At 53.3% G+C, this 114139-nt stretch carries 112 protein-coding genes and 1 pseudogene (2 of these 113 cut by a window edge); 65 read left to right on the top strand and 48 right to left on the bottom strand.

Annotated elements, in window-relative coordinates:
* Positions 1–1417: the beginning of a ribonuclease E gene (rne, locus tag HV127_RS18775; protein ID WP_182237866.1), read on the bottom strand. Its footprint begins 1826 nt before the window's first position; only the first 1417 of its 3243 coding nucleotides appear in the window; it begins with the start codon at positions 1415–1417; the stop codon falls past the left edge of the window.
* A gap of 697 nt (positions 1418–2114) precedes the next feature.
* On the opposite strand from rne, the gene rluC reads away from it, so the two are divergent.
* Positions 2115–3068 (top strand): 23S rRNA pseudouridine(955/2504/2580) synthase RluC, encoded by a 954-nt coding sequence (gene rluC, locus HV127_RS18780; protein WP_182237868.1) that lies wholly within the window; start codon positions 2115–2117, stop codon positions 3066–3068.
* Between the two features lie 12 nt (positions 3069–3080).
* Here the strand turns inward: rluC and HV127_RS18785 are convergent.
* A pseudogene (locus HV127_RS18785) lies at positions 3081–3328 on the bottom strand (hypothetical protein); the annotation flags it as partial.
* A 569-nt stretch (positions 3329–3897) separates the two neighbouring features.
* Here HV127_RS18785 and HV127_RS18790 point away from each other — a divergent pair.
* The 5 genes from HV127_RS18790 (at position 3898) to HV127_RS18810 (ending at position 9383) form a co-directional block, all read left to right on the top strand.
* Positions 3898–5328, top strand: coding sequence for an SLC13 family permease (locus tag HV127_RS18790; protein WP_182237870.1), 1431 nt, complete (start codon positions 3898–3900; stop codon positions 5326–5328).
* A gap of 87 nt (positions 5329–5415) precedes the next feature.
* The gene (locus HV127_RS18795) at positions 5416–5769 is read left to right on the top strand and encodes an iron-containing alcohol dehydrogenase (protein ID WP_182240727.1); all 354 of its coding nucleotides are present in this window, start codon (positions 5416–5418) and stop codon (positions 5767–5769) included.
* 45 nt (positions 5770–5814) lie between these two features.
* On the top strand, positions 5815–6795 hold the full coding sequence (locus HV127_RS18800) for an IS5-like element IS5 family transposase (RefSeq protein ID WP_042934497.1): 981 nt from the start codon (positions 5815–5817) through the stop codon (positions 6793–6795).
* 133 nt (positions 6796–6928) lie between these two features.
* A complete protein-coding gene (locus HV127_RS18805; RefSeq protein WP_228727534.1) occupies positions 6929–8425 on the top strand; it encodes a pyruvate formate lyase family protein in 1497 nt (498 codons plus the stop codon).
* Between the two features lie 172 nt (positions 8426–8597).
* Positions 8598–9383: a sulfite exporter TauE/SafE family protein gene (locus HV127_RS18810; protein WP_182237872.1), complete on the top strand. Its 786-nt coding sequence runs from the start codon at positions 8598–8600 to the stop codon at positions 9381–9383.
* A gap of 60 nt (positions 9384–9443) precedes the next feature.
* Here the strand turns inward: HV127_RS18810 and HV127_RS18815 are convergent, their stop codons facing one another.
* Positions 9444–10028 carry a nucleoside triphosphate pyrophosphatase gene (locus HV127_RS18815; RefSeq protein WP_182237874.1) on the bottom strand — a complete coding sequence of 195 codons (585 nt, stop codon included), beginning with the start codon at positions 10026–10028 and terminating at the stop codon, positions 9444–9446.
* 141 nt (positions 10029–10169) lie between these two features.
* Between HV127_RS18815 and yceD the strand changes: the two genes are divergently transcribed.
* The 14 genes from yceD (at position 10170) to ptsG (HV127_RS18885) (ending at position 22806) form a co-directional block, all read left to right on the top strand.
* Entirely contained in the window at positions 10170–10691 is a 522-nt protein-coding gene (gene yceD, locus HV127_RS18820; protein ID WP_181482689.1) for a 23S rRNA accumulation protein YceD, read from the top strand.
* Between the two features lie 16 nt (positions 10692–10707).
* On the top strand, positions 10708–10881 hold the full coding sequence (gene rpmF / locus HV127_RS18825; RefSeq protein ID WP_000290724.1) for a 50S ribosomal protein L32: 174 nt from the start codon (positions 10708–10710) through the stop codon (positions 10879–10881).
* A gap of 202 nt (positions 10882–11083) precedes the next feature.
* Complete coding sequence (gene plsX / locus HV127_RS18830) at positions 11084–12181, top strand: phosphate acyltransferase PlsX (RefSeq protein ID WP_182237876.1); 1098 nt, start codon at positions 11084–11086, stop codon at positions 12179–12181.
* 53 nt (positions 12182–12234) lie between these two features.
* A complete protein-coding gene (locus tag HV127_RS18835; protein WP_112216823.1) occupies positions 12235–13188 on the top strand; it encodes a beta-ketoacyl-ACP synthase III in 954 nt (317 codons plus the stop codon).
* A gap of 15 nt (positions 13189–13203) precedes the next feature.
* Positions 13204–14133 (top strand): ACP S-malonyltransferase, encoded by a 930-nt coding sequence (gene fabD, locus HV127_RS18840; protein ID WP_182237878.1) that lies wholly within the window; start codon positions 13204–13206, stop codon positions 14131–14133.
* 12 nt (positions 14134–14145) lie between these two features.
* Entirely contained in the window at positions 14146–14880 is a 735-nt protein-coding gene (gene fabG / locus HV127_RS18845; RefSeq protein WP_004131399.1) for a 3-oxoacyl-ACP reductase FabG, read from the top strand.
* 210 nt (positions 14881–15090) lie between these two features.
* Positions 15091–15327 carry an acyl carrier protein gene (gene acpP, locus HV127_RS18850; RefSeq protein WP_000103754.1) on the top strand — a complete coding sequence of 79 codons (237 nt, stop codon included), beginning with the start codon at positions 15091–15093 and terminating at the stop codon, positions 15325–15327.
* 89 nt (positions 15328–15416) lie between these two features.
* Positions 15417–16658, top strand: coding sequence for a beta-ketoacyl-ACP synthase II (gene fabF, locus HV127_RS18855; RefSeq protein WP_110277122.1), 1242 nt, complete (start codon positions 15417–15419; stop codon positions 16656–16658).
* Between the two features lie 143 nt (positions 16659–16801).
* A complete protein-coding gene (gene pabC / locus HV127_RS18860) occupies positions 16802–17611 on the top strand; it encodes an aminodeoxychorismate lyase (protein ID WP_182237880.1) in 810 nt (269 codons plus the stop codon).
* 2 nt (positions 17612–17613) lie between these two features.
* A complete protein-coding gene (gene yceG, locus HV127_RS18865) occupies positions 17614–18636 on the top strand; it encodes a cell division protein YceG (RefSeq protein WP_182237882.1) in 1023 nt (340 codons plus the stop codon).
* Positions 18626–19267 carry a dTMP kinase gene (gene tmk, locus HV127_RS18870; RefSeq protein ID WP_182237884.1) on the top strand — a complete coding sequence of 214 codons (642 nt, stop codon included), beginning with the start codon at positions 18626–18628 and terminating at the stop codon, positions 19265–19267. The genes yceG and tmk overlap by 11 nt, the downstream gene beginning before the upstream one ends.
* Positions 19264–20268, top strand: a complete 1005-nt coding sequence (gene holB, locus HV127_RS18875) for a DNA polymerase III subunit delta' (RefSeq protein ID WP_182237886.1) — start codon at positions 19264–19266, stop codon at positions 20266–20268. Before tmk ends, holB begins: the two co-directional genes overlap by 4 nt.
* A gap of 10 nt (positions 20269–20278) precedes the next feature.
* Complete coding sequence (locus tag HV127_RS18880; protein ID WP_182237888.1) at positions 20279–21073, top strand: metal-dependent hydrolase; 795 nt, start codon at positions 20279–20281, stop codon at positions 21071–21073.
* A gap of 299 nt (positions 21074–21372) precedes the next feature.
* Positions 21373–22806 carry a PTS glucose transporter subunit IIBC gene (gene ptsG, locus HV127_RS18885; protein ID WP_182237890.1) on the top strand — a complete coding sequence of 478 codons (1434 nt, stop codon included), beginning with the start codon at positions 21373–21375 and terminating at the stop codon, positions 22804–22806.
* 98 nt (positions 22807–22904) lie between these two features.
* On the opposite strand, the gene fhuE is transcribed toward ptsG (HV127_RS18885), so the two are convergent.
* Entirely contained in the window at positions 22905–25088 is a 2184-nt protein-coding gene (gene fhuE / locus HV127_RS18890; protein ID WP_182240729.1) for a ferric-rhodotorulic acid/ferric-coprogen receptor FhuE, read from the bottom strand.
* A gap of 353 nt (positions 25089–25441) precedes the next feature.
* On the opposite strand from fhuE, the gene hinT reads away from it, so the two are divergent.
* From hinT to HV127_RS18930, 8 genes are all read left to right on the top strand, one after another.
* Positions 25442–25798: a purine nucleoside phosphoramidase gene (gene hinT / locus HV127_RS18895; protein WP_041144975.1), complete on the top strand. Its 357-nt coding sequence runs from the start codon at positions 25442–25444 to the stop codon at positions 25796–25798.
* Positions 25799–25803: 5 nt separating this feature from the next.
* On the top strand, positions 25804–26178 hold the full coding sequence (locus tag HV127_RS18900) for a YcfL family protein (RefSeq protein WP_181482679.1): 375 nt from the start codon (positions 25804–25806) through the stop codon (positions 26176–26178).
* Between the two features lie 21 nt (positions 26179–26199).
* Positions 26200–26826 carry a penicillin-binding protein activator LpoB gene (lpoB, locus tag HV127_RS18905; RefSeq protein ID WP_182240732.1) on the top strand — a complete coding sequence of 209 codons (627 nt, stop codon included), beginning with the start codon at positions 26200–26202 and terminating at the stop codon, positions 26824–26826.
* The gene (gene thiK, locus HV127_RS18910) at positions 26807–27625 is read left to right on the top strand and encodes a thiamine kinase (protein WP_182237892.1); all 819 of its coding nucleotides are present in this window, start codon (positions 26807–26809) and stop codon (positions 27623–27625) included. Before lpoB ends, thiK begins: the two co-directional genes overlap by 20 nt.
* A 31-nt stretch (positions 27626–27656) precedes the next feature.
* A complete protein-coding gene (nagZ, locus tag HV127_RS18915; protein WP_182237894.1) occupies positions 27657–28667 on the top strand; it encodes a beta-N-acetylhexosaminidase in 1011 nt (336 codons plus the stop codon).
* 36 nt (positions 28668–28703) lie between these two features.
* Positions 28704–29246: an alpha/beta hydrolase YcfP gene (ycfP, locus tag HV127_RS18920; protein ID WP_112216810.1), complete on the top strand. Its 543-nt coding sequence runs from the start codon at positions 28704–28706 to the stop codon at positions 29244–29246.
* A 234-nt stretch (positions 29247–29480) separates the two neighbouring features.
* Positions 29481–30785, top strand: coding sequence for an NAD(P)/FAD-dependent oxidoreductase (locus tag HV127_RS18925; protein WP_182237896.1), 1305 nt, complete (start codon positions 29481–29483; stop codon positions 30783–30785).
* A 210-nt stretch (positions 30786–30995) separates the two neighbouring features.
* Positions 30996–31535, top strand: coding sequence for a glycine zipper 2TM domain-containing protein (locus HV127_RS18930; RefSeq protein ID WP_112216808.1), 540 nt, complete (start codon positions 30996–30998; stop codon positions 31533–31535).
* 47 nt (positions 31536–31582) lie between these two features.
* Here the strand turns inward: HV127_RS18930 and HV127_RS18935 are convergent, their stop codons facing one another.
* Together HV127_RS18935 and HV127_RS18940 are read right to left on the bottom strand one after the other, a co-directional pair.
* Positions 31583–33760: a TonB-dependent siderophore receptor gene (locus HV127_RS18935; protein ID WP_182237898.1), complete on the bottom strand. Its 2178-nt coding sequence runs from the start codon at positions 33758–33760 to the stop codon at positions 31583–31585.
* Between the two features lie 227 nt (positions 33761–33987).
* The gene (locus HV127_RS18940) at positions 33988–34623 is read right to left on the bottom strand and encodes a TetR/AcrR family transcriptional regulator (RefSeq protein WP_182237900.1); all 636 of its coding nucleotides are present in this window, start codon (positions 34621–34623) and stop codon (positions 33988–33990) included.
* A gap of 249 nt (positions 34624–34872) precedes the next feature.
* Here HV127_RS18940 and bhsA point away from each other — a divergent pair, with 249 nt between their 5' ends.
* Positions 34873–35130 carry a multiple stress resistance protein BhsA gene (gene bhsA / locus HV127_RS18945; protein ID WP_110277139.1) on the top strand — a complete coding sequence of 86 codons (258 nt, stop codon included), beginning with the start codon at positions 34873–34875 and terminating at the stop codon, positions 35128–35130.
* 157 nt (positions 35131–35287) lie between these two features.
* Here bhsA and HV127_RS18950 read toward each other — a convergent pair whose 3' ends face one another.
* A complete protein-coding gene (locus HV127_RS18950; protein ID WP_182237902.1) occupies positions 35288–36247 on the bottom strand; it encodes a L,D-transpeptidase family protein in 960 nt (319 codons plus the stop codon).
* 165 nt (positions 36248–36412) lie between these two features.
* Positions 36413–39859 (bottom strand): transcription-repair coupling factor, encoded by a 3447-nt coding sequence (mfd, locus tag HV127_RS18955; RefSeq protein WP_182237905.1) that lies wholly within the window; start codon positions 39857–39859, stop codon positions 36413–36415.
* Positions 39860–40163: 304 nt separating this feature from the next.
* On the opposite strand from mfd, the gene lolC reads away from it, so the two are divergent.
* Genes lolC through cobB form a run of 5 tightly spaced genes read left to right on the top strand, consistent with a single transcriptional unit; the run spans position 40164 to position 45100 of the window.
* On the top strand, positions 40164–41363 hold the full coding sequence (lolC, locus tag HV127_RS18960) for a lipoprotein-releasing ABC transporter permease subunit LolC (RefSeq protein ID WP_112216803.1): 1200 nt from the start codon (positions 40164–40166) through the stop codon (positions 41361–41363).
* Positions 41356–42057: a lipoprotein-releasing ABC transporter ATP-binding protein LolD gene (gene lolD / locus HV127_RS18965; RefSeq protein ID WP_182237907.1), complete on the top strand. Its 702-nt coding sequence runs from the start codon at positions 41356–41358 to the stop codon at positions 42055–42057. Before lolC ends, lolD begins: the two co-directional genes overlap by 8 nt.
* On the top strand, positions 42057–43301 hold the full coding sequence (gene lolE / locus HV127_RS18970) for a lipoprotein-releasing ABC transporter permease subunit LolE (protein ID WP_182237909.1): 1245 nt from the start codon (positions 42057–42059) through the stop codon (positions 43299–43301). The genes lolD and lolE overlap by 1 nt, the downstream gene beginning before the upstream one ends.
* Before the next feature lie 48 nt (positions 43302–43349).
* Positions 43350–44261 carry an N-acetylglucosamine kinase gene (gene nagK, locus HV127_RS18975; RefSeq protein ID WP_182237911.1) on the top strand — a complete coding sequence of 304 codons (912 nt, stop codon included), beginning with the start codon at positions 43350–43352 and terminating at the stop codon, positions 44259–44261.
* Between the two features lie 14 nt (positions 44262–44275).
* On the top strand, positions 44276–45100 hold the full coding sequence (cobB, locus tag HV127_RS18980; RefSeq protein ID WP_182237913.1) for a Sir2 family NAD+-dependent deacetylase: 825 nt from the start codon (positions 44276–44278) through the stop codon (positions 45098–45100).
* On the opposite strand, the gene HV127_RS18985 is transcribed toward cobB, so the two are convergent.
* Positions 45097–46155, bottom strand: coding sequence for a LacI family DNA-binding transcriptional regulator (locus tag HV127_RS18985; protein ID WP_182237915.1), 1059 nt, complete (start codon positions 46153–46155; stop codon positions 45097–45099). The two genes, cobB and HV127_RS18985, sit on opposite strands and share 4 nt — an antisense overlap.
* Before the next feature lie 230 nt (positions 46156–46385).
* Here HV127_RS18985 and HV127_RS18990 point away from each other — a divergent pair, with 230 nt between their 5' ends.
* Genes HV127_RS18990 through alsE form a run of 4 tightly spaced genes read left to right on the top strand, consistent with a single transcriptional unit; the run spans position 46386 to position 49098 of the window.
* Complete coding sequence (locus tag HV127_RS18990; RefSeq protein WP_182237917.1) at positions 46386–46826, top strand: PTS sugar transporter subunit IIA; 441 nt, start codon at positions 46386–46388, stop codon at positions 46824–46826.
* 11 nt (positions 46827–46837) lie between these two features.
* On the top strand, positions 46838–47104 hold the full coding sequence (locus HV127_RS18995) for a PTS sugar transporter subunit IIB (RefSeq protein ID WP_182237919.1): 267 nt from the start codon (positions 46838–46840) through the stop codon (positions 47102–47104).
* A 31-nt stretch (positions 47105–47135) separates the two neighbouring features.
* Entirely contained in the window at positions 47136–48398 is a 1263-nt protein-coding gene (locus tag HV127_RS19000; RefSeq protein WP_182237922.1) for a PTS ascorbate transporter subunit IIC, read from the top strand.
* Between the two features lie 22 nt (positions 48399–48420).
* On the top strand, positions 48421–49098 hold the full coding sequence (alsE, locus tag HV127_RS19005) for a D-allulose 6-phosphate 3-epimerase (protein ID WP_182237924.1): 678 nt from the start codon (positions 48421–48423) through the stop codon (positions 49096–49098).
* A 262-nt stretch (positions 49099–49360) separates the two neighbouring features.
* Here the strand turns inward: alsE and HV127_RS19010 are convergent, their stop codons facing one another.
* Positions 49361–50323 carry a sugar-binding transcriptional regulator gene (locus HV127_RS19010; RefSeq protein WP_110277146.1) on the bottom strand — a complete coding sequence of 321 codons (963 nt, stop codon included), beginning with the start codon at positions 50321–50323 and terminating at the stop codon, positions 49361–49363.
* A 41-nt stretch (positions 50324–50364) separates the two neighbouring features.
* A complete protein-coding gene (locus tag HV127_RS19015; RefSeq protein WP_182237927.1) occupies positions 50365–51159 on the bottom strand; it encodes a triose-phosphate isomerase in 795 nt (264 codons plus the stop codon).
* A gap of 245 nt (positions 51160–51404) precedes the next feature.
* Between HV127_RS19015 and pdxA the strand changes: the two genes are divergently transcribed.
* The 8 genes from pdxA to HV127_RS19055 all read left to right on the top strand — a co-directional run bounded on the left by pdxA (position 51405) and on the right by HV127_RS19055 (position 59624).
* Complete coding sequence (gene pdxA, locus HV127_RS19020) at positions 51405–52412, top strand: 4-hydroxythreonine-4-phosphate dehydrogenase PdxA (RefSeq protein ID WP_112216798.1); 1008 nt, start codon at positions 51405–51407, stop codon at positions 52410–52412.
* Between the two features lie 35 nt (positions 52413–52447).
* Positions 52448–54166 carry a four-carbon acid sugar kinase family protein gene (locus tag HV127_RS19025; protein WP_182237929.1) on the top strand — a complete coding sequence of 573 codons (1719 nt, stop codon included), beginning with the start codon at positions 52448–52450 and terminating at the stop codon, positions 54164–54166.
* Between the two features lie 92 nt (positions 54167–54258).
* Entirely contained in the window at positions 54259–55278 is a 1020-nt protein-coding gene (locus HV127_RS19030) for a 2-keto-3-deoxygluconate permease (RefSeq protein WP_142461409.1), read from the top strand.
* A 1-nt stretch (position 55279) separates the two neighbouring features.
* On the top strand, positions 55280–55648 hold the full coding sequence (locus HV127_RS19035; RefSeq protein WP_182237931.1) for a PTS glucitol/sorbitol transporter subunit IIA: 369 nt from the start codon (positions 55280–55282) through the stop codon (positions 55646–55648).
* Between the two features lie 33 nt (positions 55649–55681).
* Positions 55682–56140 carry a ribose 5-phosphate isomerase B gene (gene rpiB, locus HV127_RS19040; protein WP_110277152.1) on the top strand — a complete coding sequence of 153 codons (459 nt, stop codon included), beginning with the start codon at positions 55682–55684 and terminating at the stop codon, positions 56138–56140.
* Between the two features lie 30 nt (positions 56141–56170).
* Entirely contained in the window at positions 56171–57121 is a 951-nt protein-coding gene (gene tal / locus HV127_RS19045; RefSeq protein ID WP_182237933.1) for a transaldolase, read from the top strand.
* Between the two features lie 18 nt (positions 57122–57139).
* On the top strand, positions 57140–59146 hold the full coding sequence (gene tkt / locus HV127_RS19050; protein WP_182237935.1) for a transketolase: 2007 nt from the start codon (positions 57140–57142) through the stop codon (positions 59144–59146).
* 184 nt (positions 59147–59330) lie between these two features.
* Complete coding sequence (locus tag HV127_RS19055; RefSeq protein WP_139537839.1) at positions 59331–59624, top strand: hypothetical protein; 294 nt, start codon at positions 59331–59333, stop codon at positions 59622–59624.
* Positions 59625–59631: 7 nt separating this feature from the next.
* On the opposite strand, the gene HV127_RS19060 is transcribed toward HV127_RS19055, so the two are convergent.
* Positions 59632–61308: an SgrR family transcriptional regulator gene (locus HV127_RS19060; protein ID WP_182237937.1), complete on the bottom strand. Its 1677-nt coding sequence runs from the start codon at positions 61306–61308 to the stop codon at positions 59632–59634.
* A gap of 257 nt (positions 61309–61565) precedes the next feature.
* Between HV127_RS19060 and ptsG (HV127_RS19065) the strand changes: the two genes are divergently transcribed.
* The 4 genes from ptsG (HV127_RS19065) to hxlA are packed head-to-tail and all read left to right on the top strand — an operon-like array spanning position 61566 to position 65181.
* On the top strand, positions 61566–63116 hold the full coding sequence (gene ptsG / locus HV127_RS19065) for a glucose-specific PTS transporter subunit IIBC (protein ID WP_182237939.1): 1551 nt from the start codon (positions 61566–61568) through the stop codon (positions 63114–63116).
* A 10-nt stretch (positions 63117–63126) separates the two neighbouring features.
* Positions 63127–63966: a glucose-6-phosphate isomerase family protein gene (locus HV127_RS19070; protein WP_182237941.1), complete on the top strand. Its 840-nt coding sequence runs from the start codon at positions 63127–63129 to the stop codon at positions 63964–63966.
* Entirely contained in the window at positions 63966–64529 is a 564-nt protein-coding gene (gene hxlB, locus HV127_RS19075; protein ID WP_182237943.1) for a 6-phospho-3-hexuloisomerase, read from the top strand. The genes HV127_RS19070 and hxlB overlap by 1 nt, the downstream gene beginning before the upstream one ends.
* A gap of 16 nt (positions 64530–64545) precedes the next feature.
* Complete coding sequence (gene hxlA, locus HV127_RS19080; RefSeq protein ID WP_182237945.1) at positions 64546–65181, top strand: 3-hexulose-6-phosphate synthase; 636 nt, start codon at positions 64546–64548, stop codon at positions 65179–65181.
* 211 nt (positions 65182–65392) lie between these two features.
* Here hxlA and HV127_RS19085 read toward each other — a convergent pair whose 3' ends face one another.
* The 6 genes from HV127_RS19085 to potA all read right to left on the bottom strand — a co-directional run bounded on the left by HV127_RS19085 (position 65393) and on the right by potA (position 70608).
* Positions 65393–66166, bottom strand: a complete 774-nt coding sequence (locus HV127_RS19085) for a TPM domain-containing protein (RefSeq protein ID WP_182237946.1) — start codon at positions 66164–66166, stop codon at positions 65393–65395.
* Positions 66163–66621 carry a DUF3592 domain-containing protein gene (locus tag HV127_RS19090; RefSeq protein WP_182237948.1) on the bottom strand — a complete coding sequence of 153 codons (459 nt, stop codon included), beginning with the start codon at positions 66619–66621 and terminating at the stop codon, positions 66163–66165. Before HV127_RS19090 ends, HV127_RS19085 begins: the two co-directional genes overlap by 4 nt.
* Positions 66622–66805: 184 nt before the next feature.
* Positions 66806–67852: a spermidine/putrescine ABC transporter substrate-binding protein PotD gene (potD, locus tag HV127_RS19095; protein WP_182237951.1), complete on the bottom strand. Its 1047-nt coding sequence runs from the start codon at positions 67850–67852 to the stop codon at positions 66806–66808.
* Positions 67849–68634 carry a spermidine/putrescine ABC transporter permease PotC gene (potC, locus tag HV127_RS19100; RefSeq protein ID WP_181482658.1) on the bottom strand — a complete coding sequence of 262 codons (786 nt, stop codon included), beginning with the start codon at positions 68632–68634 and terminating at the stop codon, positions 67849–67851. The genes potD and potC overlap by 4 nt, the downstream gene beginning before the upstream one ends.
* Complete coding sequence (gene potB / locus HV127_RS19105) at positions 68631–69488, bottom strand: spermidine/putrescine ABC transporter permease PotB (protein WP_142514168.1); 858 nt, start codon at positions 69486–69488, stop codon at positions 68631–68633. The genes potC and potB overlap by 4 nt, the downstream gene beginning before the upstream one ends.
* The gene (gene potA, locus HV127_RS19110; protein WP_182237953.1) at positions 69472–70608 is read right to left on the bottom strand and encodes a spermidine/putrescine ABC transporter ATP-binding protein PotA; all 1137 of its coding nucleotides are present in this window, start codon (positions 70606–70608) and stop codon (positions 69472–69474) included. The genes potB and potA overlap by 17 nt, the downstream gene beginning before the upstream one ends.
* A 257-nt stretch (positions 70609–70865) precedes the next feature.
* Between potA and pepT the strand changes: the two genes are divergently transcribed.
* On the top strand, positions 70866–72089 hold the full coding sequence (gene pepT, locus HV127_RS19115; RefSeq protein ID WP_182237955.1) for a peptidase T: 1224 nt from the start codon (positions 70866–70868) through the stop codon (positions 72087–72089).
* A gap of 131 nt (positions 72090–72220) precedes the next feature.
* On the opposite strand, the gene HV127_RS19120 is transcribed toward pepT, so the two are convergent.
* From HV127_RS19120 to HV127_RS19135, 4 genes are all read right to left on the bottom strand, one after another.
* The gene (locus HV127_RS19120; protein WP_182237958.1) at positions 72221–73342 is read right to left on the bottom strand and encodes a cupin domain-containing protein; all 1122 of its coding nucleotides are present in this window, start codon (positions 73340–73342) and stop codon (positions 72221–72223) included.
* An 86-nt stretch (positions 73343–73428) separates the two neighbouring features.
* Positions 73429–74895: a two-component system sensor histidine kinase PhoQ gene (gene phoQ, locus HV127_RS19125; RefSeq protein ID WP_182237960.1), complete on the bottom strand. Its 1467-nt coding sequence runs from the start codon at positions 74893–74895 to the stop codon at positions 73429–73431.
* Positions 74892–75566: a two-component system response regulator PhoP gene (gene phoP, locus HV127_RS19130; protein WP_112216649.1), complete on the bottom strand. Its 675-nt coding sequence runs from the start codon at positions 75564–75566 to the stop codon at positions 74892–74894. The genes phoQ and phoP overlap by 4 nt, the downstream gene beginning before the upstream one ends.
* Positions 75567–75650: 84 nt before the next feature.
* Positions 75651–76097 (bottom strand): helix-turn-helix domain-containing protein, encoded by a 447-nt coding sequence (locus HV127_RS19135; RefSeq protein ID WP_182237961.1) that lies wholly within the window; start codon positions 76095–76097, stop codon positions 75651–75653.
* 100 nt (positions 76098–76197) lie between these two features.
* Here HV127_RS19135 and HV127_RS19140 point away from each other — a divergent pair, with 100 nt between their 5' ends.
* The gene (locus HV127_RS19140) at positions 76198–77412 is read left to right on the top strand and encodes an MFS transporter (protein ID WP_182237963.1); all 1215 of its coding nucleotides are present in this window, start codon (positions 76198–76200) and stop codon (positions 77410–77412) included.
* 48 nt (positions 77413–77460) lie between these two features.
* Here the strand turns inward: HV127_RS19140 and purB are convergent, their stop codons facing one another.
* The 6 genes from purB to rluE are packed head-to-tail and all read right to left on the bottom strand — an operon-like array spanning position 77461 to position 82775.
* Complete coding sequence (purB, locus tag HV127_RS19145; protein ID WP_182237965.1) at positions 77461–78831, bottom strand: adenylosuccinate lyase; 1371 nt, start codon at positions 78829–78831, stop codon at positions 77461–77463.
* A gap of 3 nt (positions 78832–78834) precedes the next feature.
* The gene (hflD, locus tag HV127_RS19150; RefSeq protein WP_110273628.1) at positions 78835–79476 is read right to left on the bottom strand and encodes a high frequency lysogenization protein HflD; all 642 of its coding nucleotides are present in this window, start codon (positions 79474–79476) and stop codon (positions 78835–78837) included.
* A 59-nt stretch (positions 79477–79535) separates the two neighbouring features.
* Positions 79536–80642 (bottom strand): tRNA 2-thiouridine(34) synthase MnmA, encoded by a 1107-nt coding sequence (gene mnmA / locus HV127_RS19155; protein ID WP_142515103.1) that lies wholly within the window; start codon positions 80640–80642, stop codon positions 79536–79538.
* Between the two features lie 56 nt (positions 80643–80698).
* Entirely contained in the window at positions 80699–81157 is a 459-nt protein-coding gene (locus HV127_RS19160; protein ID WP_110273626.1) for an NUDIX hydrolase, read from the bottom strand.
* Positions 81158–81169: 12 nt separating this feature from the next.
* Positions 81170–82081 (bottom strand): hypothetical protein, encoded by a 912-nt coding sequence (locus tag HV127_RS19165; protein WP_182237967.1) that lies wholly within the window; start codon positions 82079–82081, stop codon positions 81170–81172.
* A gap of 43 nt (positions 82082–82124) precedes the next feature.
* On the bottom strand, positions 82125–82775 hold the full coding sequence (gene rluE, locus HV127_RS19170) for a 23S rRNA pseudouridine(2457) synthase RluE (RefSeq protein ID WP_182237969.1): 651 nt from the start codon (positions 82773–82775) through the stop codon (positions 82125–82127).
* A 236-nt stretch (positions 82776–83011) separates the two neighbouring features.
* Here rluE and icd point away from each other — a divergent pair, with 236 nt between their 5' ends.
* Positions 83012–84262: an NADP-dependent isocitrate dehydrogenase gene (gene icd / locus HV127_RS19175; protein WP_110273623.1), complete on the top strand. Its 1251-nt coding sequence runs from the start codon at positions 83012–83014 to the stop codon at positions 84260–84262.
* Between the two features lie 100 nt (positions 84263–84362).
* Here icd and HV127_RS19180 read toward each other — a convergent pair whose 3' ends face one another.
* Positions 84363–84770, bottom strand: coding sequence for a hypothetical protein (locus HV127_RS19180; RefSeq protein WP_182237971.1), 408 nt, complete (start codon positions 84768–84770; stop codon positions 84363–84365).
* A gap of 426 nt (positions 84771–85196) precedes the next feature.
* On the opposite strand from HV127_RS19180, the gene HV127_RS19185 reads away from it, so the two are divergent.
* Positions 85197–85550: a DUF1294 domain-containing protein gene (locus HV127_RS19185; RefSeq protein WP_182237973.1), complete on the top strand. Its 354-nt coding sequence runs from the start codon at positions 85197–85199 to the stop codon at positions 85548–85550.
* A 47-nt stretch (positions 85551–85597) separates the two neighbouring features.
* Here the strand turns inward: HV127_RS19185 and HV127_RS19190 are convergent, their stop codons facing one another.
* Entirely contained in the window at positions 85598–86482 is an 885-nt protein-coding gene (locus HV127_RS19190; protein WP_182237975.1) for a LysR family transcriptional regulator, read from the bottom strand.
* A 97-nt stretch (positions 86483–86579) separates the two neighbouring features.
* On the opposite strand from HV127_RS19190, the gene HV127_RS19195 reads away from it, so the two are divergent.
* Together HV127_RS19195 and HV127_RS19200 are read left to right on the top strand one after the other, a co-directional pair.
* Positions 86580–87635, top strand: a complete 1056-nt coding sequence (locus HV127_RS19195) for an SDR family oxidoreductase (RefSeq protein ID WP_110273619.1) — start codon at positions 86580–86582, stop codon at positions 87633–87635.
* Positions 87636–87755: 120 nt separating this feature from the next.
* On the top strand, positions 87756–88583 hold the full coding sequence (locus tag HV127_RS19200) for an aminoglycoside phosphotransferase family protein (RefSeq protein WP_182237977.1): 828 nt from the start codon (positions 87756–87758) through the stop codon (positions 88581–88583).
* 71 nt (positions 88584–88654) lie between these two features.
* On the opposite strand, the gene HV127_RS19205 is transcribed toward HV127_RS19200, so the two are convergent.
* Together HV127_RS19205 and HV127_RS19210 are read right to left on the bottom strand one after the other, a co-directional pair.
* On the bottom strand, positions 88655–89044 hold the full coding sequence (locus HV127_RS19205) for a tautomerase family protein (RefSeq protein WP_110273617.1): 390 nt from the start codon (positions 89042–89044) through the stop codon (positions 88655–88657).
* Positions 89045–89048: 4 nt separating this feature from the next.
* Positions 89049–89351: a carboxymuconolactone decarboxylase family protein gene (locus HV127_RS19210; RefSeq protein WP_182237979.1), complete on the bottom strand. Its 303-nt coding sequence runs from the start codon at positions 89349–89351 to the stop codon at positions 89049–89051.
* Between the two features lie 100 nt (positions 89352–89451).
* Here HV127_RS19210 and HV127_RS19215 point away from each other — a divergent pair, with 100 nt between their 5' ends.
* The gene (locus HV127_RS19215; RefSeq protein WP_110273615.1) at positions 89452–90336 is read left to right on the top strand and encodes a LysR substrate-binding domain-containing protein; all 885 of its coding nucleotides are present in this window, start codon (positions 89452–89454) and stop codon (positions 90334–90336) included.
* 61 nt (positions 90337–90397) lie between these two features.
* Here the strand turns inward: HV127_RS19215 and HV127_RS19220 are convergent, their stop codons facing one another.
* Both HV127_RS19220 and HV127_RS19225 read right to left on the bottom strand, forming a co-directional pair.
* Positions 90398–92182 (bottom strand): diguanylate cyclase, encoded by a 1785-nt coding sequence (locus HV127_RS19220; RefSeq protein ID WP_182237981.1) that lies wholly within the window; start codon positions 92180–92182, stop codon positions 90398–90400.
* An 80-nt stretch (positions 92183–92262) separates the two neighbouring features.
* Entirely contained in the window at positions 92263–93450 is a 1188-nt protein-coding gene (locus tag HV127_RS19225) for an HD domain-containing phosphohydrolase (protein ID WP_182237983.1), read from the bottom strand.
* 307 nt (positions 93451–93757) lie between these two features.
* Here HV127_RS19225 and fraE point away from each other — a divergent pair, with 307 nt between their 5' ends.
* The gene (fraE, locus tag HV127_RS19230; RefSeq protein WP_182237986.1) at positions 93758–94801 is read left to right on the top strand and encodes a fructose-asparagine asparaginase; all 1044 of its coding nucleotides are present in this window, start codon (positions 93758–93760) and stop codon (positions 94799–94801) included.
* A 39-nt stretch (positions 94802–94840) separates the two neighbouring features.
* On the opposite strand, the gene fecE is transcribed toward fraE, so the two are convergent.
* From fecE to fecI, 7 genes are all read right to left on the bottom strand, one after another.
* Entirely contained in the window at positions 94841–95608 is a 768-nt protein-coding gene (fecE, locus tag HV127_RS19235) for a Fe(3+) dicitrate ABC transporter ATP-binding protein FecE (protein WP_182237988.1), read from the bottom strand.
* Entirely contained in the window at positions 95609–96565 is a 957-nt protein-coding gene (gene fecD / locus HV127_RS19240; protein ID WP_182237989.1) for a Fe(3+) dicitrate ABC transporter permease subunit FecD, read from the bottom strand.
* Entirely contained in the window at positions 96562–97560 is a 999-nt protein-coding gene (gene fecC / locus HV127_RS19245) for an iron-dicitrate ABC transporter permease FecC (RefSeq protein WP_182237991.1), read from the bottom strand. The genes fecD and fecC overlap by 4 nt, the downstream gene beginning before the upstream one ends.
* On the bottom strand, positions 97557–98459 hold the full coding sequence (locus tag HV127_RS19250) for a Fe(3+) dicitrate ABC transporter substrate-binding protein FecB (protein ID WP_182237993.1): 903 nt from the start codon (positions 98457–98459) through the stop codon (positions 97557–97559). The genes fecC and HV127_RS19250 overlap by 4 nt, the downstream gene beginning before the upstream one ends.
* 58 nt (positions 98460–98517) lie before the next feature.
* Positions 98518–100848 (bottom strand): TonB-dependent Fe(3+) dicitrate receptor FecA, encoded by a 2331-nt coding sequence (gene fecA, locus HV127_RS19255; RefSeq protein ID WP_182237995.1) that lies wholly within the window; start codon positions 100846–100848, stop codon positions 98518–98520.
* Between the two features lie 98 nt (positions 100849–100946).
* Positions 100947–101858 carry a ferric citrate uptake sigma factor regulator FecR gene (gene fecR, locus HV127_RS19260; protein ID WP_228727477.1) on the bottom strand — a complete coding sequence of 304 codons (912 nt, stop codon included), beginning with the start codon at positions 101856–101858 and terminating at the stop codon, positions 100947–100949.
* 32 nt (positions 101859–101890) lie between these two features.
* Positions 101891–102412, bottom strand: coding sequence for a ferric citrate uptake sigma factor FecI (fecI, locus tag HV127_RS19265; protein WP_182237997.1), 522 nt, complete (start codon positions 102410–102412; stop codon positions 101891–101893).
* A 246-nt stretch (positions 102413–102658) separates the two neighbouring features.
* On the opposite strand from fecI, the gene HV127_RS19270 reads away from it, so the two are divergent.
* The 4 genes from HV127_RS19270 to HV127_RS19285 all read left to right on the top strand — a co-directional run bounded on the left by HV127_RS19270 (position 102659) and on the right by HV127_RS19285 (position 106043).
* On the top strand, positions 102659–103453 hold the full coding sequence (locus HV127_RS19270) for a class I SAM-dependent methyltransferase (RefSeq protein ID WP_182237999.1): 795 nt from the start codon (positions 102659–102661) through the stop codon (positions 103451–103453).
* A 554-nt stretch (positions 103454–104007) separates the two neighbouring features.
* Positions 104008–104922 (top strand): kdo(2)-lipid IV(A) palmitoleoyltransferase, encoded by a 915-nt coding sequence (gene lpxP, locus HV127_RS19275; RefSeq protein WP_182238001.1) that lies wholly within the window; start codon positions 104008–104010, stop codon positions 104920–104922.
* A 91-nt stretch (positions 104923–105013) separates the two neighbouring features.
* Positions 105014–105652 (top strand): leucine efflux protein LeuE, encoded by a 639-nt coding sequence (gene leuE / locus HV127_RS19280; protein ID WP_110273603.1) that lies wholly within the window; start codon positions 105014–105016, stop codon positions 105650–105652.
* 127 nt (positions 105653–105779) lie between these two features.
* A complete protein-coding gene (locus HV127_RS19285; RefSeq protein WP_110273602.1) occupies positions 105780–106043 on the top strand; it encodes a DUF2534 family protein in 264 nt (87 codons plus the stop codon).
* 153 nt (positions 106044–106196) lie between these two features.
* On the opposite strand, the gene HV127_RS19295 is transcribed toward HV127_RS19285, so the two are convergent.
* Both HV127_RS19295 and HV127_RS19300 read right to left on the bottom strand, forming a co-directional pair.
* On the bottom strand, positions 106197–106298 hold the full coding sequence (locus HV127_RS19295) for a YoaK family small membrane protein (RefSeq protein ID WP_004101234.1): 102 nt from the start codon (positions 106296–106298) through the stop codon (positions 106197–106199).
* Between the two features lie 60 nt (positions 106299–106358).
* Complete coding sequence (locus HV127_RS19300) at positions 106359–107372, bottom strand: sensor domain-containing diguanylate cyclase (protein WP_110273601.1); 1014 nt, start codon at positions 107370–107372, stop codon at positions 106359–106361.
* A gap of 300 nt (positions 107373–107672) precedes the next feature.
* Here HV127_RS19300 and HV127_RS19305 point away from each other — a divergent pair, with 300 nt between their 5' ends.
* Positions 107673–107912: a DUF333 domain-containing protein gene (locus HV127_RS19305; RefSeq protein WP_110273661.1), complete on the top strand. Its 240-nt coding sequence runs from the start codon at positions 107673–107675 to the stop codon at positions 107910–107912.
* A 3-nt stretch (positions 107913–107915) separates the two neighbouring features.
* Here the strand turns inward: HV127_RS19305 and HV127_RS19310 are convergent, their stop codons facing one another.
* Complete coding sequence (locus tag HV127_RS19310; protein WP_182238003.1) at positions 107916–108263, bottom strand: DUF488 domain-containing protein; 348 nt, start codon at positions 108261–108263, stop codon at positions 107916–107918.
* Positions 108250–108759, bottom strand: a complete 510-nt coding sequence (locus HV127_RS19315) for a DUF523 domain-containing protein (protein ID WP_182238005.1) — start codon at positions 108757–108759, stop codon at positions 108250–108252. The genes HV127_RS19310 and HV127_RS19315 overlap by 14 nt, the downstream gene beginning before the upstream one ends.
* A 162-nt stretch (positions 108760–108921) precedes the next feature.
* On the opposite strand from HV127_RS19315, the gene HV127_RS19320 reads away from it, so the two are divergent.
* Entirely contained in the window at positions 108922–109617 is a 696-nt protein-coding gene (locus tag HV127_RS19320; RefSeq protein WP_182238008.1) for a CTP synthase, read from the top strand.
* 40 nt (positions 109618–109657) lie between these two features.
* Here the strand turns inward: HV127_RS19320 and HV127_RS19325 are convergent, their stop codons facing one another.
* Entirely contained in the window at positions 109658–110842 is a 1185-nt protein-coding gene (locus tag HV127_RS19325; protein WP_182238010.1) for a CynX/NimT family MFS transporter, read from the bottom strand.
* 101 nt (positions 110843–110943) lie between these two features.
* Here HV127_RS19325 and HV127_RS19330 point away from each other — a divergent pair, with 101 nt between their 5' ends.
* Positions 110944–111735: a helix-turn-helix transcriptional regulator gene (locus HV127_RS19330; RefSeq protein ID WP_182238012.1), complete on the top strand. Its 792-nt coding sequence runs from the start codon at positions 110944–110946 to the stop codon at positions 111733–111735.
* Here HV127_RS19330 and HV127_RS19335 read toward each other — a convergent pair.
* Together HV127_RS19335 and HV127_RS19340 are read right to left on the bottom strand one after the other, a co-directional pair.
* A complete protein-coding gene (locus HV127_RS19335; RefSeq protein ID WP_110273595.1) occupies positions 111719–112165 on the bottom strand; it encodes a DUF441 domain-containing protein in 447 nt (148 codons plus the stop codon). The two genes, HV127_RS19330 and HV127_RS19335, sit on opposite strands and share 17 nt — an antisense overlap.
* A gap of 117 nt (positions 112166–112282) precedes the next feature.
* A protein-coding gene (locus HV127_RS19340; RefSeq protein WP_182238014.1) for a glycoside hydrolase family 31 protein crosses the window boundary here: on the bottom strand, positions 112283–114139 show its 3' portion. 180 nt of this gene lie beyond the right edge of the window; the window shows 1857 of its 2037 coding nt (coding positions 181–2037); the start codon falls outside the window, past its right edge — the gene reads right to left on this strand; its stop codon occupies positions 112283–112285.

Raw genomic sequence — 114139 nt, forward strand, 5'->3', positions numbered from 1 at the left:
TGATGACGCGTATATCGGTCTGACGAGTTTCAATGGCGCTTACCGCAGCACGTTTTTCGTTCAGCAGGTAAGAAGCAATCGGTACCGGCACGATAGCGTGGACTTCTTTGGTGTTCTCTTTCAGCGCTTCTTCTTCAATCAGACGAAGAATGGAGAGCGACAGCGACTCGTTGTCACGTACTGTTCCGGTGCCTGAACAGCGCGGGCAGACGTGATGGCTGGACTCGCCAAGCGATGGGCTCAGGCGCTGACGGGACATCTCCAGCAGACCAAAGCGAGAAATGTGGCTGATCTGAATACGCGCACGATCCTGGCGCACCGCTTCGCGCAGGCGGTTTTCAACCGCGCGCTGGTGGCGTACTGGCGTCATGTCGATGAAGTCGATAACGATCAGGCCGCCGAGGTCACGCAGGCGCAGTTGGCGAGCGATTTCATCCGCTGCTTCCAGGTTAGTGTTGAACGCGGTTTCTTCGATATCGCCGCCGCGGGTCGCGCGTGCGGAGTTGATATCAATTGCGGTCAGTGCTTCGGTGCTATCGATAACGATAGAACCGCCGGAAGGCAGGCGAACTTCACGCTGGAAAGCAGATTCAATCTGTGACTCAATCTGATAGTGACTGAACAACGGGATTTCACCGGTGTACAGTTTGATTTTGCTGCTGAAATCCGGACGGCCCAGCGCTGCGATATGCTGGCGAGCCAGCTCAAGCACTTTCGGGTTGTCGATAAGGATTTCGCCAATATCCTGACGCAGGTAATCACGGAAAGCGCGCACGATAACGTTGCTTTCCTGGTGGATCAGAAATGGCGCAGGGCGGCTTTCGGCTGCTTTCTTGATAGCTTCCCAGTGCTTCAGGCGGAAACTTAAGTCCCACTGCAGAGCTTCAGCGGATTTGCCGACGCCTGCGGTGCGTACGATAAGCCCCATGCCTTCTGGCAGCTCAAGACTAGCCAGCGCTTCTTTTAACTCGGTACGATCGTCACCCTCGATACGGCGTGAAATACCGCCAGCGCGTGGGTTGTTCGGCATCAGCACCAGATAGCTACCCGCCAGGCTGATAAAGGTGGTGAGGGCGGCCCCTTTGTTGCCACGCTCTTCTTTATCAATCTGAACGATCACTTCCTGGCCTTCACGCAGCACGTCCTTAATGTTAGGGCGGCCATGAGAGTTGTAGTTGGCAGGGAAGTATTCGCGGGCGATTTCTTTGAGGGGGAGGAAACCATGACGCTCGGCACCGTAATCAACAAACGCGGCTTCGAGGCTAGGTTCAATGCGAGTGATTTTGCCTTTGTAGATGTTCGCTTTTTTCTGTTCGTGCCCGGGGCTTTCAATATCCAGGTCGTACAGGCGCTGCCCATCAACAAGGGCGACGCGCAACTCTTCCTGCTGAGTTGCGTTGATTAACATTCTTTTCATCGTAACTTACTCATTATTCTTACATTGACGACTAAGCTACGGGCAGAGTAACGCCTTACCGGGGGAAACCGATGGCCTCGAGTCTGGTTCACGTCGCCAACCTCACGGTTGTCGCGCGCTTAAGAGGCGCAGAGTGTCGGTCGCCTGTATTTCAAACGGAAACACAGTGCAATTATCAGGGGAACTGCCTGGGATGTATCACCAGAGAAGATTCCATTTATACCCATTGTTTTTCACGTTGCAGGCGTGTTGGCTTAACCTGCTCATCTCAATCATTTGACTCAGATGAGCTCCCGGGAATCCCGGAGTTGACGCCTTCCTGCGACGTAAAATCCATAGAGCCTGTACCGGTAAGGACTGCAACCCGCAGCCCGCTAACTGTCTGAAAGATCAATACGTCTTACGCCATTGCTGCGTGGATGATCGGTCAGACAAAATTGGTCATTCCGCTAATTTCTTGTTCTAACAAGGTTCAGCACGGAAAACTGCATCATTATTCCATTGCTAAGCTTGTTATAGCAAGTTGACTTTTACCTTTTATCATCCGGTTACTCACAGTTTCTTCACCAGCGTATACAGATTGTTCTAATAACAAACAAAACGACGATGAAGCATGCGATGCAATCCAGATAATGATAAATATAAGCATATAAAAATGAGTGGCGCTAATGCGTCGGGCTATTTAGAATCGCGCACCATGAAAACTGAGACCCCAAGCGTAAAAATGGTTGCCATTGCGGATGATGACGCAGGACAACGTATCGACAACTTTTTGCGTACGCAACTCAAAGGCGTACCGAAGAGCATGATTTATCGCATCTTGCGTAAAGGCGAGGTGCGGGTGAACAAAAAACGTGTTAAGCCGGAATACAAACTGGAAGCCGGTGACGAAGTTCGTATCCCTCCGGTGCGGGTGGCGGAAAGGGAAGAAGAAGCAGTATCCCCGCATCTGCAAAAAGTGGCCGCCCTGGCGGACGTCATTCTCTATGAAGATGATCACATTCTGGTGCTCAATAAGCCTTCAGGTACAGCGGTGCATGGCGGTAGCGGTCTGAGCTTTGGCGTGATCGAAGGTCTGCGTGCGTTGCGCCCGGAGGCTCGCTTCCTGGAACTGGTTCATCGTCTCGATCGGGATACGTCTGGCGTTTTGCTGGTTGCGAAAAAGCGTTCAGCGCTGCGTTCGCTGCATGAGCAACTGCGCGATAAAGGAATGCAGAAAGATTATCTGGCCCTGGTGCGCGGACAGTGGCAGTCGCATACCAAAGTGGTGCAGGCTCCTCTGCTGAAAAATATTCTGCAAAGTGGCGAGCGTATTGTTCGGGTCAATCAGGAGGGCAAACCTTCAGAGACCCGTTTTAAGGTGGAAGAACGTTATACCCATGCGACGCTAGTGCGCTGTAGCCCGGTAACCGGTCGTACCCATCAGATTCGTGTGCATACACAATATGCCGGTCACCCGATAGCCTTTGACGATCGTTACGGCGACCGTGAATTCGACAAGCAACTGGCAGGAACCGGCCTTAACCGTCTGTTCCTGCATGCCGCAGCGCTGAAATTTACGCATCCGGGAACCGGGGAAGTTATGCGTGTCGAAGCGCCTTTAGATAATCAGCTTAAGCGCTGCCTACAGGTTTTGCGTAACGCAAAGTAATGTGTATCAGGCTCAGGATTTGAGCCACTTATCAAGCCATGGGAAAACCTCGTCCTGTTGCGCTTTATAAAAAACGTGGTCAAGTTCTGGCCACGTTTTCGTTTCCAGCCCTACGTATTTTGCGATGCCCATACTTTATGGACTTTGGCGAAGGCGTCGTTGACCCCTTTTAAGCTGCTGAGAAAATCGACGGTACGCAAATCTTCATAAGCCACTTCACCTGCCAGCGAGTGTCCAGGATTAAAATAGTTACTGACCAGCAAAGCGCTTGTCGGGCTAACTGCTGAGAATTAACTGACCTTTTCCACCTTGTCTCATGATATTTAATCAATGCATGCAACAATTATTTATTCTATATATAAAAAATACACAACAAAGTATCTCACATTTTATTTATATTACTGATAGAGACGGCGTCACTTTGTTTTGGATTTCACTCTTCAATAAGAGATATAGCGCATGATCTTTATAAAATAGGGAGTTCTCCCTATAGAAAATAGTAAGGATAGCTGCTTTTTTTGATTTTTAATTTTTGATATGGTTTTGATATATAAGGGTTAATTTATTTTTTCATGTTAGTCGGTATAGCTGTGCGACATATACTCCTCAACAATGTAGATACATTTTAAATACAGTGGTGACATTGGCTGGGCTTTTTTTTGAAAAACAACTGAATCGTTTTTGCTAAATGTGATGCACTTCGTAGAAAAGAATAAATTTACTTTTATTGATATGAAGTTGCGATTTTTCGTATCTATATAATTACGTTTTTTAAACACATGTGCATCTATTGGCCTACAACTGAAAGGATTGACGCTGGGGATATGCTATGAATAACTCACGACGCTTGGTATATCTCTTAAGCGGCCCTATCATTTTTATTGTGGCTATCCTGCTTTTTTCACATAACCTGACAACCCCAGGCGCACAGGCTGTCGGTACCTTGCTGTGGATGATCTTTTGGTGGGTTACCCGCCCGGTGCATGTTGCTGTAACCAGCCTCCTGCCAATTATTATCAACGCGCTCTTTAATATTGTGCCGATGGGGAGCATTACGGCCCAGTATTGGTCCGATAGCATCATCCTTATTTTTGGTTCGGGACTGCTGTGCATCCCCTGGGCTTCGATTGGTTTAGATCGACGGGTTGCTTTAAAAGTTCTTTCTCTCATCGGGCCATCAATGAAGTCGCAGATTACGGTCTGGTTGCTTGCCAGCATCGTCGCTTCAACCATTCTCCCGAATGTGATGGTTTGCGCATTGTTTACACCTATAGCTATCGCCATGCTGGCAGCGTCAGGTTATGACGATATACCTTCATGTAAACCAGCGGTTCCAATCCTGTTGGCGATTGGCTGGGGGGTTGGTATTGGTGGTGTAGGGAGTCCTCTGGGGGGGGCGATGAACCTTGCGGCTATCTCAATTCTTGAAGAGCGTATTGGTCACGAGTTTATGTACGTTGACTGGCTCATTCGTATGGCACCGTTTTACATCATTATTTCGACTGTCAGCCTTGCCTGTATGCTGCTGATGCCGATGAAAGTTAAAATGCTAAATGGAACGCGCGAGTACTTTGAAAAGAATTACCGCGAACTCGGACCGATGACGCGTGATGAGAAAGTCTGTGCTTCGCTGTTCATTTTAGGCCTGATTGGCGCTTTTGCGCGTCCTCTGTATGCACCTATTTTTCCAGCACTGTCCCCTGCTCATTTATATCTGATTCTTGGTTGCCTCTGCTTTGTGATAACTACGGTCAAAAAAGGACCGATGCTGACCTGGGAGATGGCGCAACAAGAGACCATGTGGGGAATGCTGATTCTCTTTGGCGGTGGTTTAGCGTTAGGAAAATTGGTGAATGACTCTGGTGCAAGCGTTGGAATCGCCAGTCTTATCTCACAACTATCGCTCGATGGCGGACTGCTTACCATCATTGTATTTGTGGTTCTGGCCCGCATCATTTCTGAATCAACAAACTCAACTGCCTCAGCCGCTGTCGTACTGCCTATTGTCCTTGGATTTACCACCAAGCTTGGTTTGAATCCTATTCCCTACTGGTTTATTACCGTGATGGCCTTCAACGCAGAATTTATGCTGCCCATCAGCGTTCGGGCAATCCCTGTAGCCTATGGTCTGGATGCCAGGGCTATGTTCAAAGGAGGAAGCCTGATGGCTCTCATCCATATCATATTTGTGGTGATTGTCGGTTATACATGCTTGAAATTTTGGCCTGCGTTCAGCCAACTCTCAGATTTTATGAAATAAGTACGCCCAGGCCAAATTTATGATTTTTAGGGCAGGGGAAGAAGAGATATTCATATCTTTTAATTACTGAAAATAGAAGGGAAGATGATGAAAAGCTTTAACTTTAAAATACCGCAAAGCATTGAGTTTGGTATCGGCTGCCTAAATAAACTGCCGCAAATCTTAAAGGAAAATCATTCTGAAAATGTGCTCTTGATTTCCGACCCCGGTCTCGAAGGTCTTGGGGTAGTAAAAAAGATAGAAGATATTATTGCTTCAGCGGGAATTCATCATACCACCTGGTTGGGAGTAATTCCGAATCCGACCGTAGACGTCGTAAATGAAGCAACTGCGGTCTACAAGAAATGTGGTGCAACGAGTATTGTGGCGCTCGGCGGAGGCAGTTCGATAGATGTTGCGAAAGCAGTGGGAGTATTAGGGAAGGTGCGAACAAGTCCCTGATATGAGATCATGTTTGTCATCTGGAGCCATGGAACAGGGTTCATCATGAGTCATCAACTTACCTTCGCCGACAGTGAATTCAGCAGTAAGCGCCGTCAGACCAGAAAAGAGATTTTCTTGTCCCGTATGGAGCAGATTCTGCCATGGCAAAACATGGTGGAAGTCATCGAGCCGTTTTACCCCAAGGCTGGTAATGGCCGGCGACCTTATCCGCTGGAAACCATGCTACGCATTCACTGCATGCAGCATTGGTACAACCTGAGCGATGGCGCGATGGAAGATGCTCTGTACGAAATCGCCTCCATGCGTCGGTTTGCCCGGTTATCCCTGGATAGCGCCTTGCCTGACCGCACCACCATCATGAATTTCCGCCACCTGCTGGAGCAGCATCAACTGGCCCGCCAATTGTTCAAGACCATCAATCGCTGGCTGGCCGAAGCAGGCGTCATGATGACTCAAGGCACCTTGGTCGATGCCACCATCATTGAGGCACCCAGCTCGACCAAGAACAAAGAGCAGCAACGCGATCCGGAGATGCATCAGACCAAGAAAGGCAATCAGTGGCACTTTGGCATGAAGGCCCACATTGGTGTCGATGCCAAGAGTGGCCTGACCCACAGCCTAGTCACCACCGCGGCCAACGAGCATGACCTCAATCAGCTGGGTAATCTGCTGCATGGAGAGGAGCAATTTGTCTCAGCCGATGCCGGCTACCAAGGGGCGCCACAGCGCGAGGAGCTGGCCGAGGTGGATGTGGACTGGCTGATCGCCGAGCGCCCCGGCAAGGTAAGAACCTTGAAACAGCATCCACGCAAGAACAAAACGGCCATCAACATCGAATACATGAAAGCCAGCATCCGGGCCAAGGTGGAGCACCCATTTCGCATCATCAAGCGACAGTTCGGCTTCGTGAAAGCCAGATACAAGGGGTTGCTGAAAAACGATAACCAACTGGCGATGTTATTCACGCTGGCCAACCTGTTTCGGGCGGACCAAATGATACGTCAGTGGGAGAGATCTCACTAAAAACTGGGGATAACGCCTTAAATGGCGAAGAAACGGTCTAAATAGGCTGATTCAAGGCATTTACGGGAGAAAAAATCGGCTCAAACATGAAGAAATGAAATGACTGAGTCAGCCGAGAAGAATTTCCCCGCTTATTCGCACCTTCCCTAAAGAGTTCGCACTTGAGTTAATCGAAGTTCAGTACGTGAAGATGAATAACCCTACCAAACTAAAAGACAAAGGCACCGTTGCGGTGCGTAACGGTCGTGGTTTTGGCGGTGAAAGCCTGACTCTTGGCGGCGTCGATCGTGAGGGGAATGATGCGACTAACGATCTGACGATGCTGATGCTGGAAGGTTCAGCCCATACACGAATGATGAACCCGTGGGTTTGTGTTCGCATGCATGAAAATACGCCTTATGAATTAAAAATTAAGACCGTTGAGTGCATCCGCGCAGGTTACGGACATCCGAAGCTATTCAATGATGCACCTTCTATTAAGGGGATGCTGCGCAAGGGAATGACTCTTGAAGAGGCCAGAGATTACTGCGTTGTTGGCTGCGTCGAGCTGGATTTAGCGGGTAAAGAGTATGGCTGGCATGATGCGGCTTATGTGAATACGCCTAAAATGATGGAAATGGTGGTCAACGGTGGCCGCAGCCTTAGTACCGGAGAGCAACTGGGGCCTGATACCGGTAGCCTGGATACCTACAAGAGCTTTGATGAAGTTCTGGCAAGCGTCGATCAACAGTTTGAATACTGGACCGATCAAATGTGCAGCAGTTTGAATATTATCGACAATGCACATCGCGAGCTGAAGCCTGTTCCCTACGTCTCCGCTTTCTATGAAGACTGTATGATTTCAGGTAAGGATCTGACTGAAGGCGGTGCGAAGTACAACGGTATTGCTCCGCAGGCGGCGGGTATGGCGACCTGTGCGGACAGTCTGGCTACCATTAAACAGCTGGTGTTCGACGAGAAGCGGTATAGCGGTGCTGAGATGCTGCAGGCAGTAAAGGATAACTGGGTCGGCCACGAAAAACTGTATGCATTGGTCAATAGTTCGAAGGTGCGACACTACGGCAACGATGATGATTATGCGGATGATCTGTTCAAATTCATGTTTGAATGCTACTGCCGTCATATTAGCGGTAGAAAGACGCCGCGCGGGGGAGAATTCAGTCCAGGCGTTTATTCCGTGAATGCCAACGTCGGCATGGGTCTGAACACAAATGCTTCTATTGATGGACGTAAAAAATTTGAGCCTATCTCCGATAATATGGGGCCAGTTCACACTGACGGCGGCTCTCATGACATCTGCGGGCCAACAGCGTTAGTCAACTCATTAACCAAAGTTGACCATAGCCTGGCGACCAACGGTACTCTGATGAATCTTCGATTCCCACAAGAAGCGGTGGCTGGAGTCGAAGGGCGCGATAATCTGCTGAGTTTTATTGATGAGTATATTGCCAAGCAGGCGATGCACGTTCAGTTCAATATCATGAGCTCGGCAACCATGCGCGCCGCGCAGAAAAAGCCGGAGGATTATAAAGACATGCTGGTTCGCGTTGCGGGTTATAGCGCTTATTTTGTCGAACTCGGCAAACCGTTACAGAAAGATTTGATTCAGCGCACTGAACTTCATTTCTGATAATGACGTGCAGCATGTTGTGGGAAGTCTATTAATTTTGTGTCATCCCTGAGATATGGCTTTTACATCTCCGGGACAACAAAAGAGAGGCCGACCCACATCCTGACTTCTCTGGTTTGGTGGGAAAAAAGCCAGAGATAATGCGAGTGTCTTTATATCCAGGGCGGATATTATGAGTTTCAATACTGATTTTATACTTGTCGGCCTGATGCAAATTGTCGGTTTTTTTGTTCAGGGATGTACCGGATTTGGCTGTACCGTTATCGCGGCATCAGTGACTAACGGTTTACTAGGAACGTCGGTAGGGGTACCTTATGGTACGTTGATTACCTTACCTTTTTTATATTTTCTGGCGGTCAGAACCTGGCGCGATGTTTCCTGGAAAGATTTAGGGAAAATAGTCGCCCTGTGCGTTCCGGGAATATTAGTCGGTAACTATTTATTTTATAGAATTAGTCCCAATGTAGCGAAAATCTGTATTGGCGCAATGGTCACGATTATTGCAGTAATGAACATTTACAAGCATATCGTCAATCCATTGTTCTTTAAAAAAGCAGAAGCTATTAATGTGCCAGATACGACAGCGAAAAAATGCTTTCGTTATGGTTGTCTTATTTTAGGTGGTGTTGTGCACGGTGCGTTCACTATCGGTGGGCCACTGATCACCGTTTACACGATTGAAGCGGTGAAGGAGAAAGAAAAATTTCGTAATACCATGAATATGGTATGGGTGGTATTTAACACCTGGAACGCATTTAACCAGTATCGTAATGGCGCATGGACGGAACATCTTGGGGGCGCTCTGACTATCGGTTTCCCGATGGCGGCGATCGGCTTCTTTCTGGGAATGGCCTTCCTGCAGCGTATTAATAAGGAGACGTTCCTGCGCATCGTGTATTGCGTGCTGTTATTTGTCGGCGGCAACATGCTGTTTACCAGCCTGATGGCCCTTGCGTAAAATGAGGTCGTTATGGGATCGGGAGGATATTAAAACCTCCGATCCCATTTTAACGCCTGCTTATGTGAGTAAGGGGTTAAATCCTTCCCGGCGGAGCATTTGACATAAGGCGATTAACGGTAGGCCGACCAGTGCATTTGGGTCGCGGCCTTCAAGACGTTCAAAAAGCGTGATACCTAATCCTTCGCTTTTGAAACTTCCAGCGCATTGCAGTGGGTTTTCTTTGCGCACATAGCTGTCAATTTCCTGGTCGCTTAAACGGCGGAAATGAACGTCAAAGGGTTCGCATTCGGTCTGTAAATGACCATTAGCTGAATTGTACAGCGCCAGACCGGTGTAGAAGGTCACGATGGTGCCGCTGGCTTTCTTTAACTGGCGATGGGCGTTTTCTTCGGTATGTGGTTTGCCAGTGATTTCACCATCCAGGACGCAAACCTGATCAGAACCTATAATAAGGTGGTGTGGAAAGCGTTCGGCGAGGGCTTGCGCCTTTGCTTGTGCCAGACGCATCACCAACTGGCGTGCCGATTCACCCGGCAGCGGCGTTTCATCAACGTCTGGAGCTGCGCATTCAAAAGGCACTGAAAGCTTCTCCAGCAGCATTCGCCGCCATGGAGAGGTTGACGCCAGGATCAGTTCAGACATATTTTTTCATCCACATGTAGCGCTTCGCAGAGCATCATTTTAAACTATGCGCCGCAATGTGTGCGAATAATTGGCAAAAGGCAACCTGAGGCTGCCTTTTTCTTTGACTCTATGACATTACAAAGTTAATATGCGCGCCCTATGCAAAAGGTAAAATTACCCCTGACTCTCGATCCGGTTCGCACGGCTCAAAAACGCTTAGATTACCAAGGTATCTATACCCGTGATCAAGTTGTGCGTGTCGCCGATTCTGTTGTCAGCGTGGACAGCGATGTGGAATGCAGCATATCGTTCGCTATTGATAATCAGCGCCTTGCCGTGATAAACGGCGATGCAACGGTGTCGGTAACCCTCGAATGCCAGCGTTGCGGGAAACCGTTCCCTTATCATGTCCACACAACGTATTGTTTCAGCCCCGTCAGAAATGACGAACAGGCGGAAGCACTGCCGGAAGCGTATGAGCCGATTGAGGTTAACGAATTCGGTGAAATCGATCTGCAGGCGCTCGTTGAAGATGAAATTATCCTCTTCTTGCCTGTAGTTCCGGTGCATGATTCTGAACACTGTGAAGTGTCCGACGCGGACATGGTCTTTGGCGAACTGCCTGAAGAGGCACAAAAACCAAACCCATTTGCCGTATTAGCCAGCTTAAAGCATAAGTAATTGAGGAGTAAGGTCCATGGCCGTACAACAGAATAAACCAACCCGTTCCAAACGTGGCATGCGTCGTTCCCATGACGCTCTGACCGCAGTCACCAGCCTGTCTGTAGACAAAACTTCTGGTGAGAAACACCTGCGTCACCACATCACTGCCGACGGTTTCTACCGCGGTCGCAAGGTAATCGCTAAGTAATCACGCATTACTCCATGGATTTCGCGTTGCAAGAAGACGCAAGCGAGAGAAGCACCCGGAGCATAGCTCACTATGTGACTGGTGTGAACGAGCGCAGTCAACGCACTTGCAGCGTGAAAGACGAAGAGTAAAAGCGTGATGAAGCTTAGTGAGGATTTCCCCGGGTAACTGGGGAATAACCAAACCGAGCAGCGACGATATCTTGACACATCTAACCCTGGCGTTAGATGTCATGGGGGGAGATTTCGGACCCTCCGTGACGGTGCCTGCAGCATTGCAGGCACTGAACTCTAATTCACAACTCACACTTCTTTTAGTCGGCGATCCCGACACTATCACGCCATTACTAGCCAAAGCTGATTTTGAACAACGTTCACGTCTGCAGGTGATTCCTGCGCAGTCAGTTATTGCCAGTGATGCGCGACCCGCACAAGCGATCCGCGCCAGTCGCGGTAGCTCAATGCGCGTGGCGCTGGAGTTAGTGAAAGAAGGGCGGGCGCAGGCCTGCGTTAGCGCGGGCAATACCGGGGCGCTGATGGGGCTGGCGAAACTGTTGCTCAAACCCATCGAAGGGATTGAGCGTCCTGCGCTGGTAACGATGTTGCCGCATCAGCAGAAGGGCAAAACGGTGGTGCTGGATTTAGGCGCTAACGTAGATTGCGATAGTACGATGCTGGTGCAGTTTGCGGTGATGGGGGCAGTTTTAGCCGAAGAGGTTATCGGTATTCAAAATCCCCGAGTTGCATTACTGAACATTGGCGAAGAAGAGATGAAAGGTCTCAGCAGTATTCGCGATGCGGCGGCGGTTTTGAAAACCTTGCCAACCCTCAACTATATTGGCTATCTGGAAGCCAACGAATTGTTGACGGGTAAGACGGATGTTTTGGTTTGTGATGGATTCACGGGCAACGTCACATTAAAAACGATGGAAGGTGTTGTCAGAATGTTCCTTTCACTGTTGAAATCACAGGGAGAGGGGAAAAAAAGGTCGTGGTGGCTGCTTTTATTAAAGCGTTGGTTACAAAAAAGCCTGTCGAGGCGATTCAGTCACCTCAACCCCGACCAGTATAATGGCGCCTGTCTGTTAGGATTGCGCGGTTCCGTGATTAAAAGTCACGGTGCTGCCAATCAGCGCGCCTTTAGCGTAGCGATAGAGCAGGCAGTGCAGGCGGTGCAGCGGCAGATCCCTCAGCGGATTGCCGCTCGCCTGGAATCTTTATACCCTACAGGTTTCGAACTGCCTGAGGGCGGCAGAAGCGGGAGTTCCGGTTCTCAGACTGGGATAACTGGTAACGACTGATGCCCGGTAGTTTGAGTAACCCAGGTATATTACCCAAGAGTGACTGAGCGTACATGTATACGAAGATTGTTGGTACCGGCAGTTATCTGCCTGAGCACGTGCGTACGAACGCTGAATTAGAAAACATGGTAGATACGTCTGACGAGTGGATTGTCACTCGTACAGGTATCCGTGAGCGTCGTATTGCCGCACCGAATGAAACAGTTGCTACGATGGGCTTTGCAGCCGCTAAGAATGCACTGGACATGGCGGGCGTTAAGCCGGAACAAATTGGTCTGATTATTGTTGCGACCACCTCCGGTACCCATGCATTTCCAAGTTCTGCTTGCCAGGTTCAATCGATGCTGGGCATTAAAGGTTGTCCGGCGTTTGACGTTGCTGCTGCATGTGCGGGTTTCACCTACGCGCTGAGCGTCGCCGATCAATACGTTAAAAACGGTGCGGTTGATTACGCGCTGGTCATTGGTGCGGATGTGCTGGCGCGAACCTGCGATCCGACCGATCGTGGAACCATCATCATCTTTGGCGATGGCGCTGGTGCGGTTGTGCTGGGCGCTTCTGAAGAACCGGGTATTATCTCTACGCATCTGCATGCGGATGGTAGCTACGGTGAACTGCTGACGCTGCCGAATGCCGATCGCGTTGATCCTGACAACTCAATTTATCTGACGATGGCGGGCAACGAAGTCTTTAAAGTTGCCGTGACCGAACTGGCGCATATCGTTGATGAGACCCTGGCGGCGAATAACCTCGAGCGTTCTGCGCTGGATTGGCTGGTGCCGCATCAGGCCAACCTGCGTATTATCAGCGCCACGGCGAAAAAGCTGGGGATGTCGATGGATAACGTGGTGGTTACTCTCGACAGACATGGTAATACTTCAGCAGCCTCTGTTCCTTGCGCGCTGGATGAGGCCGTTCGCGATGGCCGCATACAGCGTGGTCAGCTCATTCTGCTGGAAGCCTTTGGTGGTGGTTTCACCTGGGGTTCCGCGCTGGTTCGTTTTTAGTATAAGGATTTAAACATGACGCAATTTGCTTTTGTGTTCCCGGGACAGGGCTCTCAGACCGTCGGGATGCTGTCCGATATGGCAGCCGCTTACCCGGTAGTCGAAGAGACATTCCGTGAAGCCTCTGCGGCGTTGGGTTACGATCTGTGGGCGCTTGTACAGCAAGGCCCTGCGGAAGAACTGAACAAAACCTGGCAGACACAACCGGCGCTGCTGACAGCATCCGTCGCGTTGTATCGCGTCTGGCAGCAGCAGGGCGGTCAAGCACCGGCGCTGTTGGCGGGTCATAGCCTGGGTGAGTATTCTGCACTGGTCTGTGCGGGCGTTATCGATTTTGCCGATGCGGTGCGTCTGGTTGAGATGCGTGGCAAATTCATGCAGGAAGCCGTACCAGAAGGTACCGGCGCAATGTCAGCTATCATTGGTCTTGACGATGCATCAATTGCGAAAGCCTGTGAAGAGTCTGCTGAAGGTCAGGTGGTTTCTCCGGTAAACTTTAATTCGCCGGGACAGGTTGTTATTGCCGGTAACAAAGAAGCCGTAGAGCGCGCTGGCGCAGCGTGTAAAGCTGCGGGCGCCAAACGTGCGTTGCCGCTGCCGGTCAGCGTGCCGTCCCACTGTGCATTGATGAAGCCTGCTGCTGAAAAATTGGCCGTTGAATTACAAAAAATCACCTTTAACGCGCCGACTGTTCAGGTTGTGAACAATGTTGACGTGAAGTGTGAAACTACACCTGATGCTATCCGTGATGCATTGATCCGCCAGCTGTATAGCCCGGTTCAGTGGACCAAAACCGTTGAGTTTATGGCGTCACAGGGCGTTGAGCATCTGTATGAAGTGGGCCCAGGTAAAGTCCTCACTGGCCTGACTAAACGTATTGTTGACACCCTGACCGCCTCCGCGCTTAACGAGCCGGCGGCCATGTCTGCGGCGCTTGAGCAATAAAAGAGGAAAACCATGAGTTTTGAAGGAAAAATCGCGCTGGTTACCGGTGCAAGTCGCGGGATTGGCCGCGCAATTGCTGAAACGCTCGTTGCCCGTGGCGCGAAAGTTATCGGTACTGCAACCAGCGAAAGCGGTGCGCAGGCGATCAGCGATTATTTAGGTGCCAATGGCAAAGGTCTGCTGTTGAATGTGACCGATCCGGCATCTATCGAATCTGTTCTGGGAAATATTCGCGCAGAATTTGGTGAAGTTGATATCCTGGTGAACAATGCCGGGATTACTCGTGATAACCTGTTAATGCGCATGAAAGATGATGAGTGGAACGATATTATCGAAACCAACCTGTCATCTGTTTTCCGTCTGTCAAAAGCGGTAATGCGCGCTATGATGAAAAAGCGTCATGGACGTATTATCACTATCGGTTCTGTGGTTGGTACCATGGGAAATGCAGGTCAGGCCAACTACGCTGCGGCGAAAGCGGGTCTGATTGGCTTCAGTAAATCACTGGCTCGCGAAGTTGCGTCACGCGGTATTACTGTAAACGTTGTTGCTCCGGGCTTTATTGAAACGGACATGACACGTGCGCTGACCGATGAGCAGCGTGCGGGTACTCTGGCAGCAGTTCCTGCGGGGCGCCTCGGCTCTCCAAATGAAATCGCCAGTGCGGTTGCATTTTTAGCTTCTGACGAAGCGAGTTACATCACCGGTGAAACTTTGCACGTCAACGGCGGGATGTATATGGTCTGACCGAGATTTGTGCAAAACGCTCAGGAACCGCGCAGTCCGTGCGATTCACAGTAATGTTTTGTGCAAAATGATTTGCGTTATGAGGGCAAAAAGCCGCAAAATAGCGTAAAATCGTGGTAAGACCTGCCGGGATTTAGTTGCAAATTTTTCAACATTTTATACACTACGAAAACCATCGCGAAAGCGAGTTTTGATAGGAAATTTAAGAGTATGAGCACTATCGAAGAACGCGTTAAGAAAATTATCGGCGAACAGCTGGGCGTTAAGCAGGAAGAAGTTACCAACAATGCTTCCTTCGTTGAAGACCTGGGCGCTGATTCTCTTGACACCGTTGAGCTGGTAATGGCTCTGGAAGAAGAGTTTGATACTGAGATTCCGGACGAAGAAGCTGAGAAAATCACTACTGTTCAGGCTGCCATTGATTACATCAACGGTCACCAGGCGTAAGTGAACATCTCCAGGCGGTCATTCGACCGCCTGAGTTTTATCTACATTTTGTCCCACAAGAATCTATTTTCCCTCCCTGGAGGACAACCGTGTCTAAGCGTCGTGTAGTTGTGACCGGACTGGGCATGTTGTCTCCTGTCGGCAATACCGTAGAGTCTACCTGGAAAGCTCTCCTTGCCGGTCAGAGTGGCATCAGCCTGATCGACCATTTCGATACTAGCGCCTATGCAACGAAATTTGCTGGCTTAGTAAAGGATTTTAACTGTGATGATTTCATCTCGCGCAAAGAACAGCGCAAGATGGACGCATTCATTCAATATGGAATTGTCGCTGGCATTCAGGCCATGCAGGATTCTGGCCTTGAAGTGACGGAAGAGAATGCTACCCGCATCGGTGCCGCTATTGGTTCTGGTATTGGCGGACTTGGCTTGATCGAAGAAAACCACAGTTCGCTGGTAAAAGGCGGACCGCGTAAGATCAGCCCATTCTTTGTTCCTTCCACAATTGTTAACATGGTGGCCGGACATTTGACCATCATGTTTGGTCTGCGTGGACCGAGTATTTCCATCGCGACCGCTTGCACTTCGGGCGTACACAACATTGGTCAAGCCGCGCGCATTATCGCCTACGGCGATGCTGACGCAATGGTTGCCGGTGGTGCAGAAAAAGCCAGTACCCCACTGGGCGTTGGTGGGTTTGGTGCAGCACGTGCGCTCTCCACTCGTAATGACAGCCCTCAGGCGGCAAGCCGTCCGTGGGACAAAGAGCGTGATGGTTTTGTGCTGGGTGATGGCGCGGGAATGGTCGTGCTGGAAGAGTACGAACATGCCAAAAAACGCGGTGCGAAAATCTACGCTGAAATCGTCGGCTTTGGTATGAGCAGCGATGCCTACCATATGACTTCGCCGCCGGAAGATGGCGCTGGAGCGGCACTGGCGATGGTTAACGCTATCCGTGATGCGGGTATCGATGCAGGCCAGATTGGCTACGTCAACGCGCACGGTACCTCAACGCCTGCTGGCGATAAAGCGGAAGCGCAGGCCGTTAAGTCTGTCTTCGGTGATGCCGCCGGCCGCGTAATGGTCAGCTCGACTAAATCAATGACCGGCCACTTGCTCGGTGCCGCGGGTGCAGTAGAGTCTATCTACTCTATCCTGGCGCTGCGCGATCAAGCTGTTCCGCCAACTATCAATCTGGATAACCCGGATGATGGTTGCGACCTCGACTTCGTCCCGCACGAAGCACGCCAGGTTAGCGGTATGGAGTATACCTTGTGTAACTCCTTCGGCTTCGGTGGTACAAATGGTTCGCTGATCTTTAAAAAGGTCTGATGCGCGCCTGGCGCAACATTAGTTATGCCGTTAATGCCCATCAAAAATTGGCCCGCTTGTCGGGCCTTTTTTATTCGGTTTTCTCCGCTTGTACCGTATCTTTCCTCCTGCGACACTGACCGACCAGCGATAAGGAGTCCTTTATGTTTTTGATAAATGGCACTGAAAGTGAAACGCTTGCGGTCAACGATCGCGGCGTGCAGTTCGGTGATGGTTGTTTTACGACAGCTCGAATAATTGGGGGCCGTGTACAATATCTGCCTGCTCATCTGGCGCGCCTGCAAACCACCTGTGAAAGACTCTTTATTACCTTTAGCGACTGGAAAGTATTAGCCGAGGAGATGCAACGTCTGGCGCAGCCGTGTCAGGAGGGGGTTCTGAAGGTGATGATCACTCGTGGCGCCGGCGGGCGTGGATACAGCACTGTGGGCTGCACAAACCCTACCCGAATTCTTAGCGTGTCGCCATATCCTGCCCATTATGCCCGCTGGCGAGAAGAAGGGGTTTCTGTGTCGCTAAGTCCCATGCGGCTGGGACGTAATCCTTCTCTTGCCGGACTAAAACACCTTAATCGCCTGGAGCAGGTACTGATCCGCTCTCATCTTGAGCAGACGGACGCTGATGAAGCACTGGTTCTTGACAGTGAAGGGTGGCTTACGGAATGCTGTGCCGCGAACGTATTCTGGCGTAAAGGATTTGATGTTTTTACCCCGCGCCTCGATCAGGCGGGAGTAAACGGTATTATGCGCCAGCACATTCTCGCAACGCTGGCACCATCGCCGTTTCGCGTTGTCGAAGTGACTACGCGCCCCGATGCGCTACACGAAGCCGACGAAGTGCTTATCTGTAACGCATTAATGCCGCTGGTGCCGGTTCGCCGTTGGGACGACACATGTTGGTCCGCGCGCGAGCTTTACCATTTTTTAGCCCCATTGTGTGAGCTGTCTGATTAGTCATGAAGAAAATGTTACGTTTCATCCTGTTGCTGGTAGTGGTGCTGGGCATTGCTGCGGGCGTCGGCATGTGGAAAGTTCGCCAATTGGCGGATAGCAAGTTACTCATTAAAGAAGAGACCATCTTTACTCTTGAAACGGGCACCGGGCGCATCGCGCTGGGCCAACAGCTTTACGGTGATAAAGTCATTAACCGGCCACGGGTGTTCCAGTGGTTGCTGCGTATTGAACCTGAGCTCTCCCACTTTAAAGCCGGGACATATCGTTTCACGCCAGGTATGACGGTACGTGAGATGCTGCAACTTTTGGCCAGTGGGAAAGAAGCCCAGTTTCCGCTGCGCTTTGTCGAAGGTATGCGGGTAAGCGACTATCTGCGACAGCTTCGCGATGCGCCTTATGTGAAACATACGCTGGCGGATGACAGCTATGAAACCGTCGCGAAGGCCCTTGATCTGGAGCATGCGGACTGGGTGGAGGGTTGGTTCTGGCCGGATACCTGGATGTATACCGCCAATACCAGCGATGTGGCGATCCTTAAGCGAGCGCATCAGAAAATGGTTGCTGCTGTTGAGAAAGCCTGGGAAGGGCGGATGGATAATCTGCCGTATAAAGATCAGAACCAACTGCTGACAATGGCCTCCATTATTGAAAAAGAGACGGCGGTGTCTGAAGAGCGCGATCGCGTGGCATCGGTCTTTATCAATCGCTTGCGTATTGGCATGCGTCTGCAAACCGATCCGACCGTGATTTATGGGATGGGTGAGAGTTATAATGGCAAGTTAACGCGTAAAGACCTGGAAACCCCAACGGCTTACAATACTTATGTCATTAACGGCATGCCGCCAGGGCCTATCGCCGCACCGGGAGAGGCTTCTCTGAATGCCGCTGCCCATCCGGCAAAAACGCCGTATCTCTATTTTGTCGCCGACGGAAAAGGGGGTCATACGTTCAATACCAATCTGACCAGCCACAACCGTTCGGTGCAGGATTATCTGAAAGTACTAAAGGAAAAAAATGCGCAGTAACTATATCGTCATCGAGGGCCTGGAAGGCGCAGGGAAGACCACCGCACGTAATCTGGTGGTAGAGACGCTAAAACAGCTGGGCGTTAGCGATATGGTGTTCACCCGCGAGCCGGGCGGCACCATTCTGGCCGAGAAGCTGCGCAGCCTGGTTCTGGATATTCAGTCAACCGGCGATGAAGTTATCAATGACAAAGCCGAAGTGCTGATGTTTTATGCGGCTCGCGTGCAGTTGGTTGAAACAGTGATTAAACCGGCGCTGGCTCGCGGTCAGTGGGTGATCGGCGATCGTCATGATCTCTCTACTCAGGCCTATCAGGGCGGTGGTCGTGGTATCGATCAAACCATGCTGGCAACCTTACGTGATGCGGTGCTGGGCGATTTTCGTCCCAACTTGACCCTTTATCTTGATGTGACGCCTGCGGTGGGACTCAAGCGCGCTCGCGCTCGTGGTGATCTTGATCGTATCGAACAGGAATCCCTGGATTTCTTCAACCGTACCCGCGCACGCTACCTTGAGCTGGCCGCACTTGACCCCAGCATTCGCACCGTGGACGCCACGCAGCCGCTGGAAGCTGTGGAACGTGATATTCGTGCGGTAGTGAGCCAATGGGTGGCGGAGCTGCGCGCATGAAATGGTATCCGTGGTTACGCCCGTCTTTCGAACAGCTAGTTTCCAGCTACCAGGCAGGACGGGGTCACCATGCGCTACTGGTCCAGGCATTGCCGGGCATGGGGAGCGATGCGTTGATTTATGCGCTGTGTCGCTTCCTGATGTGCCGGCAACCGGAAGGGCATAAAAGCTGTGGCCATTGCCGCAGCTGTCAGTTGATGCAGGCGGGCACTCATCCTGATTATTATGCGTTGACTCCTGAAAAGGGGAAGAGTTCGCTCGGTATTGATGCCGTGCGCGACGTCAACGAAAAGCTCTATGAACACGCCCGGCTGGGCGGCGCGAAGGTGATATGGATCGGTGATGCCGCCATGCTAACTGACGCGGCGGCCAACGCGTTGCTGAAAACGCTGGAGGAACCGCCGGAGAATACCTGGTTCTTCCTCGCTTGCCAGGAACCCGCGCGTTTGCTGGCGACGTTGCGCAGTCGATGCCGTTTACATCACCTCACACCGCCTCCGGAATCGTACGCGCTGGCGTGGTTAGAGCGTGAAGTGACAATGTCACAAGATGCATTGCTTGCTGCTCTGCGTCTTAGTGCGAATGCGCCAGCGGCAGCTCTGGAGCTGCTCCAGGATGCGCACTGGACTGCGCGCCAACAGCTTTGTCAGGCGCTGGCAAACGTTTTAACTCAGGGTGACTGGCTGACGCTGCTACCCATTTTAAATCACGAACAGGCCGCAGTTCGCCTGCATTGGCTGGCATCGCTGCTGGTTGATGCGCAAAAAAGACAGCAGGGGATTACGCTTGTCAGTAACCCGGACGTCTGGACGCTGGTAAATCAACTGGCCCAGATGCTCCCTGCCGCACGTTTACAAGCGATAGCGCGCGACGTGAGCTTCTGCCGCGAGCAGCTATTAAACGTTGTTGGTGTTAACCGCGAACTACTGCTAACCGAGCGCCTTCTGCGCTGGGAACATTACCTGCAACCGGGGGCGGTACTTCCCGTATCCCATCTCTGAGAGAGACATCATGTTTTTAGTCGACTCCCATTGCCACCTTGATGGCCTGGATTATCAAACGCTGCATAAAAATGTGGACGATGTGCTGGCAAAAGCCGCCGCGCGCGATGTGAAGTTTTGCCTTGCGGTTGCCACGACGCTACCAGGGTATCGCAGTATGCGCGAGCTGGTGGGACAGAGTGGCAGCGTTGCTTTCTCCTGTGGCGTGCATCCGTTAAATCAGGATGAAGAGTACGACGTCGAGGAGCTGCGCAAACTAGCGGCGGAAGAGGGGGTAGTGGCGATGGGTGAAACCGGGCTGGATTATTTCTACACGCCAGAAACCAAAACACGTCAACAGACGTCGTTCCGCGATCATATTCGTATCGGGCGGGAACTTAACAAGCCGGTTATTGTGCATACTCGTGATGCCCGCGCCGATACGCTGGCAATTTTACGCGAAGAAAAAGTGACGGATTGCGGTGGCGTACTACACTGTTTCACTGAGGATAGAGAGACAGCGGGTAAGCTGCTGGACATGGGGTTCTATATCTCGTTTTCCGGTATTGTGACGTTCCGCAATGCAGAACAGCTGCGCGATGCCGCGCGTTATGTGCCTCTCGACCGCCTGTTGGTGGAGACCGATTCGCCGTATCTGGCGCCGGTACCGCACCGTGGTAAAGAGAACCAACCGGCGATGGTTCGTGACGTTGCTGAGTACATGGCGGTTCTGAAAGGTGTCTCGCTGGATACGCTGGCGCAACGGACCACGGAAAACTTTGCAACGCTTTTTCATATTGACCCCGCCCGGCTACAACCTGCCTGATCTTCCTTATTATTTTAAGGCTCGTAATTAATACTCAAAGCGAGTAAAGTTCACCGCCACAAATGGGGCGGTGAAGCTTTTTTGGCAACATTCAGACACGTGTTATGTAAAACAGTGTAAGTTTTTACCTGAAGGCTGATTGAAACGTGATAGCCGTCAAACAATCATTCCGCTAATTATTTTACTCTGTGTAATAAATAAAGGACGCTTAGACGTCCTGTCCACGGCGCGGTTCTCCCCCCGGGCCAATGCGTGAAAACGTAAAAAAAAGCACCAAATACTCAGGAGCACTCTCAATTATGTTTAAGAATGCATTTGCTAACCTGCAGAAGGTCGGTAAATCGCTGATGCTACCGGTATCCGTACTGCCTATCGCAGGTATCCTGCTGGGCGTCGGTTCCGCAAACTTCAGCTGGCTGCCAGAAGTCGTTTCACATGTTATGGCAGAAGCGGGCGGTTCGGTCTTCGCCAATATGCCGCTGATTTTCGCTATCGGTGTTGCGCTAGGCTTCACCAATAACGATGGCGTATCTGCGCTGGCATCGGTTGTCGCTTACGGCATCATGGTGAAAACCATGGCGGTGGTAGCGCCTCTGGTTCTGCATTTACCTGCTGAAGAGATTGCGGCTAAACACCTTGCAGATACCGGCGTACTGGGCGGTATTATTGCGGGCGCGATCGCGGCGTACATGTTTAATCGCTTCTACCGTATTAAGCTGCCTGAGTATCTGGGCTTCTTCGCCGGTAAACGTTTCGTGCCGATCATTTCTGGTCTGACCGCGATCTTTATGGGCATCGTGCTCTCCTTCATTTGGCCGCCGATCGGTACTGCTATCCAGACGTTCTCTCAGTGGGCTGCTTATCAGAACCCGGTTGTCGCGTTTGGTATCTACGGCTTCATCGAGCGCTGCCTGGTGCCGTTTGGTCTGCACCACATCTGGAACGTTCCATTCCAGATGCAAATTGGTGAATACACCAATGCGGCAGGTCAGGTGTTCCACGGCGACATCCCTCGTTACATGGCTGGCGACCCGACTGCGGGCAAACTGTCCGGCGGCTTCCTGTTCAAAATGTACGGTCTGCCGGCTGCTGCCATCGCTATCTGGCACTCTGCTAAACCGGAAAACCGCGCGAAAGTGGGCGGTATCATGATCTCCGCAGCGTTGACCTCGTTCCTGACCGGTATCACCGAGCCGATCGAGTTCTCCTTCATGTTCGTTGCACCGATCCTGTACATCATCCACGCGATTCTGGCAGGCCTGGCATTCCCAATCTGTATCCTGCTGGGTATGCGTGACGGTACTTCGTTCTCTCACGGTCTGATCGACTTTATCGTTCTGTCCGGTAACAGCAGCAAACTGTGGCTGTTCCCGATAGTCGGTATTTGCTACGCGATTATTTACTACGTGGTATTCCGCGTGTTGATCAAAGCGCTGGACCTGAAAACGCCGGGTCGTGAAGATTCAACTGAAGACAGCAAAGTTGGCGCGACCAGCGAAATGGCTCCGGCCCTGATTGCAGCCTTCGGCGGTAAAGAAAACATTACTAACCTCGACGCATGTATCACCCGTCTGCGCGTTAGCGTGGCGGATGTAGCGAAAGTTGATCAGGCTGGCCTGAAAAAACTGGGCGCTGCTGGCGTTGTTGTTGCAGGTTCAGGTGTTCAGGCAATCTTCGGTACCAAATCCGATAACCTGAAAACTGAAATGGATGAGTACATCCGTAGCAACTAAGTTGTGATGTGGGGAGACTAAGGCAGCCAAATGGCTGCCTTTTTTAATGGATAACGTAAAAAAGGGAGCCGATTGGCTCCCGAAACATTGACCGCGAATCAGAACTGATAGCTGGCGGTAATGCTGAAGTTGCGCGGTTCGCCGTACACAATCGAGCCGTCGATGTTGGTATCGTAGGTTTTGTCGAACAGGTTATTGACGTTGCCCTGTAAGGCAAAGTTTTTGCTGACCTGGTAACGGGTAAACAAATCCACCAGCGCGTAGCTGCCTTGTTCCGCACGGAAAGTACCGTAAGGGGTAGCGGTATCTTTATAAACACGGTTTTGCCAGTTAACGCCGCCGCCGACGGTCAGAGCAGGCATCACCGGCAGGCGATAGCTGGTGAACAGCTTGACGCTGGTACGCGGCAAGTTAGGGTTCACCGCGTTGCCTTCATTATCCTCGGCAACAAAGCGAGTCGCGCCGAAGGTCATCTGCCAGTTATCGGTAAGCGCGCCGTTGATTTCGAACTCCACCCCTTTGCTTACGGTACCATTGACGGTTTTATAGGCCGCCTCGCCGTTGCTGCCAGGGATTTGCCCGCCGGTTGCCTGGCCGAGGTTATCCTGTTCGATGCGGAATATGGAGAGGGTGGTGGTCAGACGGCTGTCCATCCAGTCGGACTTCAGGCCGACTTCATAGTTATTACCGGTAACCGGGGTCAGATATTTACCGGAACTATCACGCTTATTCTGCGGCTGGAAAACGGAGGTGTAGCTGGTGTAGGCCGACCAGTTATCGTTGATGTCGTAAACCAGACCGGCGTACGGCGTAGTATGGTTTTTCTCCATATTGTAGGTCAGCGTCTCGATACTCCAGTTGTTATAACGGACGCCAAGGATCAAGTGCAGCGGATCAAGCAGGGAGATACGAGTCGCCGCATATACCGATTTCATTCGCGTGGTATCGTCCTGCGCCAGGCTCTGCGGTCCCCAGTTGGTTTCCGGGAAGCTGGCACTATTAAAGTCATAGAAATTACCGATCTCATCCGGAAATACGTTTGCCCAGGAGCTGAAGTAGCGGTTATTTTGCTTGCTGTAGCTGCCGCCAATCATCAGGTTGTGCTGGCGACCAAACAGGTCGTAGCCGCCATCTGCAAACAAATCCACGGCGTCGACTTTACGCTTGCCGCTGTTCCAGCCGGTCCCGCCAACGTAGGTAAAGCTCGGACCGTAATTGCCATAAGGCCCCACCAGCATCCCGGTCTCTTTATTGACGTACGCATCGACGTACATCATTTTGCTGTCGAACTTGACCTCGGAGTGGGTCGCGTTCATCGTCGCCTGCCAGGTATCGGCAAAGCGCTGTTTTAGCGTGACGAAAACTTTGTTGATCTCTTTGTCGTTATAAGCCCAATCAGGGGCGGTGCTATGAGAACGGTCGTAGTGGTTTTTGCTGCCATCGGTATTCCAGCGCGGCAGACCACCCCATGTTGGGCTATTCACGTCGATACGCTGATATTCGTAGCCAGCGGATAAGCTGGTTGAGGTCCCGAGGTCAGCATCAAGAATGCCGGAGAAGAAGGTTTTTTCGCTATTATAACGATCGAGCCACGAGTCGTTATTTTGATAGCCCGCGATAATACGCGCACGCACGTTGCCGTCTTCGGTCAGCGGGCTTTGCATATCAGCAACATAGCGCTGCTTGTTCCAGCTACCGTACTCCGCAGAGACATTGCCTTTAAACTCGCGGCTGGTGGCGTGTTTACGAATCATGTTGATTGACGCGGCCGGGTTGCCCGTACCTGTCAGCAGGCCATTGGCGCCACGCACGACTTCCACTCGCTCGAAGAGCGCCATATCGGTAAGGGCGTCACCCAGATTCCAGCGGGATTCAAACCAGGTCGGAATACCATCGACCATGTAGTTGTCAATTTGAAAGCCGCGAGAGTAGTAGCTGGTGCGATCGGAGTCTGCCTGGCTGCTGCTGATCCCGGTCGTGTGATCCATCACGTCGCCAAGGGTTTGCAACTGCTGATCCTGCATCCGTTGCTCGGTGATAATGCTGACCGATTGTGGGATATCGCGCTGGGCCATTTCCATCTTGGTCCCGGCAGAGGTGGTTTTGACGCTGTAATCCTGCTCTTGAGCACTGGAAGCGGTATCTGTGGAACCTTCTACAATGAGAGTTTCTTCGGACTTACTGGCGGCCTGGCCGAGGTCAGGAAAGAGCGCCAGCGCTATGCCCATGGCAAGCAGAGATGTCGCAATATGCCCATCCCGGGTGTTGGTGGAGAGAGACATCATAAACCCTTGATCATATGATAATTATTATTCGCCGAGGCTCTGTGACCGCGGTCGATCGAAAGCGCGTTGCATTCAATGTGAATACAAATGAGAAATATACGCATTAATATTTAATATGTAAACAGAGGTAAAATGTGTGTGGTGAATGGTTTTGGGTGGGCTAGTGAAAATGGCGAACATGCGAAATGATTAATCAGTCAGCAGCTAAGTCCTTTGTCGCGTAAGAAAAAACGCTTTCAGGTTGAAAGAGTGGGAGTAACTCGCTCATACTCTTAAGCGAATCCTGTGCATCCGCGTTTATCTGCAGGGGCAGGCCAGAGCACGGTATAAAAATTAATAAGGAATCAGTCATGGCAGAAGAAACGATTTTCAGCAAAATCATTCGCCGGGAGATCCCGTCGGATATTGTTTATCAGGACGAGCTGGTCACCGCTTTTCGCGATATCTCCCCGCAGGCGCCGACCCATATTCTGATCATTCCTAATATCCTGATTCCAACCGTCAACGATGTGACTACGGAGCATGAACTGGCTCTTGGCCGGATGATGACCGTTGCGGCGAAAATTGCCCGCGACGAGGGGCTTGCAGACGATGGCTACCGTCTGATCGTCAACTGCAATCGCCACGGGGGTCAGGAGGTCTACCATATCCACATGCATCTGCTGGGCGGGCGTCCATTAGGTCCAATGCTGGCCCACAAAGGTTAATACCCATGCGCGCAGCCCATTTCGGCGCACTTCTGGCCGCGACGCTCCTGGCTGGATGCAGTTCGCATCCGGAAATACCGGTCAGCGATCAGCAAAGTCTGGTGATGGAATCTAACGTACTGGCGGCGGGGATTAGCGCTGAAGTACCGACGGTGACCGCCTCAGAGATACAAGCGACGGCGACCACAAGACTATTTAATGAGCGCCAGGTACCCGTGACCGTGCATTATCGCTTTTTCTGGTATGACGCCAGAGGGTTGGAGATGCATCCACTTGAGCCGGCGCGCAGCATAACGGTTCCCGCGCACTCCTCGGTCACGCTTTACGGCAGCGCCAATATTCTGGGGGCGCACAAGGCCCGACTTTATCTTTATCTGTAAGAGGTCATCGTAATGATTAAAATGTGTCGCTATGCACTTGTTACCGCACTGGCGATATTCCTTGCCGGGTGCGTAGGGCCAGGTCAGCAGCCCGCTCCCGTTGAGGAAGCACAGCCAAAACCGCAGCAGCCTGTTCAGCCGCAGCCGACTGTGCCAAGTATTCCTGTGATACCTACGCAGCCAGGCCCAATTGAACATGGCGAGGAGCCAGCGCAACCGGCCCCGCGCGTGCGTCATTATGACTGGAGCAGCGCAGTGCAGCCGATGGTTGGACAAATGCTGCAAGCGGGCGGCGTGACAGCAGGTAGTATTCTGCTGATTGATAGCGTAAACAACCGCACCAACGGCACGTTGAACGCCGCTGAGGCGACAACCGCGTTACACAACGCGCTGTCGGGTAACGGTAAATTTACCCTCGTATCGCAGCAGCAGCTCGGCGTCGCCAAACAGCAGCTTGGCCTGTCGCCACAGGATAGCCTCGGCAGCCGCAGTAAGGCGATGGGTATTGCCCGTACCGTTGGCGCACAGTATGTGCTCTATTCCAACGCGACCGGCAACGTCAACTCGCCTGAGCTGAAAATGCAACTGATGCTGGTGCAAACTGGCGAAATTATCTGGTCAGGTAAAGGTGCGGTTCAGCAACAATAAGCTTACGCGCGACGAAGTGCTGTCGCGCTTTTTTCCTGGTTTTTCACCTATCGCCGCGCTGACTGAAAACGGTCTGAGCGGCGGCAGTTGTGTCATCAGCGATGGTCGCCAAAGATTGGTTCTGCGCCAGCCGCATGATGTGCAGGCGCCAATCTGTCATTTTCGTCGCCAGTACCATGCGCTCTCCCGTCTCCCTGCTACGCTTGCTCCGGCTCCGCTTTTTTATTCTCCTGCCTGGATGGTGGTGGAATATTTCATCGGTGACGTGGCAAACGCACTGCCGGAGTGTCCGGCGCTTGCGGGGTTACTGTATCATCTGCACCGGCAACCACGCTTTGGCTGGCGTATTACGCTGAGCCCATTGCTTGAGCTTTACTGGCAGCAGTGCGATTCCGCCCGGCGCACGCCGTTATGGTTACGCTGGCATAAGCAACTGTTGCTACGCGGCGAACCTCGGCCGTTGCGTCTCGCGCCATTACATATGGATGTTCACGCGGGCAATATTGTCCATAGCGAGGGTGGGCTGCGGCTTATTGATTGGGAGTATGCCGGGGATGGTGATATCGCGCTGGAGCTGGCTGCGGTATGGATTGAGCCCGTGGCGCACCGCCAGCTAGCGGCAGAGTACGCGAGGCTGGCGCATATTGATGAGCTTCAGCTATGGCGACAAATACAGCGCTGGCGTCCATGGGTACGTCTGCTGATGGCAGGCTGGTATGAGCGACGCTGGCAACAAACCGGCGATCGACAGTTTATTGCGCTGGCGAATGAGATATGGCGTCAGCTAGAGAAAGAATAAAAAGATAAGAGAGGTATGTGTGGGCCCGGTAATGTTGGATGTCGAAGGTTTTGAACTGGATGCGGAAGAGCGTGAGATTCTGGCGCATCCCTTAGTTGGCGGGCTAATCCTGTTTACCCGCAACTACCACGATCCAGCGCAGTTACGCGAGCTGGTTCGCCAGATCCGCGAGGCTTCTCGCAACCATCTGGTGGTGGCGGTTGACCAGGAAGGCGGTCGCGTGCAGCGTTTCCGCGAGGGTTTTACCCGCCTACCGGCGGCGCAATCCTTTGCCGCGCTGCTCGGCATGGAAGAGGGCGGTAAGCTGGTAGAAGAGGCCGGTTGGCTGATGGCCAGCGAAATGATCGCCATGGATATCGATATTAGCTTTGCACCGGTGCTGGACGTTGGGCATATCAGCGCCGCCATCGGCGAACGTTCTTATCATGAAGACCCCGACAAAGCGCTGGCGATAGCCCGTCATTTTATTGACGGAATGCACGGTGCGGGAATGAAAACTACCGGTAAGCACTTCCCCGGTCACGGTGCGGTGACCGCAGATTCACACAAAGAGACGCCGCGTGACCCGCGCGCGCAAGCGGAGATTCGCGCTAAAGATATGGCGGTGTTCCGCACGCTTATCACTGAGCAGCGGCTGGATGCCATTATGCCTGCTCACGTTATTTACAGCGACGTTGACCCGCGTCCGGCCAGCGGTTCAGCGCACTGGCTGAAGACGGTTCTGCGCGGTGAACTGGGCTTTGACGGGGTTATTTTCTCTGACGATCTGTCGATGGAAGGGGCGGCGATTATGGGCAGCTATGCCGAGCGTGGGCAGGCATCGCTGGATGCGGGTTGCGATATGATCCTGGTCTGCAATAATCGTAAAGGTGCGGTCAGCGTGCTGGATAACCTGTCGCCGATCAAAACAGAGTGTGTTACGAAATTGTATCATAAAGGTTCTTTTAGTCGTCAGGAGTTAAGGGATTCCGCCCGCTGGAAAACGATAAGCGCGCAGCTCGAACAGCTTCACGAGCGCTGGCAAGAGGCGAAATCCGCGTAATAAACCTGAAAGGCGTTGTTGTCTGGTGAGGATGCGATGATTATCTATTTACATGGTTTTGACTCAAACAGCCCCGGTAACCATGAGAAGGTGCTTCAGCTACAGTTTATCGACCCAGACGTCCGGTTGATTAGCTACAGCACGCGGCATCCCAAACATGATATGCAGCACTTGTTGAAAGAGGTCGACAAGATGCTACAGCTGAGCGCTGACGATCGCCCGCTGATTTGCGGCGTGGGCCTTGGCGGTTTCTGGGCGGAGCGGATTGGCTTTCTTTGCGATATCCGCCAGGCCATTCTGAACCCGAATTTGTTCCCCAATGAAAATATGGAAGGCAAGATTGACCGGCCTGAAGAGTATGCGGATATCGCCACTAAGTGCGTGAATAACTTCCGTGAAAAAAATCGCGATCGTTGCCTGGTAGTGCTCTCGCGTCAGGACGAAGCGCTGAATAGCCAGCGTTCGGCGGATTTGCTGCATCATTACTACGAGATCATCTGGGATGAAGAGCAGACCCACAAGTTTAAAAATATCTCTCCTCATCTTCAGCGAATAAAAGCCTTTAAAACCCTCGGCTGATCCTCCTCCAGCCCGCAGTGTGAAAACACCGCGGGCTTTTTTTATCCAGTTATGCGACTGTGCGCTCAAAAAATATGCGGTAAAACTTGATGCATATCAATTTTGGTATGACCAATGCACCGTTCATGTTATTCTCGATCTCGTTGGATGGTTTCATTGCTGTAACCTGCTGTTAATTAAAGGCTATTGTTATAACTTTTAATTAACAATTGGTTAATAATTTTAGGGGGTTGTGTGACTACACCAATGAAAAAAATAGTGATTGTAGGTGGTGGGGCCGGTGGGCTGGAGCTGGCGACTCAGTTGGGTAAAAAGTTGGGTCGTAATAAAAAAGCCAAAATAACGCTGGTCGATCGCAATCATAGCCACCTGTGGAAACCGCTGCTGCATGAAGTGGCAACCGGTTCACTTGATGAAGGTGTAGATGCGCTGAGCTATCTGGCTCATGCGCGTAACCATGGCTTCCAGTTCCAACTGGGTTCGGTGATGGATATCAACCGTGAAGCGAAGACCATCACCCTTGCCGAAGTGCATAACGAGAAAGGCGAACTGCTGGTTGCCGAGCGCAAGTTGCATTACGACACGCTGGTCATGGCGTTGGGAAGCACTTCTAACGACTTCAACACCCCAGGCGTAAAAGAGAACTGTATTTTCCTCGACAACCCGCATCAGGCGCGCCGTTTCCACCAGGAAATGCTGGATCTGTTCCTGAAGTATTCTGCGAATCTCGGCGCGAACGGCAAAGTGAATATCGCCATCGTCGGCGGCGGCGCGACCGGCGTGGAGCTTTCTGCTGAACTGCACAATGCGGTAAAACAGCTGCACAGCTACGGTTACAAAGGACTGACTAACGAAGCGCTGAACGTGACGCTGGTGGAAGCCGGGGAGCGCATTCTGCCTGCACTGCCGCCGCGCATTTCTGGCGCTGCGCACAGCGAGCTGACCAAGCTTGGCGTTCGCGTGTTGACTAAAACCATGGTCACCAGCGCCGATGCTAACGGTCTGCACACCAAAGACGGTGAATTTATTGACGCTGACCTGATGGTCTGGGCGGCAGGGATTAAAGCACCGGACTTTATGAAAGAGATTGGTGGTCTGGAAACTAACCGCATCAACCAACTGGTGGTTGAGCCGACGCTGCAGACCACGCGCGATCAGGACATCTACGCAATCGGCGACTGCGCTTCCTGCGCCCGTCCGGAAGGTGGTTTTGTGCCGCCGCGCGCCCAGGCTGCACACCAGATGGCGAGCTGCGCCCTGCACAATATTCTGGCGCAAATGAAAGGCAAACCGCTGAAATCTTATACCTATAAAGATCACGGTTCGCTGGTGTCGCTCTCTAACTATTCCACCGTCGGAAGCCTGATGGGCAACCTGATGCGCGGTTCTATGATGATCGAAGGGCGCATCGCGCGTTTCGTGTACATCTCTCTGTACCGTATGCACCAGATTGCGCTGCACGGCTACTTTAAAACCGGCCTGATGATGCTGGTTGGCCGTATCAACCGTATTATTCGTCCGCGTCTGAAGCTGCATTAATGACCGACGGGCGGCAGAACCTGATGTGATGGTTTTGCCGCCCGGTGTATCTATAGCTCAATTCCAGAATATCCTTCTGCCTTATCCCCAAAACCTTCTCGGATTCCTCTGAATCCTGTTGTTTTCCTGTGTTTTTAATCCGCTTCTTATTTGCAAGCCCTGTGTCCCGATCGCAGAATTACAGGCAATAGCAATGAAGGAGGATCTCCCGTGAATAAATCGATGTTGGCGGGTATAGGAATCGGCGTGGCCGCGGCGCTGGGCGTTGCAGCCGTTGCTGGTCTTAACGTGTTAGATCGTGGCCCACAATACGCGCAGGTGGTGTCCAGTACGCCGATAAAAGAGAGCGTTAAAACGCCACGCCAGGAGTGCCGAAACGTCACCGTGACCCATCGTCGCCCGGTGCAGGATGAAAACCGTATCGCGGGTTCCGTATTAGGTGCAGTCGCCGGTGGCGTTATTGGCCATCAGTTTGGCGGCGGACGTGGTCGTGATGTTGCTACCGTGGTCGGTGCGCTGGGCGGCGGCTACGCCGGTAACCAGATACAGGGATCGATGCAGGAAGGGGATACCTACACCACTACCCAGCAGCGCTGTAAAACGGTGTACGACAAATCGGAAAAAATGCTCGGTTATGACGTCACTTATAAAATCGGCGACCAGCAGGGTAAAATCCGCATGGATCGCGACCCCGGAACGCAAATTCCGCTGGACGGTAATGGTCAGCTGATTCTGACTAATAAAGCGTAAAAAAGATGTTTATTTCTATTAGCCCCTCCGTCTGAGGGGCTTTTTTATCAGAAGCTCAGTGCGTAGTTCAGGCCAAAGGTGCGACCGCGTCCTTTGTACTCATATAAAGAGCTGCTGCCGTAGGTTGGGCTGTAAAGCAGCGGTGCGCGCTGGCCCCAGATGGTGACATAGTCTTCATTGAGCAGGTTTTCAATGCTGAAGGTTAGCTTGCCGAGAGGAAGCGCGTAGCTGCCGATAAAGTCCACGGTGTTATAGCCATCGAGCTTATTGCCGCTGGCATCGCTGATATCAAATACCTGTTGGCTTTGTACCCGTAGCGACCATGGTTCCGGCGCCCAGCCGACCCAGGCGGTGGCTTTTGAAGGCGACGCGAGCGTAACATCCCATTTTTTCCAGCTGCCCTCACTCTTCACCTGAGATTTCAGTACGTTAAAGTTGGCCCCGGCGCTCCAGTCGCTATCAGGGAAGAAGTAGTCTACCGCTCCCTCAAGTCCATAAATACGGCGTTTGTCAGACTCGACGTCGATAGTCATATCGGTACGGTTAACGACGATGGTCTTATCCGAGGTGGAGTAGTAAGCCGCCAACTGAGTGCGTAGATTATCACCGGTGTAGCGCCAGCCGAGCTCGTAAGAGTTGACTTTAATTCCCTGCAATGGCGAATCGCCGACGTTAACGCTTGAAAGCAGAGGCAGATGACCGTTGACCGCTGCGCCATATTTGCCAATGCCGTAATATTTGCCCGGATCCGGCAGCTCAACGCCCTGGGAGAAGTTAAACCAGGTTTGCTGACGGTCGGTAAGGTGGGCAACAATCCCGGCGTTAAATAAGAAGTTGTCGTAATCGGTTTTACCACCCGGAATCGCATCCGCCGAGCTGGCTTTGCCGTTGGCGACATCCTGCTGCTGGGCGTAGCCGACAAAATCATCGACCTTATTTTCCGTCCACTGGTAGCGCACACCGCCGCTAATGGTGAAGATATCGTTCAGGTCATAGCTGGACTGCAGGAAAGGTGCCAGGTTGGTAATGCTGTAGCTCGGATAACGACCGGTAGTATAAATCGACTGATTATTCAGGCCGCCGGAAGGCATCGATTGCCCCAGGTCGAAGAACATCTGGTTGGCGTTGAATGTTTCGTGATCGGCATCCAGCCCCCAGGTCAGATCCCAGCCGTCCAGCGGCTGGCTATTCAGGGTTATCTTCGCGCCATATTGATCGGTATCCTGCTTTGAGGAAGAGAAGCTGCTGACCTGGCCTTTACTCAGCGTAGGGAAGGGGTAAAAGGTCAGGGATTCATCACGATAGTAGATTTGGCTGACCAGGTTCTGACCAAAGAAGTCAGCATCTGAGTACTGCAAGCTAATCAAGTGGCGTTCGGTGCCGGGGACGCGGTCGGAATTAAGACCGTCAGTGGTGAAGGCTTTACCGTCGCCGGTCACCGCCGACATATTTTTCCCCAGATACAGTCCGTAGTCGTCTCCCTGACTTTTATAGTATTGCGTGACCAGCTGGAGCTGACGGTTATTGTCAATTTCGATGGTTCCCGTTCCCATCACGTCCAGGCGATCCGAGTGCTGAAGCCCGGTCTGGGTATTATCGAGGATCAGCGCATCGTTGTTGCCGTCATACCAGCCGCCAAAGCGTTGATAGGCTACGGACAAGCGGCCAGATGCGTGGTCGGTTCCACCACTCACCGCCGTCGCGACGCGCTCATCATGATCGTTGCTATTAGCAAAGCCGGTTTTGCCGCCCAGCTCCAGATCGACCTGGCGCTCCTGTTGGCCCTTTTTGGTGACGATATTGATAAGACCGCCGGTACTGCCGCCGCCGTACAGCGATGTTGCCCCGGAGATCACCTCGATGTGCTCAATGTTGAAAGGATCGATAGAGTCGAGCTGACGGCTGTCGGTACGGGAAGAGTTAAGGCGAACGCCGTCAATCAGCACCACGATCGCGCGACCGCGCATATTCATTCCGTAGTTAGTACGTCCCTGGCTGCTGACGTCGATGCCGGGGATCAGCTGCGCCAGTACGTCTTTGAACTCTTTACCGCCCTGAACCTGTTGTTCAATTTCCTGGCCTTCGATAACCCAGGTGGTCTGGGCCATTTCAGCGACGGTACGGTGTGTACGGTTGGCGCTGACGATCATGTTGTCATCAGCGGCCCAGGCGGGGAGGGCGGTTGCCAGCAGCAGTGGGTTAAGCACCCAGAGACGCGTTTTCATGCTCATTCCTTTTATGAGTTTACGATATCGTTGTTTTAGTTTTCCGGTACGGGCGCACCGGTTGTTACAAGGTGAAATAAACAGAAATGTTTAAGGCTGAAGTTTGCCCGTATTGATTATTGTTATCAATATCATTCGCGTGAAATATAGAAATAAGCTATTGAAAGCATTACTGAATGTATGGATAAAGGGGAGGGAACCGGTGGAGAACCACCGGTAAGAGAGCGCTAGTGCTGAAGAACCTGCGGCCAAAGACGCATCGTGGTCTCGGCAATTTGCATGATTTTAGTGAAATCTGCACCTTCGCGGGCGCTGATTGACATGCCCTGCAATACGCAGCTTAAGAACTGCGCCAGTTGGCTCACGTCGCCGTCAGACGGAAGCTCGCCGCGCAGCTGCCGCTGCTGTAGAAATTGCGTCAATGCCTGTTCCTGCATGGCATGCCGCGATTTAAGCGTATTGGCGATATCGGTAGACGAGGCCGCCAGCGCTGCAGAGGCGTTGACCATAAAGCAGCCTGCGGGCGTTTCTTTGCTGGTAAAGCAGGTGGCGACAGCGGTGAAGTAATCGCGCAATGCCTGATCGACGGTTTTGCCCTCATCAAACAGCAATGCTTCGTGTTTGGCGGCAAAGCGAGAGATGTAGCGATCCAGCACTGCGCGAAACAACCCCTCTTTATTCACGAATTCTGCATAGAGCGTTGGCGCTTTTGCGCCCGTCGCCTCCACCAGATCGGCAAGAGAGGTGGCTTCATAGCCGTGCTGCCAGAAGAGTGTCATGGCCTTATCCAGCGCCGCGTCCCTGTCGAACACTTTAGGTCGGCCACGGCTTTTTTTTACGCAACCTTGAACGTCAGTTGTCATGGTGCCGTTGTACCTGTGTTGGTTTGTTGAAAGGGCATTATAAAAATAAACGTCGTGGGCTGCCAGTGATGTTGCTCTAAAAATAAATAATTCATATATGTATGAATTTTAAGTTTTTTATAAATAGTTAAACGGTCGTTATAAAAATGGTTTGACGTGTGATGTGGATCACATTATTATTTATCTATCGATCGTTAAGTTAATTCGTTCGACCCTACAAAAACATTCATCTGCATAGGTATAATAATCATGAAAAACGTTAAAACATTGGCCATCGCCGCTGTTCTTAGCTCGCTCTCTTTCGCAAGCTTTGCCGCTGTTGAAGTTCAGTCAACCCCGGCAGGCCAGCATAAAATTGGCACCGTTTCCGCTTCCGCCGGGACCAACCTGGGTTCTCTGGAAGATCAGCTGGCGCAAAAGGCTGAAGAAATGGGCGCAAGCTCTTATCGTATTACTTCGGTAACCGGTCCTAACACCCTTCACGGGACTGCGGTTATCTACAAATAATTTTTTGTACCCTGTCATGCCACTGACAAAACGCGGACCTGACCCCTTCAGCAGCCCGCGTTAGCAAGAAATATGTTGTACCCTGTTTGATTATTGCTACAAAAAAACCGCCAGCACGTTTGTGTCAGGCGGTTTTTTTATATCTGTTTTCAGGAGGCTATAGCGATTGCGTGCTGCCACCATGGTGACGCGTCACGTCAACCGGCATACCTGAACGCAGCGTCATTGCGCGCTCCATAACATCCTCATCGGTTAACTGGGTCTGCTTAAAGGCCTGCATGCTGTCGTTAAGCGTAATAGGCAGCGTCTGCGGATCGTCATCAATGTGTTTGGACAGCGGCTGGTGAATTTCAACCAGACGTGTACCGTCCGGCTCGACAGAGGCTTTAATCGGCGTATTGATAATGGTGACCTTAGTGCCCGGCGTTATCTTGCTATACAACGTTTTGATATCGTCATCGCGCAGGCGGATGCAGCCGGAGCTGACGCGCATACCGATGCCGAAATCAGCGTTAGTGCCATGAAGCAGATAGACGCCGCCGTAGGCTGCCAGACGAATGGCGTGGTGGCCCATCGGGTTATCTGGCCCGGCAGGCATGACGGCGGGCAGGTCAATGCCCATTGCTTTATAGCGGGCGCGAATATTGGCCGTCGGCGTCCAGGTCGGGTTTGCGCGCTTGTCGGAAACGGTAGTGACCATCGTTGGCGTAATGGTATCGCCGCCCAACTGACCAATGCCGATAGGATAGACGGTGACCTCGCTTTTACCCGGCGGATAGTAGTAGAGGCGCAGCTCGGCAAGGTTAAGGACTAACCCTTCGCGCGGCGCTTCAGGTAACAGGGTTTGTAGCGGAATTGTCAGCACGCTGCCCGCTCGCGGAACGTAAGGATCAACGCCAGGGTTCGCTTGTAGCAGCGCCAGAAAACCGACATTGTACTTTTTGGCAATGGCTTCCAGGGAACCGCCGTTATTTTCGACGACGTGAAACTGATTTTGCCCAACCAGCCGGCTGCCCGGAGGCGGCAGCGGCCAGGTATTGGCGCGGGCGGGTAGCGCCAGCGCGGCGGCGATGGCAATCATCCCCAACCAAATTGAAATACGCGAAAAGCTTTTCATCACGCTAATTCCATATAATGTAAGTGGTTATTTTTATACGTAAAGTCTTGCGCATTATGGCGTAGCGAGTGTTGGGAAGTGCAGGGGGATTGCAAAATGTTTGTAAATTTTGCAGAGCATGTTGGAGGGCCGGGATACGGCGTCCAGGCCGTATCCCGAATACCGCTAAGCGGTGGTGTTTTCTTCCAGTTGACGCATAAACTGACGCACCCAGTCCATCCGCGTTTTACGCTCGGCAAGGTCCTGCATAAACTTCAGCCGCGTCGGGCCATCAAGTCGATAGTGCTGAGGCTGTTTCTGCAATAAACCAATTAGCCACATGGGGTTAACGTGATTCTTCTCGTTAAACTCAACGGTACCGCCTTTTTCGTTGCTCTCCAGTTTGCGGATCCCTAGCTTCTGCGCCTGCTGGCGTAAACGGGCGATATCGAGCAGGTTTCTTGCCGGATCCGGCAGTTGGCCGAAGCGATCGATAAGCTCAACCTTGATCTCCTCCAGCTCGTTTTCATTTTTCGCGCTGGCAATGCGCTTGTAGAACGACAGGCGAGTATTCACGTCCGGGATAAAGTCGTCCGGCAGCAGTGACGGCATCCGCAGCTCAACTTCCGTCTGCTGGCTGGTGAGATCTTCCAGAGAGGGTTCACGCCCGGCTTTCAGCGCATCGACGGCGTTTTCCAGCAGCTCCATATACAGCGAGAAGCCGATGGTTTCCATCGAACCGCTCTGATCTTCGCCCAGTAGTTCACCCGCGCCGCGAATTTCGAGGTCATGGGTCGCCAGCGCGAACCCGGCGCCGAGATCTTCCAGCGACGCGATAGCCTCAAGGCGTTTTTGCGCATCGGTAGTCATCGCTTTCGGATGCGGCGTCAGCAGCCAGGCATAGGCCTGATGGTGCGAACGACCAACACGACCGCGCAGCTGGTGCAGCTGCGCCAGACCAAAGTGGTCGGCGCGTTCGATAATAATGGTGTTGGCGGTGGGAATGTCGATCCCGGTTTCGATGATGGTGGTGCACACCAGCACGTTAAAGCGCTGGTGGTGGAAATCATTCATCACTCGCTCCAGCTCGCGCTCGCGCATCTGCCCGTGGCCGATAGCGATACGTGCTTCCGGTACCAGCTCTGCCAGCTTGTCTGCCGCTTTCTGGATGTTTTCGACATCATTAAAGAGATAGTAAACCTGGCCGCCGCGCAGCACTTCGCGCAGGATAGCCTCACGTACCACCAGAGCATCATATTCGCGCACAAAGGTTTTGACCGCCAGACGGCGGGCCGGCGGCGTGGCAATGATCGACAGATCGCGCATTCCGCTCATCGCCATATTCAGGGTTCGCGGAATCGGCGTGGCGGTCAGGGTCAGGATATCGACGTCGGCGCGCATTGCCTTGATGCGCTCTTTGTGGCGCACGCCGAATCGGTGCTCTTCATCGACAATCAGCAGGCCAAGATCGCGCAGCTTAACGTCCGGTTGCAGCAGCTTATGGGTGCCGATAAGTATGTCGACTTTCCCTTCAGCGACCTGTTCGAGGATCTGCGCCTGTTCTTTGGCGCTTCTGAAACGCGAGAGCATCTCGATGCGCACCGGCCAGTTGGCGAAGCGATCGCGGAAGTTATCAAAGTGCTGCTGGGCGAGCAGGGTGGTCGGCACCAGCACCGCCACCTGCTTATGGTTTTCAACCGCCAGAAAAGCGGCGCGCATGGCGACTTCAGTTTTACCAAAGCCCACATCGCCACAGACCAGACGGTCCATTGCCAGCGGCTGGCACATATCGCTTAACACGGCGTTGATGGCCTGCGCTTGATCCGGTGTGGTTTCGAACGGGAAGCCGTCGCAGAATAGCTGGTACTGCTCTTTATCATGTTTAAACGCGTAGCCTGCTTTTGCTGCTCGCTGGGCGTAAATATCCAGCAGCTCGGCGGCCACATCACGCACCTTCTCGGCGGCTTTCTGCCGCGCGCGCGCCCAAACGTCGCCGCCCAGTTTATGCAGCGGCGCGTTCTCTTCCGCGCCACCGGCGTAGCGGCTAATCAGATGCAGCGACGACACCGGCACGTACAGTTTGGCGTCGTTGGCGTAGGTCAGCATCAGGTATTCGCCATTAATGCCGCCCGCTTCAAGGGTGGTCATTCCGGCGTAGCGGCCTACGCCATGCTCAAGATGCACCACCGGCTGGCCAATATGCAGCTCCGCCAGGTTGCGGATCAAGGTGTCCGGGTTAATGGTGCGCCGTGAATCCTGGCGGCGACGGGCAACGCGTTCGCCCAGAAGGTCACTTTCGCAAATCAGCGCCAGATTACGCTGGCTGTCGATAAAACCATGTTCCGCCGCGCCGATCATCAGGTAGCGGCCATTACCGGTAGCGTCTTCAAGGCGTTGAATATATTTCGGCGCCACCTTAATTCGCGCCAGCATTTCGCCCAGCGTTTCGCGACGGCCTTCGCTTTCCACAGAGAAAATCACTGGCCCGCTGAAGGATTCAAGGAAGCGGCGCAGGTTATCCAGCGGCGCTTTGTTCTGCGCCTGAATTGCCAGTTCGGGTAATGTCTGATAACCAAGGTTGGTATTGGCGGCTTTCTCTGCCAGACGCTCGGTTTTAAGCTGCACGCGCGGCCATTTTTTTAGCTCGCTAAACAGCTCATCGCTACGCAGCCATAGCATCTCAGGTGGCAGAAGAGGGCGCATCGGGTCGACGCCGCGATTTTCAAAGCGGGCGCGGGTTTCATTCTGGAATCGTTCGGCGCTGGCCTCCAGATCGCCAGTGTTCACAATCAGCGTTTTGGCCGGGAAATAGCTGAACAGCGGCGGTAGCGGCTCGTTAAAAAACAGCGGCTGCCAGTATTCGATCCCCGCCGGCAGCGTGCCTTTACTGACCTGCTGGTAAATATGTTCGGCGTCGCGTTTCACGTCGAAGCGGTCGCGCCATTGGCTGCGGAAGAGTTCGATAGCGGCCTGGTCAATCGGAAATTCATGCGCAGGTAGCAAATTAATGGCGGCGACTTCTTCCAGCGTGCGCTGGCTGTCGACGTCGAACAGACGCAGGCTGTCGATTTCGTCATCAAAAAAGTCAAGGCGATAAGGCTGCTCGCTACCCATGGGGTACAGGTCAAGCAGCGCCCCGCGCGTGGCGTATTCACCGTGCTCCATCACCTGATCGACATGGCGATAACCGGCGCTATCGAGCTGCGAGCGCAGCGCATCCCGCGACAGACGCTGGCCTTTTTTCATCACCAGCGCATGACCATGAAGGAAATTATGCGGGCAGACGCGCTGCATCAGGGTGCTGACCGGAACGATCAGCACGCCGCGTTCCATGGTCGGAAGCTGATAAAGGGTGGCGAGACGGGAAGAGATAATATCCTGATGCGGCGAGAAGCTGTCGTAGGGGAGCGTTTCCCAGTCCGCCAGGCCTGCCACCATGCTGTCGGTAAACTGCCTGATTTCATCATTCAGCCGCAGAGCGTTTTGCATGTCCGGGGCGATAAGGATCACCGGTCCGGCGTGACGCTCGGCCATTTCCGCCACCAGCGTCGCGCAGGCCGCGCCGGTAAGTTCGCCAAGCTGGCGCTGATCGCCGGCTTTGACCGGCAGAGAGTATCGGTTTTGTTCAGGCATAGACGGTATCATAATCTCTTGGGGATTCGCTCTGCCGATATGGAGGGCAACTCGCTGATATTCAATAGTGTGATTATCCGCGATCGACCTGGATTCGCCAACCCGTATCGCAAATGTCATGTTTTGGGCAAAAATGTAACGGACTCTGATAAGCGTAAAGATAAATAAGGACTTACTTATCTATGTGGCTGTTTATATTGAGTTTTTAATGGGTTTGCTAATAAAATCGTCAGGTTTCAGACATTTACGCTGCCCATAATCGCTTATATACTCGGGCATCGGCTTCAGCAATCAGATGGATTACATGTATCAACCTGCCGCACTCTTTATTGGCCTTCGCTATATGCGCGGGCGCGCAGCTGACCGCTTCGGTCGTTTCGTCTCCTGGCTCTCGACCATTGGCATTACGCTTGGCGTAATGGCGCTGGTTACCGTGCTTTCGGTGATGAACGGCTTTGAACGCGAACTGCAAAACAACATCCTGGGGCTGATGCCACAGGCCATTCTTAGCGCCCAGCAAGGGTCCATCGATCCGCAAAAGCTGCCGGAAAGCGCGGTAAAATTACAGGGTGTTACCCGGATTGCGCCGCTGACGACCGGCGATGTGGTGCTGCAAAGCGCCCGCAGCGTGGCGGTTGGCGTAATACTGGGTATCGACCCGGCGCAAAAAGATCCTCTGACGCCATATCTGGTTAACGTCAAGCAAAGCGATCTGCAACCTGGAAAATACAACGTGATTATCGGCGAGCAGTTGGCCGGACAACTGGGGGTTAATCGCGGCGATCAGATCCGCGTGATGGTCCCCTCCGCCAGCCAGTTCACTCCGATGGGGCGGGTTCCCAGTCAGCGTCTGTTTAACGTGATCGGCACCTTTGCCGCCAGCAGTGAAGTCGATGGCTATCAGATGTTGACCAACATTGACGATGCTTCTCGCCTGATGCGCTACCCGCTGGGCAATATTACCGGCTGGCGTCTGTGGCTGAGCCAGCCTTTGCAGGTCGATACTCTCAGTCAACAAACGCTGCCGGAAGGCACTAAATGGCAGGACTGGCGCGAGCGTAAAGGCGAGCTGTTCCAGGCCGTGCGGATGGAAAAAAATATGATGGGCCTGCTGCTGAGCCTGATCATCGCCGTCGCCGCCTTCAATATCATCACCTCTCTGGGGATGATGGTGATGGAGAAACAGGGCGAGGTGGCAATTTTGCAGACCCTCGGGCTCACGCCGCGGCAAATCATGCTGGTCTTTATGGTCCAGGGGGCCAGCGCCGGGATTGTCGGTGCGCTGCTGGGGGCCGGGCTGGGCGCACTGCTCGCCAGCCAACTGAATAATTTAATGCCGATTATCGGCGCGTTCCTTGATGGCGCCGCGCTGCCGGTAGCCATTGAGCCGTTGCAGGTGATTTCCATCGCCCTGGTGGCGATGGTGCTGGCATTACTCTCTACGTTGTATCCTTCATGGCGCGCTGCCGCCACTCAACCCGCTGAGGCTTTACGTTATGAATAAGATCCTGCTGCAATGCGACAACCTGTGCAAACGCTATCAGGAAGGCACCGTGCAAACCGACGTATTGCACGATGTCAGCTTCAGCATTGAAGAGGGCGAGATGATGGCGATTGTCGGTACCTCCGGTTCCGGCAAGAGTACGCTGCTGCATCTGCTGGGTGGGCTGGATACGCCGACCTCCGGCGACGTTATTTTTTCAGGTCAATCGATGAGCCAGCTTTCTGCCGCAGCTCGTGCCGACCTGCGTAACCGCGAGCTGGGCTTTATTTATCAATTCCACCACCTGCTGCCGGATTTCACCGCCCTGGAAAACGTAGCGATGCCGCTGCTGATTGGTAAACAGAAGGCGGCGGATATCGAACGCCAGGCCAAAGCGATGCTGCGCGCAGTTGGGCTTGAGCACCGTAGCGACCACCGGCCTTCGGAGCTTTCCGGCGGCGAGCGTCAGCGCGTAGCGATTGCCCGTGCGCTGGTCAATAAACCGCGTCTGGTGCTGGCGGATGAGCCTACCGGTAACCTCGATGCCCGCAACGCCGACAGCATTTTCCAGCTTCTCGGTGAGCTGAACGTGGCCCAGCGCACTGCATTTCTGGTGGTCACCCATGACCTGCAGCTGGCAAAACGCATGAACCGCCAGCTGGAGATGCGCGATGGGCACTTGACCGCTGAACTCTCCCTGATGGGGGCCGAGTAATGGCTTCTCCGTTATCGTTATTGATTGCCCTGCGTTTTAGCCGCGGGCGGCGGCGCGGCGGGATGGTGTCGCTGATTTCGGTTATCTCAACCATCGGCATTGCGCTGGGCGTGGCGGTATTGATCGTCGGCCTGAGCGCGATGAACGGCTTTGAGCGCGAACTCAATAACCGCATTCTGGCGGTGGTCCCACATGGTGAAATTGAGCCGGTAAACCAGCCGTGGAACAACTGGAACGATGCGCTGACGAAGGTTGAAAAGGTCAAAGGCATCGTTGCCGCCGCGCCCTATATTAACTTCACCGGGCTGGTGGAGAGCGGTAGCAATATGCGGGCGATTCAGGTGAAAGGCGTCGACCCGCAGCAGGAGAGTCGTCTCAGCTCATTGCCAACGTTTGTGCAGAATAACGCCTGGGCCAGCTTCAAGGCCGGTGAGCAGCAGGTGATCCTCGGTAAGGGCGTTGCCGACGCGCTGCACGTTAAGCAGGGCGATTGGGTCTCGATCATGATCCCTAACTCCGATGCCGATCACCAACTGTTGCAACCCAAGCGCGTCAGGCTTCACGTCACTGGCATTTTGCAGCTCAGCGGTCAGCTCGATCATAGTTTTGCCATGATCCCAATGCAGGATGCGCAGCAGTATCTGGATATGGGCAGCAGCGTGACCGGTATCGCGCTTAAAGTGAACGATGTGTTTCATGCGAATACCCTGGTGCGCGACGCGGGTGAAGTGACCAACAGCTACGTTTATATCAAGAGCTGGATTGGCACCTACGGCTATATGTATCGCGACATTCAGATGATCCGCGCCATTATGTATCTGGCGATGGTGCTGGTGATCGGCGTGGCCTGCTTTAACATCGTCTCGACGCTGGTGATGGCGGTGAAGGATAAAAGCGGCGATATTGCGGTGTTGCGCACGCTTGGCGCAAAAGACGGCCTGATCCGCGCGATTTTCGTATGGTATGGTTTACTTGCCGGTTCGGTAGGGAGCCTGATTGGGGTGGCGATTGGCGTTATCTGTGCGTTCAAGCTGACCTCGATTATTAACGGGATTGAGGATCTGATCGGGCATAAATTCCTCTCCGGCGACATCTATTTTATTGACTTCCTGCCGTCAGAACTGCACTGGCTGGACGTCGTTTACGTGCTGGTGACAGCACTGTTGCTGAGTTTGCTGGCCAGCTGGTATCCCGCCCGCCGCGCCAGCCGCATTGACCCGGCGAGGGTGCTGAGTGGCCAGTAATTTATCGTCATGATCGGCTTTGCCGATGCATCAAGAGGAATTGCTGAAATGTACTATGGATTTGACATTGGCGGCAGCAAGATAGCGCTGGGCGTATTTGATAAAGAGCGGCGATTGCAGTGGGAAAAACGCATCGCCACGCCGAAAGAGAGCTACGAGGCCTTTTTACTGGCGGTGGAAGAACTGGTTCAGGAAGCCGATCAGCGTTTTGGCTGCAAGGGCTCTGTGGGAATTGGTATTCCGGGAATGCCGGAAACAGAGGACGGCACGCTGTATGCCGCCAACGTTCCCGCTGCCAGCGGCAGGCGACTGCGGGCGGATCTGAGCGAACGTCTGGGGCGCGACGTGCGCCTTGATAACGACGCTAACTGTTTTGCGCTCTCCGAAGCGTGGGACGATGAGTTTACGCAGTATCCGCTGGTGATGGGGATGATCCTCGGCACTGGCGTCGGCGGTGGTCTGGTGCTCAACGGCAAATCGATTACCGGACATCGCTATATTACCGGTGAATTCGGTCATATCCGCCTGCCGGTGGATGCGCTGGAAGTGGTGGGCCGTGATTTTCCGCTGACCCGCTGCGGTTGTGGTCAGCTTGGCTGCATCGAAAATTACCTTTCCGGTCGTGGATTTGCCTGGCTGTATGAACATTTTTATCAACAATCCTTAACTTCGCCGGAAATCGTTGCGCTCTGGCAGCAGGGCGATGCGAAAGCGCAGGAGCATGTCGAGCGCTATCTCGATCTGCTGGCGGTATGTCTGGGCAATATTTTAACCATTATTGACCCGGATCTGCTGGTGCTTGGCGGAGGATTGTCTAACTTTACGGCAATAACCGAAGGGCTGGCGCAGCGTCTGCCGCGACATCTGCTCCCTGTCGCCAGCGTGCCGCGCATTGAGCGTGCGCGTCATGGTGATGCCGGAGGCATGCGCGGTGCGGCCTTCCTTCATCTGACTCATTAATTACAGAGGTAGCTATGCAGTCGCGCCGCTTACATCGATTAAGCCGATTTCGCCGCAACAAACGTCGGTTACGTGACCGTCTGCGTCAGCGGATTTTCTTCGGTGATGATAAGGAGAACCCTGAGACGATGGAAAAACCAAGAGTCGTGGTGTTAACCGGCGCGGGCATTTCGGCGGAGTCGGGAATTAGAACTTTCCGCGCCGCCGATGGCCTGTGGGAAGAGCACCGGGTAGAAGACGTGGCGACGCCGGAAGGTTTCTCCCGTAATCCAGAGCTGGTGCAGTCGTTTTACAACGACCGTCGTCGGCAGCTGCTAAGCCCGGGCATCGTACCCAATGCGGCGCATCAGGCGCTGGCGCGGCTGGAAGAAGCTTTGGGTGATCATTTTCTGCTGGTTACTCAGAATATCGATAACCTGCACGAGCGTGCGGGTAATCATCGGGTGATACATATGCACGGTGAGCTGCTGAAAGTGCGCTGTTCGTGGAGCGGGCAGGTGCTGGAGTGGACCGGCGATGTGAAGACGGAAGACAAATGCCACTGCTGCCAGTTCCCCGCGCCGCTGCGCCCGCATGTCGTGTGGTTTGGTGAAATGCCGCTGGATATGGATGAAATCTACCTGGCGCTGGCCGAGTGCGATATTTTTATCGCCATCGGCACCTCCGGGCACGTTTATCCGGCGGCAGGGTTTGTTCATGAAGCGCGGCTACAGGGCGCGCATACGGTGGAGCTAAACCTTGAGCCAAGCCAGGTGGGCAGTGAATTTGCTGAAAAACACTATGGCCTGGCAAGCGCAGTCGTCCCGGAGTTTATCGACAAGCTGTTGAAGGGTTTTTAACGCTGCGGCTTTCTGCTGCTGGCGCGAACTTTCAGGCTGGAGGGCAGCTCAATGGCGCTCTCCAGCGTATTTCCTGCCAGCAAATCCAGCAGCGTTTTACCAGCAATCGTACCCGCTTCACTCCACGGAAACTCTACCGCAGTTAACGCAGGTGAGCAGACTGCCGCCAGCGTACCGCCGCTCAGGCTGGCCAGCGCCAGCGTATCCGGTACCTTAATCCCCGCGTTATGACAGGCCATAATACAGCCGCAGGCTAGTTCGTCTGAGGTACAGATCAGCGCATCCAGTTCGGGCCAGGTGATGCGAATATCGTTCAACAGATTGAAGCCGGTGGTGATCCCTGAAGGTAAATGCGGCGTCACTACCCGATGCGGAGAGTAGTTGATCGAAAGCATCCCGCTATTCCAGCCGCTCAATACCTGCCTGAACATCATGTTGTTCGACGCCGTACAGAGTAATCCGAGATTCTTATAGCCTGCCTGCGCCAGCGAAGTGACCAGTTTTTTTAATGCGGCGGAGTAGTCCACCCCAATGCTGACGCCGGTCGTCTCGTGGTTAATCGCGCCGATTTCTACCACCGGTATACCAGCATTTATCAGCATCTGCGCACAGCTATCGATGTTATCGATATTGAATTGAACGATCGCCGCCGGATTATAGGCCAACATCTGCTGAAAGGCCTTTTCCTCGCTTTGTCCGCCCTGGCCGGATTCGATAAACATCATCGTATAGCCTCGCGATGCGAGGACGGTTTGCAGCGTTTCTGAGGCGGCGATAACACCGGGCGATGAAAATGAGGGGACGACGCCCATCACCAGCGTTGAATCAGCAGAGGCCAGGCTGCGCGCCTGTAAATTGGGCACATAGCCGAGTTCGCTGACTGCGGCCTCAATGCGCGTGCGTAGTTCCGGGTTGACCTTTTCAGGCATGCGTAACGCGCGGGATACGGTCATGGTACTGACGCCCACCAGCTTTGCGACTTCCGCCAGCGTGATTTTGCCGGTGTTCTTTCTGCGTTTTTCTTTTGCGCCGTCATCCGCTTGTAACGTCTGCACTGATTTCCTCCTGTTTACCCAATCGCCCGGGCCTATTGTAAATGATGGCGGGCGACCAGGGCACTACTAATGCTCATTCCTACAGTCACCATCCGTATGGTTAACAAAGTTAGCGGTAACAAGTATTTTAACATTTTATCGTGTTAGCGCTAACTTTGAGATGCAGATCACGGTAAGCCACGAAAGTATTCCACTATAGTAGGCCCATATTGAAATAGAGCGAGGGATTTATGATTTCTACCTGGTTAACAGAAAAGAAGATTCAAATAGTGGATAGCGTTAGCGACTGGAAACAGGCCGTGGCTATTTCTGCGCAGCCACTGTTAGCTGATGAATCAATTAATGAACATTATATTGAAGCTATTTTTCGTAGTCATGAGGAATTAGGCCCGTATTATGTTCTGGCTCCCGGTCTGGCAATGCCTCATGCTCGTCCGGAGCAGGGTGCTAAAAAAATTGGATTATCTTTACTGCATATTAAAGAGGGTGTTTCTTTTGATGCTGATGAAAACGATCCTATCTATGTCGTGATTATGCTATGCGCAGTTTCTGGTGATGAGCACATCCGCATGATAACCGCCCTGGCGGAAATTTTCTGCGATGAGACACGTCTGGAAAGTCTGCTTAATGCATCGACGATTGAAGAAATTAACAGTGTTATCAATGAATAATGAGGTTGGTCATGAAAAAAATTCTGATTGTTTGCGGTAATGGTTTAGGCAGTAGCTTCATTGTAGAAATGAATGTCAAAAAAATCATTGCCGAGCTAGGCAAAGAGGCGGAGGTATCACATACCGATCTCACCTCGGCAAAAAGCGAATCTGCAGATATTATTTTGAGCGCTAAAGATATTGCTGAGCATCTGTCCGGACATTCCGCTCAGGTCTTTGGTTTAAATAATCTGCTGGATAATAACAAAATTAAAGAAATCCTGGTTGATAACCTTTAATTAATTCCTTGCGGCCCTACGGAGTCATTCTATGCTGCAGTTTATTATTCATGATGTGCTTGGCACACCAGCGATACTGGTCGGTCTTTTTTCTTTAATCGGTTTGTTATTACAGAAAAAAGCTATTTCTGATGTTATTTCCGGAACCCTAAAAACGATTATGGGTTTCGTGATATTAACATCCGGTGCGGCGATTATCGCCACCACGTTAACAACCTTCAGCCAGCTGTTTGAACACTCATTCCATATTCAGGGCGTGGTGCCCAACACCGATGCGATGGCCGCGCTGGCGCAGAAGAACTACGGTACGGCGACCGCGATGATTATGGTGCTGGGGATGCTGTTTAACATCGTGCTGGCACGCATTACCCCGCTGAAATATATCTTTTTGACCGGTCACCACACATTGTATATGTCGGCGATGCTGGCGGTAATCCTTTCCGTTGGCGGTCTGTCTCCTTTCTGGGTTGTTGCGCTCGGCGCGGTGATCCTCGGCGCAATGATGGTGGTTTCTCCGGCAATCCTGCAACCGTTTACCCGCAAAATTACCGGGACTGACGATCTGGCGCTGGGCCACTTTGGCTCCACTGGCTATCTGCTGTCGGCGCTGGTCGGCAAAGCGGTAGGCAAGGGCAGTCCGTCGATTGAAGAACTGAAGGTTCCTAAATCGCTGAACTTCCTGCGTGACTCATCGGTAGCCATCTCGCTGACCATGATGATTCTGTTCCTGATTCTGGTTCTGGTGGCAGGGAAATCGTTTGTTGAAACCAGCATCAGCGGTGGTCAGAACTTCATTATCTTCGCCATTATTCAGTCGCTGACCTTTGCCGCCGGGGTATGGATCATTCTTGCGGGTGTGCGCATGGTGATCGCCGAAATCGTCCCAGCCTTTAAAGGTATCGCCGATAAACTGGTTAAGGACGCTAAACCGGCGCTCGATTGCCCAACGGTATTCCCGTTCGCGCCGAATGCGGTCATCGTTGGCTTCTTATCAAGCTTTGCCGCCGGTCTGGTAAGCATGTTCCTGTGCCCGCTGTTTGGCCTGAGCGTAATAGTTCCCGGTCTGGTCCCGCATTTCTTCTGCGGCGCAACGGCGGGCGTGTACGGCAATATCTGCGGCGGTCGCCGTGGCGCCATCGCTGGCGCGTTTGCGCAAGGTTTACTGATTTCTTTCTTACCGGCCATTCTTCTGCCGCTGATGGGCGACCTGGGCTTTGCATCCACCACCTTCGGTGATGCGGATTTCGGCGTGGTCGGCATCGTGCTCGGACACGTTGTGGCCTGGTTTAATTAATTGATTTTTTTGGAGGTGGGGTATGGCAGCTAAATTTTCGCCCTCGTTGATGTGCATGGATTTAACCCAGTTCAGAGAGCAGATTACAGCGATGAACGGCAGAGCGGACTTCTATCACGTCGACATTATGGACGGCAACTACGTCAGAAACATCACGCTGTCGCCGTTCTTTATCGAGAATCTGAAAAAGATAACCGATGTGCCTGTTGATGTGCATTTGATGGTGAACCACCCGGAAGATATTATTCCGATGTGTCTTGAGGCAGGGGCGGACATTATCAGCTTCCATCCTGAGACGGCGAATAACAAAATCTTTCGTTTACTGAACCAGATTAAAGATGCAGGCCGCCGCTGTGGCGTGGTGCTGAACCCGGCGACGCCAGCGGAAGCTATTAAAGAGTACGCGCATCTGCTCGATAAAGTGACGGTGATGTCGGTGGATCCGGGTTATGCCGGGCAGAAATTTATCCCGGAATCGCTGAATAAGATTAAACAGCTGATTGCCATGCGCGAAGAGAACGGCTGGCATTATCTGACGGAGATCGATGGCTCCTGCAATGAGAAGACCTTCGGAGTGATAGCTCAAACAGGCGTTGATGTCTTTATCGTCGGCACATCCGGGCTATTTTCTCTGGCGGAAGACGTGGGAGATGCCTGGGATAATATGATGACTATCTTCGAGCGTGAGGTCAGCGCATAAAATTTACAGCATCCTCAATCGGCACGTAGATATACGTTTAAGCAGAGGTCTATTTAACCGGTCCGGCTTTCTGTTTTCCCGAATGGCAACAGTGGCGTTGAGGATGCTGTAACCCTTCTCTTTGCTTCCTGATATTCGTCGAGTTGCAGCCATAATGGTTTTGTTAGCCCCGGGGCGGGGAGGGCTACAGGGCTTGCGTTGTCGGGTAGCGCCGCACTCCGGGGAGTGCGATTATTGCTTAAGGGCGCCGCGGCGCCCTTTTTTATAACGCTTTCTGCATATTAATCACTGCCCGGGCATTTGATGCGCTGGTAGCCAGCACATCTATTACGCCGGTGCGCAGCGCGCCAAGAATGGCCGTTGATTTAGTGCTTTCCGAAGCAATAGCAATCACGCAGGGGATGGTGCGCAGTTGTTCAAGGCTTAGGCCAATAACCCGATCATTCATTACCGTATCAACCGGCGTGCCCTGAATATTGAAAAAGCTATAGCCCGCGAGATCGCCCACCACGCCCTGTTCCTGACGAGCGGTGGCTATCTCCTGCGGTGAGAACCAGCCCAGCTGCACCATAAAGCTGTTTTCGTTCATATCGCCGAGGCCAATAATGGCAACATCCGCCTTGCTGGCCTGTTCGAGCGTCGCTTTAATCAGCCGGTTTTGCATAAACGCAGAACGCAATTCCGGGGTTTCGACGTAGGCTGGAGCGTACAGCGTTTCGCTAAAGCCGTTAAATTTGCGCGCCAGGTTTCGACTGATGTGATCGGCATCGATCAGCTGGTTATCGCGCTTGGTTCCGCCGATACCGCAAATAAAGCGACAGTTGCGTTCCGGGAAAATCCCCACGTGGTTAGCGACGGCGGCGACGTTGCGCCCCTGGCCAACGGTCACGGTCATATCATTTTTGAGGATCCCGGCCAGATAGTTGCTGACCAGCGCCGCCACCTGCTGGCGCTGTTCATCCTCGTCATGATGGTCTAAGGCGATAAGCGCACGTTTGATCCCGAAATGAGAAATAAACTGCTGCTCTATCTGCGAGCTGAAGACCGGATGATATTTCACGCTGATCTCGACAATCCCTTCGTGACGGGCTTTCTTCAGCAAACGACCGACCTTAATGCGCGAGATACCAAAGCGCTTTGCAATCTCTTCCTGGGTTTGTTCCTGATCGTAATAAGCCACGGCAATTTCTGTCAGCAGCGCATAATCTGAGTCTTGTTCAGTCATAGTTATCGCCTGGTGTTTCCATCTTTGATGTCTCCTTAATACTACTGCGCCTGAAGAATAAATTCCTCTGTAACGCGTTGAACAATGTCGCAATAGCCGTTGGCATCCCATGCCGAACGACCAATAAACAGCCCATTGATATCATCCTGAAGGAGTAGTTCTACGGCATTTTGCCGATTGACGCTACCGCCGTACAACAGGGGAATGCGCTGCCCGGCCTCTGTGCCAAAGGTTTCGCATAACGCCTGGCGCAGTGCCCGGTGGATCTCTGCGGCCTGTTCCGGCGTCGCTGGGGTACCGTGTTCGCCAATGGCCCATACCGGCTCGTAGGCGACCAGAGTTTGTAAAACCTGTTCTTCGCTCAAACCATACAGGGCGATTTTCATCTGTCGTACCACGGTTTCTCGCGATACCTGCCAGCGCTTCTCGTCGGCGCTGTCGCCAATGCAGATAAGCGGCCGCAAACCGTGGCGCAGGGCGCTATGCACCTTTTGGTTAATGGCGGCATCGGTTTCATTAAATGCGCCCCGGCGTTCAGAATGGCCAAGTTCGACCAGGGTTGCGCCGGTTTCAGCCAGCATGGCGGCGGAAATTTCACCTGTCCAGGCGCCGTTTTCCGCTTCATGCATGTTCTGTGCCCCGGTCAGACAAGGGATTTGGTGCTGCTGGAGATACTGACTAACCGGATGAATAGCGGTAAAGGGAGGGATAACAAACGGCTGAATTTTCGGATGTAAAACCTCCGGTAGCCGCTCTGTCAGCGTTTCACACCAGGCCATGGCCTGAGACAACGGCTTGTTCATTTTCCAGCTGGTTCCTAACCAGATTTGTTCCATTTTTATTCTCCATAATAGATAAATCAATAGATTGTAGTGAAAGTGAGTTCGCGTAGTAGTGAGATTGAACTTTTTATCACTATGTGAACATATGTTAGATCACATTTTTTTATAAAATAAATCTATGGATTTTTTTATGTGATCTAAATCACTAATAACCTCTCAATCATCAGGTAATGTTCTGACCATATGATTCATCATTGAACATATGAACAAAAACTGATTTCCACTACGAGAGGTCCACGATGTCACAAGAGAAAAAACCCGTTGTCGCACTTACCATTGGCGATCCTGCTGGAATTGGCCCAGAGATTTCAGTCGCGACGATGATGGAAAAAAGCGTCTACGACGAGTGCAAACCTTTTTTAATTGGTTCAGTGCCTATTATCGCCAGAGCGATGAAGATCATGGGATGTGATTTCCCGATAAACAAAATTACCCATCCGCAGGAAGCTCGCTTTAGCTGGGGTACGCTGGATGTCCTGGAAACCGGTGATTACGACTGCGAGAGTATTGAATGGGGGAAAGTACAGAAGCTGGCGGGACAAATGTCGCTGGACTATGTCCTGAAATCTATCGAGCTGGGCAAAGCGGGCCTGATCGATGTGGTCTCTACCGCGCCCATTCATAAAGAAGCTATCAAGCTGGCGGGATGTAAATTACCGGGCCATACCGAAATCTATCAGGTTGAAACCAATTCGGATTACGGCCTGACGATGTTCCACGTCCACAATCTGCGCGTGTTTTTTGTCAGCCGCCATATGGCGCTGAAAGATGCCTGCGATTACGCCAATAAAGAGCGCGTGCTGGCTTGCGTACAGCAAATCCACCATGAGTTCACTGCGCTGAATATCCAGAACCCGCGCATTGCGGTGGCCGCACTGAATCCGCACGGTTCAGATAACGGTCTGTTTGGTCATGAAGAAGCCGATAACCTGATCCCGGCGGTTAAAGCGGCGCAGGACATGGGCATTAACGCCATCGGCCCGGTACCGGCAGATTCCGTTTTCCATCTTGGCAAGCTGGGCCGCTATGACGCCATCCTCTCTCTTTATCACGATCAGGGGCATATCGCCTGTAAAACCCTCGATTTTGAACGTTCCGTGACCATCACGTTCGGTTTGCCGTTTATGCGTAGCTCTGTCGATCACGGGACGGCGTTTGACATTGCAGGCACGGGTAAAGCGGGCACCGTCAGCATGCTGGAATCCACCATGGCTGCGGCGCGCTACTGGAAAATGAAAAACCACTAATCGCTGACGTTCATGCGAAGCAAAAGGGCAGAGAAATGGAAAAACATCTGTTGATTAGCAAGGGCAGTAAGGGCTGGGGTGGGCCGCTGACCATTAATATTAGCCAGGCGAAAAAGATTGCTTATATTACCGGGGGGATTTGTCCCCCGGTAGTTGAACGCCTGAGCGAGCTTACCGGCTGGCCGTCCGTTGATGTCTTTAAAAACGGCGAGCCGCCGGAAGAGGAAATTGGTCTGATGGTTATCGACTGCGGCGGCACGCTGCGCTGCGGTCTCTATCCCAAACGCGGTATTCCGACGATTAACCTGCATCCAACCGGCAAAAGCGGCCCGCTGGCGGAGTTTATTCACGAAGGAATATACGTTTCCGGCGTCACGCCAGCCTGTATCGAAATGGTCTGGCCGCAAGGAGAAGGCGGTAAGCTGGGCATCGTCGCCGACGACCTGACCGGTGCGACCACCGTTGGGGTACTGCTGGCGCGCAGCGGCTTGAAAACCGCCGCCTTTTTCGATACCGAATCTTTCGCCCGCAACGAAGTAGAGTATCCGGCGATGGTGGTTAGTAGCGACAGCCGTCCACTGCCGAAAGCGGAAGCTCAGCATCAGGTTAGCGCCGCGGTGAAGCAGCTGCAGGCGCGTGGGGCGCACTACTTTACCAAACGTATTGATACCACTCTGCGCGGCGGTATTGGTTTTGAAATCGACGCTATGCTGGAACAGCTGCCGCTGGAAACGGTTGCCGTAGTGGTCCCCGCGATGCCGCAGTCGCGCCGTATTCTGGTTGGCGGCTACTCGGTGATTGACTCCGTTGCGCTCTCGCGTACCGATGTGGCTCGCGATGTGCGTACTCCGGTGACCGAGTCGTGGGTTCCGGGGCTGTTGGCGGCGCAAACCCATCATCAGGTCGGGCATATCGCGCTGGCTTCGGTGATGAAAGGCGAGGGGCAGATTCAGCAGGATCTCCAGGAACAGCAGCAGCGCGGTGTGCGGGTCATCGTGGTCGATGCGATTACGGTTGAGGATGTCGACGCGATTGCCGGGGCGGTGGTTTCGCTGAACTGGAACGTGCTGGCGGTCGATCCGGGTCCATTTACCGAGCGGCTGGCGGTGCGTCGCGGCCTGATGCGGGAAGCGCGCAACAGCGCGTCAACGACCGCGGCAGCGGAAAACCCGCGCGGCTCGATCCTGGTCGTCGCCGGGAGCGCAACGCCGGTGACCAAAAGGCAACTCCAGCATCTGATCGCCAATGATGAAAGGGTTTGCCATATCCCAGTCGATGCCGAGCTGCTGGTCGACAAGAAAAATGCCGCTGAGATCGAAGTCAATCGCGTGGTTCAGCATGCGCGGCAGTGCGTACCGGCACAGCAGAACGCGCTGTTTGTTTTTGAATCTGCGTTAACCGGACGGTTATTGAATCTTCAGGAAGAAGAGCAGCGATTTGGCCTGGCGCACGGTCAGGCTGCGGAAAATATTAACCAGGGATTGGGGAGTATCGTGCGTGAAGTGCTTAACTGCGCATCGGGTGAAATTAAAGGTCTGTATATGACCGGCGGTGACACCATGGTGAATGTGCTGAAGGAACTCGGTGCTACCGGTATTGAAATGATTGACTATGTGATACCGCAAACCGATATGGTGCGTATTATCGGGGGCGATTATGCCGGGTTGATTTGCGTCGGCAAAGGAGGTTTAACCGGGCCGGAGGATATTATTAGTACCATTGTCGATAGAATTTATAAAGAATCACAGCAATAACCCAAAAGTCATATAACTAAAAAACGGCGTAATGGTCGTACGGGTAGTATTGCGTCGTTATCTCTGTTAAATCATAATTTATGAGTTACCCTATGAACATAAATATACTTGAGAAAATGAATAAGGTGCCAGGCGGTTTAATTATTATACCGTTGCTCGCGGCGATTCTTATTAATACCTTTGCTCCTGAAGTTCTGGGCATCGGCGGCCCGACGACCGCATTATTTAAAGTCGGTTCCAGCGCGATGATGGGCATTTTTCTGCTTATTTGTGGCACATCGATTAATATCCGCCAGGCCGGGCTGCCACTCTATAAAGGCGCGGTGCTGTTGTTCCTTAAATGCCTTGCCGGTGCGCTGGCCGTATGGGCCGCTGGGGCGATGTTTGGCCCTAATGGTTTTCTTGGCATCTCGACGCTGGCGCTGATTGCCTGCTTAACCAGCTCCAATAGCTCGCTGTATATCGCGCTGTGCAGCAACTACGGCGATGCCAGCGATGCCGGAGCTATTTCCGTCTTCTGCGTCAAAGATGGTCCGTTCGTGACCATGATGGTACTGGGCGTCAGCGGGTTGGCTAATATCCCGTTCGCCGCGCTGCTGTCGATGCTGATCCCTTTGCTGATTGGCATGCTGTGGGGCAACCTTGATGAGCGCTTCAAGCAGCTGTGCGCCGCCGCTCAACCGCTGATCATCATTATTATGTCGTTTGCTATCGGCGCAAACTCCAGTATCAATACGGTCTTTACCGCCGGTTTGTCCGGGATCTTACTGGGTATTATCTCCGCGATAACCGGCATTGTGTTCTACTTTATCTACAACTTGTTTCTGAAGAAGAAAACTGCGCTGGGTGCCGCGTTGGGGACGACTGCCGCCAGTTCGGCGCTGACCCCGGCGATGGTGGCTCAGGCTGACCCTTCTTTGGCGATGTACGTTGATGCCGCCACCGCACAGCTGGCGACGGCAAGCATTATCACCATGATCACCGCACCGATTCTGGTGGCCTGGTTCGATAAACGCCTGAAAAAGCGAGCCCCGGCCGTTGAACCGGTAAAAAAAGAAGAGAGTGAAGAGAAGGTGGCATTATCTTCTCATGCCGCAAAAGGAAACAAATAATATGACCGTGCCGTTGTATTCATTACTTATCACGGCTGTTGGGGAATATGTCGAAAACTACCTGCTGGAGCAGAAACTGATTTTATTCTCAGATTCCGTTTCTGACGATATTGCGATGTATTGCGCCGTACACCAGGGCAGTGAGCTGACGGCTGAACTGTCACCCGGGCAGATAATGAAAATAAATGAGACTATTTATCGGGTGACTGCGGTGGGCAGTGTTGCAACGGCAAATTTAAAACAGCTTGGTCATATTACATTAAATTTTGATGGCGCTATAACTGCTGAATTACCAGGGACGGTACATCTTTGTGGCAAAGCACCACAATATATCCAAACTGGCGACCGAATTTCTTTCTATAAAATCTGAATTAAGACGTACTGTTAAATTAAGGAAACTACCATGAAAACAATCGCTATTGGTGCGGATGATGCCGCCTATGCTTTCCGCGACGCTATCGTCGCTTATCTGAATGGGCAGGGAATTAACGTCGCGGATTACAGCAGCGATAAACGCCAGGGCAGTACGGTCTATCCGGACGTTGCCCATGCGGTGGCGATGTCGATTAAGCAGGGCGAGCACGATCGCGGCATTTTAATTTGCGGCACCGGTATTGGGATGAGCATTGTGGCGAATAAAGTGCCGGGTGTTCGTGCAGCCCAGTGCCACGATACCTTCTCCGCCGAACGGGCGCGCAAAAGTAATAATGCGCAGATTATTACCCTTGGGGCTCGCGTGATTGGCCCGGAGCTGGGCAAAAAAATTATTCAGGCATGGCTTGAATCCGAATATGAAGGCGGCGGCTCTGCATCGAAAGTAGAGCGTATCGATTATTACGAACACCAGCACGCCAGAGATTAATATCCGCAGTCGTAATATAAGGAACAGACTATGAGCCAGTTAGACGAGCTGAAAAAATACACCACGGTTGTCGCCGATACCGGTGATATTGAATCGATTAAAAAATTTGCCCCGCAGGATGCCACGACTAACCCTTCACTGGTGCTCAAGGCCGCACAGCTGCCGCAGTATCAGGCGCTGATTGCCGACGCTATCGGCAAAGCTCGCCAGCAGGGCGGCAGCGCACAAACGCAGCTGATTAACGCCTGCGACCAGGTGGCGGTGGATATCGGTAGCGAAGTGCTGCGCCACGTGCCGGGGCGTATCTCGACAGAAGTCGATGCCCGATTTGCCTGGGATCGCGGGATGTGCGTGTCGAAAGCACGCAAACTTATCCAGATGTACGAAAAGAACGGCATTGGGCCGGAGCGTATCCTTATCAAACTTGCCGCCACCTGGGAGGGCATTCGCGCTGCTGAAGAGCTGGAGCAGAGCGGCATCAACTGCAACCTGACCCTGCTGTTCTCTTTTGCTCAAGCACGGGCTTGTGCCGAAGCGGGCGTCTTTTTAATCTCGCCGTTTGTCGGGCGTATTTACGACTGGTATCAGAAAAATCAGCCGCAGGCGGAGTATCAGGTGGACAGCGACCCGGGCGTGGTTTCCGTGCGCCAGATTTATCAGTACTACAAGTCCCACGGCTACGACACCGTGGTAATGGGGGCCAGCTTCCGCCGCATTGAGCAGATCCAGGCGCTGGCAGGCTGCGACCGTCTAACTATCTCTCCGGCGCTGCTTGATGAACTGGCCGCCAGCGAATGTACCCTGACCCGTCAGCTGGTGCCAGGCAACGTGACGGAAACCCGCCCCAGCCCGATGACCCCGGCGGAGTTCCTCTGGTTGCATAATCAGGACCCCATGGCAGTGGATAAACTGGCGGAAGGGATCCGGTTGTTCGCGGTCGACCAGGTCAAACTGGAAAATCAGATTCAGCAGATGCTGTAAGGCGTGGGGAATATCCTGATGAACACAACCAATAATACCCGCCGCCTGTGCGCCAATGCGCTGCGTGCGCTGAGCATGGACGCGGTGCAGAAGGCAAACTCCGGCCACCCCGGGGCGCCGATGGGGATGGCGGATATTGCGGAGGTCCTGTGGCGGGACTTCCTGCGGCATAACCCGAGCAACCCGGCATGGGCCGATCGTGACCGCTTTATTCTCTCCAACGGTCACGGCTCGATGCTGATTTACAGCCTGCTGCATCTGACGGGCTACGATGTTTCGCTGAACGATTTGCAGAGTTTCCGCCAGCTGCACTCTAAAACGCCGGGCCACCCGGAAGTGGGTTACACCCCGGGTGTTGAAACCACCACCGGCCCGCTGGGGCAGGGGATTGCCAATGCGGTAGGTATGGCGATTGCGGAGAAAACCCTGTCTGCGCAGTTCAACCGCCCGGGCCACGACATTGTTGACCACTTTACGTACGTCTTTATGGGCGACGGCTGCATGATGGAAGGTATCTCTCACGAGGTATGCTCCCTGGCCGGTACCCTGAAACTGGGCAAGCTGGTGGCGTTCTATGACGACAACGGCATCTCCATCGACGGTCACGTTGAAGGCTGGTTCACCGACGACACCGCGAAGCGTTTTGAAGCCTACGGCTGGCACGTTGTTCGTGGCGTGGACGGTCACGATGCTGAGGCGATTAAACGCGCAGTGGAAGAAGCACGTGCAGTTACTGACAAACCGTCTCTGCTGATGTGCAAAACCATCATCGGTTTTGGTTCGCCGAACAAACAGGGCTCCCATGATTCCCACGGCGCGCCGCTGGGCGACGCGGAAATCGCGCTGACCCGTGAAGCGCTCGGCTGGAAGCACCCGGCCTTTGAAATCCCGTCTGATATCTATGCGCAGTGGGATGCGAAAGAAGCCGGTCAGGCAAAAGAGTCCGTCTGGAACGAGAAGTTTGCGGCATACGCGAAAGCCTTCCCGCAGGAAGCGGCAGAATTCACCCGTCGTATGAAAGGCGATATGCCGTCTGACTTCGATGCGAAAGCGAATGAGTTCATCGCTAAGCTGCAGGCGAATCCGGCGAAAATCGCCAGCCGTAAAGCATCCCAGAATGCGATCGAAGCTTTCGGTCCGTTGCTGCCTGAATTCCTCGGCGGCTCCGCTGACCTGGCACCGTCTAACCTGACCATCTGGTCCGGCTCTAAAGCCATCAACGAAGACGCCGTCGGTAACTACATCCATTACGGCGTGCGCGAATTCGGCATGACCGCGATTGCCAACGGTATCTCGCTGCACGGCGGTTTCCTGCCGTACACCTCCACCTTCCTGATGTTCGTCGAATACGCCCGTAACGCGGTGCGTATGGCGGCTCTCATGAAGCAGCGTCAGGTGATGGTCTATACCCACGACTCCATCGGTCTGGGCGAAGATGGCCCGACTCACCAGCCGGTTGAGCAGGTTGCTTCCCTGCGCGTCACGCCAAACATGTCCACATGGCGTCCGTGTGACCAGGTTGAATCCGCTATCGCGTGGAAATACGGCGTTGAGCGTCAGGACGGCCCGACCGCGCTGATTCTGTCCCGTCAGAACCTGGCGCAGCAGGAGCGTACCGAAGAGCAGCTGGCGAACGTCGCCCGCGGCGGTTACGTGCTGAAAGAGTGCGCGGGCTCGCAGCCAGAGCTGATTTTCATCGCCACCGGTTCAGAAGTAGAGCTGGCGGTAGCTGCTTACGAAAAACTGACTGCCGAAGGCGTGAAGGCGCGCGTGGTTTCCATGCCGTCTACCGACGCGTTCGACAAGCAGGATGCGGCTTACCGTGAAGCCGTGCTGCCGAAAGCAGTCTCTGCTCGCGTAGCCGTTGAAGCGGGCATCGCTGACTACTGGTTCAAATACGTGGGCCTGAACGGCGCTATCGTCGGTATGACTACCTTCGGCGAATCTGCTCCGGCTGAGCTGCTGTTTGAAGAGTTTGGCTTCACTGTCGACAACGTGGTCGCGAAGGCGAAAGCACTGTTGTAGTCCACCTCTCCCGGGCTACAGGGCCTACGTGGTCGGGTAGCCCGGGCAGGTGCGCAGCACCGCCTTCGGGAGCTTTTAATACTGTTTTGCTTCACAAAAAAGTAACATTGTGACTAACGAGGCATTATCAAATATTCATTTGTGGCATGTTCCTTAACTCAGGTAACAGAGAAGGAATATAACCATGGCCACTGAGTATGTTGACTACCTTATCCTCGGCGACGAACATCACGGCGAAACCTACCGCGATATCAAAACCCACTCTCTCCAGGTCCGTTCGAAATACTCAGCGCCGGTTCAGCGTTACGCCGCCAATACAGATTCCGCCTCCGCGCAGCCAAAAATGGTGAACTACAACGTACATGAATACCCGGCGCAAGATGGCCGATTTTATCTGGTGGCGACCAACTACCCGCTGGCGGATTTTGACGTTGAGGAAGCGCTGGTTAAATCAAGGATCCACCCGCTTAGAGCGTAACCCTTCACTATAGCCACAGCTGGCTGAAATCGGGCCAGCCCAGGGTGCTCAAATCGCGCCAGGTAAACGAATTTTCGTTAGCGAACTCCATCCAGTGGTGCAGCAGCGGAATAATCCACCGCTGGTGAGTGAGCTGATGAAAGTGTTCGTTGATACTCTGATGGGCAACATCGTCGGCCTCATTGAGAATGTGCTGAATAAGCGCCCGATGATCCTGCTGCGCTTTTTCCGGCAAATGGCGAAAGACGGGGGATGAGGCCAGCCAGTCCAGGAAAGCCGGGCTGGAAAGCGTATCCAGCATAAAATTAGTGAGCCAGACATCCGCGCTCTGCGTGTTCCCCATCGTAAATTCTTCAAAAGTGTAAACGTGCACGGTGCATTGAAAATGATGCCCGCGCAGGATATCGGCCATGGCCTGCGCAAGCTCGATAAGCTCCGGTTGACCGAAGGTGGCAATCGATACCTGACGGTGAGCGGTAAACGGTAGTGGAATATTGCCGAAATCGACTCGTCGGTGGTTCCATTCCGGTAGTAACCCTTGCGCAATCGACAGGATGCTGGCGTACTCTTGTGGAAGATTAGTGCGATCGAGCAGCGCCATGGGTTGCAGCACGTGATTGAGAAAACGCCTGCCGACATCGTCAGCGAAAAGCCCTTCGTTATCCACCAGCACAAAGCAACTCCCTTTTTCCAGCTGCCGCTCGCTAAGCGGGCGGGTATCCAGCGCCTGCTCTCCGTGTAACACCGGGATAAAACTCGTGCTGATGCTCTCCGGTGCCCAGGTAAAGATGTTGATTTCATTGAGCATTGGCCGGGCCTGATGATAATGCTCATTGCGATGGAGCGTCAGAAAGTTGCCCTGGTGCCGCTGAATGCGAAAGGGGCCGCTACAGCGCATTTCGCTGTCCCGCAGGTCGAAAATCAGAGCGGCCTGGGTCGCCAGCAGGCAGTCGAGCCGGTTCATTGAGACAGATGTTTCGACCACCAGCTGGTATTCATCGGCAGCGTAAATGGCGGATAAATCACTAAACAACGCAGCAAACCAGGGGCTCTGGCTGGCGGCGTTCAGACAGCGCGCCAACAGAGGCGCGCTTAGCCGTTCGCCGTCGGAAAAATGGGCCGTTGATTTTATATAGAACTCCCAGCGAGTAGCCTGCTCGTTGTGAGTCCAGTAATGCGCGATATCCGGGACAATTTTTCCCTGAACGCCGTCATAACGGGTCAGACCGCTTAAACACTGACGAACCAGATGTCGCTCCGTACGCCGCAGCGGGTGCAGGGGATTGAGCCGGTCAATATCGCGATAATAGGGAATACGAACGCGGGTTTCGCTATTATTTTCCTGGGCGCCGAAGCGATATTGAATAATTCGATTCAGGGCCTGTTTTTCATTGCCAATAAATTTCAGCACGTTGCCGTAGTCAAAATGGGCAATCATCTGCTCAATATTCTGGTTGATTAACGTATCCGGTGCGATCAGCAGACGCAATATCGATTGCTTACCCCGACCGCGCTGGGGCTGCCACTCTATCCAGTTTTCCTGCTGCATCCGCGTGAGGGTAATTCGCGCATTTCTTATTGAACAATCGAACAACTCGGCAATTTGCTGCACCTGGACCGGCATATCCTGGCCGACGCCGTAGCGTGCGTACAATTTGCGGAAGTGATCTTCGATATTCGCCATCAGTTTTCCGCTCTATAAAAGGAATTTTTTCCTATTTTATGCAGGAATAGCGGCTTTAAGTGTGATTGTGTTCAAAGTACTTCCTGTTTTTGGCTAAAACCGGAAGTAATAAGTGTGGCTTATTACAGTTTTTAAAAAGCATTCCACAGCAAATAATCAGTCTATTCGCAGCCTGGAGTAAACGTGTTAGTCAGAGTTGCGAAAGCAAAAAAATATTTCGGGCGAAATGACGTTCAACGATCATCAGGAGTTGCGGAATGGAAAAATTTAATTTGTTGCAAAAACTGCAAAGTATTGGTCGCTCGCTAATGATTCCTATTGCAATGTTACCGGCGGCAGGGATTTTATTGGCATTTGGTACCAGTTTACAGGATCCCAATATTGTGGCGCAGCTGCCTTTTCTGGGTGCAAATTGGTTAGTTCACACATTAAAACTTATGTCGGAGGCAGGCGGAATTATATTTGCCAATCTGCCGTTGTTATTTGCCGTCGGCGTAGCGGTGGGATTGTCAAACGATCAGGGTATTGCCGGGCTATCGGCGATAGTCGGATTTTTGATAATGAATGTCACCATCGGGCAGTTTTTAGGTATTACTGCCGAATCGGTATCTCAGGTGCGCGATTATACCTTTGTGCTGGGGATCCCATCGCTACAAACGGGGGTTTTTGGCGGGATTGTTATCGGTATTATCGCCGCATGGCTCTATAAGCGTTATTACCAGATAAGCTTGCCTTCCTGGCTGGAATTCTTTTCCGGCAAGCGCTTTGTGCCAATTATTACCTCCTTCGCAGCGCTGTTTGTTGGTTTGGTTATGGCAATCATCTGGCCTCCGGTGCAGCATGCGATTAATGGCCTGTCTAATACCATGATGAACTCCGGCCTTGGGTTCTCCGCTTTCCTGTTTGGTTTCGTAGAGCGCCTGCTGATTCCTTTTGGTTTAAACCACGTCTGGTGGCCTACCTTCTGGTTACAGTTTGGCGAATACGTTAATAAAGCCGGGCAGGTGGTTCACGGCGATCAGCTGATTTTCTTCGCGCAGTTAAAAGACCAGGTGCCGCTCACCGCCGGGACCTTTATGGCCGGCCTGACGCCAATCAAGATGTTCTGTATTCCGGCCATTGCCCTGGCGATTTATCGCTGCGCTGATGACGAAAATAAGGCGCGGGTAAAAGGCATTATGCTCTCCGGCGCGATTACTTCTATCGTCTGCGGCATTACTGAACCCGTGGAGTTCTCGTTCCTGTTCGTCGCACCGGTGCTCTACGGCATTCATGCGGTGCTTGCCGGGGTAGTATTCCTGCTGATGGAATTGTTCAGCGTTCACATTGGTCTGTCGTTCTCCGGCGGTTTAATTGACTACCTATTTTTTGGCGTACTGCCGCGCGGCGGCAACTGGTACATGGTGATTCCGGTCGGTCTGGTGATGGGCGCGGTTTATTACTTCCTGTTTAGCTGGGCAATTAAACGCTGGAATTTACTCACTCCGGGGCGTGAAAAAATATTAGCAGAAAACGGTAATAGCGCGGATGTGAAATCGGATGCGCTAATCACCAACATTATTGCCGCCTACGGTGGATTAGAGAATATGCGCAGCATTGAGGCTTGCATGTCGCGACTGCGTATTGATGTTGTCGATAAAGCTATTGTGGATAAGAACAGGCTTAAACAATTAGGCGCATCGGGAATTGTTGAGGTTGGACAGAATATTCAAAGCGTTTTTGGCATGAAATCCGACCGTTTAAAAGAAGAAATTCGCGCCGTTAAGGCGCAGCAGGAAAAGGCTGTACTTCACACTGTTCACTCTTAAAGGAGGTTCTATGAAATTACTCACGCATAGCGGTATTCCCCTGTGGCTGGATACCGATGAGGTTATGGCTCTTAAGGCACCGTTGAATTATTTAGGCTATGGACGAAAAAAAGCCGGGCAGATGGCGGGGCTACTCTGGGAATTTAGCGAAGAGAAAAAAGATACCTTGGTTTATGATGTTTATCGGGGGATTGCTTTCCCTGAAGATGAAAAAACGCTGGAAGCCGACAGGTATCGCTACGATATTACGATTGTGCTGTCCGGGCTGATTGGCAATGAGCGTAAGAAAACCAGCGGCCATTATCATGGCATTAATGAGAGCGGTAAGAATACGCACCCTGAGGTGTATGAAGTCATCAGCGGTACGGCGGCCTATGTTCTGCAAAAATCACCAGATTATTCCGTTGATCCACAAGATTTAGCGGTAGATGACATTATTATTGCCGTCGTTAAGGCCGGGCAAAGTATCATTGTTCCGCCAAATTATGGCCACTGCGCAATTAATATTGGTGACGGTCCGCTGGTATTCAGCAATCTGGCCTATGTCCCCTGTGCGATCCACTACGAACCCGTTCAGTATTATCACGGTATGAGCTGTTCGGTCTATGAAGAGAACGGTCAGTTGACGGTGGTGAAAAATAAACATTATCCACAATTGCCGAAAATACGCTTTGCCACGGTAAAAGAGAATCCACGGCTGGGGATCGTCTTTAATAAACCGGTTTATCAGAGCTATCAAGAAGACCCGCAGCGTTTTCATTTTTTGGGTAACGTTGACAGTTATGTCGATGAAATTATGTCCATGCTGGATATTCACGATGAGTTATTGCCCGTTCGGGAGGGAAGATAATGAACTCGGTAAATAACGTCATTCAGGCCAGCAACGATCTGCATCAGCTATTTAAAAAAGTGAATGCCGATGATGTACAGCATCTGGAACTGCTCATTAGCGAAGCCCCTGCGGTATTTGTTTATGGGGCCGGGCGTTCGCTGCTGATGCTTAAAGCGTTTGCGATGCGGCTGATGCATATCGGTATAAGCGTGCATATTGTTGGTGACGTCGTGACTCCGGCGTTGCGGGAAGGCGATTTGCTGCTGCTTGCCAGCGCGTCCGGTGAAACCGGTTCGCTGATTCAGGTCGCCAAAAAGGCCCGTAGTCTGGGCGGTAAAATTGTGTTGTTAAGCATCTTTCCAGAATCAACCTTAGGCCAACTGGCGGATGTCACGGTGAAGCTGCCGGCCTATACCGACAAGCTGCCGGACGGACCGGATAACGTTAAAGGCGTGCTGCCCGGCGGCAGTATGTTTGAAGAGAGCGTATTGCTGCTCGGCGATACCCTGACTTTACGTCTGGCAGAAATGAACGGCCATCTATTAACCAAAGGTTTTGCGCTGCACGCCAATCTTGAATAATCATAGGGGAATTAACATGAAATTACAGCTGGCTATTGATGAAATGACCTTAAGCGAAGCGCTGGTCTTTATTGATAAAGTTGAGAAGGATATTGATATTATTGAAGTAGGAACACCCTTTTTAATTCGTGAAGGATGCCATGCGATAAAAGCCATTAAAGAGAAATATCCGCATAAAGAAGTTTTGGCTGACGCCAAAATTATGGATGGCGGCTATTTTGAATCTGAAATGGCATTTAACGCTGGCGCTGAATATGTCACGGTATTGGGCGTGACGGATATTCTGACCATTCAGTCCTGCATTATGGCGGCGAAAGATTTCGGTAAGCAGGTGGTGGTCGATATGATTTGCGTTGATGACCTTCCGGCGCGCGTGCGCCAGCTTGAAGATGCCGGCGCCAATATGCTGGCGGTCCACACCGGTACCGACCAGCAGGCCGCGGGGCGTAAGCCGATTGACGACCTGGCGGTGATGATTGAGCACCGCCGCCATGCCAAAATCGCCGTCGCCGGGGGCATCAGCAGCAAAACGATTGCTTCCTACGCGGCGTTGAAGCCGGACGTGGTGATTGTGGGCTCTGCGATTACACACGCGGAAGACCCGGCGAAAGAAGCGCGCTTAATTGCCGACGCTCTGCGTCAGCAGGGTTAAGAAAAGAGCGGCGTTATTCAACGCCTGATACTGATGACAAACCAGATTTAAAAATTGTGCTCGCGTTTCTGCCGGGCGGCGGCTGACGCCTTGCCCGGCCTACAAAACCCACAATATCAATAAATTGTGCATTTTCGTAGGCCCGGTAAGGCGCTAGCCGCCACCGGGCAATTCCAGATGAGTGCACTTTGTCAGCAATCAGTGGCGTTATTCAACGCCTTCTTCTCGTCCATAGCCAGGTAGCCAGAAAGGTGCAGAAGCCGATAAGCACTGCCCATAGCGGAGCAATTTTGTGCAGTGAGAACCCGCCGTGACTTAAGAACAGGCACAGGGCCTGATAAAAGAGGTTGGCTATCGTCATGACCAGCGTGAACTTCAGCGCATAGCGCCAGCGGGTGGTGAAGCGGAAACACCATGTGAAGGCCATAAACGCCAGCACCCAGAAGAGAAAACCGAGCGGATGGCCGGGCAAATCGTTTTTGTAGGGCGCATCCGACGAAGCATACCAGGTGAGCGGCGGAGTGGGCTGCTGTAATAGCGCCGCCTGTAGTACGTCCTGCGCGGTATTGAGCCCCTGGAACCACAGACTATTCTGCCAGTAGGCGAGGGTGTGATTCTCAATGATTAAAGCCGCGTGACTGTCCCGTAGGCGTGACTGTGCTTTCGGGTCGCCAATCAGTTCAATCTGGCGGCTGTCGGTAGTGATAATCAGCAGCAGGAAGCCCTGATTTTCGTCAGCCAGTCGTTTTGCCGATTGCAGGAGTTGTGCTTTTTTCGCCTGCAAAAGGGTTTCTTGCGTGGTTAACAGAATAAACGGCGCGATCCCTGTTTGCTTTTTGAAACGCTCAGCGCGCTGGATAATGTCGCTCTTACTGGAGACCGTATTGGTAGTATCCGTAAAGTATCCTTCGATGTCAGGCGTTGACGCTGCGAAACCAGGATGAAATATCGAAAGACAGAACAATAGGGTAATTAACTTCTTCACTGGACTACCCTCCGTTTCTTTTTAGAGGAAGGGCGAATAAGCTGGCTCCCCGCAGTAAAAATGATGCCAATAAGACCTAAAAAACCCCATTTAAAAAAATTCATCCATGGGCTATGGATTCTGGCCTGATGCGGTTGTCCAGGAGGGTAAATAACGTCGACGGTTTCTCCTTCACTGTTTTCATAAAGGGAATTTCCGCTCTTTGATTTAAAAATGAGCGTGTAATCCGGCGTCGGGCGGAAGGCGACAACGGGACGCCAGGTGGCTTTGTTGCGTTTTGTCCCTTTGGCGTTGGGGTTGCTTCTGCGCAATTCGGTATCAACGATAATACCGGTAGTATGGATAACGTTGCTGGTAGAGCGATATTGATAATAAAAAATAGCGGCGGAGATGAGCATCATCACGATGCCAATGCTGAGGAATATATAATAAAGGACTTTACTGTCTTGTTTCATGTGTACTTATCCTTGTAACACATTAATACCCGTCATATTTCAAGCCGCATCTTTGTTGGCTGCCTGCACTTACCCCGGTCACGTACTGTTTGTACGCTCCCGGGGATGCGTTTAGTTGCCGCCGTGATGCAACTCGAACTATTTTGGGTATTAAACTTAACCGAAGCCCGGCAGGCTGGAGCGATTAACGACCCGCTTTAAGCTTTTGATAATACTCTTCATACAAGGTGCTGGCGCTGCCGACGTCGTTCTGCCACTCGCCTTTTTGAATCGTCTCGGCGTCCGGGTAGAGGGATTTATCGTTAGCGACTTCCGGGCTCAGCATCTTACGCGCGGCGAGATTTGGCGTCGGGTAGCCGATAGTTTCCGCCACCTGTTTCGCCACTTCCGGGCGCAGCAGGAAGTTGATCAGCTTCAGCGCGCCGTCGACGTTTTTGGCGTTTGCCGGGATCGACAGGCTATCCATCCAGAAGATGCCGCCTTCTTTCGGCCATACCACTTCCAGCGGCGTACCGGCCTGGCGCGCCACCCATGCAGAGCCGTTCCACACCATGCCGAGATTTACTTCGCCTTCCATATACGGGTTCGCCGGGTTATCGGAGTTGAACGCCGCCACGTTAGGCATCAGTTTTTTCAGCTCGTTATACGCCGCTTCAATCTCTTTCGGATCGGTGGTATTGCCGGAGTAGCCCAGTTTACGCAACGCGACCTGGAACACTTCGCGCGCGTCGTCGGTCAGCAGAAGGCTGCTCTTATACTCGGGCTTCCACAAATCAGCCCAACTGGTGACGCTCTTTGGATCGATTTCGTCGCTATTGACGCCAATCGCCGTCGCGCCCCAGATGTAGGGGATCGAGTAGTCGTTATTTGGATCGAACGGTTTGTTCAGCATTTCAGGATCGAGATTGCCGAAGTTGGTCAGCTTGCTTTTGTCGATCTTCTGCAGCATGCCCTCTTTACGCATTTTATCGACGAAATAGGTGGACGGCACCACCAGGTCATAAGCGCCGTCTTTGTAGGTTTTGAGCTTGGCGTACATGGTCTCGTTCGACTCGTAGGTCGAATAGATAACCTTGATGCCGGTCTCTTTGGTGAACTGCTCCAGCAGGCCCGGTGGAACATACTCGGTCCAGTTATAGAAGTAGAGCGTTTTGCTATCGTCCGCGTGCGCGGCGCTCATACCTACTGCCAGAGCCCCCGCAGCGAGCAGGTGGCGTGACCATTTTTTCATTTTAACGTCCCCTGAGTTTTATCACGTGCAATTAACTGGCTGGCAATCACCATCACCAGCGACAGAACCAACAAAATGGTCGCCAGCGCATTGACCTCTGGCGATACCCCAACTTTGACCATCGAATAAATTTTCAGCGGCAGGATTTCATAACCTGGGCCGGTCACGAACGAAGAGACCACCACGTCATCCATCGACAGAGTAAAGCTCAGCAGCCAGCCTGCTGCCACTGCGGGCAACGCCAGCGGCAGAATAATCTTGCGCAGAATGGTTATTTCACTGGCACCGAGATCTTTTGCCGCTTCCAGCATCCGCACGTCGAAGCCCTTCAGGCGCGAGAATACCGTGACGACCACAAAGGGCAGGCAGAAAGTGATATGCGAAAACAGCAGCGACCAGAAGCCGAGTTGGATGCCTATCAGCATAAACAGCACCAGCAGCGAAATCGCCATCACGATATCTGGCGACATCATCACCACAAACAGCATTCCGCTGACGAATGGCTTGCCGCGAAACCGATAGCGATACAGCGCGACGGCGGTCAGTGAACCGATAAGCGTAGCGAAAGTTGCCGACAGCACCGCCATGGTCAGCGAGTGCTGCGCTGCCTGCAGCAGGCTGTCGTTGTTCATCAACAGGCTATACCACTTGGTGGTGAAGCCTTGCCAGTTGATGCCGAAGCGTGAACTGTTAAACGAGTTGACGATCAGAATAATAATGGGGATATAGAGGTACGCGTAAATGGCGGTCATAAAGCCGCCGCGCAGCAGTCGACCGATCATTCCAGCTCCACCTTTTTATTCAGTAAACGTGCCGCGCGCCAGTAAATCAGCAGCATCAGGCCCATCACCAGGGTGAGCGTAATGCTCGTCGCCGCGCCGAAAGGCCAGTCGCGAATGTTGAGGAACTGGCTCTTAATCACGTTACCGATAAGCAGGTTTTTCGCGCCGCCCATCAGGTCAGAAACGTAGAACAGCCCCATCGCCGGGAGCATCACCAGCAGGCAGCCGGCGATAATGCCCGGCATGGTCAGCGGAATGATGATGCGGATAAAGGTTTGCAGCTTGTTGGCACCCAGATCTTTCGCCGCTTCCAGCAGCGGGCGGTCGAGCTTCTCGATGCTGGAGTAGAGTGGCATTACCATAAACGGTAGCAGAATATAGACCAGGCCGATAATCACCGCCGAGGGGGTGTACATGATGCGCAGCGGCGTATCGATAACGCCTGACCACAGCAGAAACTCGTTGAGATAACCTTTGGTGCTGAGAAAGATCTTCAGTCCGTAGATACGAATCAGTGAATTGGTCCAGAAAGGCACGATCAGCAAAAACAATAGCAGCGGACGCACTTTCTCGGGCAATCTCGCCAGAAACCAGGCAAAGGGATAGCCGAGCGCCAGGCAGGCCAGCGTCGCCAGCAGCGCCATATTCAGCGAGTGCAGAAGCACATCGTAGTAGAGCGGGTCGAGCAGGCGCGCGTAGTTATCCAGCGTAAAGACCAGCTTGACGAAATTGGTATCGTCGCGGGTCAGGAAGCTGGTGCCAATAATCATCAGGTTGGGCAGAAAGACAAACAGCACAAGCCAGCCCACGATGGTGGCAATCACCACATTTTGGAATCTACTTGTGTTCTTCATCGGCCAGCACAACCTCCCAGCTTTCTACCCAGTTAATGGCCATTTTCTGGTCGAGAGAGTGGTCAAAGTCAGGATCGTCTTCATTAAAGAATTCACTGACCATCACCATCTTGCCGTTTTCCAGCTCAACCACCGACTCCAGCGTCATGCCTTTATAGTTGCGTTCACGGATATAGCCTATCAGGCCGTCGGCCTCGTTACTGTGGTGAATCTCATCGACGCGTAGATCTTCCGGGCGCAGTAACACATTGAGCTTCTGGCCATTTTCGACGGCAAAGTTGACATAGATATTGCATTCACGGCCTTCAACGCTAGCACGTACTCGCTGTTCATCGATACGTTCGATGACCGTGGCATTGAAGAGGTTGATTTCGCCGATAAAGCTGGCGACAAACAGGTTTTTCGGCTCTTCGTAGATTTCACGTGGCGTGCCGTCCTGCTCGATTTTTCCGTCGCGCATCACCACGATGCGATCGGACATGGTTAGCGCTTCTTCCTGATCGTGAGTGACGAACACGAAAGTAATACCGAGCTTACGCTGGAGGGCTTTCAACTCGTTCTGCATCTGCTTGCGCAGTTTGTAGTCCAGCGCGGAGAGGGATTCATCAAGCAGCAGCAGACGCGGTTTATTAACCACTGCTCGGGCAATCGCTACGCGCTGCTGTTGCCCACCGGAAAGCTGATGCGGTTTACGCTGGGCAAACTCTTCAAGCTGGACCATGCGCAAAGCGTCATGGACGCGGGGGGTAATTTCCGCCGCCGGGGTTTTTTGCATGCGCAGGCCAAAGGCGACGTTCTCAAATACCGTCATGTGCGGAAAGAGCGCATAGCTTTGAAAAACGGTGTTAACGTGACGGTTTTCCGCCGGGATATGGGTGATGTCGTGATCTTCGAGATGGATATGGCCGCTATCGACGTTTTCCAGTCCGGCGATAAGACGAAGAACGGTTGTTTTACCGCAGCCAGAGGGGCCAAGCAGGGTGAGAAACTCACCGTTGTTGATGGTCAGATTGAGGTCGGATATTACCGTTTTACCATCAAAGCTTTTGCGAATTCCCGCCAGTTGAACCAGCGGCGAACGCGAACGCGGTTGTATATTCAATTTTTGACTCTGTCCCATGTAGACGCAGCGGAAAGCTTACCGATGCGGGGTTTGTGGTTAACCACCTTTGGGTTTGCACATGAAATAATAAGGGCAAGCATTCTACGGCAAACGATTGTAATCGCCAATGATTGATGCGCCACGATGAACTACCTTTACAACATTATCGTTCGAAATGGATTAAATTCTCATTTGCCGGGCTAAAAATGACCTGACGCAATATTTGTCTTTTCCGGCTTATCAATAATGTTGTCACAAAAGAAGAGGGTGGCTACATGGATAAATTGCTTGAGCGTTTTTTGCAGTACGTTTCTTTGGACACGCAATCGAAGCCTGGTGTGCGTCAGGTTCCGAGCACCGAAGGGCAGTGGAAGCTGTTACGCCTGCTCCAGGCGCAGCTGGAAGAAATGGGACTCGTCAATGTGACGCTAAGTGAGAAAGGGACAGTCATGGGCACCCTGCCGGCTAACGTCGCGGGCGATATTCCGGCCATTGGCTTTATTTCTCACGTTGATACGTCGCCAGACTTCAGCGGCAAGAACGTCAATCCGCAGATAGTTGAAAACTACCGCGGCGGTGATATTGCTCTTGGTATTGGTGACGAGGTGCTTTCTCCAGTGATGTTTCCGGTGCTGCACCAGCTGCTTGGACAGACGTTAATTACCACTGATGGTAAAACCCTGCTCGGCGCTGATGATAAAGCGGGTATTGCCGAGATTATGACCGCACTGGCAACGCTAAAGGCGAAGAACATTCCCCACGGCGATATTCGCGTGGCCTTTACCCCGGATGAAGAGGTGGGAAAAGGGGCGAAGCATTTTGACGTCGCCGCGTTTGACGCCCGCTGGGCCTATACCGTCGATGGCGGCGGCGTGGGTGAGCTGGAGTTTGAAAACTTTAACGCCGCGTCGGTGACGATTAAGATCGTCGGCAACAACGTGCATCCCGGCACCGCAAAGGGCGTGATGGTCAATGCGCTGTCGCTGGCGGCACGAATTCATGCCGAAGTGCCCGCCGATGAAGCACCGGAAACCACCGAAGGCTACGAGGGCTTCTACCATCTGGCCAGTATCAAAGGTACGGTCGATCGTGCGGATATGCACTATATCATCCGCGATTTTGACCGTAAGCAGTTTGAAGCCCGCAAACGCAAAATGATGGAGATCGCCAAGAAGGTTGGCAAAGGGCTGCACCCGGATTGCTATATTGAGCTGATTATTGAGGACAGCTATTACAATATGCATGAGAAGGTGATGGCGCACCCGCACGTGGTCGAGATTGCTCGTCAGGCGATGGTGGATTGCCATATTGAGCCGGAAATGAAGCCGATTCGTGGCGGCACCGACGGCGCGCAGCTCTCTTTTATGGGCTTACCGTGCCCGAACCTGTTTACCGGCGGCTATAACTACCACGGCAAGCATGAGTTCGTAACTCTCGAAGGCATGGAAAAAGCGGTGCAGGTGATTGTGCGTATCGCCGAGCTGACGGCAAAGCGGTAAACCGGAGCCCGGTACTGTAGGCCCGGTAAGGCGCTAGCCGCCACCGGGCAAAACAAACGGTTCGGTACGCAAACCCGGAGCTCGGCCGTAGGCCCGGTAAGGCGTTAGCCGCCACCGGGCAAACTGAGGGCTCAGTCCTCGAAGAACCAGTAACCGCTGTTGACCAGCGCCGCCAGCAGGGCGAGGAATGATGGGTCTTCCAGCGCATCGCCGAAATGGTCTGCCTTGAGCGAAAGGTGCGTTGCCATGGCATCCAGCGCCGGGCGGTGCGGGGAGTTAATTTGCTCGCCGTTGACGAACACCTCGCCATCGATACGCAGCACGCGCAGGCCACCGAGGCGCGCCAGCTTATCCCCCTGCTGCAGGGCATCGTAAATCTCATCGGGCTGATACGGCGGCTCCGGCGGCGCGACGTCCAGCTCGTGACGGGACTGAGTAATAAATTCGCCAAACCACTGCTTAAAATGCTCCGGCTGGTTAATCAGCCCGAGCATCATTTCGCGCAGGCGATCCAGCTCGGCAGGCAAAATATCCGCCGGATGCTCCCGTGACGGCACGTCCGGATCGGCGTAACGCTGGCTACCTAACTCGCGCTGTAAAACATAATCAGCAAAGCCGCTAAACAGTTCGCGGGCGTTAGGGGCGCGATAGCCAACGGAATAGTTCAGCGAGTTTTCCAGCGAATAGCCCTCATGCGGGAATCCCGGTGGAATATAGAGAATATCGCCTGGCTCCATCTCTTCATCAATAATCGCGTCAAACGGGTCAACCTGCAGCAGATCTGGGTGCGGGCAGTGCTGCTTCATCGGCACCTTTTCGCCCACGCGCCAGCGGCGGCGACCGGTGCCCTGAATGATAAATACGTCGTATTGATCGAGATGGGGACCGACGCCGCCGCCAGGGACGGAAAATGAGATCATGAGATCGTCGATGCGCCAGTCGGGCAGGGCGCGGAACGGAGCCATCAGCGCCGCTGATGGCTCGTGCCAGTTGTTTACCGCCTGTACCAACAGCGACCAGTTATTCTCGCTCAGGTGATCGTAGCTTTCAAACGGACCGTGGCTGACCTGCCATTTGCCGTCCTGGTGGCTAACCAGGCGGCTGTCGACTTCGCTCTCCATGGCCAGTCCAGCCAGCTCATCCGGGCTTAAAGGATCGACGAAATTAGCAAAGCCACGTTTCAGTACTACCGGGCGTTTTTGCCAGTAGCGCTCGATAAAGTCGGGCCAGTTCAGCGTTAATTGATAATCCATAATTATATTCCACAGCAGGTGTTTGTTAGGGATTATAACGGATGCGGCACCTGCATGATGCAGGCGCCGTTAAAAAACTGATTGTTTTAGCTTTCTTTATCGTCAGGGAGCTGGTGACCAAAAATGACTTCCATGCAGGCTCCGCCGAGTAAGCTGTCCTCGGTCAGGATGCGTCCATCATACTGTTCAACGATATCGCGGGCGACGGCGAGGCCTACGCCTTGTCCGGGGCGCAGGGTATCGGCGCGCTGACCGCGATCGAACACCGCGTTACGCAGACTCTGGGGGATCCCTGGACCGTCATCTTCAACCAGAATATGCAGGTGGTTGTCGTTGGACTGACGCACGGAGACTTCCACAAACTCCAGGCAATACTTGCAGGCGTTGTCGAGCACGTTGCCCATGACTTCCATAAAATCATTCTGTTCGCCGACGAAGCTGATTTCCGGTGAAATATCGAGGGTGATATTCACGCCTTTACGCTGATAGACCTTGTTTAGCGCCGAGGTCAGGCTATCAAGCAGTGGGGCGATTGGGTGAAGTTCGCGACTGAGGAGAGAGCCGCCGCTGCGCATGCTGGCACGATGGAGATAGTAACCAATCTGCTGCGAGATACGACTAATCTGTTCCAGCATCACCGGTTCGGCTTCATTGACGTTGAGCTTCCCGCCGCGCATCGAGCGCAGGGTGCTTTGCATCACCGCCAGCGGCGTTTTCAGGCTATGGGTCAGGTCGGTCAGGGTGGTGCGGTATTTGTCGTAGCGCTCGCGTTCACTTTTCAGCAGGCGGTTAAGGTTGCTGACCAGCCGGGTGAGCTCGCGGGTGGTGTTCGGGTTGAGCATCTCACGGTGATGCTCTTCCAGTTCACGCACCTCTTTTGCCAGCGACTCGATAGGTCGCAGGCTCCACCATGCTGCTACCCATAGTAACGGGATCACCAGCAGCAGGTTGGCCGCCAGCACGTAGATAAACCAGCTCCACACCATATAGGAACGCTTAAGTTCCACCGGAATGGTATCGACGACCACGATACTCAACTGCGGCATCGTGCTGGTGGCGGGGTAAAGATTGATCGCCACCGAGTGGGTCATCTCGGAGTCGTCATCCTCTTCACGGATAGCGTCCAGCTGTTGCTGCACTTCCAGGTTATTGTGTTGCAGCATGCTACTGCTGTCGACATCGGCCTCAATCTCATGAAAACCGTTGTTTTTCAGCCACTCCGGCTGAATGCGTTTAGTGAGCCACGGCACGTCGTGCTGTGCCCATAAGAGTTTGCCGTTGGCGTCGTAAATCAGCGTCACTGTGGGGCTTTGCATATTGAGGTTTTCGGGAATATCGACCTCAATTGTGTTGTTTTCCCACTTTGCCAGCATATAGAACAGGTTGCTCTCGCCACGTAGCAGGCGAAAAGTGGTTTTATCGAAGCTTACGCTATAGCCGACCAGCGCCACCATTCCGTAAGACAGCGACAGCACCAGCACCACAGCGGCTGTCGCCAGCAGAAAGCGGACGCGAAGCGACAGCGGCAGAATATGCCGTAGCACGCTTTTCATCCGCGAAGTTCGAACAGATAGCCCTGGCCGCGGACCGTCGTAATCACATCCTGCGGATGCTCGGCCTGGATTTTCTTGCGCAGTCTTCCCATAAGTACATCAATGGTGTGGCTTTCGCGCAGTTCGGCGTCGGGATAGAGTTGCAGCATCAGCGAGTCTTTACTGACCACTTTGCCCCGGTTACGGATCAGCGTTTCCATAATGGTGTATTCGAAAGCGGTAAGTTTGATCGGCTGGTCGTTGACCGACAGTTCACGGCGCGACAAATCAACCTGGAAAGGCGGGATGGAGATAACCTGTGAGGCCAGGCCGCTGTTACGCCGCAGCAGAGCCTGCATGCGGGCGGCGACCTCTTCGATATGAAACGGTTTGGTGACGTAGTCATCGGCCCCGGCGCTGAGAACTTCGACCTTGTCCTGCCACCCTTCACGCGCGGTGAGCACCAGAATCGGCACCGAGACGTCGTGACCGCGCCAGCGGCGAATGAGCGACAGACCGTCTTCATCCGGCAGGCCAAGATCAACAATAGCGATGTCCGGAACGTGTTCACCCAGATAGTAATCTGCTTCCTTCGCATCTTCTGCCGCATCTACCTGATGGCCCAATTCCTGCAACTGAACTTTCAGGTGATGGCGCAGCAGAGCGTTGTCCTCAACCACGAGTACGCGCATGCCAGTTCTCCATTTTATTTATGATTTGAATAGTTTAGCTCTAATTATACACTTTTAATATAAACAGCTGTTAAATAACGAGTTTTATTTAATTTTTTGCACCTCTGTTTCATGAGGCGTTAGCGGCATTCCATCCTGGGCGACCGGCATCATCAGAGGGAGCGTGTGCTGCGTCCGTTTATCGATCAGTACTGAATGACGCTCGCTGTCGGCGAAGAGATATTGTTCTCCCCACTGGCGTAACGCGACGACGATGGGGAACAGGCGCTCTCCTTTTTCCGTCAGTACGTATTCTTGATAGGCCGTACCATCTGAAGCAGCCTGAGTGGTCAGAATACCGGCATCCATCAGCTTGTGCAGACGATCGGAGAGAATATTACGGGCCATTCCGAGGCTGCGCTGGAAATCGCTGAAGCGGCGCATGCCATCAAAGGCGTCGCGAACAATCATCAACGACCAGCGGTCACCGATAATATCCACACTGCGCGCCACGGGGCAGGTCTCATTTCTCAACTTTTCACGCGACGACATTCGCTCTCCTGATATTTGGTTAATTTGGTTGCATTTTAAAACTACATCATCTAGCCTTCAACTGGTTTTGTTTTGAAACCAGAATGGTAAGGTTGGAATCATGAAAGCGTCATTGGTCTCGCCATCATTAATGGACCCGGTTGCAGTGATGCCACGCAGTCTGGTCTGGTTATTTGCCATCGCCAGCGGCTTGAGTGTGGCAAATGTGTATTACGCGCAACCGTTGCTCGACGCGTTAGCACGGAATTTTGCTATTAGCCATGCTGCCGTCGGGGGCGTGATTACGGCGACCCAGATTGGCTGCGCGCTGGCGTTGTTATTGCTGGTGCCGCTTGGTGACCGGGTGGATCGCCGCCGCCTGATGGCGATACAATTGATACTACTGATTGCCGCGCTCGCTGTGGTAAGCATGGCATCTTCTGCCCTGATGTTGTTGGTCAGCATGTTTGCCGTTGGCCTTTTGGGGACCGCGATGACTCAGGGATTAATTGCCTACGCAGCCAGCGCCGCTTTGCCCCATGAGCAGGGGCGCGTTGTCGGTGCCGCGCAAAGCGGAGTGTTTATCGGACTGCTGCTGGCGCGGGTATTTTCCGGAGGCATCAGCGATCTGCTCGGCTGGCGCGGAGTTTACATCTTTGCCGCTTTGCTGATGCTGAGCATCGCGCTGCCGTTATGGCGTCGGCTGCCAGTATTAACGGCGGTGCCAAATACCCTGAGCTACCCGCAACTGCTGACATCAATGTTGACGCTGCTGCGCGAGGAAAGAGTGCTTCAGATTCGCGGTGTGCTGGCGTTGCTGATGTTCGCTGCGTTTAATATTTTTTGGTGTGCGTTGGTGCTACCACTAAGCGCACCGCCTTTTAGCTTTTCCCACACCGAGATTGGCGCGTTAGGCCTGGTGGGGGTTATTGGGGCGCTGGCGGCGGGCCGTGCCGGGAAATGGGCCGACAGGGGATATGGCCAGCGTACCAGCGCCGCGGCTTTGGTGATTCTGCTCCTCGCCTGGTGGCCGTTATCGCTGATGGTGTGGTCACCAGCGGCGTTGCTAATGGGCATTGTGCTGTTGGATCTCGGGGGCCAGGCGCTGCATGTCACTAACCAGAGTATGATTTTCCGCACTCGTCCCGAGGCGCACAGCAGGCTGGTCGGGCTCTATATGCTGTTTTATGCCGTTGGCAGCGGTCTGGGGGCTATAAGTACAACAGCGGTGTATGCAAACGGAGGATGGCAGGGCGTTTGCCTGCTGGGGGCGTTGGTCAGCCTGTTGGCGCTGGTATTCTGGTTTGCAACCCGGGGCCAGATGGCAGGCAAATGACGGGGCGAAAATCCCCCTCTTTCCTGTGCGGAAAGAGGGGCGGAGGGCTTATTTCAGCTCGTCAACCATGGTGGTCGCGCGGCCAATATAGTTGGCTGGAGTCATCGCCTTCAGGCGAACTTTCTCATCTTCCGGCAGCGCCAGGCTGTCGATGAACTGCTGCATGCCTTCAGCGTCAACGCGCTTGCCGCGGGTCAGTTCTTTCAGCTTCTCGTACGGCTTCTCGATGCCGTAGCGACGCATCACGGTCTGAATCGGTTCGGCCAGAACTTCCCAGTTGTGGTCCAGCTCGTCCAGAAGGCGGTCCTGATTCAGCTCCAGCTTGCTCACGCCTTTTAGGGTGGACTGATAGGCGATCAGCGCGTAGCCGATACCCACGCCGAGGTTACGCAACACGGTGGAGTCGGTCAGGTCGCGCTGCCAGCGGGAAACCGGTAGCTTGCTCGCCAGGTGCTGCATCATCGCATTAGCCAGACCGAGGTTGCCTTCGGAGTTCTCGAAGTCAATCGGGTTCACTTTATGCGGCATGGTTGAAGAGCCGATTTCGCCAGCAATGGTTTTCTGCTTGAAATGGTTGAGTGCGATATAGCCCCACACGTCGCGATCGAAATCGATCAGGATGGTGTTGAAGCGTGCCATGCAGTCGAACAGCTCGGCGATGTAGTCATGTGGCTCAATCTGGGTGGTATACGGGTTCCACTGGATGCCCAACGAGGTCACAAACTCTTCGCTGAACTGGTGCCAGTCCACTTCGGGGTAGGCGACAATGTGGGCGTTGTAGTTACCGACCGCGCCGTTGATTTTACCTAGGATTTCAACCTGGTTTAGCTGACGATACTGGCGTTCCATACGGTAAGCGACGTTCGCCATCTCTTTACCCATGGTGGACGGCGTGGCCGGCTGACCGTGGGTACGGGAGAGCAGCGGGATATCGCGATACTGTACCGCGAGGTCTTTAACCGCGTCGATAAGCTTACGCCAGTAGGGCAGGATCACTTCGTCGCGCGCGGTTTTCAGCATCAGCGCGTGGGACAGATTGTTGATGTCCTCAGAGGTGCAGGCGAAGTGGATAAACTCGGAGACTGCGTGCAGCTCGGCCACATCAGCAACCTTTTCCTTGAGGAAATACTCAACCGCTTTAACGTCGTGGTTGGTGGTGCGCTCGATAGTTTTGATGCGCTCTGCATCTTCTACGCTGAAATCGGCGACAATTTTATCAAGGTAACCGATTGCGTCGGCAGCAAAAGCAGGAACTTCCTTGATCGCTGCGTGCGTGGCCAGTTTTTGCAGCCAACGAACTTCTACCTGAACACGGAATTTCAGCAAACCGAATTCGCTGAAGATGCCGCGCAGCGCGCTGACTTTATCGCCGTAGCGTCCGTCGACTGGGGAAACGGCGGTCAGTGAGGATAATTCCATAGATCATAACTCCGGGGTTAAATGAGCAAGAATTTGTTTTGCCTGGTTAACCAGACGATTACGAGAAAACATTAGCTGCAGCCGTCCGCCGCCTACCTGGTGCCAGAGCACGGCGGCGCGAATGCCCGCCAGCAGGGTGGAGCGAACTTTGGCCTGTACCTGTGGGCTTTGTAGCACGGCAGGGGAGCCGGTTACCTGAATCCGCGGGCCCAGCGGGCTAATCACATCAACGTAGATGCCCGCCATCGCGCTGAGCAGGGTTTCAGATTGCAGATCGAAATGTTCCAGCTGACGGCGCAGGCCGCCAATGCGGTCACCGAGGGTATTCATCGCCCCTTTGCTGGCAGCAAGCTTACGCTCCAGCACCATCAGGCTTAAAGTATAGCGGGTGAGTTCGGCATTCAGTCCCTGACGGCTGCTGGTGTTCAGCACGCCGATGAGGGTTTCCAGCCCGAGGCGAAGATTGGCTTCACTGCCACCGAACACCGCCAGAGTCGAATCCGGGTCGAGGTCGATGATGCTGTTCAGCGACACATGCAGGGCATCGCCATCGCAATGCCCCTGGTGCGCCAGTTCCTGAACCAGACGCGCGGCCTGGCAAACTCCGGCCAGCGCCAGCGTAATGTCATAATAATTCTTCGCCACACATTCTCCTTGTAAACCGCCGGATGCCCGATTGGTACATTCAGCGGCAAAAACGTCTGTCAGGCCTGCAGCGGCAAGCGCTGTTCAATAATACCGCCGCCGAGGCAGATTTCGCCGCTGTAGAAGACCGCTGACTGGCCAGGCGTAACGGCCGCGACCGGTTCGTCAAAGATAACTTCGATACGTTCGTCATCCAGCGCCTTCACGGTGCAGGGGATATCGGTCTGGCGATAGCGGGTTTTTACCGTGCAGCGCAGGGTGCCCGTTACCGGCTCGCGGTCGACCCAGTGCAGCTGTTGGGCAATCAGGCCAACTGACATCAGACGCGGATGCTCGTGGCCCTGGGCCACGATAAGAATATTATTCTCAACATCTTTATCGACCACGTACCACGGGTCTTCGCCACCGTCTTTGATGCCGCCAATACCCAGGCCTTTACGTTGCCCAAGCGTGTGGTACATCAAACCCTGATGCTCGCCGACTTCATCACCGTCAACGGTGATGATTTTGCCCGGCTGAGCAGGCAGGTAGCGGCCAAGGAACTCGCGGAATTTACGTTCGCCGATAAAGCAGATGCCGGTGGAGTCTTTTTTCTTCGCGGTGATTAAATCCAGCTCTTCAGCGATTTTGCGCACCTGCGGTTTTTCCAGCTCACCCACCGGGAACAGGCTTTGCGCGATCTGCTCGTGACCCAGAGTATAAAGGAAGTAGCTCTGGTCTTTATTGCCGTCGAGGCCGCGCAGCAGCTGACTCTTACCGTTGACATCGGCGCGGCGCACGTAGTGACCGGTGGCGATGTAGTCAGCACCGAGGTCTTCAGCGGCAAATTCGAGGAAGGCTTTAAATTTAATTTCTTTGTTACACAGAATATCCGGGTTCGGCGTGCGTCCGGCCTTATATTCTTCAAGGAACAGTTCGAACACGTTGTCCCAATATTCTGCGGCAAAGTTAACGGTGTGAAGCTCAATGCCGAGCTTATCGCAGACGGCTTGCGCGTCCGCCAGATCTGCTGCTGCGGTGCAATATTCCTCGCCGTCGTCTTCTTCCCAATTCTTCATGAACAGGCCTTCCACCTTATAACCTTGCTGGAGAAGCAGGTAAGCGGAAACTGAGGAATCAACCCCGCCGGACATGCCGACGATCACTTTTTTCTGGCTTTCTGACATTGGAATACTCACTACATTGAACTTCGAGGCGGCGTATTCTAGCACGCGTCTCCCGTTCAGGCACCCCCTGTGAACGGCCAGTTAAATTCGCCAATTAACGACAGAGGGTAACGTGGATCTTGCTGATAGCTGCGGATGCTCTCGGCAACTAATTGAGAACGCAGGTTTGCCGCGTTAAGGATTTCCTCAGCACTAAGCCACAGGCAGCGGTCAATATCGCTGTCATGAGGTTCAGTGGCGCACGTATCGTTAAGCTCAATGGCGAACAAAAAACGCAAAAACGGCGTGCGATCCGGGGCTATCCACTGATGCATGCGGATAAAATGCTGTGGTGTCGCGCGGATGCCGGTCTCTTCCCACAGTTCGCGTTCTGCGGCCTGCACCAGCGTTTCATCGGCCTCCAGATGCCCCGCAGGCTGGTTCCATAACGCTTTGCCATTGATCGTTTCTTCAACAACCAAAAATTTGCCTTTCGCGTGAACTACGCAGGCGACGGTGACGTGCGGTTTAAACATATTGCGTCCTTATTATGGTTCGAACCCTTCTGCGACATCCGGCCAGCGAATTTCGCCGCTGAGTTTATTAAGGCTAATGTAAGCGATAACAGGCGATGTTTCCGGGTCGCCTGCGCCGCGACACTGCGGGGACTGGTGATCTTCACGCACCATCATTTGAATCTCTTTTTCCGCATTCCAGCTTTCATAAAATATACAGCTATAGTCGTGACGTAAATTAAGCGTTACCAGGCGCGATGCTTTGTCCGTTGATAAGGGATTGATATCCTCACGGTAGCTATCGCCACGGTTTAGGGGCGTGAGCCGGGATTTTTTCAACCAGCCGCGCACGATATGGTGATCGGCGGTGTAATAAACGGCCTCGATAAAATCATCGTTGGATTGTTCCTGGACGGAAACAGTATCCCCGGGCAGGAGGAAAACGCTGCTGCTGCGACACTGTTCGTTCGGCTCGGAGTAGAACCACGCCCGGCCGGAGCCTTGTATTTGATAGTGGTTATCCTGAGCCGGAGCGAGACTTTCGCGCTGTCGCATCGCTTTATTTGCCCATATCTGACACTGGCTGCTGACGGGTAGGGGATTATTCTCCGGTGCCAATCCGGCAGCATTTACCCAGCCGGTGGCGAATTGTCCTTTGGCATCGCGAAAACGTACGTATCGATACTGCTGATCTGCAGAGTCACCCAGCGCAATACTGCGGAGTATCTCGACGTTGTCGCCAGCAATCAGAAACGCCGGGAGCGAACATTTGGCTGCGGGAGCTGAGTAGAAATGCAGTCGCCCCCCGGTTTTTACTTGGGCTGAATCATAGAGGTAATTGGCCTCTCCGGCGGCGAGACCGGCAAGGGCGTCGCAATTATCCTCTGCAAAACAAAGTGGTGAGATGCAGCAGAGACTCAATGTACCAAGAAGGGCTAAACGCATATTTTTTCTTCCCTGAAATGATCTTATGCTGCTTTGGATTGAATTATTCGACCTTTCGCCATTCGCCGTTGGTCAGCCCATCCAGCGTATAACCGCCCATCGCGTAACGAATCAAGCGCAGCGTGGGATAGCCGACGTGTGCGGTCATTCTGCGAACCTGACGGTTGCGCCCCTCATAAAGCGTGATTTTTAGCCAGCTGGTGGGGATCGACTTGCGCTCGCGGATTGGCGGATTTCGCGGCCATAGCCACGCGGGTTCCGCAACCAGCTCAACGCCGGCGGGCAGGGTCGGGCCATCATTTAATGTGACTCCGTCTCGCAGGGCGACCAGTGCCTCCTGCGTCGGCTCACCTTCAATCTGAACATAATATATCTTGCCGGTGCGTTTGCCTGGCTGAGTCAGCGCCGCCTGTAGCGCGCCGTCGTTGGTCAGTACCAGCAGGCCTTCGCTATCCCGGTCCAGCCGACCAGCAGCATAGACTCCAGCAACCGGAATAAAATCTTTTAGCGTGCTGCGCCCGGATTCATCAGTAAATTGTGGCAACACATCATATGGTTTATTGAACAAGATCACAGTTTTTGGTTGGTGTTCTTTACGTTGTCTGGTGACTTGTTGCTTGCTGAATCGCTCAACGCGATGTTTTCTAAATGAAGTTTTTTGCATGGTATTTTCAGACTCTATCAATTGCCGCATTATAGCCTAATTACGAATGCCTTTCATGGACGCAAACATTCAGGTAGTATTGACATGCTCATTACAACTTATTAACAAAAAGGTTGCTCAAACCGATTCGCATTACAGGAAGGCGACACGGACGCGAAATCTCCGGTTAGCGGGATATTCCGATGACGGGAGTGGGCGATTAAAGCCAACGCCCGGCTAGCGTGAAGAGGGAAGAGCAGAACCAGAAGCGCTCGAAGGAGAGGTTAATGGAAAGCAAAGTAGTAGTTCCGGCGGAAGGTCAAAAAATCACCCTGCAAAACGGCAAACTGAACGTCCCTCATAACCCGATAATCCCGTTCATCGAAGGCGATGGTATCGGTGTTGACGTAACCCCAGCAATGCTGAAAGTGGTTGATGCTGCCGTTGAGAAAGCCTATAAGGGCGAGCGTAAAATTTCCTGGATGGAAGTTTACACCGGCGAAAAATCGACCCAGGTTTATGGCCAGGATGTCTGGCTGCCTGCCGAAACTCTTGATCTGATTCGTGATTATCGTGTTGCTATCAAAGGCCCTCTGACCACGCCAGTTGGCGGCGGTATTCGTTCTCTGAACGTTGCTTTGCGTCAGGAACTGGACCTCTACGTTTGCCTGCGCCCGGTACGTTACTACCAGGGTACGCCGAGCCCGGTTAAACATCCTGAACTGACCGACATGGTTATCTTCCGCGAAAACTCAGAAGACATCTATGCAGGTATCGAGTGGAAAGCTGACTCAGCAGAAGCCGATAAAGTGATCAAATTCCTGCGTGATGAAATGGGCGTGAAGAAAATTCGCTTCCCGGAACATTGCGGTATTGGTATCAAGCCATGCTCTGAAGAAGGCACCAAACGCCTGGTTCGCGCTGCTCTCGAATACGCTATCACTAACGATCGCGACTCGCTGACCCTGGTGCACAAGGGCAACATCATGAAATTCACCGAAGGCGCGTTTAAAGACTGGGGCTACCAGCTGGCACGCGAAGAGTTCGGCGGTGAACTGATTGACGGCGGCCCGTGGCTGAAGATCAAAAACCCGAACACCGGGAAAGAGATCGTAGTTAAAGACGTGATCGCCGACGCCTTCCTGCAGCAGATCCTGCTGCGTCCGGCGGAATACGACGTTATCGCGTGTATGAACCTGAACGGTGACTACATCTCTGACGCCCTGGCGGCGCAGGTTGGCGGTATCGGTATCGCTCCGGGCGCGAACATCGGCGACGAGTGTGCACTGTTCGAAGCGACCCACGGTACTGCACCGAAATATGCAGGCCAGGATAAAGTGAACCCAGGTTCAATTATTCTGTCCGCTGAGATGATGCTGCGCCACATGCAGTGGTTCGAAGCCGCAGACTTAATCGTTAAGGGTACTGAAGGCGCAATCGCTGCCAAGACTGTGACCTATGACTTTGAACGTCTGATGGAAGGCGCTAAGCTGCTGAAATGTTCAGAGTTTGGCGACGCAATTATCGCGAATATGTAATCCAGAATTTGGGTTAAATAAGAACGGGAGCCGATGGGCTCCCGTTTTGTATCAGTAATAAAAAGGCTGAGCAACCTGCGGCCTTCACGTCAGTTTCTTGCTATTTAGTTTGCCACATTCGATATTGTCCCCATGCTCCCTGCTCTGTTACATACTCCTGAGGCGTTCCATCGGCAACAATATCCAGTGTTTTACGCATTCCCATACTCAGCGTAGTGCACTCATTACTCACTTTTAATTTATGCGGCCCATTATTAAGATATGCGCTCACGAACTGGTTTTGGCGCAAGAGCGCGACATCTTTACCATCAATAGAGATTAAAAACTTACATGTACCGCCGCTAGCGCTGGCAATAAATTGTTTATTTCTTGTTATTGTCACTTTTGTTTGCGGATGAGCGCTATTCGGCTTTACGACTTCCTGGTTTAGTATTTTTTCTGCCGGGCCATATGGTCTTGCGCATCCGGTAAGACCAATAACGGCGAGTGCCAAAACTATTTTTTTCATATACCTATTCCCATAAGTAAAAAATCAAGCCAATCCTATCAAGAGTGAGCAAAGCAAAAAATGATTAAACAGGCAATAATTGAGACTGTTCATCGGTAATGACAAAAATCCTGAAGGGGATAGCGATTTGCGATAATCCTAATTGAGTTACAGCATAGTGTGGCAGGTTTAGTTGGTCAGTTGCTAAAAATATGTTCTTAAAGGGGAGGCCGAATTTCTGAGTCTGGTTCCCAGAAGTATCTTTTCATGAATAATGTACTTTCTTTGCTCATAACAGACAAAGCTATACTGTCACCAAGCCCTTGAGGACCGTGAAATTTTCTCAATAGCCCTCTATTTCTGATTCATAGCAGAAGTTTCTTTTAGCGATCTATATTGAGTATAATTCGATTCCAGGACTTTCTGATAACTGCCGTGGCTACCGATATGAATCTCAATCGCTTCTGTTATTTACTCCTGGTCATCGCGGCGGTTGGAAGCCTATTCACCCCGCATTCCTGTGCCATATGGCTTCTGCTCGTCAACATCCTGACGCTGGTTGTTTACGGCGTGGATAAAATGGCGGCACGCAAGGCCTGGCGCAGAGTGCCGGAACTCACCTTGCTGGTATTTGGGGTTGTGGGAGGGTGGCCTGGCGCGATAGTGGGTCAACAACTCTTTCGCCATAAAACGCAAAAGCAGCCATTTAAAACCTACTTTATCATCAGCGTGATATTGAATATCTCAGCGATGGTTGCGGTTTACCAGTTTGATCTGTTTTCTCCTTTTTCCGCTCCCTGAATATTCACAGAGTTTTCTTTCACAGCGGTAGCCGCATGATAAATGTTTCAGATATTCCCGGTTATCTCAGGCAGTAATTGTTCGATCGCACTAATAATGCTTCTGACTCTCTGGGGGATAAAGCGGGCATCGGGATAGACGGCATAGAGGAAACGGTCAGGTAACCGCCAGGCGGGTAATACAGGAACCAACGTACCCGATCGTAACGCCCTGGCCGCGAGCGGTCGCTGCATGCCGCCGATACCGATGCCTGACTCCAGTGCCTGTAACAGCGCTTCACTGGTGTTGGCTCGGAAAACGGTATTGACCTTCACATCGATAGTCTCATCAGCAGAGATTAAGCGTAGCGGTGCTTCCTGTGCAATGCCGCTGAACCGTACATAAGGAAGTCCAGTCAACTTGCTCACAGCATCCACGGGTTTAAAGCCGGGGGCAGCAAAAAGCGCCGTTTCAATGCGCGCCAGCACGCGCGCTGCGTGTGTCTGCGGGGGCTCACTGCTGAGGCGCAGCGCGACATCAACCCCTTCAGTCACAAGGTCAGCAACGCGGTCATCAAGTGAAAGCGTAAGATGCAGCTCTGGATTCGTGGTCTGAAGCGCCAGCAGATGTGGCAAAAAGATCTGGCCCAGACCGCTCGGCAACTGCATATGTACCTTGCCTTGCCATAGATGGTCGGGGTTCAGTCGCCTCTCGGCTTCCCGCATGGCCTCCAACAAAAGCTGCATATCACGTCGATAGATTTCTCCCTGTTCAGTCAGCGCCATTACTCGCGTTGTTCGATGCAGTAATACCACGCCGAGCTCCTCCTCAAGCGCGGCAATCTGCTGGCTGACCGCCGATTGTTTGATACCGCTCTGACGGGCGGCCGCAGAAAAGGAGCCTGCTTCAGCCACGCGCAAGAAGGTGGCAATCGCATTGAGCTTATTGTTCATTTAATGATTTTTCTTATAAGTGTCATCAGTTTCATGGGATATGTGTGAAAAAAATAATATATCACACTGTATCTGTCACCTTCTCTGGAGAAGCACCATGAATAAGATGCAGCAACAAAAGGTCGCGCTGGTTGCCGGCGCCAGCGGGATTGTGGGTAGGCAACTTGTCAAAACGCTCCTGCACAATAAGTGGGAGGTTATCGGCTTGAGCCGCCAGGCGTCATCCCACCCTGATGGCATTCCGATAATCAACGTCGACTTATTGGATGCACAGCATAGCGCCCAGAGACTGCAATCCCTCTGCGGTATCACCCATATTTTTTACAGCGCCTGGATGAACGCTGCGAACTGGACAGAAATGGTTGAACCGAATGTCACCATGCTGCGCAACCTGGTGAGTAACATTGAGAAAACGGCCCCGCTACAGACCGTAAGCCTGATGCAGGGCTACAAAGTCTACGGCGCGCATCTTGGGCCATTCAAAACCCCAGCGCGCGAAAGCGATCCTGGCGTACCCGGCGCGGAATTTAATGCTGCTCAACTCGCATGGCTTAGCGATTTTCAGCATGGAAAAACGTGGCACTGGAATGCCATCAGGCCGGGCGTGGTGGGTAGCGCAGTGCCCGGTAATGTTATGAACCTCGCTTTGAGCATCGCTCTGTATGCGTCTTTGTGTAAGGCGCAGAATTTACCTTTGCGCTTTCCCGGATCGGAACAAACCTGGCACAGCATCGTTGATCATACAGATGCCGGATTGTTGGCGGAGGCGACGCTGTGGGCAGCAACCTCGCCGATGGCAGAGAATCAGGCATTTAACGTGAATAACGGTGACGTCTGGCGTTGGAGCGAGTTGTGGCCGCATATCGCGCGCTGGTTTGAGCTGGAATGCGCCCCGCCGGTCAGACTGTCATTTCACCAGTTATTTAAGGACTATCGCGCACAATGGCGCGAACTTGCCGGGAGCAGGCTGGTGGAAGCGGACATCTTGCAGCTAAACGACGGGAAGTTTGCCGATTTTGTGTTTAGCTGGAATTACGACATGTTTGGTGACGGTAGCAAATTGCGTCGGGCAGGCTTTACTCGCATGCAGGCAACCGACGACATGTTTTTCAGCCTGTTCGCGCAATTGAGATCCGCGTGTATTATCCCCTGACAAGGTATTACGCAGCAGATTGCAGCTAATGCAGGCGCTCGCTGAGATGAGGGCCTGAATGTGTCTGGACGGCGCAGTGAGGGGCTAGAAAATGACAATAAGAATTTTAAAGGAAGCGTGATGGATACAGACAAGTTAAGTTTCTGGTTGAATCGTTGGGATCTCATCGCGGACGGCAACCCATTTATCACGCATACCTCAAAGCTACTCCCGGTTAAAACAGCAGCACATGGTATTAAGGCCATGCTGAAAGTGACTGATGATGCGGATGAGCAAACCGGGAATGCACTCATGACATGGTGGGAAGGTAACGGTGCAGCAAAGGTTATTGCGCATGAAAACGAAGCAATTCTACTCGCCCGGGCGACAGGCTCTGCGTCACTGGCAACGATGTCGAGAAAAGGTCAGGATAATGAAGCCTGTCGCATTTTGTGTGCCACGGCTAACAGGCTTCATCGCCCCTCCACGAGACCATTTCCCCGGTTAACAACTCTGCATGAGTGGTTTTCTGCACTAAAACCAGCAGCTCTGAAATATGGTGGCACCCTGACAATTTGTGCGGAGACCTCAGAAGAATTGCTTTCGTCTCCACGCGATATCGTTGTGTTACATGGTGACTTACACCACGGTAATGTGCTCGATTTTGAGACGTCTGGCTGGTTGGCGATCGATCCAAAAGGGCTCATAGGTGAACGAGGGTTCGACTTTGCCAATATTTTCACTAACCCGGATCTTGATAATCCAGTGCCGTGTGTAGCGACGGTTCCGGAGATATTTAAACAACGACTAAGTATCGTTACCGAGACGGCGGGCCTGGACAGAGAGCGCCTTCTCAAATGGATCATTTCATGGTGCGGGCTATCAGCAGCATGGTCCCTCGAAAGTAACGGCGATGTATCGACAACATTAAAAGTCGCTGAGTTGGCAATTATTGCACTTGAGCAGTGAGCAGAAGCTCAACCTGACCTGCATTCGGCGCGCAAAAACTGCCAGCGACTGATATCCCTGGCGCGTTACAATCATAACCCCTCTTCAGAGAGCATCAGTCCATTGCTGAAACTCCACTCATCGGCGGTATTGAACTGAATGATCACCATGACATCATCCGGATTAATACCCAGCGCCGTATGCAGCTGCTCACATAGCGTGCGGCAGAGGTTTTTCTTCTGCTCGAATGCGCGAGGTTTACCTGCCGTGATATGGAACTGAATGAAATTGTCGCTGCGGCCACCGCTTTTATATTGGCGGTCGAACACATGCAGGTTCGCAGGTAGCCTTTCGAAAACCTGAAAGCGATCATGAGGTGGAACGGCAAATTCTCTCTCAAGGCTTTGTTGCAGAATGTCGGAAATCTGCGTTATTTGCGCGTCGCTATAACCCTGATTCAGAGTGATACGAGTGAAAGGCATCTCGTTAATCCTCTTCCAGGCATTCAAAGGCGGAAACCGCTGCAGGCCAGCCCGCGTAGAATGCCAGATGGGTGAAAACCTCAACGATTTCTTCACGGGTCACGCCATTTTGCTGGGCGAAGCGGATATGCCAGGGTAACTGCTGAACGCGGCCAAGTGCGGTCAGCGCTCCCAGCGTCACTAAGCTGCGCTCGCGTAGGGAAAGCGGTTCTCTTTTCCAGATATCATTAAAAAGTACATCCCGGCTCAATTCAGCCAGCTTCGGTGCGACGCGGGCCAGGGTTTCACGATCAAGGGATTTCGTCATCGTTCTCTCTCCGTATTGACAGTGAAGTCATTCTGGCGCGATATTTCGATCCTGAAAATTGAATTATCCGCGACTATCCATCCCGTATTTCAGGACGATAATGAATAAGCTTCCTCTTACGCTCGACCTCGACGCACTGCGCAGTTTTGTAACTGGCATTGAGTGCGGCAGCTTTGCGCAGGCAGCAAATCGCCTCTGTCGTTCAACCTCGGCGGTCAGTGCACAGCTGAAAAAACTGGAGCAACAGTGCGGCACCGAACTGGTGGTAAAGAAAGGTCGCCACCTGGAGCTGACCCATCATGGCGAGATAATCATGGGGTATGCCCGTCGTCTGCTGGTGCTAAATGATGAAGCGCTGCGGGCCCTGAATGGCGAACTGTTACAGGGTGAAATACGTATTGGTATGCAGGAAGATTTTGGCGAATCGCTTATGCCCGGAATACTTGGCGAGTTCAAGCGCCACCATCCGGGGATGCGAATGATTGCCCGCGTTGATCGCAACCGGGCGCTGCTCGAGGCGCTCAATAACAACGCGCTTGATATGGCGTTGCTCTGGCAGCCGGAGAGCGCACAACGTGACGGCAAATTGATTGCTCAGTGTCCGCTGGAGTGGATAACGCACCCACAACTGGACATCGGCACGCTGCTGGCGCAGGGCAAGCCGTTGCCGCTGGTGATGCTGGAAAGCCCGTGCCTGATGCGTTCCCGTGCCATTGATTGTCTCGACCGTGCCAACATCGCCTGGCAAGTGGTGTTTGTCAGCCACAGCCTGAGCGGTATTTGGGCAGCCTTGCAGGCGGGGCTTGGCATTACCGTGCGTACCCGTATCGGAATGCCCGGCAACTTGCGTGTGGCGGGAAGTATGCTGCCATCGCCGGGGAATCTGGGGATTACCCTGGCGCAGGGGCCGGGAAACGATGCCATTCATGGAGCAAGGGCGCTGCTGGGACAACTGATGGAAGAGACGCTATTAAATGCGATGTAAGCGCCATTCGACAGCGTCTCTGTGCAGCATTAGCGGGAGGAGAGGGGGCTAAGAACGCCACTCACTCCGTTTTTAACATCCCAAAGCTCACAATCCTTGAACGCCCCAGCTCTTTTGCCCGGTAGAGCGCCGCATCCGCCGCGCGCAACAGGCTATCGCTTTGGGTATGCTGCGGGTAGCTGGCGATGCCGATGGAGACATCAACCTGACCCATCTCAGCCAGTCCATAGCGTAAGGTCAGCAGATGTACGCTGTTATAAATATCGGTAGCACAGGCCATAGCGGCCTCTTCGTTGGTTCCGGCCAGCAGCACGAGGAACTCTTCGCCGCCGTAGCGGAAGGCCATCCCGATATCACGCACTGCACGCTGGATGATCGCGGCGACGCTTTTAATCACCAGATCGCCCGCCTCGTGGCCGTAATTATCATTGATTGCCTTAAAGTGATCGATATCGATCATCAGACAACTTAGCGGCGTACCGTTGCGCACGGCCAGATTCATCTGCGTGTGCAGAGCATCGTCAAGATGATGGCGGTTACGCAGTCCAGTGAGCGAATCGAACAGCGCTTTTTCCAGTAGCGCGTTACGTAAACGCTGGTTAGCCAACGCCAGCCCCAGCGCTTCCGCCATCAGTTCGAGATAGGCGCGAGAAGGGGCTGTGGAAGGGGTTACGTTGCGAAATGAAAGCAGGCCAATGGCTTCGCCCTGGGCAATGAGCGGCACGCACAGCGATTGGTTAGCCTGCGCTTGCGGCAGGTGGTAGCAGGCAATGTCTGGTTCGCCATTTACCGGTGGGTGGCTCAGCCCGCGCCGAACGGCCCAGCAGTTGTCGGGATGGAAAACAAGAGGTTCATCCGGCGGCGACAGCCACTGCGCGACGCAGCGCATCTGCCAGGGATCGGTATCGAGGATATAGAGTCGGCCGGGGATCTCAGGGGCGATATTCGGCGCGAACAGCTCAGCAACCTTAATGACATCCTCGAACGACTCGCAGCCTTGTAGCCGCTGAGTCATCCGCGCCAGCAGTTCCCGAATTGCCCAGTCGGCATCGCGCTCTTGCTCAAGTCGCTGCCGCGCAAGACCGTTTTCGCGGAAGATACGAATCGCCTGGGCCATATCGCCAATTTCATCTATCTGGGTAAACTGCGGCGTTTCGACGGCGTAGTCCTGGGAAGCCAGTCGCTGCACGACATCGCTCAAGCGCACGACAGGATATAACACCCGGCGTTTGAGAAGAAAACCCAGTACAAACAGGAACATCAGCGCCGTCAGCCCCACCATCACCTCGGAAAGGGTTCGCCAGATGCGCGATTTCTCCGTGGCCTCGGAAATGGTTTTATTCACCCGGCTTTCAAGCATCAGGCGAAAATGGTCAAGCTGCGTCTGCACCTGCTCAAGTTCTTGCTCGTAGGGAACGCCGTACAGTAAGTTTACCGCCTCTTTCTCTTCCCCTCGATCGGCATGCGCCAGGGCCGTTTGCTGTTCATCCTGCAATTCATCGGCTTTCTGCAAACCATCACGCAATAGCGCCAGCTCTTCAAGCGTCGCGCCATTGTCCCTGAGCTTTTCCAGCCGATGTTCAATCGCAGTTATTGCCTGAGCCTGTTGCCGATACTCCCGTAAAACATCCGGATTTTTTCTGACGATATACAGCCGGGCGAGGTCTGAAAGCTCCCAGGCTCCGTTCTCAACTTCTTCACTAAGTTGATCGAACTGTTGACGCTGTTCAACGGCGCGACGTTCGGCATTGTCCGCGCTGGAGGCCATCAGCATTGCGATGCCTGAAGCGAGGGTCAGGGCGACGGTGATCCCGTAGGCCCAGTTGGTCATGGTGGCGATTCTCACCGGATATATCCTTGCGTGCAGATGAATTAATTATATTTTTTTATAACTGCACCCTTGGTTTACCCGTACAGGCCCGACTCTCAAGAGTGCAGTGTGTTAGTAATAATAGCGTGGAGCGCTTTGGCATGCTGGTGCAATACGCGATACACGTCTTTATCCAACGCACCATTTATAACATCAGCCTCTATCAGCTGTAATGCTTGCTGAAGGCTCATTCCGTGGCGATAGGGGCGGTCTTCGGTGAGGGCGGTAAAAATATCGGCGATGGCGATAATTCGGTCCGGGAGCTGCAGATAATCCTCATTAAGATGGAGAGGATAACCGCTGCCATCCAGTTTTTCATGATGATTGGCAGCCCAGTTAATGATCTCGCCAAGTTCGCTAAAGGCGCTAAGCAGTTTACCGGTCATGTAGCTATGCTCACGAACCTGAAGTAGCTCTTCGTCATCCAGTTCACCCTGTTTTTCCAGAATCGCCAACGGGATATAGATTTTGCCAATATCATGTAAATAGCCGGCGATTTCGATTTTTTGGCACTCTAATTCCGGCAGATTTATGTAGGTTGCCAGCATTCGGGATATTTTCCCGACCATCAGACTGTGGCTGGCGGTAAAGCTGCTGTAGGTGTCTACAATTTTGGCGATTAATAAACAGATGTCTTTCAGGCCATCGATATCGATGTAAATAGCGTTAATTGGGCCGATAATCTCCAGCATCCGCTGAATATGCCCGGGGTTAAGATGCAGCCAAAAATGCTCCTTTTGGGCGAGCTGGCATAAGGTCTGGCACAGCTGCGGGTCGATCTCCTGATATAGCGCACGAAATTTATCAATGACAATGTCGGTTTGATAGGTGGTGGCAGTTTTATCGCTGGATAACAGGCGCTCAAAGACGTCGGCAAAATAAACAATATGCTGTTCGAGGCTGCCTCTGTGGCTCGGGCTAAAATGGTGGTCGCGGATAATCGGCAGAATGGGGGCCAGGGTGGCTAACCCATCTAGCATTTCGGCTCCCCGATGCTGATGCGGGTCGTCGAGATTATCTATCGCGTTGAGTGAAGCGATAACCCTTTTGTCGCCCAGCACGCCGATATCGTGCAGCAGAGCGGCGCAAAAAATGGTCTGCTGCTGCTGACGAGACAAACCGGCCGCGAGCGCAAGCTCCAGCGCAATCAGCGCCGTTCTTTGCATATGAAGATGTAATTCAGGGTTAATGATTTGTATGACGCGGGTGGCAAGCATCAATGCTGATTTTAAGGCGATACGCATCGTTTTTCTCCATCGCGTTACCCGAATTGTTTTGGTTCATTTCGCTCATCACAATGCCGATTATGTAACCATCACGCGCTTTATGCCTGTATTACAGAATTCGTTGAATAAGTTGATTCTGATTCAGAATTTTATAGCGCCCATTTTTAGCGCGTCTCTGCACCAAAGTAGCGCCAAGGGTGAATAAAAAATCCTTTTTTGTCTGATAGTTAATCATTTTTATGTTTAAAACAAAAATAAATCCTGGCAAGCCGTTTGCATTAACGCTGTGCGTGTTTGATTAATATCTATTTTGGGATGAGTAATTATGAATTTTAGAGCATTACTGGCCATTGCGTTACTGACAGTGAGTACTTTTGCATTAAGTGAGACGCGCCTGCCGCACATTGTGATCCTGGCGACCGGAGGAACCATTGCCGGCTCGGCGGCCAGCAACACCCAAACGACCGGGTATAAAGCCGGCGCGATTGGCGTACAAACGCTGATTAATGCCGTGCCTGAGATGAGCAAGGTCGCGCGCGTTGACGGTGAGCAGGTAGCCAATATTGGCAGCGAAAATATGACCAGCGATATTATTCTCAAGTTGTCAAAACGCGTTAATGAGCTGCTGGCCCGCGATGACGTAGACGGCGTCGTGATTACTCATGGAACCGATACGCTGGATGAAACGCCTTATTTCCTCAATCTGACGGTAAAAAGCAATAAGCCAGTGGTCTTCACCGCGGCAATGCGTCCGGCAACGGCCATCAGCGCCGATGGTCCGATGAATCTGCTGGAGGCGGTGACCGTGGCGGCTGATCCGCAAGCGAAAGGTCGTGGCGTGATGGTGGTTCTTAATGACCGTATCGGTGCTGCACGTTTCGTGACCAAAACGAATGCGACGACGCTGGATACCTTCAAGGCACCCGAAGAGGGCTACCTTGGTGTTATCGTCAGCGGCAAGCCGCAATTTGAAACCCGGGTGGATAAAATTCACACCGTGCGTTCTGTTTTTGACGTGCGTAACCTTAACGCACTGCCAAAAGTGGTCATTATTTATGGCTATCAGGACGATCCGGAATATATGTATGACGCGGCGATTGCGCACCATGCCGACGGCATTATCTATGCGGGTACCGGAGCGGGTTCTGTTTCCGTACGTAGCGCGGCAGGGATCGAAAAAGCGGAAAAAGCCGGTATCGTGGTGGTTCGCGCCTCGCGTACCGGTAGCGGTGTGGTACCGGTTGATGACGGCCAGCCGGGGCTGGTATCCGATTCGCTCAATCCGGCTAAAGCGCGCATTCTGCTGATGACGGCGCTGACGCAAACTAAAAATCCGCAGGTGATTCAGCAATATTTCCACACCTACTGATTATCCTCAGGTATGGCGCGTTCTGCGCCATACCTCGTATTATTTCACCACGCACATCGGGCGCTGCGATATCGGCTCTGGATGAATCTCTGCCTCCAGGCTGAAGACCTCGCGCAGCATTTCTGGCGTCAGCACCGTTTCCGCTGGGCCCTGAGCCTGCACCTGGCCCCCAGCAAGTACCACCAAATGATCGCAGTAGCGGCTGGCCTGATTAAGATCGTGCAGCACGGTGACCACGGTTTTTCCCATTAGCTGTAGCTCGCGCATCAGCTTCATTAACTCCACCTGGTGATTGATATCCAGCCAGGTTGTTGGCTCATCAAGCAGCACCAGCGGCGTATCCTGAGCCAGCAGTAGCGCCAGAAATGCCCGCTGCCGCTGACCGCCGGAAAGGGCGCTTAGTGGCTGCTCCGCCAGCCCAGCGATGCCTGTTCGTTCAAGCGCGCGCTCAATGCTCTCTCTATCCTGTGTCGAAAGCCGCCCCCATATTGGCAACCACGGGCTGCGACCATAGCTGACCAGCTCGCGCACGGTCACGCCTTCCGGTACGTGATGCTGCTGCGCAAGGAGCGCCAGCCGCCGCGCCAGTTGACGAGTCGAGATACCATTTAAGGTCTGATTACCAAGCCAAATCTCCCCAGCGTCCGGCGTCAGAAGGCGAGAAAAGCACTTCAGCAGAGTGGATTTACCGCAGCCGTTCGGCCCCAGCAGCGCGGTGATTTTCCCGCCCGGTAACGTCAGGTTGAGATTGTTAATAATGCGCTTGCCGTCATAGCCAGCGGTCAGATTTTCCGTTCGCAGTTCCATTTAACGCATTCTCACAAGTAGCCAGATAAACCAGGGCGCGCCAATAATCGCTGTCAGCACGCCTGCCGGAAGCTCCATCGGCGGGTTGAGCGTTCGCGCCAGCAGATCGGCGAGCAGCAGAACCAGCCCACCCATCAGCGCCGAAACCGGCAGTAAATAGCGATGACGTCCACCGAACAGGCGGCGAACAAGATGCGGCACGACGAGACTGATAAAAGCGATAGGGCCGCAGACCGCGACGCTGACCGAGGCGAGGGCGACCGCGAGGGTCAACGCGTAGCCGTTAAGCCAGCGAATATTGACGCCCAAGGTCCCGGCGCGATCGTGGCCCAACGCCAGCAGGTCGAGATCGCGGCTGAGAGCGAAACTCAGCGGTAGCAGCACGGTGAGCAGGGGCAGAGCGACAATCACAAACGAGCCATCTCTGGCCCACAAGCTACCGGTTAGCCACAGCAGCGCGTTATTGATTTCCTGAGGGCGCGACAGTAAAAGATAATCGGTCACGCTGGCCCAGCAGGCCGACAGCGCCACGCCGGTCAGCGCCAGGCGCATTGGGCGGGAGAAACCGGCAAGAATTATCAGCACCGTCATCGCCGTTATCCCGCCGATAAAGGCCAGCAGCGGTAGCCACAGCAGGGACAGGGAGGGTAAAAACCACAGTGCGGCGACCGACGTCAGGCTCGCCGCATGGTTAATGCCCAGAATATCTGGTGAGGCCAACGGATTACGCACAACGCCCTGAATCAGTACGCCGGAAACCGCCAGCGCGGCGCCGATTATCAGCGCCAGCACCACGCGAGGCAGGCGATATTGCATCAGTACGTAGTGATGTTCGCTACCCGGGTGCCAGCCGTCAAGCAGCGCCCGCCACGGCAGCGGGACTGCGCCCATACGCAACGAAAGCACGGTTAACAGCGCCAGAACGAGCAGTAAAAAGCTGACGCGGCGGAGTCTCATCCGCGCCTCCTGACCAGCCAGACGAAACAGGGGGCACCGACCAGCGCCAGCACCGCGCCCGCCGGGAGCTCTCCCGGCCAGGCCAGCGCTCTGGCGAGAATATCCGCTAATAGCATAAATAAAGCGCCCAGCGTGGCGCTCATGGGCAGAAGCGTACGATGATCGTGACCGGCCCAAAGCCGTGCCAGATGTGGGATCAGCAGACCGATAAAGGCGACCGGCCCGGCGACGCTGACGCAGGCCCCGGTGAGTAACAAAGCGGCGGCGTTAATCAGCAGGCGCAGACGGGGCAAGTTCACTCCCAGTGAATGGGCGGCGCTATCGCTGACGTTCAGCAAATTAAGCGCATTGGCCAACAGAAAGACACCGGGAAGAATCAATACCGTAAAAGGCAAAAGCTGCCAGAACTCTGCCCAGCGCACGTGGGAAACGCCGCCAGCCAGCCAGGTGAGAATACCGTATGCGTGATCTTCCGCCAGCAGCAGAGTTATGCGGGTCAGCGCCATGCATAGCGCCGAGAGGGCAATCCCGGCGAGGATCAGCCGATTGCGATCCAGCTCCTGACGCCAGCCGCCGCCAGCGGTCATCACCAGCATCCAACTGATTCCACCGCCGCAGGCGGCAATCAACGCCAACGAAAGCCCGGTCAGCGGTGCCGGGCTGAAGGCGCTGGTCAGCGCCATTGCCAGCGCCGCGCCGCTATTGATGCCCAGCAAAGAGGGAGAGGCCAGCGGGTTATGGGTCAGGGTTTGCAGCAGCGTGCCTGAAACAGCGAGGCTGGCCCCGAGCATCATCGCCACCAGGCTGCGAGGCAGGCGCAGATTAAGCACTAACGCCTGCGCAAGGGGAGGCGTTTTCGGCGCGAGCAAGGCGTGCAGGGCATTTAGCGGCGAAATCGGGATTGCCGAATAGCAAAACAGGCTCAGCCAGAACAGACCGATGAGCGTCAGCAGCGGCAATCCCCAGATAAAAAACGATCGACGGAACGGTCTCATGGTGCGCTATCAACCGCCTGGTGGTGGACGATTTTCACCATATCGCCAGCGATACGCTCGGCGGCAAAGATCCCGCGCATTCTTGCCCAGCTGTTGCTATCGACGGCGGCAATCTGCTGCTTTTGTTGGGCCTGTAATATTTGCCAGAGCGCGTCCTGCTGCCATTTTTTAACGATGCTTTCGGCCCGATAATGGGCCACCAGCAACCACTGCGGATTAATCGCCAGCAGCTGTTCGAGATTGATCGCCGCCATCGGCGCGCCGTTGATCGGCTGCGGAACCTTCAGGCCAAGCGCCGCCAGCACGCTGCCGGTATACGATTGCGTCGAATGAAGATTGAACTGCTGCTCGCGCGAGGTGCCAAATAGCACGCTGGCACCGGCTGGTAGCTGGCGGGCAAACGCTGCCATGGTTTGCCGATGCTGCGCCAGGCGCTGCCGCATCTCTGCTTCTTTGCCAACCGCTTTGCCAATAATCGCCGCCGACTGCAGATTTTCTTCCCAGGTTTCATTGCGTGATTTCAACAACAGTACCGGGGCAATCTGTTGCAGGGAGGCGTAAATGCCGCTATGGCGGCTGCTATCGGCAATAATCAGGTCAGGATACAGGGCGCTGATGGCTTCCAGTGAGGGCTGGGCGCGGGTACCTACCGACTGCCAGGGTTTCAGGCGCGCACGTACGTCCGGCAAAATTCGCGATGGGTCGTTATCATCGGCCACGCCCACCGGGCTGACGTCAATCGCCGCCAGCGCGTCAACAAAGGAGAGTTCGAGCACCACGATCCGCTGCGGTGTCTTATCAAGAGTTAAGATGCCGTGCTCATCCTGCACGGTGACGGCGAATGCGGGGCCTGTCAGGAATAGCAGGCCAAAAATAAACATGCGAACAATGCTAAACATAGTCAACTCCAGCTTGCCGGACAGGGCGCTTGCGCCGCTATCCGGCAACAAACCATCATCAGAATTTCATCGATCCTTGCAGATACAGCGTGCGCGGCTGACCGGCGTAAAGGCCTTTGTTGTTATCGTCGTAAGAGCGGGTGTAATACTCATGATCGAAGATGTTTTTCACCCCCAGCGCGAGGTTGAGGTTGGCCATTTGCGGGCCAAAATCATAGGCCACTCGCGCGCCCCACAGCATATAGCCAGGGATACGCCCGGTGCTGCCGTCGGCGCTCTCCTCCACGGTGTTGGCGTTATCCGCAAACTGGCTGGACTGGAAGTCGCTATTGAGGTTAAACGTCCAACTGCCGGGCTTGTAATCGACGCCAAAGGTGCCTTTGTGTTTTGGCGAGAAGGGAACCTGGTTGCCGTAGGTATCACCTTTTTCGCGGATTTCGGCGTTGACATAGGCATAACTGGCGTAGACCGAGAGGTTATCCAGGGCGGGGGAAAGTTCGCCAAGGTCGTAACGGGTTTGCGCTTCCAGGCCGCTATGACGGGTTTTACCGCGTGCGGTAACCGTGTCGTTAGTCTGGTTGGAGTCGTACTGATTATTAAAGTTAATCAGGAATAGTCCCATCTCGGCGCTCAGCGCGCCGTCGTCGTAGCGGGTGCCGACTTCCCAGGTGCGTGCTTTTTCCGGTTCCACATTGCCGCTTTGCACAGCCTTGCCAATTTGGCTGTACTGTACGGTGCCGAATGAGCCTTCTGTGTTGGCATAGATATTCCAGCTGTCGGTGAGGTGATAAAGAACGTTTAGCGCCGGGAGCGGCGCGTTATAGCTGACCTGCTCGCGGGTGCCTTTTATATTGTTGTCCTGATACGACTCGATGTGCTCAAAGCGCATGCCCGGCGTAATCGTCCAGTTGCCGATATCAATACGGTCGTCGATATACCAGGCGTGGGCTTCGGTGCCGGAGCGGGTATCGCGATCGTACGGGCTGGCGGTGCTGGGCAGCTCGCCGCTGGTGGTCGCGGTGTAATAACGCATCTCGTGGGTCGATTCATTCACATAGCGGTAGCCGACGCCGACTTCATGCGCCGATGGGCCCATCATAAAGCTCTGGCTGTAGCGTGGTTCAATGCCGCGAACCCAATATTCACGTGGCGAGAGGGTAATACGCTTGCCCTGTTCCAGATAACCGCTGCGCAGGGTGTGGGTATAGAACCCCTGAATATTAAATTTATGCTGCGCGTCCGGTTGATATTGGTAGCCAAGACTGGCGAGCTGGCGGCGTCCCCAGAAGCGGTCGTAAGGGCGGGTGGATTGCCAGCGATCGGCGTTATAGTCGGCGCGGGAGAGGCCGCCGGGCATATCGGCTTCGCCGTCGTAGTATTGCAGCAGGCTGTTAAAGGTATGCACTTCGTTGGGCGCATATTTGCTTTTCAGCATCACATCGTCGATGCGTGTCGCGCTGTGTTCGCGCCAGTCGCTGCCGCGGGTGCCGGAGTAGAGCAGGGCGGAGCCGAAACCGTTATCCGCCGTGCCGCCGATCATTAAGTTATGCGTTTCTTTCGGATTGTTTTGCGAAGAGGTAGGGCTGAGTTGCCCCTCAATGCCGCCCTCTATACCGAAATCCTGAGGAATGGCGCGGGTCACGAAGTTCACCACGCCTCCAACGCTTTGCGGCCCATAGCGCACCGCACCGGCACCGCGTACCACATCCACCGCATCCATATTACCGAGCGAGACCGGTGCCAGCGAAAGCTGCGGCTGGCCGTAAGGCGCAAAAGGCACTGGGATGCCGTCCATCAATACCGTGGAACGGCTGGCAAGGCGCGGATTGAGGCCGCGAATACCAAAGTTCATCGCCAGATCGTGACTGCCGGTACCGGTATTTTCCGGTGCATTCACGCCGGGAATTCGGTTCAGAACTTCGCGCATGGTGGTCGCGCCGGTTTTGGCGAAATCTTCCCGGCGGATAACATCACGGGCACCTGCGTGCTCAAAGACATCGTTTTCCCGGGCATCGCCGAGCCAGTCGCCCACTACGGTTAAGGTAGATTCGCTACTGATGGGCGCGGGTTCCAGCGTCCAGACGTTATTACCCAGCGCTTTTAACTGTAATCCGCTACCGTCCAGCAGCGTGTGTAATCCCTGCTCGGTTTCAAAACTGCCGTGCAGGCCGGGGCTGAGCTTACCGCGCGTCAGGCTGGCATCGGCGGAGAGCGTGATGCCGCTGCGGGCGGCATATTGGTTAAGTACGTTGTCTAAATCCCCGGCTGCAATATCAAACTGCGTGGCGGCAAATACCGGCACGGCAGTCAACCCCACTAACGGCAGCAGACTGATACGGATTGCCATCACCAGAGGCAGCGGTTTGCGTAAAACGCGTAAAGGCGTCATGAGTTCTCCATGATCGTTTTTGGTTGTATTCACCTAATAAGTCGAACGAGCAGGGGAAAAGGGACAATGGAGAATGAGAATTTTTTTGATTTTTTTTCTCAAGCCGGAATCACGGTGATCCAATAGCGGGTGACAAACTGCAATTTTATCGGCAGGGTTTGTGCGATGACCTTAAGGATGGCGTCAGGATCCCCTAACGGGAAGGTTCCGCTGAGGCGTAAATCAGCCACGGCGGGATCGCAGCGCAGTACGCCGGAGCGATAGCGGGCTACGCTGGCGACCACCTCGCTCAGTGGGGTATCACGGAAGGTTAATATTCCTTGCGTCCAGCTATCTTCACCGCCGTTAAGTGCGACCAGGGCGGCGAAGCGATCACGGGTGAACCACAGGCTTTCTCCGGCGTTGACTCTTTGCTTGCTGCCCGAAGGCAAAACCGCTTCGACGGCGTGCTGCTGCACGGCAAGTTGTGTTCCGCCCGCGAACTGGCGCACGGTGAATTCGGTTCCGAGCGCGGTTAGCAAGCCATCACGAGTCCGTACCCGGAACGGTCGCTGTTGGTTGTCGTGCGCGGTCTTAATGGCGATTTCGCCATAGCGCAGATGGACGAGGCGCTGATGAGCGTCAAAACGGACATCAGCAGCGCTTTCGGTGTTAAGTGTGAGCAGCGTGCCATCGGCAAGCCGCTGCTGGCGCGGCAGGCCCTTTGCCGTGCGGTAGTCGGCGCGTAGCCCATCAGCCAGTTCGGAATCCCATAGCTGCCAGCCGCCACCGGCAACCAGCAAAAGCAGCAGCCCTTTCAGCACCTGGCGGCGAGCCAGACGGCTATCGTGCAGCGCCCGGCTGGCCAGTCCGCCGGGCAATTGCCCCATCTGCTGACGCAGGTTTTCCACCTGTTGCCAGGCCCACTGGTGATCATTGTTCTGCTCATACCACTGTTGCCAGCGGGCTTCCTGCGTTGGGCTGACGTGACCTTCGCTCAGAACGGCGTACCAGTGCGAAGCCGAACGCAACGCCTAACGACGGGAGTCGCTCAACGCCGGGTTCACAGGCCGTTCTCCAGGCGAAAAAGCAGGCAGTGCTCGGTAGCTCTCGCCATATATTTTTTGACAGAGCTGACGGATACCGACAGACGGTTGGCGATTTCGGCGTAGGTCAGGCCTTCGAGCTGCGAGAGTAAAAATGCCTCCCGGGTTTTTACATTGAGCCCATCCAGCATGGCGTCAATTTGCTGTAACAGTTCAAGCTGGCTTTGCCGCAGCTCGGGCGAGGGGACCAGCTCTTCCGGTAGCTGCGAGAGCATGTCCAGCCATGCGCGCTCCAGCGCATTGCGGCGGAACAGGTCGATCATCACTCGTTTGGCAATTGTGCAAAGGAAAGACTTTGGATCGCGAATCGTTGCCAGCGGCTCGCCGCCCATAATTCGCACGAAGGTATCCTGCGCGACGTCATCGGCGTCAAAGGAAGATTGCAGCTTATGGGTAAGCCAGTTTTTCAGCCAGCCGTGATGGTCGCTATACAGCGAGGCAAGCGTCAACGGTGCAGCGGTAGCGGAAGGCTGGGACATGAGCGGGTTCAGAAAAATTCATCAGTGTGCCGTATGTTAATATGAGAATGGTTATCATTTCAATTGAAGCGCAATCCGCTTATCAATCATGAAGTGAATAGTTGCTATAAGTAACTGTTAAATATTGAATAGATTTTTTTACCGCCAATTACCCCTGCCATTAATGCAAATAAAATTCATTATCATTATTCCCTCGGTAATCATAATAATGTATTTATAATGCATGTTATAGATAAGGAGATTCTGATGAACGCAAGCGACAAAGCAGGGCATACCTTTTTGGCAAGTTTGGGGAAAACTCGTCTGCGCCCCGGCGGCGTGGAGGCGACCGAGTGGTTGTTTCAGCAAGCGGGATTTACTCCTGACAGCAAAGTGCTGGAGGTTGCCTGTAATATGGGTACCACTTCGATAGAGCTGGCGCAGCGTTTTCGCTGTAGCGTCTACGCTATTGATATGGATAAAGACGCGCTGGCGATAGCGCGGCAAAACATCGTCCGTGAAGGCGTGGATAATCGGGTATTAGTGATGGAGGCTAATGCTAATCGACTGCCTTTTCCTGATGGTGCCTTTGATGTAGTGATTAATGAGGCGATGCTGACGATGTATGGTGATAAAGCTAAGGAGAGGCTGGTGGCGGAATATTTTCGCGTGCTCAAACCCGGCGGTCGTTTGCTGACCCACGATATTATGTACACGCAAGAGGCGCTGGAAGAGGGGGCTCGGATGCAGTTGCAGGGCGTAGTGAAATCCAACGTGAGCCCGTTGAGCGCCGAAGGCTGGCAGGCGCTTTTTGAGCGGACAGGTTTCGATTACGTTCGTTATCACCACGGGCGGATGTCGCTAATGTCCCCCAAAGGGCTTATCAAAGATGAAGGATTCAAACAGGCGCTGAAGATTGCCTGTAATGGTTTGCTGAAGCGCGAGAATCGTCCGAGATTTTTATCGATGATGCGCTTTTTCCAAAGTCAAAAGCACCGTCTGAACTTTATCGCCTGCTGTTCAGTTAAAGGTGTAAAGGTCCAGGTGGTGAGTGAAAAATAACGCAAGGAATATGAATAACTGTCGATAAACATTATTTACTGTCAGCGGTGTAAAATAAGGTGATTCTTATTTCAGAGTGAATATCGAAAATATTTCACCTTGCATCTCTTTTTTGGCGGGTAATTCTGATTGACGGCCGTGGGGTTTTGTATTTTGGCCAGTAATGATTAGCGTGGTATTTATTGCTTATAAGGTCCAGGGAAGGGGCCGAACTTAACCTCCAGTGGTTCCCTTCTACACCGCATGGCTTCTGAGGCAGCCCATGATTTTCTGCATGCATGGCATCGAAGTTCAATGGTGCCCTGATGAATGATTAGCCTGGAAAACATTCTTTTTATAGATATTCGTAATGATTTGTTCATTTTTATTTTACATTTTGTTACAGGTGTGCTTGTATTGTGTTTTTTTATGCTGGCGTGGTTTTTTACTTGCCGGAGTGAATTTACCAGTATTATTATTGTCAGTAATGCTATACGTATCGCCTAATGACTCGATGAAGGGACTCGTTTTTTCCTTAAGCGTTACCTCATGTTTGAATGTTTACAGGAAAAACCATGTCTTGCGCTTTTAATAAAAGTCTCCTCCATCCCCGTAATTGGGGAACCTGGTTTGGCCTTGCCATACTCTGGCTCATCGTTCAATTACCCTATCCCGTTTTACATACCATCGGTACCAGCGCTGGCCGGGCATCGCGACGTTTTCTAAAACGCCGTGAACGTATCGCCCGACGTAACCTCGAACTCTGTTTTCCGGATATGTCGCCAGCGGAGCGAGACAAGCTTATTGAACAGAACTTCATGTCATTAGGGATGGGTCTGATCGAGACCGGTATGGCATGGTTCTGGAGCGATGAGCGAGTGAGAAAATGGTTTGACGTTGAAGGCATGGATAACCTCAACAACGCGATGAGTGCGGGAAAAGGGGTGATGGCTGTCGGCGTGCACTTTATGTCACTTGAATTAGGTGGTCGCACTATGGGGCTGTGTCGCCCGATGATGGCAACTTATCGCCCACATAACAGCCCGCTGATGGAGTGGGTGCAGACTCGCGGCCGTTTACGTTCCAACAAAGCGATGATTGACCGCCGCAATTTGTCTGGTCTGGTCCATGCATTGAAATCTGGCGAGGCCGTTTGGTTCGCCCCGGATCAGGATTACGGCCCCAAGGGAAGCGTGTTTGCTCCGTTCTTCTCTGTGGAACATGCGGCAACGACCAACGGTACCTACGTGCTATCTCGCTTGTCTGGTGCGAAAATGCTGACTATCAGCATGGTACGCAAGCCAGACCGCAAAGGTTACCGCCTCTATATCAGTGATGTGATGAGCGATTATCCAGGCGAAGATAAACAGGATGCGGCCAGCTATATCAATAAAGTCATTGAGAAAGAGATCCTGCGTGCGCCGGAGCAATATTTGTGGGTTCACCGCCGCTTTAAAACCCGTCCGCAGGGCGAAACTTCGCTGTATTAAGACATCCGCACTCACAGCGCTTTCAAAATGGTCTCCGTTGCGTTAACGTGCGCGGGATCATATTTTTTTGTTGTAAGCGAAGGAGTGCGTTGTGTTCGCTGAGTTTGGTGTTTTGAATTACCTGACCTATCTGGTTGGGGCTATCTTTATTATCCTGGTGCCCGGCCCGAATACCTTTTTTGTCCTCAAAACTGGCGTTGCTCACGGCGTTAAAAAGGGCTATCTGGCGGCGGCTGGCGTGTTTATTGGCGATGCGGTACTGATGTTTCTCGCTTTTGCGGGCGTCGCGACGCTTATCAAAACCACGCCAGTACTGTTCAATATTGTCCGTTACCTGGGGGCGATTTATCTACTGTGGATGGGCGGTAAGATGCTCTACGCGGTGTTAACCCAGCGCGATGGTCATTCTGCGTCTGATTCCGAACCAGGGAGCGCGATTCTTAAGCGTTCGCTGACTCTCAGCCTGACGAATCCGAAAGCCATTCTGTTTTATGTCTCTTTTTTCGTGCAGTTTATCGACGTTAATGCCAAAACCCCAGGCCTTGCGTTCTTTATTCTGGCGCTGACTCTGGAAATCATTAGCTTCTGTTACATGAGCTTCCTGATCGTCTCCGGCTCTTTTGTGACGCGCTATGTCAAAACGAAAAAGAAACTGGCGAAAATCGGCAACAGCCTTATTGGCTTAGTCTTTGTCGGTTTCGCTGCCCGTCTGGCAACCCTGCAGTCATAGTCATCAGGCCGGTACGTGCGACCGGCCCGATAGCGACTATCACTGTTTCGTAACAAAATCCCTTCAATTTTTATTGCATTGGTGTTACATATACAGCCGATTATCGCTCAGAAAAAAGGGAACCCGGATGATTCTGCAGAAACTCACCAGCAACAAAAACAGCAAGAAGTTTTTCCTGTCGATAGGGGCAGTGTTTGCCATCGCGCTTTTCGTGGTTGGCCGTGCGACCTTTGGGGGCGTGGTGAGCGAGTATAATATGCCGTACTCAGAGTGGACGACGTCAATGTTCTTCCTGCAAGGGGCTATGGTCACGGTTTATAGCATTGTGTTCACGCTGCTATTCTCTATTCCGCTGGGTTTCCTGTTTTTAGGTTCCGATCGTCAGGACTAGCGTAATGCAATAAGGCGAACCGAAGTTCGCCTTATTCAGCGTTCTGCCACCCGCCTTATTCAGCGTTCTGCCACCCGCCTTACCACCAGCCGAACTGCGTACCCGCTACAGCCACAATGGCAATGATAAGCATAATAATGGTGCTTTTTTTCATTATGCCCCGCCCGGTGCCGCATAACCGCCGACAAAAAACCAGCCCAGAAAAACAACGGCGACGATAAATATAGCCACCGGAAATAGAATGCCCAGTCTCATTGTTTTGTCCCTATAGGTGCGAAATATGCCTGACATCATACGGGATATTCACGCGTTGTATTAGTCTATATGAAAGAAAGTCCCCTGGCGGCGTGACTTCTTATCCTGATACATCGCATCGTCAGCGGCACGCAGCGCCTGTTCGACGTCCATCGTCTGAGGGTTGACGTCGATAACGCCAAAACTGGCGCCGGGGTAGTGAATACGGTTCCCGGCAAGAAAATAGGTCCCCGTTAGCTCATGGCGTAACGCGGCGATATACTCTAGCTGTTCTGCTAATTCAAGGCCCGGGCCGACAATTAAAAATTCATCTCCACCAAGGCGACCGACAATATCGCCGCTACGTACACGGGCATTGAGACGCTCGCCAATCTGAATGAGAAAACTGTCGCCACAAGGGTGACCGAATCGATCGTTTATCGCTTTAAAATCATCAAGGTCGATAAAAATCATCAGCACATTGCGCTGCTGCTCACATGCGCGCGGGAATTGAGCGGAAAGGTGCTTAAACAGCGAACGACGGTTGGGCAAACCGGTCAATTCATCGGTATAAGAGTGCATTTCAAGCGCGACGTTAGCCGTACGCAACTGTTGCACCAGCGTCTCTTTCTCAACGTAATGGGAGATGAGTTTGGCAAACAGATTCATGACCTGCTCACCCTCAAGGTTATAGGGCTGTCTTTCGCGGCTGGTTGCACACAGCGTACCGAAAAGCGAGCCATCGGTCAGGCGCACCGGAATGCTGAAGAAGGTGGCGATGCCCAAATCCTGCGCCGCAATGCACGAACGCCAGCGCTCGGCCACGTCGTTGCTGAACAGGCAGCGATCGTCCAGCGCACGCTTGCACAGCGAGTCGTTCCATGGGACGGAAAAACCTTCGGGGATCTGCATTTCGCTGCTGTTGTGCGCATACATAATCAGCTGTCGCTGCGCTTCAAAGTCGATACGCGTCAGGTAGGTGGATTCCATTCGAGTGACAAGCTCCAGCATCTCAAGTAACTGCCGCACCAATGCTTCCAGAGAGTGTTCATTGGCGAGAGTTTGTGAGACGCGGGCAAGAATAAAGTCGGACATGAATGATACGGCTCCCGAACGCTAATCGTGACTACCAGCAAATTATGCTAAAAACGACCATCAGCGCAGAGTAAACAGAGATACATAAAATTTAACACATCTGTTGGGAGAATACCTGTATCGGCACCAGGAAAAAAAGCCCCGTCGGGGGCGACGGGGAAAAACTCATTGATTATGGAATGATCTGTTCTCTGGTCAGTTCGAGAACAGGGGCTACTCTACGAGGTAAAAGTGTAGTTAAAATGGAGAAACCGTGGAGATTCAGGGCGAAAGACCGATTTGATCAATTAAGGAGTAGAAATGAAGTGGATGACAATCATGCTGCCTCTGGCGCTCGCCGGATGCGCTCAGCCTCAACAGACTCAGCCCACGCATCCGGTGGGCATGGCTAACCCGGCGTCGGTTTACTGCGAACAGCTAGGAGGCACTCAGGTGCCTGTACAAAGCCCGCAGGGCGTGCGCACGGACTGTAAGCTGCCGGGTGGCGAAACGATTGACGAATGGGACCTCTGGCGTCGCGATCATCCGGCTAAGTCGTAGCGCTTATTCCAGCGCTTCCAGCCAGGCGGCAAGCACCTGAGCATGATTTTGTCGGGTGTTTTTCGCCCCATAGAGTAGCGTCAACTGCTGCTGACGGCCCAGGGCGGCGAGGCGTGCGCCTTCATCGCGGTGGGCATCCAGTTCCTGACGATAGAGCTGACTGAAGTGAGCAAAATCGATAGTTTCGCTGTGGAAAGCCTTGCGTAAATCAGCAGACGGGGTCAGCGTTTTACACCACTCATCGTAGTTCAGCGCCTCTTTTTTAATGCCACGCGGCCACAGACGATCAACCAGCACGCGATAGCCATCGCTCTCTTCTTGTGGGTCATAAACGCGTTTACATTGAATCATCGTCACTCTCCCTTTGTTCCATCCAGTTGAGCAGTTGCGGGATCTGCCCGTCGGAAAATACCGTAATGCCGTGCTCGCGAAGCAGCGCGGCAGCAACGCCAGAGCCAGGTTTGCGCTGCCCGTTGAAGGTACCATCATAGATAAACTGGCTACCGCAGGTTGGGCTACCATCGGTCAACAATGCGGCGTCACAGCCTTCTTCTTGCGCTGCCTTCAGCGCCAGCCAGGCGGCCAGTTGATAGTGCGCAGTAACATCCTGACCATCACTTTCAACAATTTGCGCACGGTCTTGCATTACATCAGCGCCCTGAGCATTGAGGATTTCTGCCGGGAGTCGGGGGACCGGCAAACCGGCTGCCAGCTCCGGGCAGTGGATGACCAGCCGCCCCTCACGTTGCCAGCGCGCCAGGGCATCAGCCAGCTGCGCTTTGTTGCTGCCGTTATAGCGAACCTGAAAGCCCATCAGACAGGCGCTGACCAGAATTTTGCTCTTCATCTCATATCCGTAGCCATTCCTTTGCTTTATACCATACCGCCTGTCAGGCAAAATTGCGCGGGACCTGGCGTGTAAAAAATAAGGATTGTGTTCCGCCGCCGGGATCGCTAACCTGAGGCTCCTTGTGTTGCCTGATAATCGCTCTGACATAAGGATCCTGCTATGAACTCCTCTCCCTTGCGTATTGCCCTGGTTGGTGACTACAACCCTGATGTGATTGCCCATAAAGCGATTCCGCTGGCGATTGATGATGCCGCTGCCGTAATGGAGCTTGCGTTGCGCTACGACTGGCTGGCAACCAGCGAGATAAGCTCCGCCGACGATCTGGTCGACTACGATGCTATCTGGGTCGTTCCCGCCAGTCCTTATAAAAACGCCGAAGGCGCGTTTATCGCCATTCGCCACGCGCGTGAAAACAGCATTCCGTTCCTCGGTACCTGCGGCGGTTTCCAGCACGCGATCGTTGAATACGCGCGTAATGTGATGGGCTGGCAGGATGCTGCGCATGCTGAAACCGATACTGAAGGCCGGATGGTGATTGCACCGCTGAGCTGCTCACTGGTGGAAAAGACTGATGGCATTGAACTGCGTGCCAATACCCTGATCGCTCGCGCCTATGGGCGTGACAACATTGAAGAGGGTTACCACTGCAACTATGGGATTGCAGAAGACTTTGCTCGCGAGCTGGAGCAGGGCGATCTGCGGGTGACCGGCTGGGATGATGATGGCGAGATTCGGGCGGTGGAGCTGATAACGCATCCGTTCTTTGTCGCCACGCTATTCCAGCACGAGCGCAATGCGCTGGAAGGGCGCCCATCGCCGCTGGTGCACGCGTTTTTGCACGCGGCAAGCCAATAAGTAAACGCCCGGCAGCGAAAATTGCCGGGCGCTGGTGTTGCTAGCTGTTGATCTCCCGATCGCGACCGGCCAGCGCACCAAATACCGCCATTGCGATTGAAATCAGCGCCACGGCGATCAGCGGAATATGCCAGTCGCCGTTGGCATCATGAATTTTCCCCATCACCGGCGGCCCGCATGCGGCCAGCAGATAGCCAACGGCCTGCGCCATTCCCGATAGCGCGGCGGCCTGATGTGCCGAATTAGCGCGCAGGCCAATAAAGGTCAGCCCCAGAATCATGGTTGCGCCGGATCCAAAGCCGAATATCAGCGTCCATATCACCGCCTGAGCGGGCAAAAACCACAATCCGAGCGCGCTAACGGCGCACATCAGGGCGACCAGAACCGCAATACCGCGCTGATCTTTCAGCCGATGGAGAATTAGTGGAATCGCCAGCCCTGGTGCTGCGGTTGCTAACTGAAGCAGTCCGTGCAGAGATCCCGCCTGCGCCTCGCTGTAGCCAATGCTTTGCAAAATAGCGGGCAGCCAGCCGATGATGACGTAATAGACCAGCGAGTTAATACCGAGAAATAGCGTGACCTGCCAGGCCAGCGCCGAGCGCCAGATCCCGCGGTTGTGGACCGCGCCCGAATTCGTTAGCGGCGCAGGGGCCTGCTGACGCGACTGCGGCAGCCAGACAAACAGCGCCAGCAGCGGGAAAACCATCAGCATCAGCAGCGCCCCGCGCCAGCCGAGTCCGGCAAGCGCCAACGGGACCACCATCGCCGACCCCAACGCAGCGGCACCACCCATCGTCAGGGAGTAGGCACCGGTCATTTTGGCAACATGCTGCGAGAAATCGCGTTTGATTAATCCGGGCAGCAGGACGTTCCCCAGCGCAATACCGCAGCCGATAATCGTGGTGCCGATAAACAATAATGCTACGGAAGGTAGCGAGCGCAGACCGATACCCAGGCAAATCAGGATCATCGCCAGCAGCAGGCTGCGTTCAATACCGAATCGGCGTGCGACGCCCGCAGCCAGCGGTGAGACCAGGCCGAAGGCCAGCAGCGGCAGGGTCGTTAACAGGCCGGTTTGCGCGGTGGTGAGGCCATATTCGCTGCGAATTGCGTCCAGCAGCGGTGCGGCGCCGGTAAATGCAACGCGTAAGGTGGTCGCAATCAGCAAGATACCGGCAATCAATAAAAGATTACGGCGGCCGGTAGAAGATGAAACAGAATTCATGGCTATCTCAGACAAGAAAAACGAGGCGTTAACAATAGCCTGTTTGCGACCCGTTTAAATCAAGCTAAAATGACAGAATATCGCTAATATCGGACAATCTTATGATCGGACTCGGCCTGGACGGCTATGACCCGGACAGCGGCCATGAAGCGGCGCTGGCATTTCGTATTCAGGTTGTCGCGGACGAGCAGCATATTCCGCGTCATCAGCACCGCAAAGGTCAGTTGATCCTGGCGCTGCACGGGGCACTAACCTGCGAAGTGGAAAATGCCATGTTGATGGTGCCGCCGCAGTATGCGGTGTGGGTCCCTGGGCAGATACCCCATAGCAACCGGGCGACGCCGGGAGCGCAGATCTGCTTTTTGTTTATTGAACCCGGTGCGGCCCCGATGCCGAATTTCTGCTGTACGTTAAAGATTTCATCGCTGGTGCGCGAGCTTATTTTGACCATGGCCCAGCGCGGCAGGGCAGAATTGGAATCAGCGGCGATGCACCGCCTGGTGCAGGTGCTGTTTGACGAGCTACCCCAGCAGCCGCAGGAGCATTTGCAACTGCCGGTATCCGGACATCCGAAAATTCGCCAGATGGCGGAGGTCATGGCCGATGATCCCGCTCGTTGGCAAACGCTGGCGCAGTGGGCGGCGGAGTTCGCCATGAGCGAGCGTAATCTGGCGCGGCTGGTAGTGCGCGAAACGGGCCTGAGCTTTCGCCGCTGGCGGCATCAGCTGCAGCTTATCCTCGCTCTGCAGATGCTGATCCGCGGGCAAAGCGTGCAGCAGACAGCGCAGAGTCTGGGCTATGACTCCACCACCGCCTTTATCACCATGTTTAAGAAAGGGCTGGGCCAAACGCCGGGACGCTATCTCGCCAGCCTGACTACGACTTCCCTATAAATAGCGAAATGATCCCGGCGGCGATAAGCGGGCCTACCGGTACCCCGCGGAAGAGAGCAACGCCGAGTACGGTGCCGACCAGCAGCCCGGCCACCAGCTGCGGCTGCGAGCCCATCAACGCCACGCCGCGCCCGCCGAGCCATGAGACGCCGACGCCGACGGCAATCGCCAGCAGTGATTTCCAGTTAACGAACGAATGGAGCAGCGTTGAGGGCGGAAGAGTACCGCTGGCGATAGGCGCCATCACGCCGATAGTCAGAATGATAATCCCGATGGTCAGCCCCTGCTTTTCAATCCAAGGGAAGAAAGTATTAAGCGGGGTGACGCGGACGATAATTAAAACCAGTATTGAAATCGCAACGGTCGTGTTATGGCTAATAAAGCCGAGCGCCGCCAGGCCCAGCAGAATTAACAGGGTGGTGTCGAGCATGTGCAGAGGTCCTTGCCAAAATACAAAAAAAAGAGAAGCCCGTTTACTCTACGCATAATTGCGTGAGTAGACAGGCTTTTTTTAGCGCATGCTCTCTATTTCAGGCATCTGCCTGATTTATTTTACCAGCAGCGAAACCAGCGGGCTGCCTTCACGAATAAACAACGGAATAGTCTCCAGCCCGGCGGGAACTGAAATACGCTGCCCTCCCTGATAGCGCTCCCCCTGTAAATCGACCCATTGATGTTCACCCGGCAGCCAGACCTCGCGCTGACGCTGGCCTGCGTGCATGACCGGAGCGACCAGCAAATCCTGGCCAAACAGGTATTGGTCTTCGACCTGCCAGCTTTGCGCATCGTCGGGATAGTGCCAGAAGAGCGGGCGCATGAGCGGGTCGCCGTGGCGATGTGCATTGGCGTACAGTTCATCAATATAGGGACGTAACACCTCGCGGACGCCCAGCCAGCGTTGCATGATGGCGAAATTATCCTCGCCGTAGCTCCACAGCTCATTTGGCGAACCGCTGTCGCATTGAGGAATACCGTGGCGATAGCTTTCCGGCGGTTGGATCCGCGGCTCGCGATAGCCGTGCATGCGCAGAACCGGGCAGAATACGGCCCACTGGAACCAGCGGACCAATAGTTCGTGAAATGCCGGATCGTGGATATTGCCGCCCTGGAAACCACCGATATCGGTCGTCCACCATGGAATGCCCGCCAGCCCCATGTTGAGCCCGGCAGCCAACTGATTGCGAAACGAATGGAAGGAGGAGTGAACGTCGCCGGACCACGCCAGCACGCCGTAGCGCTGGCTGCCTGCCCAGCTGCAGCGCACCAGATTGACAATCTCTTCTTCACCTTGCGCACGCAGGCCATCGTAGAAGCCCTGGGCGAAATCACGCGGATAGCGGTTGCCCACTTCCAGCACCGGTCCGGCGTGATAGCGATAGTTATCGAAGTCATAGGCGCGATACTCCGGCTCGGCTTCATCCAGCCAGAACAGCTTGATCCCGTAGTCAAAATAGTTTTTCTTTACCGTATCCCAGACAAACTGCCGTGCCTGAGGATGGGTGGCGTCAAAGAAGGTGGTATTGCCCATAAAATCCAGGTTGACCTGTACGCCGCGATCGCTGGTCACCAGCCACCCTTTAGCCTTCATCTGTGGGAACAGCGGGCTGCGGGCTTCAACGGTCGGCCAGACTGAAACCATTAGCTTGATGCCCATTGATTCGAGCTCTTCTACCATCGCCTTCGGATCCGGCCAGTCGGTAGGGTCGAAACACCAGGTACCCTGATTCGGCCAGTGGAAGAAATCGATAACCATCACCGAGAGCGGAAGGCTACGGCGGCGGTATTCGCGAGCCACCTCCAGCACCTCCTGCTGGGTACGATAGCGCAATTTACACTGCCACAGGCCGCTAATGAATTCTGGTGCGGCGGGGGGCGTGCCGGTGGCTTTAGCGTACTGGCGGGTTATCTCCATTACGCTGTCACCGGCGGTTATCCAGTAGTCCATCTCCTGGGTGACGCGGGCGATCCACTGGCTGTGGTTTTTGGCAAAGCTGGCCTCGCCAACCGCTGGATTATTCCACAGCAGGCCGTAGCCGAGGCTGGATTGCACAAACGGCACGCTGGCCTGTGAGTTACGTTGCGCCAGCTCAAGAGAACAACCCTTCAGATCCAGCCACGGCTGCTGGTACTGGCCCATGCCATACAGTCTCTCATCGTGGCGGGCTTCAAAACGAACCGTTAGCTGATATTTGCCCCCAGGAAGTGGTTTAAATTCCCGGCCGTCCAGTTTCAGGGCGCTGACGTATTTGTCCTGGCTCTTTTCGCTGGCGCCGATACCAACGGTGGAACGTTGCCGCCACATCTCTTCGAGTAGCAGCTCGCCGCGCTGATTGTAAAATGCCAGCTGACCCTTAAGGTTCAACACCGCGCTGATATTGCCGTTACGCAGGGTCAGCGTTTCCGC

It is taken from the genome of Klebsiella sp. RHBSTW-00215 (assembly GCF_014103785.1).
GTDB lineage: Bacteria > Pseudomonadota > Gammaproteobacteria > Enterobacterales > Enterobacteriaceae > Klebsiella.

Excerpts from the sequence above, each read along its gene's own strand:
- rluC (WP_182237868.1), top strand. The coding sequence starts at position 2,115 with ATGAAAACTGAGACCCCAAGCGTAAAAATGGTTGCCATTGCGGATGAT.
- HV127_RS18790 (WP_182237870.1), top strand. The coding sequence starts at position 3,898 with ATGAATAACTCACGACGCTTGGTATATCTCTTAAGCGGCCCTATCATT.
- HV127_RS18795 (WP_182240727.1), top strand. The coding sequence starts at position 5,416 with ATGAAAAGCTTTAACTTTAAAATACCGCAAAGCATTGAGTTTGGTATC.
- HV127_RS18800 (WP_042934497.1), top strand. The coding sequence starts at position 5,815 with ATGAGTCATCAACTTACCTTCGCCGACAGTGAATTCAGCAGTAAGCGC.
- HV127_RS18810 (WP_182237872.1), top strand. The coding sequence starts at position 8,598 with ATGAGTTTCAATACTGATTTTATACTTGTCGGCCTGATGCAAATTGTC.
- HV127_RS18815 (WP_182237874.1), bottom strand. The coding sequence starts at position 10,028 with ATGTCTGAACTGATCCTGGCGTCAACCTCTCCATGGCGGCGAATGCTG.
- yceD (WP_181482689.1), top strand. The coding sequence starts at position 10,170 with ATGCAAAAGGTAAAATTACCCCTGACTCTCGATCCGGTTCGCACGGCT.
- rpmF (WP_000290724.1), top strand. The coding sequence starts at position 10,708 with ATGGCCGTACAACAGAATAAACCAACCCGTTCCAAACGTGGCATGCGT.
- HV127_RS18835 (WP_112216823.1), top strand. The coding sequence starts at position 12,235 with ATGTATACGAAGATTGTTGGTACCGGCAGTTATCTGCCTGAGCACGTG.
- fabD (WP_182237878.1), top strand. The coding sequence starts at position 13,204 with ATGACGCAATTTGCTTTTGTGTTCCCGGGACAGGGCTCTCAGACCGTC.
- fabG (WP_004131399.1), top strand. The coding sequence starts at position 14,146 with ATGAGTTTTGAAGGAAAAATCGCGCTGGTTACCGGTGCAAGTCGCGGG.
- acpP (WP_000103754.1), top strand. The coding sequence starts at position 15,091 with ATGAGCACTATCGAAGAACGCGTTAAGAAAATTATCGGCGAACAGCTG.
- pabC (WP_182237880.1), top strand. The coding sequence starts at position 16,802 with ATGTTTTTGATAAATGGCACTGAAAGTGAAACGCTTGCGGTCAACGAT.
- yceG (WP_182237882.1), top strand. The coding sequence starts at position 17,614 with ATGAAGAAAATGTTACGTTTCATCCTGTTGCTGGTAGTGGTGCTGGGC.
- tmk (WP_182237884.1), top strand. The coding sequence starts at position 18,626 with ATGCGCAGTAACTATATCGTCATCGAGGGCCTGGAAGGCGCAGGGAAG.
- holB (WP_182237886.1), top strand. The coding sequence starts at position 19,264 with ATGAAATGGTATCCGTGGTTACGCCCGTCTTTCGAACAGCTAGTTTCC.
- HV127_RS18880 (WP_182237888.1), top strand. The coding sequence starts at position 20,279 with ATGTTTTTAGTCGACTCCCATTGCCACCTTGATGGCCTGGATTATCAA.
- ptsG (WP_182237890.1), top strand. The coding sequence starts at position 21,373 with ATGTTTAAGAATGCATTTGCTAACCTGCAGAAGGTCGGTAAATCGCTG.
- fhuE (WP_182240729.1), bottom strand. The coding sequence starts at position 25,088 with ATGTCTCTCTCCACCAACACCCGGGATGGGCATATTGCGACATCTCTG.
- hinT (WP_041144975.1), top strand. The coding sequence starts at position 25,442 with ATGGCAGAAGAAACGATTTTCAGCAAAATCATTCGCCGGGAGATCCCG.
- HV127_RS18900 (WP_181482679.1), top strand. The coding sequence starts at position 25,804 with ATGCGCGCAGCCCATTTCGGCGCACTTCTGGCCGCGACGCTCCTGGCT.
- lpoB (WP_182240732.1), top strand. The coding sequence starts at position 26,200 with ATGTGTCGCTATGCACTTGTTACCGCACTGGCGATATTCCTTGCCGGG.
- nagZ (WP_182237894.1), top strand. The coding sequence starts at position 27,657 with ATGTTGGATGTCGAAGGTTTTGAACTGGATGCGGAAGAGCGTGAGATT.
- ycfP (WP_112216810.1), top strand. The coding sequence starts at position 28,704 with ATGATTATCTATTTACATGGTTTTGACTCAAACAGCCCCGGTAACCAT.
- HV127_RS18935 (WP_182237898.1), bottom strand. The coding sequence starts at position 33,760 with ATGAAAACGCGTCTCTGGGTGCTTAACCCACTGCTGCTGGCAACCGCC.
- HV127_RS18940 (WP_182237900.1), bottom strand. The coding sequence starts at position 34,623 with ATGACAACTGACGTTCAAGGTTGCGTAAAAAAAAGCCGTGGCCGACCT.
- bhsA (WP_110277139.1), top strand. The coding sequence starts at position 34,873 with ATGAAAAACGTTAAAACATTGGCCATCGCCGCTGTTCTTAGCTCGCTC.
- HV127_RS18950 (WP_182237902.1), bottom strand. The coding sequence starts at position 36,247 with ATGAAAAGCTTTTCGCGTATTTCAATTTGGTTGGGGATGATTGCCATC.
- mfd (WP_182237905.1), bottom strand. The coding sequence starts at position 39,859 with ATGCCTGAACAAAACCGATACTCTCTGCCGGTCAAAGCCGGCGATCAG.
- lolC (WP_112216803.1), top strand. The coding sequence starts at position 40,164 with ATGTATCAACCTGCCGCACTCTTTATTGGCCTTCGCTATATGCGCGGG.
- lolD (WP_182237907.1), top strand. The coding sequence starts at position 41,356 with ATGAATAAGATCCTGCTGCAATGCGACAACCTGTGCAAACGCTATCAG.
- lolE (WP_182237909.1), top strand. The coding sequence starts at position 42,057 with ATGGCTTCTCCGTTATCGTTATTGATTGCCCTGCGTTTTAGCCGCGGG.
- nagK (WP_182237911.1), top strand. The coding sequence starts at position 43,350 with ATGTACTATGGATTTGACATTGGCGGCAGCAAGATAGCGCTGGGCGTA.
- cobB (WP_182237913.1), top strand. The coding sequence starts at position 44,276 with ATGCAGTCGCGCCGCTTACATCGATTAAGCCGATTTCGCCGCAACAAA.
- HV127_RS18990 (WP_182237917.1), top strand. The coding sequence starts at position 46,386 with ATGATTTCTACCTGGTTAACAGAAAAGAAGATTCAAATAGTGGATAGC.
- HV127_RS18995 (WP_182237919.1), top strand. The coding sequence starts at position 46,838 with ATGAAAAAAATTCTGATTGTTTGCGGTAATGGTTTAGGCAGTAGCTTC.
- HV127_RS19000 (WP_182237922.1), top strand. The coding sequence starts at position 47,136 with ATGCTGCAGTTTATTATTCATGATGTGCTTGGCACACCAGCGATACTG.
- alsE (WP_182237924.1), top strand. The coding sequence starts at position 48,421 with ATGGCAGCTAAATTTTCGCCCTCGTTGATGTGCATGGATTTAACCCAG.
- HV127_RS19010 (WP_110277146.1), bottom strand. The coding sequence starts at position 50,323 with ATGACTGAACAAGACTCAGATTATGCGCTGCTGACAGAAATTGCCGTG.
- HV127_RS19015 (WP_182237927.1), bottom strand. The coding sequence starts at position 51,159 with ATGGAACAAATCTGGTTAGGAACCAGCTGGAAAATGAACAAGCCGTTG.
- pdxA (WP_112216798.1), top strand. The coding sequence starts at position 51,405 with ATGTCACAAGAGAAAAAACCCGTTGTCGCACTTACCATTGGCGATCCT.
- HV127_RS19025 (WP_182237929.1), top strand. The coding sequence starts at position 52,448 with ATGGAAAAACATCTGTTGATTAGCAAGGGCAGTAAGGGCTGGGGTGGG.
- HV127_RS19030 (WP_142461409.1), top strand. The coding sequence starts at position 54,259 with ATGAACATAAATATACTTGAGAAAATGAATAAGGTGCCAGGCGGTTTA.
- HV127_RS19035 (WP_182237931.1), top strand. The coding sequence starts at position 55,280 with ATGACCGTGCCGTTGTATTCATTACTTATCACGGCTGTTGGGGAATAT.
- rpiB (WP_110277152.1), top strand. The coding sequence starts at position 55,682 with ATGAAAACAATCGCTATTGGTGCGGATGATGCCGCCTATGCTTTCCGC.
- tal (WP_182237933.1), top strand. The coding sequence starts at position 56,171 with ATGAGCCAGTTAGACGAGCTGAAAAAATACACCACGGTTGTCGCCGAT.
- tkt (WP_182237935.1), top strand. The coding sequence starts at position 57,140 with ATGAACACAACCAATAATACCCGCCGCCTGTGCGCCAATGCGCTGCGT.
- HV127_RS19055 (WP_139537839.1), top strand. The coding sequence starts at position 59,331 with ATGGCCACTGAGTATGTTGACTACCTTATCCTCGGCGACGAACATCAC.
- HV127_RS19060 (WP_182237937.1), bottom strand. The coding sequence starts at position 61,308 with ATGGCGAATATCGAAGATCACTTCCGCAAATTGTACGCACGCTACGGC.
- ptsG (WP_182237939.1), top strand. The coding sequence starts at position 61,566 with ATGGAAAAATTTAATTTGTTGCAAAAACTGCAAAGTATTGGTCGCTCG.
- HV127_RS19070 (WP_182237941.1), top strand. The coding sequence starts at position 63,127 with ATGAAATTACTCACGCATAGCGGTATTCCCCTGTGGCTGGATACCGAT.
- hxlB (WP_182237943.1), top strand. The coding sequence starts at position 63,966 with ATGAACTCGGTAAATAACGTCATTCAGGCCAGCAACGATCTGCATCAG.
- hxlA (WP_182237945.1), top strand. The coding sequence starts at position 64,546 with ATGAAATTACAGCTGGCTATTGATGAAATGACCTTAAGCGAAGCGCTG.
- HV127_RS19090 (WP_182237948.1), bottom strand. The coding sequence starts at position 66,621 with ATGAAACAAGACAGTAAAGTCCTTTATTATATATTCCTCAGCATTGGC.
- potD (WP_182237951.1), bottom strand. The coding sequence starts at position 67,852 with ATGAAAAAATGGTCACGCCACCTGCTCGCTGCGGGGGCTCTGGCAGTA.
- potC (WP_181482658.1), bottom strand. The coding sequence starts at position 68,634 with ATGATCGGTCGACTGCTGCGCGGCGGCTTTATGACCGCCATTTACGCG.
- potB (WP_142514168.1), bottom strand. The coding sequence starts at position 69,488 with ATGAAGAACACAAGTAGATTCCAAAATGTGGTGATTGCCACCATCGTG.
- potA (WP_182237953.1), bottom strand. The coding sequence starts at position 70,608 with ATGGGACAGAGTCAAAAATTGAATATACAACCGCGTTCGCGTTCGCCG.
- pepT (WP_182237955.1), top strand. The coding sequence starts at position 70,866 with ATGGATAAATTGCTTGAGCGTTTTTTGCAGTACGTTTCTTTGGACACG.
- HV127_RS19120 (WP_182237958.1), bottom strand. The coding sequence starts at position 73,342 with ATGGATTATCAATTAACGCTGAACTGGCCCGACTTTATCGAGCGCTAC.
- phoQ (WP_182237960.1), bottom strand. The coding sequence starts at position 74,895 with ATGAAAAGCGTGCTACGGCATATTCTGCCGCTGTCGCTTCGCGTCCGC.
- phoP (WP_112216649.1), bottom strand. The coding sequence starts at position 75,566 with ATGCGCGTACTCGTGGTTGAGGACAACGCTCTGCTGCGCCATCACCTG.
- HV127_RS19135 (WP_182237961.1), bottom strand. The coding sequence starts at position 76,097 with ATGTCGTCGCGTGAAAAGTTGAGAAATGAGACCTGCCCCGTGGCGCGC.
- HV127_RS19140 (WP_182237963.1), top strand. The coding sequence starts at position 76,198 with ATGAAAGCGTCATTGGTCTCGCCATCATTAATGGACCCGGTTGCAGTG.
- purB (WP_182237965.1), bottom strand. The coding sequence starts at position 78,831 with ATGGAATTATCCTCACTGACCGCCGTTTCCCCAGTCGACGGACGCTAC.
- mnmA (WP_142515103.1), bottom strand. The coding sequence starts at position 80,642 with ATGTCAGAAAGCCAGAAAAAAGTGATCGTCGGCATGTCCGGCGGGGTT.
- HV127_RS19160 (WP_110273626.1), bottom strand. The coding sequence starts at position 81,157 with ATGTTTAAACCGCACGTCACCGTCGCCTGCGTAGTTCACGCGAAAGGC.
- HV127_RS19165 (WP_182237967.1), bottom strand. The coding sequence starts at position 82,081 with ATGCGTTTAGCCCTTCTTGGTACATTGAGTCTCTGCTGCATCTCACCA.
- rluE (WP_182237969.1), bottom strand. The coding sequence starts at position 82,775 with ATGCGGCAATTGATAGAGTCTGAAAATACCATGCAAAAAACTTCATTT.
- icd (WP_110273623.1), top strand. The coding sequence starts at position 83,012 with ATGGAAAGCAAAGTAGTAGTTCCGGCGGAAGGTCAAAAAATCACCCTG.
- HV127_RS19180 (WP_182237971.1), bottom strand. The coding sequence starts at position 84,770 with ATGAAAAAAATAGTTTTGGCACTCGCCGTTATTGGTCTTACCGGATGC.
- HV127_RS19185 (WP_182237973.1), top strand. The coding sequence starts at position 85,197 with ATGAATCTCAATCGCTTCTGTTATTTACTCCTGGTCATCGCGGCGGTT.
- HV127_RS19190 (WP_182237975.1), bottom strand. The coding sequence starts at position 86,482 with ATGAACAATAAGCTCAATGCGATTGCCACCTTCTTGCGCGTGGCTGAA.
- HV127_RS19195 (WP_110273619.1), top strand. The coding sequence starts at position 86,580 with ATGAATAAGATGCAGCAACAAAAGGTCGCGCTGGTTGCCGGCGCCAGC.
- HV127_RS19200 (WP_182237977.1), top strand. The coding sequence starts at position 87,756 with ATGGATACAGACAAGTTAAGTTTCTGGTTGAATCGTTGGGATCTCATC.
- HV127_RS19205 (WP_110273617.1), bottom strand. The coding sequence starts at position 89,044 with ATGCCTTTCACTCGTATCACTCTGAATCAGGGTTATAGCGACGCGCAA.
- HV127_RS19210 (WP_182237979.1), bottom strand. The coding sequence starts at position 89,351 with ATGACGAAATCCCTTGATCGTGAAACCCTGGCCCGCGTCGCACCGAAG.
- HV127_RS19215 (WP_110273615.1), top strand. The coding sequence starts at position 89,452 with ATGAATAAGCTTCCTCTTACGCTCGACCTCGACGCACTGCGCAGTTTT.
- HV127_RS19225 (WP_182237983.1), bottom strand. The coding sequence starts at position 93,450 with ATGCGTATCGCCTTAAAATCAGCATTGATGCTTGCCACCCGCGTCATA.
- fraE (WP_182237986.1), top strand. The coding sequence starts at position 93,758 with ATGAATTTTAGAGCATTACTGGCCATTGCGTTACTGACAGTGAGTACT.
- fecE (WP_182237988.1), bottom strand. The coding sequence starts at position 95,608 with ATGGAACTGCGAACGGAAAATCTGACCGCTGGCTATGACGGCAAGCGC.
- fecD (WP_182237989.1), bottom strand. The coding sequence starts at position 96,565 with ATGAGACTCCGCCGCGTCAGCTTTTTACTGCTCGTTCTGGCGCTGTTA.
- fecC (WP_182237991.1), bottom strand. The coding sequence starts at position 97,560 with ATGAGACCGTTCCGTCGATCGTTTTTTATCTGGGGATTGCCGCTGCTG.
- HV127_RS19250 (WP_182237993.1), bottom strand. The coding sequence starts at position 98,459 with ATGTTTAGCATTGTTCGCATGTTTATTTTTGGCCTGCTATTCCTGACA.
- fecA (WP_182237995.1), bottom strand. The coding sequence starts at position 100,848 with ATGACGCCTTTACGCGTTTTACGCAAACCGCTGCCTCTGGTGATGGCA.
- fecI (WP_182237997.1), bottom strand. The coding sequence starts at position 102,412 with ATGTCCCAGCCTTCCGCTACCGCTGCACCGTTGACGCTTGCCTCGCTG.
- HV127_RS19270 (WP_182237999.1), top strand. The coding sequence starts at position 102,659 with ATGAACGCAAGCGACAAAGCAGGGCATACCTTTTTGGCAAGTTTGGGG.
- lpxP (WP_182238001.1), top strand. The coding sequence starts at position 104,008 with ATGTCTTGCGCTTTTAATAAAAGTCTCCTCCATCCCCGTAATTGGGGA.
- HV127_RS19285 (WP_110273602.1), top strand. The coding sequence starts at position 105,780 with ATGATTCTGCAGAAACTCACCAGCAACAAAAACAGCAAGAAGTTTTTC.
- HV127_RS19295 (WP_004101234.1), bottom strand. The coding sequence starts at position 106,298 with ATGAGACTGGGCATTCTATTTCCGGTGGCTATATTTATCGTCGCCGTT.
- HV127_RS19300 (WP_110273601.1), bottom strand. The coding sequence starts at position 107,372 with ATGTCCGACTTTATTCTTGCCCGCGTCTCACAAACTCTCGCCAATGAA.
- HV127_RS19305 (WP_110273661.1), top strand. The coding sequence starts at position 107,673 with ATGAAGTGGATGACAATCATGCTGCCTCTGGCGCTCGCCGGATGCGCT.
- HV127_RS19310 (WP_182238003.1), bottom strand. The coding sequence starts at position 108,263 with ATGATTCAATGTAAACGCGTTTATGACCCACAAGAAGAGAGCGATGGC.
- HV127_RS19315 (WP_182238005.1), bottom strand. The coding sequence starts at position 108,759 with ATGAAGAGCAAAATTCTGGTCAGCGCCTGTCTGATGGGCTTTCAGGTT.
- HV127_RS19320 (WP_182238008.1), top strand. The coding sequence starts at position 108,922 with ATGAACTCCTCTCCCTTGCGTATTGCCCTGGTTGGTGACTACAACCCT.
- HV127_RS19325 (WP_182238010.1), bottom strand. The coding sequence starts at position 110,842 with ATGAATTCTGTTTCATCTTCTACCGGCCGCCGTAATCTTTTATTGATT.
- HV127_RS19330 (WP_182238012.1), top strand. The coding sequence starts at position 110,944 with ATGATCGGACTCGGCCTGGACGGCTATGACCCGGACAGCGGCCATGAA.
- HV127_RS19335 (WP_110273595.1), bottom strand. The coding sequence starts at position 112,165 with ATGCTCGACACCACCCTGTTAATTCTGCTGGGCCTGGCGGCGCTCGGC.